Consider the following 108346-nt stretch of genomic DNA (forward strand, 5'->3'; position numbering starts at 1 on the left):
TTCCCTCGTCCACACGCGGCAACTCGGTCACGAGTTCCTTGTACCAGCCGGTGAAGAAGGCGCGCACGCTCTCCTGGATGAGCGCATTCGGCGCGTGCAGCGACAGGTGGGTCGAAGCGGCCCACACCACCGGTCCGGTGCAGTCGTGCGGTGCCACGGGCAACTGCCAGGCATCGGCCATCGCGGCAATCTTGCGCGCTTCGGTCAGGCCACCGCACCAGCTCAGGTCGAGCATGGCGACGCCCGCGACGCCGGTCTGCAGGTAGTCCTTGAAGCCCCACTTGTACGACAGCGTCTCGCTCGCGCAGACGAGCGCCTTGCAGTCTTCGGCGTAAGACTCCAGCAGTTCGAGGCTGTCCATGCGGATCGCATCTTCGTGCCAGAAGGTGTCGAACTCCTGGAGCGCCCGCGCGATGCGGCGTGCCATCGGCAACCGCCAGAGGCTGTGGAACTCCACCATGATGTCCATGCGGTCGCCCACGGCTTTGCGTATCTTGCGGAACGGTTCCAGCGCCGCGTCGAGGTCTTCCGGGCTGATGTATTGCCCGTCGCTGCGCTCGGCCGCCGGATCGAACGGCCAGATCTTCATCGCGGTGATGCCTTCGGACAGCAGCGACTCGGCCAGTTCGTCCGCATGGTGCAGGAAGCCCTGCAGGTCTTCGTACGGCCCCGCGTTGTTGCCCAGGCCCCAGTTGGAACTCGTCTGGTTCGTCGCACTGCGGATGTACTGGTAGCCCGCGCAGGTGTTGTAGATGCGGATGCTGTCGCGGCTCTTGCCGCCCAGCGCCGTGTGCACCGGCATGCCGGCGGCCTTGCCGAAGATGTCCCACAGCGCGATGTCAGTTGCCGAATTGCCGCGCGTCTCGACACCGGACCCGCGCCAGCCCAGGTAGCCCGTGATGTCCTTGTTGCGCGCCTCGATGTCCAGCGGGTTCTTGCCGAGCAGCTTCGGTCCGACCCACTCATGGACATAGGCCTCGACCGCTGCAGCGCCCATGAAGGTCTCGCCGAGACCCACGAGACCCTCATCCGTGTGCAGGCGCAACCAGATGATGTTCGGAAACTCCCCGAGCCGGACCGTCTCGACTTTGGTGATCTTCATGAATTGAAATCCAGACCGCCGCGGAACCGGCTTTGCCGGGCCGCCAGCGGTGCCCCTTTGAGGGGGAAGCGCCAAAGGCGCTTCGGGGGTGGGGTCAGCTCCTTGCCTTCTTCAGCGAATCGAGCACGATGTTCACGGCCTCCGGCCCGATCGTCGGGATGTTCTTGTCGTACACCGGCTTCACCTTCTCGAACATGCGCTTCTGCTCGGCCGCAGACACCTCGTTCACCGTCATGCCCTTGGTCTTGAGCGAGGCGAGCGACTTCTCGTTGAGCGAGCGGTTGGCTGCACGTTGCACCTTCTGTCCTTCCATCGCGGCTTCACGCAAGACGGCCTGTTCCTGCGGGTTCAATTGGTCCCACAGCTTCTTGCTGTAGAGCACCAGGAACGGCGTGTACGCATGGCGCGTGATCGACAGGTACTTCTGCACTTCGTTGAACTTCGAGGTCTCGATCGTCACGAAAGGATTTTCCTGACCGTCGATGGTCTTGGTCTCCAGTGCCGTGAACACTTCGGGGAACGGCATGGGCACGGCGTTGGTGCCCAAGGTCTTGAAGGTGTCAAGGAAGATGTTGTTCTGCATCACGCGCAGCTTCACGCCGTCGAAGTCCTCCACCTTGCCTACGGGGCGCTTGCTGTTCGTGAGGTTGCGGAAGCCGTTCTCCCAGTACGCGAGATTCACCAGGCCGGCTTCCTCGAGTTTCTTGTTGAAGTAGGCACCGGCGGGGCCGTCGAGCACGGTGTCGGCTTCCTTCTCGTTGGCAAAAAGGAAAGGCAGGTCGAACACACCCAGTTCCTTCACGATGCCCACGAGCGGCGACGACGACGTGCACACCATCTCCTGCGTGCCCGCACGCAGTGCCTGCGAGGCCTGCAGGTCGTTGCCGGCCGAACCGCCCCAGAAGGCGGCGATCTTCATCTTGCCGCCTGTCCTGGCGGCAAGCACTTCCTGCATCTTCTTCACACCCAGGCCCACGGGGTGGTCCTCGTTCACACCGTTGGTGAACTTGATGGTGCGCTCTGCGAACTGCGCGAAGGCCGGCGCGGCGGCCAGCAAGGTTGCGGCGGCCACGGCCACCAGGGTCCTGCGTTTCAACATGGTTTGTCTCCTCTGGGTCTACGGTTGGCTATCGAACATGAAAAAAGGAACTAGCGCATCCACCACTTGAGTGGCGTTGTCACGAGTTCCGGCACGAACACGAGTGCGAACAGCACGATGAGCTGGGCAATGAAGAAGGGCATGACGCCCTTGAACGCATCGTCCATGGTGATGCGGGCCACGCCGCACACCACGTTGAGCACGGTGCCCACCGGCGGCGTGATGAGGCCGATGGCGTTGTTCATGATGAACAGCACGCCGAAGTACACGGGGTCGATGCCGGCCTTGATCACCACCGGCATCAGCACCGGTGTGAGGATGAGCACGGTGGGTGTGAAGTCGAGCGCCGTGCCGACGATCACGATCAGCACCATGATCATCAGCATGAGAAGGGTCTTGTTGCCCATGAAGGGCTCCAGCATCTTCGCCACTTCGGTGGGGATGTTCGCCACGGTGATGAGCCATGCGCTCACCATGGCCGCAGCGACGAGGAACATCACGACCGCCGTCGTCTTGCCGGCGGCCAGGATGAGCCGATAGAGCTGCGAGAACCTGAGTTCACGGTAGATGAACATGCCCACGACGAAGGAGTAGACCGCGGCAACCACGGCAGCCTCGGTCGGCGTGAACGCGCCGAACTTCATGCCGCCGATGATGACCACGGGCAACGCGAGTGCAAAGCCCCCTTCGGCCGTGACCTTGAGACGCTGCACCATGGGCATGCGCTCGGACGCCCTCACCCCGTCGCGGCGCGCGACGACCCACCAGGTGATGCCGATGGCCAGGCCCATGAGGATGCCCGGCACGATCCCGGCAAGGAACAGCTTGGTGATGGACACGTTGCCCGCCACGCCGAAGATGATGAAACCGATGGATGGCGGGATCACCGGCGCGATGATGCCGCCCGCTGCGATGAGGCCCGCAGAACGGTTCACGTCGTAGCCCGCACGTTTCATCATCGGGATGAGCAGCGCGGCGAGCGCTGCCGTGTCGGCCACGGCAGACCCCGACAGCGAAGCCATGATCACCGCGGCCATCACCGCCACATAGCCGAGTCCGCCACGGAAGTGGCCGACCCATGCCATCGCCATGTTGACGATGCGCCGCGACAGGCCACCCGCGTTCATGAACTCACCGGCCAGCAGGAAGAACGGCACGGCGAGCAAGGGGAAGTTGTCCGCGCCGTCGACGAAACGCTGCGCGATGATCTGGCTGTCGAACGCAGGCAGGCCGCCGGTGTAGGTCATGTAGCCCATGAGCGAAACGCCGCAGACGAGCAGCGCATACGCAATCGGCATGCCGAGCGCCATGGCGCCGAGCAGGGAGAAGATGAAGATGCCGACCGTCATCGCATCACACCTTCACTTCCTGGAGCGTGTCTTCCGATTCCATGACCTGGACCATCTCGGCCTCGGTCATGCGCCCGGTCAGGAGCCGGAAAAGCGCGCGCAGGTTGAAGATACCCATGACCACGGACACGATGTAGCCGATGCCGTAGATCCAGATCATCGAGATGCCGACGACGGGCGAGATCGATGTGGCCTGCAGTTCGTGCATCTTCCAGGTGCCCATGAAGAAGAGCACGTTGCAGAAAAGCATGAGCACTTCACCCAGGAAGCGGCAGGCCTTCTTGCCACCCAGCGGCAGGCGGCGGATGAGCGTATCCACGCCCAGGTGGGCGCCGTCCCGCATGGCGACCATCGCGCCGATGTAGGTGAGCCAGATGAAGCAGTAGCGCGACATCTCCTCCGACACGGTGATGCCGGAATTGAACACGTAGCGCAGCACGACGTTGCCGAACACCATGATGACCATGGCGACCATGCAGACCACGACGAGCAGTTCAAGAAGGCTGAAGAACGCCTTGATGGGCTTTGGCAAGTTTGTCTCCTGTCCGGTTTTTCATGTTGTCGTTGTCGTTGTCCGTCACTCAGGCGGCCATCGCCTTCAGGCGCGTGGCGGGATTGCTGATCTTCGGAATGCGCTTGCGCGATGCGAGCACCAGCTCGATGTCGTCGCGCGCGCCGTCGATCAGCACGAGGATCGCCTTCTCCGCGCGTTGCGGGTTGCGCGCGATGACCGCATCCAGCACGGCGCGGTGCAGCGGCAGCGAACTCGCAGGACCGCCCTTGCGGCTGGTCGAAATCTCGAAGCTGGTGCGCAGCAGCGCGCCGAGCGCGCGGCTCATCTGTACCAGCATGCGGTTGTGACTGGAACTGATGAGCCCCTGATGGAAGCGCAGGTCGTGCGTGATGTAGTCGCCGCCCTGCTCGATGGCCTGCTTCATGCCGGCAAAGGCTTCTTCCATGTTGCGGATGTCGGCCGCCGTGGCGCGCAAGGCCGACAGTCGAACGGCTGCAGGCTCCACCACACGGCGCAGGTCCTGCAGGTCGCGCAGGAACTCGACGGAGAGGCCTGCCTTGGTCTGCCAGACGATCACGTCGGCGTCGAACCAGTTCCACTGGTCTTCGGGCTGCACGCGCGTGCCGACCTTGGGGCCGGTGGTCAGCAGGCCCTTGGCCACGAGCGACTTCACCGCTTCGCGCACCACCGTGCGGCTCACACCGAGTGACTCGCAGAGCACGGGCTCGGGCGGGATGGCGCCGCCCACGGGATAACGCCCGTTGACGATGGCTTCGCCAAGGTGATCGACCGTGTTGCCGTGGACGTTCTTGATCATGGTTTGCACTGAGAACCGGCGGCAATGGTATGACCATAATATGTTTGGAGATTCAGGACTTACCCGAACCCACGACACCACGAGGAAGAGACAGACCATGAGCACGCCGCCGAAAGCCCGCAAGAAACCCGAAGAACTGCGCAGCCAGCAGTGGTGGGGGCGGCAGGACCGGGACGGCTTCATCTACCGCAGCTGGGTGAAAGGCAAGGGCGTGCCGCACGACCAGTTCGACGGCCGCCCGGTCATCGGCATCTGCAACACCTTCAGCGAACTCACGCCCTGCAACAGCCACTTCCGCACGCTGGCCGAGCAGGTGAAGATCGGTGTCTATGAAGCCGGCGGCTTCCCGCTGGAGTTCCCTGTCATGTCGCTGGGCGAGACGCTGCTGCGCCCCACGGCCATGCTCTACCGCAACCTCGCGAGCATGGATGTGGAAGAAAGCATCCGTGGCAATCCGCTCGACGGCGTGGTGCTGCTGATGGGCTGCGACAAGACCACGCCGGCGCTGATGATGGGCGCCTCCAGCGTGGACCTGCCGACCATCGGCGTGTCCGGTGGGCCCATGCTCAGCGGCAAGTGGCGCGGGCAGGAACTCGGCTCGGGCACGGGCGTGTGGCAGATGAGCGAGATGGTGCGCGCAGGCACGCTCACCATGAAGGAGTTCAACGAGGCCGAGAGCTGCATGCACCGCAGCCACGGCCACTGCATGACGATGGGCACCGCGTCCACCATGGCAAGCATGGTCGAATCGCTCGGCGTCGGCCTGCCCGGCAATGCGGCCTACCCTGCGGTGGATGGACGGCGCAACGTACTCGCACGCATGGCCGGCCGCCGCATCGTGGACATGGTGCATGAAGACCTGACGCTGTCGAAGATCGTCACACGCCGTGCCATCGAGAACGCGATCAAGGTGAACGCGGCCATCGGCGGCTCCACCAACTTCGTGATCCACCTGCTGGCGATTGCGGGACGCCTGGGCATTCCGCTCGAACTCGAAGACTTCGACCGCCTCGCTTCAGAACTGCCCTGCCTGCTGAACCTGCAACCCTCGGGCAAGTTCCTGATGGAAGACTTCTGCTACGCGGGCGGCCTGCCGGTGGTGATGAAAGAGATCGCGGAGCACCTGCACAAGGACGTGATCACCTCCACCGGCCAGACGCTGTGGGAGAACGTGAAGGATGCGGAGAACTACAACCCGCAGGTGATCCAGCCGCTGGCCGATCCGTTCAAGGACAAGGCCGGCATCTGCGTGCTGCGCGGCAACCTCGCACCGCGTGGTGCGATCATCAAGCCGAGCGCAGCCACACCCGCGCTGCTGACGCACAAGGGCCGCGCAGTGGTGTTCGAGAATGCGGACGACCTGCACAAGCGCATCGACGACGAGAACCTGGACATCGACGAGCACTGCGTGATGGTGCTCAAGAACTGCGGGCCCAAGGGGTACCCGGGCATGGCCGAGTCCGGCAACATGCCGCTGCCGCCGAAGGTGCTGCGCAAGGGCATCACCGACATGGTGCGCATCAGCGATGCCCGCATGAGCGGCACGGCCTACGGCACGGTGGTGCTGCACACGACGCCGGAAGCGGCGGCAGGCGGGCCGCTCGCGCTCGTGCAGAACGGCGACATCGTCGAGCTCGATGTGCCCAACCGCAGGATCCACCTGCACGTGAGCGACGAGGAACTCGAAAAGCGCCGTGCCGCATGGAAAGCCCCGAAACCCCCGCTCGACTCCGGCTACTGGAAGCTTTACGTCGACCATGTGCTTCAGGCCGACGAAGGCGCGGACCTCGACTTCCTGCGCGGCAAACGCGGCGCCTTCGTGCCGCGCGACAATCACTGACCGCCCCTTTCATTCCGATCGCATGGACAAGACCTTCGACGTGACCGCCCTCGGCGAGGGCATGCTCGAATTCAACCAGACGACTCCAGGAGAACCGCAGTACCTGCAGGGCTTCGGGGGCGACACGAGCAACGCGGTGATCGCTGCCGCACGCGCCGGTGCGAGAACGGCTTACCTCACGCGGGTCGGCAGCGACACCTTCGGCCGGGCATTGCTGAAACTGTGGGCAGCGGAAGGCGTCGATACGCAAGCCGTCGAATCTGCAGGCGAAGCGCCGACAGGCATCTACTTCGTCACACACGGCACGCGGGGGCACGAATTCAGCTACCTGCGCGCCGGCTCGGCGGCGAGTCGCATGACGCCCGCGTGGCTCGGAACCGGCGAAGTCACGACGCCACAGGAAGTGATCCGGCAATCGCGCGTGCTGCATGCATCGGGCATCTCGCTCGCGATCTCGCCCGACGCCTGCGACACCGTGTTCGCCGCGATGAAGATGGCGCGCGATGCCGCCACGCTCGTGTCCTTCGACTCCAACCTGCGGCTCAAGCTCTGGCCGCTCGACCGTGCACGTGCCTGCATCGCACAGGCCGTGGCGCTCTGCGACATCTTCCTTCCGAGCCTGGAGGACATGACCGTGCTGACCGGCCTGTCGGACGCGGACGCCATCGTCGACTGGGGCCACGCGCATGGCGCGCGCATTGTGGCGCTCAAGCTCGGCGCGCAAGGCGCCCTCGTGAGTGACGGCACGGTCCGCGAAAAGATGGCCGCGCATCCGGTGCAGCTGGTCGATGCCACCGGCGCAGGCGACTGCTTCTGCGGCACCCTCCTTGCAGGCATTGCGCAGGGCCGCAGTCTGATCGATGCGGCGCAGCGGGCCAATGCGGCGGCCGCTCTCGCCGTCCAGGGTTACGGCGCGGTGGCTCCCCTGCCCGGATCAGCAGACGTCACGCAATTCCTCGCCCGCAGCGGCAGCGGCAGCGGCAGCGGCAGCGGCAGCGCACGATGACCCGGCTGCGACCCTTCATCGCCCTCGACTGGGGCACCTCTTCGCTGCGCGGAGCCCGCCTCGATGACCACGCCCGGGTCGTCGAGGAGCGGTCCTTCCCGCGCGGCATCCTGACCGTACCGCAGGGTGGATTCCGGACCGCATTCGACGAATGCTTCGGCGACTGGATGTCCGCAGCCCCGGACACGCTCTGCCTCATCAGCGGGATGGCGGGCAGCCGGCAGGGCTGGGCCGAGGCGCCGTACTGCGCCAGTCCGGCCGGGTTCGCCGAGGCGTCGGCGCGGATGCACTGGATCGAACCCGGGCGCATCGGCCTTGTCCCGGGCATCAGCCACATGAGCCCGCGCGACGGCACGCCGGACGTGATGCGGGGGGAGGAAACCCAGATATTCGGCGCCATCCACCTGCTGGGCCGCACGGGCGGGGTCTTCGTGCTGCCCGGCACCCACAGCAAGTGGGCCATCGTCGAGGACGGCCGCATCCTTTCCTTCCGGACGTTCATGACCGGCGAGTTCTTCGCCCTGCTGAGCACGCACTCCATCCTCGCGCGCACGCTGCACGCCAATGCCCCATTCGATGAAACGGCCTTCCTGGACGGCGTGATGCATTCGCAGAACAGCGCGGGCCTGTTGCACAACGCGTTCAGCGCGCGCACGCTTGCGCTCTTCGGCCGCATGGAGTCCGACGCGCTCACGAGCTATCTCTCGGGCCTGGTCATCGGAGAGGAACTGCGCTCGCAGCCGCTGCTGTCCGGAATCCCTGTCGTACTCATCGGGTCGGCCCAGCTCACTGCCCGCTATGCCATGGCCATGACGCGACTGGGGTGTCATGTGGTTGCGCCAGAATCGAACGCCACATGGGCCGGCCTGCATGCACTGCGCATGCAGGTCGAGGCGCAGACGGAGACCCGACCATGAGCAACATGCCCGCGAACGAACAGACCTTCCGCAAACTCATGCAGCATCTGCCGCTCGTGGCGATCCTGCGCGGCATCGAGCCCGATGAAGCCGATGCCGTCGGCGACGCGCTCGTCGGCCAGGGCTTCAACCTGATCGAGGTCCCCTTCAATTCGCCCCGGCCGCTGGCCAGCATCGAGCGGCTGGCCCGGCGTTTCCCGAATTCGCTGGTGGGCGCAGGCACGGTGCTCACGGTGGAAGAAGTACGGCAGACGCGCGACGCCGGCGGACGACTGGTCGTGTCACCGAACTTCGACGTCGATGTCGTACGCGAGGCGCGGGCGCTCGGGTTGATCAGCCTGCCGGGTGTGCTGACGCCCACGGAGGCCTTCGCCGCCATGCGGGCCGGCGCGCACGGTCTCAAGCTCTTTCCGGCAGAAGTGGTGCCCCCGCGGGTGGTGAAAGCCTTACGCGCCGTCATTCCCGTCGATGTGCCCTTGCTGCCCGTCGGCGGCATCAACACCAAGAACATGGCTGAATACCTTGCGCAGGGCGCAAGCGGCTTCGGCATCGGCTCGGCACTCTACAAGCCAGGCAAGTCGGCCGCCGAAGTGGCACGCGATGCGCGTGTGTTCGCATCGGCCTACGTCGGCATGCAGGCGACCTGAGTCACCTGCACACACGGCGCGCGAGCCTCAGGCGATACCTGCCTGCGCGGGGCGAGGAAGCTGCTCCCTGATCGGCAGATGCACCAGCGCCGCACCCACGGCCAGCACGATGTCGATGTACCAGACCCAGTCGTACGAGCCCGTGGCTTCGAATACCTTGCCGCCCATCCATGCGCCCAGGAAGCCGCCGATCTGGTGCGCCAGCATCACGATGCCGAACAGCGTCGCCATGTTGGCCGGGCCGAAGAACTTCGCGACCAGCCCCGCGGTCGGCGGCACGGTCGACAGGAAAGTGACGCCCATCACGGCGGCGAAGATCAGCACGACGGCTTCCGTCTTCGGCGCGAACAGGAACACCAGCACAGCGACGCCACGCGCCGCATACACCAGCGACAGCAGCGATTTCATGCGCCAGCGGCCCACCGCCCAGCCCATGGCGAAGCTGCCGACGATGTTGAACAGGCCGATGAGCGCCAGCGCCCAGCCCGCCACCTGCACCGGCAGCCCGCACGAGGCGATGACGCCCGGCAAGTGCGTGGCAAGAAACGCGACGTGGAACCCGCAGACTAAGAAGCCCACGGACAGGTACAGGTAGCTCGGCGTGCGCAGCGCCGTGCGGATCGCCTCGCGGGTGCCCACGGGCCTGGCGCCTGCGGGTGCCGTCTGCAGCGAATTGCCCTTGAGCACGAACACCGCTGGCAGCACGAGCAACACCAGCAGTCCAAGCACCTGCATGGAATTCGCCCAGCCCATGGCCACGGTGAGAGCGCCTGCAATCGGTGCCATCAGGAATTGTCCGAACGAGCCCCCTGCATTCACGATGCCGGTGGCAAGGCCGCGTTTTTCGGGCGGCACGAGCCGCGTCGTCGCGGCCATCAGGACCGACGGTCCCGCCATGCCTGCGCCACCCGCCGACAGCACACCGATCGCAAAGATGAGACCGGCGGTGCTCGTCATGTAAGGCGTGATGAATGTGCCCAGTGCCACCAGCAGCGCACCGATGAAGATCACCCGCCCCGTGCCGATCTTGTCGGCCACGGCACCGGCGAACGGTTGTGTCAGCCCCCACCACAGCTGGCCGAATGCAAAGGCCAGGCTGATGCTGCCGAGCCCGAGTCCGGTCGATGTATTGAGCGGCGAGAGGAACAACCCCATCGTCTGTCGCGTGCCCATGGTCAGGGCGAAAGTGCCTGCAGCCGCCAGCAGCACGAGCCACACGGCGTGACGGCGAATGGTTTCAGTCATCGGAATCCCCGGTGTTGTCTTCTTCGGCAGCAAGCAGTTCGCTTGCCTCGTCCAGCAGGGCATGCAGCGCGATCACGCGCTCCGCGCCCAGGATGTCGTTGATGGCCATCTGGGCGTCGTGCCAGCGTCGCTGGGCGTCCATGCGCGTGGCACGCCCTTCTTCCGTCAGACTGACAAGGCGGCTGCGCGCATCCGACCCCGCCTCGACGGTGAGCCAGCCGCGTTCGACCAGGACCTTGAGATTGCGCGTCATGGTGGAGGGCTCGATGCGCAGCAGCCGCGAGATATCCACCGGCCGCATCGGCCCGCGCTTGAACACGCACGACAGCAGCGAATATTGCGTCGTGCGCAATCCCGACTTTCCGAGTTCCGCGTCGAAATGGCGCGTGACCTGCCGCATGAGCTGGCGCAGCTTGAGATTGGTGCAGCCCTGCGGCTTCACGGGAACAGTCGCGTTCATGACATCCGTCTTGATAATTGCATCTACAATCATTGTATCTACAACCAGGAAAGAATGCAGTGGCACAGGAAAGCAGGCTGGAAGAGTGGCTCGCGCAGGAGAAACAAGTGCTCGAGCAGATGAACGGCGGTGCCGGAGCCGGCGTGTCCCGCCCAGACCAGGTCGCGGGCAAGACCGGGCTGGAACTGATGCACGCCATGCTGCGCGGCGAACTGCCCTACCCGCCCATCGCCCAGACGCTCGATTTCACACTCGTCGAAGCGGGCGACGGACACGCGATCTTCCAGGGCACGCCCGGACCGGCGCACCTCAACCCCATGGGCACGGTGCACGGCGGCTGGTACGCCACGCTGCTCGACTCGGCCCTCGGCTGTGCGGTGCACACGAAGATGCCGGTCGGCCGCGGCTACACCACGGCCGAACTCGGCGTGAATCTGGTCAAGGCCATCCCGCTGAAAGTGCAGCGCGTGCGCGCAGAGGGCCGCGTGCTCCATGCCGGACGCCAGCTCGCTACCGCAGAGGCCAAGCTCTACGGCCCGGACGGCACGCTGTACGCGCACGCCACGACGACCTGTCTGGTTTTCGAGATTCCCGGCGCGAAGCAGCCAGGCCAATAACCGAGCGCCAGCATGCGGCACCGCGCGTCCGGATAATCGGCCGCATGCGAATCCTCCACACCATGCTGCGCGTCGGCAACCTGCAGCGCTCCATCGATTTCTACACCCAGGTGCTCGGCATGAAGGTGCTACGCACGTCCGAGAACACCGAGTACAAGTACTCGCTCGCGTTCCTGGGCTACGGGAGCAATCCGGATCACGCCGAGATCGAGCTCACCTACAACTGGGGGACCGACAGCTACGAACTCGGCACGGCCTACGGCCACATCGCACTGGGCGTGCCTGATGCGTACGCGGCCTGCGAGAAGATCAAGGCGGCCGGCGGCAACGTGACGCGCGAAGCGGGCCCGGTCAAGGGCGGCACGACGGTCATCGCCTTCGTGACCGACCCGGACGGCTACAAGATCGAACTGATCCAGCGCGCCGAAGGCGAAAGCGGCAAGGGCCTTCGCTGAAAGGGCGCTTCAGCCGCGCCTGAGCGCGGCGGCTTCCTTCGCCAGCCCCGTGATGCGGGCCCAGTCGCCTTGGGCAATTGCGCTGGCGGGCGTGATCCACGATCCGCCGACGCAGGCGACGTTGGACAGCGACAGGAATTCCTGCGCATTGGCCGCGCTCACGCCGCCGGTGGGGCAGAACTTCACGTCACCGAACGGCCCCTGCCAGGCTGTCAGCATGGGAATGCCGCCGGCCTGCATGGCCGGGAAGAACTTGAGTTCGGTGTAGCCGTCTTCCTGCGCGGCCATGATCTCGCTGCCGGTGGCCACGCCGGGCAGCAGTGGCAGGCCGAGGTCGCGACAGGCCTTGCCGACGTTGTGCGTGTAACCAGGGCTGACGGCGAACCGCGCTCCGGCGAGCGCGGATGCCTGCGCATCCGACGCGCTGCGCACCGTGCCTGCGCCGACCACGGCTTCAGGCACTTCCTTCGCGATCGCTTCAATGCATGCCAGCGCCACCGGTGTGCGCAGCGTCACCTCCAGCATGCGGATGCCACCTGCCACCAGCGCACGCGCCAGGGGCACGGCGTGCGCCGGGTCGGACAGCACGATGACCGGGATGACCGGCGCGTCGCGCATCACTTCGATTGCGGTGAGTGGGCTCACAGCCATGTGCAGGCTCCTTCTTCGGCGGTGATGGCATTGCGTCGCATGCCGGCAAACAGTTCGCGGCCCAGTCCCATGCCACCGGAGATCCTGAGCGAGTCGGGCATCTGCGCGACGGGCCGCGCCTGCCATTCTGCCGCGTCCACCGCGACTTCAAGCAAACCGGCGTCGGCATCGAGGCGGATCACGTCACCGTCCTGCACCCGTGCGAGCGGCCCGCCCGCCAGTGCCTCGGGCGACACGTGGATGGCGGCCGGCACCTTGCCCGACGCGCCGCTCATGCGGCCATCGGTCACGAGGGCCACCTTGTAGCCCTTGTTCTGCAACACGGCGAGCGGCGGCGTGAGCTTATGCAGCTCGGGCATGCCGTTGGCCTGAGGACCCTGCCAGCGCACGACGCAGATCACGTCGCGGTCCAGCTCGCCCGCGTGGAAAGCTTTCTGCAAGGCCTCCTGCGAGTCGAACACGCGGGCAGGTGCTTCGACGATGTGACGATCATCCGGGATCGACGACACCTTGATCACGCTGCGCCCGAGATTGCCGGCCAGCAGCTTGAGGCCGCCCGTCGCAGTGAACGGCGCCGACGCGGGGCGCACGATGGTGTCGTCCTTCGACGCGCCGCTGTCGTGCCACACGAGCCTGTCGCCGTCCATGGCCGGTTCGCGCGTGAATTCGCGGATGCCTCCCGCGCGCACCGCCAGCACGTCCTCATGCATGAAGCCGGCGTCCAGCAGCTCCCGGATGATGAACCCGGTACCGCCGGCCGCCTGGAACTGGTTCACGTCGGCCTTGCCATTGGGATACACGTGCGACAGCAGCGGCACGGCGTCGGAGAGTTGCGCGAAGTCGTCCCAGTCGATCACGATGCCTGCCGAGCGCGCGACGGCGATCCAGTGGATCAGGTGGTTGGTCGAACCGCCCGTGGCCAGCAGCGCCACCATCGCGTTGACGATGGCGCGTTCGTCCACCACCTTGCCGATGGGCGGGCAGCCTTGCGGATTGCCGACACCCAGCACAGTGCGCGCCGCCTCGCGCGTGAGCGCATCGCGCAAGCCACTTCCCGGCTGCACGAAGGCCGTGCCGGGGACATGCAGGCCCATCGCTTCCAGCAGCATCTGGTTGCTGTTGGCCGTGCCGTAGAAGGTGCAGGTGCCCGGCGCGTGGTAGGCCTTCGACTCCGCATCGAGCAGCGCTTCGCGCCCGACGAGCCCTTGTGCAGCCTGTTCACGCACCTTGGCCTTCTCGCTGTTGGACAGGCCGCTGGGCATGGGCCCGGCGGGTACGAACACGGTGGGCAGATGGCCGAAATGCAGTGCGCCGATCAGCAGGCCGGGCACGATCTTGTCGCACACGCCGAGCATCAGCGCCGCGTCGAACACGTCGTGCGAGAGCGAGACCGCCGTCGCCATGGCGATCACGTCGCGCGAGAACAGGCTGAGCTCCATGCCGGGCGTGCCCTGTGTCACGCCGTCGCACATGGCCGGCACGCCTCCGGCCACCTGCGCCGTCGCGCCGTGCAACCGGGCCTCGGCCTTGATGAGTTCGGGGTAGCTGCCCAGCGGCGTGTGGGCCGACAGCATGTCGTTGTAGGCGTTGACGATGCCGATGTTGGGCGAGCGCTGCGGCACCAGCGGGATGCGCATCGCATGGGATTTGTCAGTCACCGGCATGCCCGCGAAAGCGTGCGCGACATTGGCACAACCCAGGCGCTCGGCACCGGGAGCGCGATCGGACATGCGCACGATCTGCTGCAGGTACGCACTTCGCGTGGGCCCGCTTTTCTGCTGGATGCGGGAGGTGACGGCCGCGATGGTGGGGTGGAGTTTCATCGGCATCGTGAGTGCATCGTGGGTAGGTGGGTTGCATGCATGCTACTCCCCGAAGATATCCCGTGGACGGCGTCGCGGTTACGGGCGGGTTACAGCGCGCATCCCGGGGCCTGCGGCGTTAACATCCCGTATCCACATCCTTCTTCCATGACCTTGCCCCTCAAGCCCGTGCGCGACCCGGCTCCGCTGCTGGAGCAGACGCTGCATGCGTGGGGTCGCGCCGAGGACCTGTGGGTCTTCGGTTACGCATCACTGATCTGGCGGCCTGACTTCGACTATGCAGAGCGTCGCAGTGGCCGCGTGCATGGCTGGCACCGGGCGCTCAAGATGTGGAGCCGTGTGAACCGGGGCACGCCCGAATGTCCGGGCCTCGTCTTCGGGCTCATTCAGGGCGGCAGCTGTCAGGGCGTCGTGTTCCGCATCCCGCGCCAGGAAGGCGAAGCCGTGTTGCACCGCCTGTGGGATCGCGAGATGCCCACCGGCGTGTACGACCCGCGCTGGCTGCGCTGCATCACGCCGCAAGGCGATGTGCGCGCGCTGACCTTCACGCTTTCGCGCAGCAGCCCCAACTACACCGGTGTACTCGAGGACACCCACTACCGGCAGATCTTTTCGCAGGCCACCGGCCGCTACGGCACCACGCTGGAATACGCGAAGCTCACGCTGGATGAACTGCACCGCCACAACATCCGCGACCGCGCGCTGGAGCGGCTGCTGCAGCTGTCGGACGCGCCAGACCCAGGCCCCGGCCAGCCCTGAAAGTCCCGTGGCGGCAATCAGCGACGCCTGCGCACCAGCAGCGCCTCTGCGCGCGCCAGGTCTTCCAGGGTGTCGATGTCGGTGACGATGCCTTCGTCGGTGAGGTCCATGCGTGTCACCAGTCCTGCTGCTTCATGAGCACGGAGAATCTGCTGAGCACCTCGGTCGCCGGTCAACGCAGCCAGTGCGTCGCCGCAGGACGCCGCGAAGCCGACAGGATGCCCGCGGGTTCCCTCGAAGAACGGCACGACCACGCCGCCGCTTCCGGCCAGCGCATCCGCCACGCGCCGCAACGATTCTGCATTCACCAGCGGCAAGTCGGCGGGCAGCACCAGCCAGCCGGGTGCATCGCGAGTCGCCCGGACGGCCGCAGCAATGCTCTCGCCCATGCCCGGATGCCCTGCGTCTTCCAGATGCCATGGCAGGCCGCTGGAACGCACGGCCTCCAGCGTGAGTTGCAGCACAGGCGTGCCGGCCAGCAAGGCCTGCAACTTGTGCACTTTCGCGCCGGATGCCATGAAGCGCTCGCCCCGGCCAGAAGCCAGCACGATCACGACAGGCAGGTCATGAGGGGCGGTTGATGCTTGTCCCGGCGCAAGATCGGATTCGGGGCTATTCATATACTGGCAGTATGTCAAAGACGTCCGAAGAAATCGCCAGCCTGCGCAAAAGCTACGAGCGCGCCGAACTCAGCGAAGAGGCCTCGCTGGCCGACCCGCTTCGCCAGTTCGGCCAGTGGCTGGACGAGGCCATCGCTGCGCAGGTGCCCGAGCCGAACGCCATGACGCTGGCCACGGTGGGCAGCAACCTGCGCCCCAGCACGCGCATCGTGCTGATCAAGGGCTTCGACGAACGCGGCATCGTGTGGTTCACGAACTATGACAGCCGCAAGGGCCGCGAACTCGCGGGCAACCCCTTCGCCGCGCTGCAGTTCCACTGGGTCGAGCTCGAGCGCACGGTCCGCATCGAAGGCACGGTCGAGAAGGTCAGCGCGGAAGAAAGCGATGCATATTTCCACAGCCGTCCGCTGGACTCGCGCATCGGCGCCTGGGCCAGCCCGCAGAGCGAGGTGATCAGCGGACGCAGTGTGCTGGTGGCCAACGCCGCGAAGTACGGCGCGCAGTTCATGCTGAACCCGCCGCGTCCGCCGCACTGGGGCGGCTACCGCCTCAAGGCCGATGAATGGCAGTTCTGGCAGGGCCGCAAGAGCCGCCTGCACGATCGCCTGCGCTACCGCGAAAACGGTTCGGGTGGTTGGATCCGCGAGCGGCTCGCACCGTGAATGCGCTGGATGCGTCCGTTGGCGCTCAGCCGATCCAGGACACCACGGCCATCGTCAGCGTGAGCGAGACAATGCCCACCACCGATGACACGGCCACCGCCGCCGTCACCTGCTCTTCCGCCACCTTGTAGCGCTGCGAGAACAGGAACACGTTGGCGCCCATGGGCAGGGCTGCGGTGACCGTCATCACGGCCAGCTGCATGCCGCGCAACCCCAGCAGCCAACCGAGGCCGCCCATCAACACCGGCAGGATGAAATTCTTGGCGAACGACAGTGCCAGCGCCGGCTTGAGGTGCGGCCCCACCGGGTTGTGCGAGAGCGTCACGCCGACGAGCAGCAGCGCCATCGGGCCGAATGCGGCACCCAGCAGTTGCAGCGGCTTGTCCACGATGGGCGCGATGCCGATGCCCGTCTGCGCATAGAGCAAGCCCACGATGATGGGCAGCGGCACAGGGTGGATCACCGCGTTGCGCAAGGCCAGCAGCACGGTGTGAACCGGATGACGCGTCGGTGCACCCTCGACCTTTTCGCGCAGCACAAGCAGCTCCAGCACCACGGTGGCCAGCGTGAGCAGCACCACCGCATGCAGCGAAATGAGCGTGAGCAGCAGCACGCCACCTGCTTCGCCGTAGGCCAGCGTGATGAGCGGGATGCCCATCATGATGGTGTTGCTGAAGATGGCAGCGAGCGCGAGCACGGTGCCCTTGCGGTTCCAGCCCTGCGTGGCCAGCACGCCGAAGAACAGCAGGATCGCCGCCGCGAAATAGATGGCGATGGGCTTGAATTCCAGATGCTCCAGATCGACCGAACTCATCGCGCGGAACAGCAGCGCCGGCGCGAGCACGAGGAACACGAGGTTGGAGAGGTCACGGACGGCAGCGCCGCCGATCCAGCCGCGCTTTCCAGAGAGATATCCCACGGCGATGAGCAGGATGACAGGGACAAGCGCCTGGAAGACGGGATGGTTCACGAGGAGTGGGGAAAGAAAAAGAGGCCCCTGCCGTGTGCAGGCAGGGGCCCCAGTTTACAAGGCAGCGCCTTGCAGATCGCTGGCTGTCTCGCCCGGCGTCAGAAGTCCACGCGCATGCCTACCTTCAACGTGCGGCCCGGCAGTGGTGCCTTGGGGAACGCGGTCGTGGTCAGGATGGAGGTCGCGCTGTAGGCCAGCTGATTGGTGATGTTGTCCAGCCGCGCGTACCAGAGGATGCTGGACGCCCCCGCTTTCTGGCGGTAGGAGGCGGCTGCATTCCAGAGCGTGAACGCTTCGGTCGGCTGGTCGCCCGGCGCGACGCGGTTCTGCGCAGCAGACCGGTCGAAACCGAGACGAGCCGTCCACGGACCTTCGCTCCACGCCACGGTGGCACCCACCCGCACGGGGGCGATGCGCGGCAACGGCGCGCCGGTGTCGCTGTTCACTGCACGCACGATATCGCCGCGCAGTTCCAGATCGACCTTGGACCCCGCGTCGAGCAGGCGGATGTTTCCGCTGGCCTCCAGCCCCGTGAAGCGCGCACGCACGCCGCGGTAAGCCTGCTCCGCGAAGATTTCCTCACCGCTGCCGTCGGCGATGCCGTCGCCGTCGGCGTCCACCGGGTTGAACTCGCCGTCCGCACCATAGGCATTGCCGGAATTGCCGAGGCCGATGTAGTTGGCGAAGCGGCTTGCGTAAGCGTTCACGGCGAAGCGGTTCGCGCCGTTCTTCCAGCTTGCACCGAAGTCGAGGCTGTTGGACTTCTCCTTGCCGAGCGTGGCGTCGCCGGTCTCCCACGCGGCAGTGGCGATGTGCGGGCCATTCGCATACAGCTCGTAGTCCTTCGGTGCGCGCTCGGTATGCGCGACGTTCGCCGTCAGTTGCCATTGCGGCGCGACATTGAACAGCACGCCACCCGCGTAGCTGAACGGGTTGAAGCTGCGGCTGCCCGGCGTGAAGCGCGTGACCGCCGGATCCGGGTTGCCGAAGGATTCCACCTGCACGCGCTCGGTGCGCGCGCCGAAGCTGAACTTGCCCCAGGGCATGCCGAGTTCCTCGTGCAGGAACAACGCACGCGTCTTCGTGCTGCTGAAGGGCGCGAACGCTTCTTCGCCGTCGGCAGAGAAACGCGACGCCTCGATCTGCAGGCCGATCACGCCATCCAGGCTTCCCCAGCGCGCGTGCCGGGCCTCGATGCGCAGGTCATTGCCGCGGTTGTCGAACACGGTACCGGTTACCGCGCCTTCGAATTCGGTGTGCGTGTAGTCGGTATGGCTGAACTGGCCCTTGATGCTCTGCAGCCAGCCGCCGAAGCCGCGCCACTCGCCTTCCAGCGCAAAGCGGTCCTGGCGCATGCCGATGGTGACCTCGTCCTCGGCCACGGTACCGTAGTTGCTGCGGTAGGTGCCGAGCGATGCGCCAAGGTAGCCGCGGTCGAAGAAAAGCGTGCTGCCCACGGCGCCGCCCTGCATGTCGCTCGCGGAATTGCAGATGCGCTTGTCTTCGGCTGGCGAGCCGGGCTTGGTGCACGGCAGCAGCACGGGCACCGAAACGTCGGATGTTCGGCGGTCCATCACGTCCACGTGCCAGGCCATGCGGCCGAAGCCGCCCTCCACCAGTGCGGCACCGCCGCGCTCGCGGTTGCCCGTGGCGAAGCCCAGGTCGGCGCGGCCGTGTACGCCCTCGATGGGCTCGCGCGGAATGCGGTTGTCGATCACGTTGACCACGCCACCGACGGCGCTGCCACCGTACAGCAACGCACCCGGACCGCGAAGCACTTCGATGCGCTCGATGGCGAGTGGATCGAGGGGCACGGCATGGTCGAAGCTGAGCGACGATGCATCGACCGACGCGCCGCTGTTGTTCAGCACGCGGATGCGGTCGCCATCCTGGCCCCGGATGATCGGGCGGCTGGCGTTCGGCCCGAAGTAGGTGCTGGCGACGCCGGGCATACCGCTGAGCGTTTCACCGAGCGTGGTGCCGGAGCGCAGCAACAACGCGTCGCCCGACAGGGTGGAAGCTGGCGAAATGAGTTCGTCGGAACCCAATGGATTGCCGGTGACCGTCACTTCCTTGAGCGTGGCGGTCGCGGCAGCGGAAGGCACTGCCGGCGTGGTGGTTTGCGCCCAGGCCAGCGAGCCGAGCAGGGAAAGGACAGCCGCGCTCGCAGCGCGACGACGAAAGACGATGTTCATTGACGGTATCCGTTGAATCGGGAAAGCACGACGGGCCGCGCAGGCTCACGCGCGCGCAGTCCGTCACGAAAGGAGGATTCAGCGGAGGACGGGGGGTCCGCGCGCCTCGAACAGCGCGGCGAACCGGGCGACGGCTTCGCCCTGGAGGAATGCGAGAACGAACGCTGGCGGCACGACCGGCAACGCAACGGCAGGAACACAGGGCAGCAGATCGCCATGCCCCAGCTGGTCATAGAGGCGGCATTCGCTGGTCTGGCCGTGGTCGCCGAAAAGTGCCTCGAGGCCGTGTGCCGGATGGCTGTGCTGGCCGGCTACGGCCTGGACGGCCCGGGGGGCATGTTTTGCGTGCAACGCGCCGTGTACCTGCCCGAGCCAGGGCGCCACCACAAGGGCGAGCGCCAGCCACCAGACACCCGTGAGACGGGCGACCTGGCGGATCGGGGAACGTGCGGGGACGTGCACTTGCGCTGCAACTTGCATGAGGGAGGGACGCAAGTATCGCAGATGGCGCATCTGCGGGCTTCAGTCCTTCACGCGCGAAGAGAAGGTCTTGCGGAACTTGTCCACCTTCGGCCCGACGACGAACGCGCAGTAACCCTGGTTGGGGTGGTTGACGAAATAGTCCTGGTGGTAGTCCTCGGCCGGCCAGTAGTTGGACACGGGCAGCACCTCGGTGACGATGGGTGCGCCGAAGGTCTTGTCCTGGCTCATCTCGCGGATGATGTCGTCGGCCACCTGCTTCTGCGCCGGCGTGCTGAAGTAGATGCCGCTGCGGTATTGCGTGCCCACATCATTGCCCTGCCTGTTGAGCGAGGTCGGGTCATGCACGACGAAAAAGATCTCGAGGATCTCGCGCAGGCTGATCTGCTTGGGGTCGAACTGCAGCTTGACCACTTCGTTGTGGCCGGTGCGGCCGGTGCAGACCTGTTCGTAGGTCGGTTGCGGGCCGTCGCCGTTGCTGTAGCCGGACTCCACGTCCACCACGCCACGCACGCGGTCGAATACGGCTTCGGTGCACCAGAAGCAGCCGCCGCCCAGCGTGATGGTCTCAAGCTGCGCGCGGTCGGGGGTGTTGGTCATGAATGCGTCTCCTTGTGCTGGATACACTGACTGTATCTGCGACGACGCGTCCATGCTCCCCGGCGAACTCAAACCCATCCTGACCACTCTGGTGCTGCCACCGGCCGGACCCATCCTCCTGCTGGCATTCGGCGCTCTGATGGCCATGCTCCGCTGGCGTTCGCTGGCCTGGTCTGCAGCCATCATCGCGACCGCGAGCCTGTGGCTGCTGAGTTGCCAGGGCTTTGCGGCGCTGATGGCGCGCACGTTGCTGCCGACCGTGCCACCGGCAACGGTGCAGCAGATCCAGCAGTCGAAGGCGCAGGCCATCGTCATTCTTGGTGGGGGCGTGGAGCCTCGCGCCCCCGAGTACGGCACGGCGCAACCCAGTGCTCCCACCTTGATCCGCCTGCGCTACGGCGCCCGCCTCGCGCGTGCGACCGGCCTGCCGGTTGCGTTCGCCGGCGGCTTCGGCTGGGGCGCGTCGAGCGCGCAGACCGTGAGCGAAGCCGAAGTGGCGCAGGCCACGCTGCGCGAATGGGGCGTCGCCGCGCGATGGCTCGACGGCAGTTCGCGCGACACGGCAGAGAACGCACAGCAGATGCGTGCGCATCTGCAGAAAGAGGGCGTCACCCGCATCGTGCTGGTCACGCAGGCCTGGCACATGCCGCGCAGCCTGGCCCATTTCGAGCATGCCGGCTTCACGGTGGTGCCAGCCTCGACCGACTACATCCTCGCCGAGAAGGGCGACCTGCTGTCATGGCTGCCCGGCATCGGTGGCCTGCATGACAGCCGCACCGTGCTGCGGGAATGGCTCGCAATGCAGTTGATGCGCTGACCCGGCCTGCCGGACGACCGTCTTGACGGTCATGAGCCCTGACTGATACATTACTAACCAGTCAGTCATTAACTCATGTCCATCTCACGATTCATCGAAACCAAGGTGTCCGGCGTCCGCACGCGCAACGAGCGGCGCAAGGACGCCCGGCCCGGCGAACTGCTGGATGCCGCGCTCGACCTGTTCGTCGAGAAGGGCTTTGCGGCCACCCGCTCGGAAGAAGTGGCGGTACGTGCCGGCGTGTCCAAGGGCACGTTGTTCCTCTATTTTCCGAGCAAGGAAGAACTGTTCAAGGCCGTGGTGCGCGAGAACATCTCGGGTCGCTTCACCGAATGGAACTCGGAGTTCGAGAACTTCCAGGGCAGCACGGCGGACATGATCCGCTATTGCTTTCGCATCTGGTGGGAGCGCGTAGGCAACACCAAGGCGTCGGGCATCACCAAGCTGATGATCAGCGAGGCGCGCAATTTTCCGGAGATCGCGGAGTTCTACCGCAGCGAGGTCATCAACCCCGGGCATGAACTGATCCGGCGCATCCTGCAGCGCGGCATCGACAGCGGCGAGTTCAGGCCGATGAATGTGAACTACGCCGTGTACAGCGTGCTGGCGCCGCTCATGTTCCTGGTGATGACGAAACACTCGCTGGGGGCATGCGTCTCGGCCGACTTCGAGCTCGACCCCGAAACCTACCTGAACGTGCAGGTGGAGAACCTGCTGGGCGGCATCTGCGTGCGGGAGGAGAAGACATGAAGTCATCGCTGAAGCGTGGCATCGTCTGGGGCATTGCGCTGCTGGTGCTGGTTGCGCTCGTGCTCGCGGGCATGCGGGCCATCTCGGCGCGCAAGGCAGCGCAGCAGGCCGCAGCCGTGCCGAAGGCGGAAGCCGTGGTCGAGCTGGCCGCCACCGACGTGGTTCGTGCGCAGACGCGCGAACTTGCCAATGCCCTGCCCGTCTCGGGCGCGCTCAAGGCAGTGAACAGCGCGGTCATCAAGGCCCGCGTGCCGGGTGAACTCCAGGGCCTGACGGTGCGCGAAGGCGACTTCGTCAAGGCCGGCCAGATCGTGGCGCGCATCGACGTCACCGAATACCGGTCGCGCGTGCGCCAGGCGCAGGAGCAGGCCGATGCCGCCAAGGCACAAGTGGACATCGCCCAGCGCCAGCTCGACAACAACAAGGCCCTGGTCGACCAGGGCTTCATCTCGCGCACGGCGCTCGACACCTCGCAGGCCAACCTGAATGCCGCGCTCTCCAGCCACAAGGCGGCACTGGCCGCTGCGGACGTGGCTCGCAAGTCCATGGACGACACGGTGCTGCGCAGCCCCATCGCCGGTCAGGTATCGCAACGGCTGGCGCAGCCCGGCGAGCGCGTGGGCGTCGACGTGCGCGTCCTGGAGGTCGTCGACCTCTCACGCCTGGAACTCGAAGCCGCCCTGCCCAGCGCCGACTCGGTGAGCGTGCGCCCGGGTCAGACAGCGACGCTGCGCATCGAAGGCCTGGCCGACCCGGTGACGGCGCGCGTGGTGCGCATCAACCCGGTGGCGCAGGCGGGCAGCCGCAGCGTGCTGGTGTACCTGGGGCTGGACAGCACTGCGGGCCTGCGCCAGGGACTTTTCGCGCAGGGTGCGCTCGACACGGGCAAGCAGGCCGTGCTGGCGGTGCCCGTCGCGTCGGTGCGCAACGACAAGCCGCAACCCTACGTCCAGGTCGTCGAGAACGGTCGCGTGGTGCACAAGCCCGTGGCGCTGGGCGCGCGCGGCGCAGCGGGCGGTGAGGCCATGGTCGCGGTGACCGGCCTGCAGGAAAACACCGAAGTGCTGGCCGGCGGCGTGGGTACGCTGCGTGAAGGCACGGCGGTGAAGTTCACCGCACCGGGTGCAGCCCCGGCGGCACCGGCCGTCGCCGCCAGACCCTGACACAGGCCGCTCCGCACCATGTGGTTCACCAAGGTCAGCCTGCGCAACCCCGTGTTCGCCACGATGGTGATGCTCGCCTTCGTGGTGCTGGGGCTCTTCTCTTACAAACGGCTGCAGGTCGACCAGTTCCCCAACATCGACTTCCCCGTGGTGGTGGTCACCACCACCTACCCCGGCGCCTCCCCCGAGATCGTGGAAAGCGAGGTCACGAAGAAGGTGGAGGAAGGCGTCAACTCCATCGCCGGCATCAATGCCCTCACCTCGCGCAGCTACGAAGGCACCTCCGTCGTCATCATCGAATTCCAGCTGCACATCGACGGCCGCAAGGCGGCGGAAGACGTGCGCGAGAAGGTCGCTCAGATCCGCCCCAATTTCCGGGACGAGGTGGACGAACCACGCGTGCTGCGCTTCGACCCTGCAAGCCGTGCGATCTGGTCGGTGGCCGTGCTGCCCGAAGCCACGAGCGGTCGGGCGCAGCTCAGCCCGGTCGAGCTGACGAACTGGGCCGATCAGGTGCTCAAGAAGCGGCTGGAGAACGTCCGCGGCGTCGGCGCGGTCAACCTCGTGGGCGGCACCAAGCGCGAGATCAACCTCTACCTGAATCCGCAGGCGATGGAAGCGCTGTCGATCACCGCCGACCAGGTGGTGGCCGCCGTGCGCAACGAAAACCAGGAACTGCCGGTCGGTGCGATCCGCTCGCTGTCGCAGGAGCGCGTGGTGCAGATCGACGCGCGCATGCAGCGGCCGGAAGACTTCGGCGAAATCATCGTCGCGCGCCGCAATGGCGTGGCCGTGAAGCTCAAGCAGGTTGCGACGGTGAATGACGGCGCGCAGGAACTGGAAAGCGTCGCGCTCTACAACGGCTCGCGCACGCTGCTGCTGTCGGTACAGAAGTCGCAGGACGAAAACACCATCGGCGTGGTCGACGGCCTGCGCAAGGCGCTGGACGAGATGAAGGCCGAGCTTCCGCCGGGCGTGCGCCTCGAGCCGATTGCCGACGCAGCGCGGCCCATCCGCGTGGCCGTGGACAACGTGCGGCAGACGCTGATCGAAGGCGCGTTGCTCACCGTGCTCATCGTGTTCCTGTTCCTCAACTCGTGGCGCTCCACGGTGATCACGGGCCTCACGCTGCCCATCGCGCTGATCGGCACGTTCTGGTTCATGGACATGTTCGGTTTCACCATCAACATGATCACGTTGATGGCGCTGTCCCTGTGCGTGGGCCTGCTGATCGACGATGCCATCGTCGTGCGCGAGAACATCGTGCGGCACGTGCAGATGGGCAAGGACTCCTTCACCGCCGCCATGGACGGCACGCAGGAAATCGGTCTCGCGGTGCTCGCGACCACGCTGTCCATCGTCGCCGTGTTCCTGCCGATCGGCTTCATGGAAGGCATCATCGGCAAGTTCTTCCACGAGTTCGGCATCACCATCGTCGCGGCGGTGCTGATCTCGATGTTCGTGAGCTTCACGCTCGACCCGATGCTCTCGTCCGTCTGGCACGACCCGAGCATCCATGCGCATGGCGGCGGCGATGCTGCCGCGCCGAAGACCTTCTACGACCGGACCATCGGCCGCGTGACCGGCTGGTTCGACCGGGCTACCGAAAGCCTCGCCGAGGGTTACCAGTCGATCCTGCGCTGGTCGCTGGTGCACAAGATCAAGACGCTGCTGATCGCGTTCGCCATCTTCGTCGTCAGCATCGTCATGGTGCCGCTGCTGGGCACGGAGTTCGTGCCGCAGGCGGACTTCTCCGAAACCACAGTCAATTTCTACACGCCGGTCGGCTCTTCGCTCGAAGCGACGGAAGCCAAGGCAAAGCAGGTCGAGTCGATCATCCGCGAGTTCCCCGAAGTGCGCTACACGCTCTCGACGCTGAACACCGGCATGGCATCGGGCAAGAACTACGCGAGCATCTACGTGCGCCTGACCGACCGCAAGCAGCGAACGCGCAATGTGGTCCAGATGTCGAGCCTCCTGCGCGAGCGCCTCGCGCAGGTGCCCGGCATCACCGTCACGCACGTCGGCCTGCTGGACGCGGTGGGTGGCAACAAGCAGATCGAGTTTTCCATCCAGGGCCCGGACCTCAAGGAACTGGAGCGACTGTCGGTGCTGGCTGCCGCCAAGCTGCGTACCATCCCGGGCCTCGTCGACCTGGATTCGAGCATGAAGCCCGACAAGCCGACCATCCGCGTCAACGTGCGACGTGAGGCGGCATCGGACCTCGGCCTGGGCGTCGCCCCCATCGGCGGCCAGCTGCGCACGCTGGTGGCTGGCACCACGGTGGGCAACTGGCGCGCCAGCGACGACCAGACCTACGACGTGAACGTGCGCCTCGCGCCCGGCGCGCGCACCGCACCGCAGGACCTCGAGCGCCTGCCCTTCGCGCTCAACGCCACCGACGGCACGTCGCGCATCGTGCGCCTGTCGCAGGTGGCCAGCGTCGAAGAATCCACCGGCCCCAACCAGATCAACCGCCGCGCGCTGACGCGCGAGGTCTCGCTCAACGCGAACACCAGTGGCCGCGGCACCGGCGAAGTGTCGGCCGATATCCGCGCCGCGCTCGACGCCATGGGCTTGCCTCCAGGCTACCGCTACAGCTTCAGCGGCTCCACCAAGAACATGCAGGAATCGTTCGGCTACGCCATCTCGGCGCTGGTCATGGCGATCATCTTCATCTACATGATCCTGGCCAGCCAGTTCAAGAGCTTCCTGCAACCGCTGGCCCTCATGACTTCGCTGCCGCTTACGCTCATCGGCGTCGTTCTGGCGCTGATGTTCTTCGGCTCCACGCTCTCGATGTTCTCGATCATCGGCGTGGTGATGCTGATGGGCCTGGTGACCAAGAACGCCATCCTGCTGGTGGACTTCGCCATCCGTGCGCGCGAAGAGGGCATGGAGCGCAGCCAGGCGCTGCTGATGGCGGCGCGCGTGCGGCTGCGCCCCATCCTGATGACCACGCTGGCCATGGTCTTCGGCATGGTGCCGCTGGCTTTTGCCCTGTCGGAAGGCTCCGAGCAGCGCGCGCCGATGGGCCAGGCGGTCATCGGCGGCGTGATCACGTCGTCCCTGCTCACGCTGGTGGTCGTTCCCGTGGTCTATTGCTACATGGACGATCTGGCACGGTGGTTGCGGAGGAAACCGGACGCGGCGCCTAAAATCGAGGGTTTGTCCTGATCACCCCCCACTTTTCTCAAGCGAGACGCCCCATGAACATGAGCACCGACCACGCCCGCTTCAACATGATCGAGCAGCAGATCCGGCCCTGGAACGTCCTGGACCCGGAAATCCTGGAACTGCTGTCCGTCGTGCGCCGCGAGGACTTCGTGCCGCTGGCGCACAAGGCCCTGGCCTTCACCGACATGGAGCTGCCGCTGCAAGGCAGTTCCGAAGAAGCACAGGGCAAGGGCGAAGTCATGCTCGCCCCCCGCGTGGAAGCCCGGATGCTGCACGATCTGAAGGTGCAGAAGCACGAGAAGGTGCTCGAGATCGGCGCGGGCTCCGGTTACATGGCCGCACTTCTGGCGCACCGCGCGCAACGCGTCATCTCGCTGGAAATCGACGCAGGGCTGGTCGCCATGGCGCGCGGCAACCTGCAGAAAGCCGGCATCCTGAACGTGGAAGTCCGCCAGGCCGATGGCTCGAAGGACGTTGCCGTGGACGGCCCGTACGACGTGATCGTGCTCAGCGGCTCGGTGGCCGAAGTGCCGCAATCGCTGCTGGCGCAACTCAAGGTCGGCGGCCGGCTGGCGGCCATCGTGGGCGAGGAACCCATGATGCGCGCCCACTTCATCACCCGCACCGGTGAGGCCAGCCACCAGACCGTGCAGCCCTGGGACACCGTGGCCCCGCGCCTGCAGCACTTCCCAGAACCGTCGCGCTTCAGCTTCTGAACATCACAGGTCATCCGAATCCATGATTGCGCAAGTCAGCCCCCTCGCCCTCGCCGAATGGTTCCAGTCCACGGGCACCGCGTCGCCCCAGGTGCTGGACGTGCGTGAACCCTGGGAGCTGCAGACCGCAAGCGTCAAGCCCGAAGGCTTCGAGCTGGTCACCATTCCCATGGGCGAAGTGCCCGCGCGACTGGAGCAGCTCGACCCGCAACGCCCCGTCGCCTGCCTGTGCCATCACGGCGCACGCAGCCAGCGCGTTGCGGCCTTCCTCGCACACAACGGCTTCAGCCACGTGGCCAACGTGGCCGGCGGCATTGACGCGTGGTCGCTCGAACGCGACCCATCGGTGGCGCGGTACTGATTTCTTTCCAAGGATGACCATGAACCTGTTCCGGCAATCCCCCCATCGCGAAAAACTTCACGCGGCCGTATGCGCGGTGCTGGGTCTCGGACTGGGCACCGTGGCGATGCCGTCCGCGCAGGCGCAGAGCCTGACCGCGCTGTACGACGCTGCACGCGCCTACGACGCCACCTACCAGTCGGCCCGTTCGCAATATGACGCCAACCTCGCGCGCGCCGAGCAGGCACGCGCGGGCATCCTGCCCACGGCAGGGCTGTCGGCCGGCTATTCGCGGTCCGACTTCGAGAACACCAATCCGGTCGTCAACCGCAACTACCCGACCACCACGGGGACCGTGAGCGCATCTCAGCCCATCTACCGCCCTGCCAACTGGGCGACCTACGAACAGGGCAAGCGGCAGGTCGATCTGGCGCAGGCCCAACTCGACGCGGCCGAGCAGGACCTGATCGTGCGCGTGAGCCAAGCCTACTTCGACGTGCTGGCCTCGCAGGACAGCCTGGCCTTCGTGCGCGCGCAGAAGACCGCCGTCGCCGAGCAACTCGCCGCCGCCAAGCGCAACTTCGAAGTGGGCACCTCCACCGTCACCGATTCGCGTGAAGCGCAGGCCCGCTACGACCTCGTGATCGCGCAGGAGATCGCCGCCGAGAACGACCTGCGCGTGAAGAAGCTCGCGCTCGACCAGCTCGTGGGCAAGGCCAACACCGACCCGACACCGCTGGTCACGCCCTCCACACTGCCCTCGCCCGCGCCGAATGACGTCAACAGCTGGGTGCAGCAGTCGCAGGACAACCACCCGGGCGTGCGCCAGAACCTGGTGGCGGTCGACATCGCGCGGCTCGAAACCGAGAAGGCCAAGGCCGGCCACAAACCCACGCTCGACGCCGTGGCGAGCTATTCCGTCACGCGCAGCCCCGAAGGCTCGGCCACGTCGGCGCTCAACACACGGTCCAATGTCGGCACCATCGGTGTGCAGTTCAACCTGCCGCTCTTCGCCGGCTTCGCCACGCAGAACCGCATCCGCGAAACACTGTCGCTGGAAGACAAGGCGCAGTCCGACCTGGAAGCAACGCGCCGCAGTGTGGCGCAGGGCACGCGCACGGCGTACTTCGGCGTGATCTCGGGCCTGGGACAGGTGAAGGCGCTCGAAGCCGCCGAGGCATCGAGCCAGAGCGCGCTGGATGCCAACAAGCTGGGTTATCAAGTGGGCGTGCGCATCAACATCGACGTGCTGAATTCGCAAAGCCAGTTGTTCCAGACCAAGCGCGATCTGGCGCAGGCCCGCTACAACGTGCTGCTGGGCAACCTGCGGCTGCGTCAGGCCGCCGGTACGCTCAAGCCCGAAGACCTGCAGATCGTCAACGCGCTGCTGGCGCGCTGAGCCGATCCCACGGCTGGCTAGCCGCCCGCTGATTTTCCGGCACTGGCTGGCGCATCCAGCAGCGCCAGCACCGCTTCGACGGTCCTGGACGCAGCGCCCCGGTGTGCTGTCGCAAAGGCCATGGCGTACTGCGCGTGGCCGAACAAGGCGGGCCTGTCAGCCAGCAGCCGCGCCACTTCGTCCACGGCTTCGGGCATGTCGTCCACGCGCAAGGCAGCGCCTGCTTCCTCTGCCAGGCCAGCAGCTTCGGCAAAATTGAATGTCGACGGCCCCATGATCACCGGGCAGCCGCAAGCCGCCGCCTCGATCAGGTTCTGCCCCCCCAGCGGTTCGAAACTTCCACCGAGCAGCGCCATCGTCGACAGGCCGTAGTAAAGCGCCATCTCCCCCAGCGAATCGCCGAGCCATACATCGGCGGCCTCCGGTGCGTCTTTCCATTCACTTCGCCGCGACAGCGTGAGCCCGCGCTGGCGGACCAGCGCCGCCACGTCGTCGAAGCGCTGCGGATGGCGCGGCACGATCAGCCATTGCACGCCGGCCGCCATCGCCGGATCGCGCTGACGCCAAGCAGCGACGGCATCGCGCAACAGCGCTTCTTCACCTTCACGCGAGCTCGCGAGCATGACGACGGGACGCGCGTTCTGCCCAGCCCACTGGCGACCCCGCAAAAGCTGGGCCGAATCAGGCGACGCATCGAACTTCAGATTGCCGAAGACACCGCGCACCGGCGCGCCGAGCGCCCGCAGCCGCTCGGCATCGGCGCCTGTCTGGGCCCACACGGCCGTCAGCGACTCGAAAGCCGGCTCCGACAGCACCGACAGGCGCTGCGACTGCGCGAACGACTTTTCATTGAGCCGCGCATTCGCCAGGACCAGCGGCACGCCTTCGGCCTTGCAGTGCGCGACGAGGTTGGGCCAGATTTCGGTCTCCATCAGGATGCCAAGACATGGCCTGAAGTGAGCAATGAAGCGCTGCACCGCCCGCGGCGTGTCCCACGGCTGCCAGACCTGCACGTCGCCGGGCTGGAGCAGGCGTGCGCCTTCTGCCCGACCCGTCGCCGTCCCGTGCGTGAGCAGCAGGCGCAACTCGGGCCGCTCCTTGCGCAGCCGCTCCAGCAGGATGGCCGCAGCGCGCGTTTCGCCGAGCGAGACGGCGTGCACCCACAGGCTGCCCCGCGATGGCGGAACGCCGTAACGGCCGAAGCGCTCTTCCACAGCCTCCAGATAACCGGGCTCCTTCTGCCCTCGCCGTCGCAGTTTTCGCCGCAGGAACGGCTGGCCCAATGTCATGAGCAGCGAGTACAGGGCGCGCATGCGTCGTTCGGATCGGGGGGCAGGTCAGTGCGCGGCCTGCGCCAGCGACGCGTCGGGCTTCACGCTGCGCAGCAAGGCCAGCATGTCTGCCTCGATGCGCTTGAGCGCCGCGTCGTCGTGCCCCTCGAAGCGCAGCACCAGCACCGGCGTGGTGTTGGACGCGCGGATCAGGCCGAAGCCATCCTCCCAGTCCAGTCGCAGACCATCGATGGTCGACACCTTCGCGCCGCCGAAGTCCCGGCCTTCCGCGCCTTCCACAAGCTTTGCCACGAGCGCATGCGGCTCGCCTTCAGCGCATTGCACGTTGAGCTCCGGTGTCGAGTGGCTGGTGGGCAGCGCGTTCAGCACCACGTTCGCATCGGGGCTGCGGCTCACGATCTCGAGCAGCCGGCAGCCGGCATAGGTGCCGTCGTCGAAGCCGAACCAGCGCTCCTTGAAGAAGATGTGCCCGCTCATCTCGCCGCCCAGCGGCGCGTCGATCTCACGCATCTTGGCCTTGATGAGCGAATGGCCCGTCTTGAACATCAGCGCCTTGCCGCCTGCCGCCTCGATGGCGGGCGCGAGGCGTTGCGAACACTTCACGTCGTAGACGATGCTGCCGCCGGGCACGCGGCTCAGCACGTCCTGCGCGAACAGCATCATCTGCCGGTCCGGGAAGATGTTCTGACCGTCGCGCGTGACGATGCCCAAGCGGTCGCCGTCACCGTCGAACGCCAGGCCCAGTTCCGCGCCGGAGGTCTGCAACGCGGCGATCAGGTCCTTCAGGTTCTCCGGCTTGCTCGGGTCCGGGTGGTGGTTGGGGAAGTTGCCATCGACTTCGCTGAAGAGTTCGATGACTTCGCAGCCGATGGCGCGGAAGATCGCCGGCGCCGATGCGCCCGCGATGCCATTGCCGCAGTCCACGACGATCTTCATCGGGCGGGCGAGCCGGATGTCGCGCACGATGCGGTCGCGGTACGGCGCAAAGACATTGATGTTGCGCACGCTGCCACCTGCGGTCAGCGTCCAGCTCTCCGCTTCCATGATGTGGCGCAGGCTCTGGATGTCGTCGCCGTAGATGGCACGGCCGGCCATCACCATCTTGAAGCCGTTGTAATCCCTGGGGTTGTGGCTGCCCGTGACCTGGATGCCCGACGTCGCCAGCGTGCTCGCAGCGAAGTAGAGCATCGGCGTGGTCGCAAGGCCGATGTCGATGACTTCGATGCCAGCGTCCACCAGACCGGCCACCAGCGCCTCGCTCAGGACCGGGCCGGAGAGGCGGCCGTCGCGACCGACGGCCACGCTCTTCTCGCCGTTCTGGCGGGCCACCGTGCCGAAGGCACGGCCCAGGGCGCGCGCCACGTCGGGCGTCAGTGTGGTCGGAACGACACCGCGGATGTCATAGGCTTTGAAGATCGACGGGGCAAGCTGCATGTCATGACCTGATGCTGGAAGGGCAGGCCATTGTAGGCGCGCACCCCACGATGCCGTGTCGGAAAAAGGCGCATCCTGACGCGCAGGATGATGTCCGGAAATGGCGAGTCCCGCGCAGGCCGGCGCGTATGATTTCCCCATGGATGCCGCCACCGACAACGCCTGCTACAACGCCCTCAAGGCACGCGACGCGCGCTTCGACGGCCGTTTCTTCACAGGCGTCACCTCCACCGGCATCTACTGCCGCCCCGTGTGCAGCGTGCGCACGCCGCGTCGTGAGAACTGCCGGTTTTTCGAGCTGGCGGCGCAAGCCGAAGCGGCGGGCTTCAGGCCCTGCCTGCGTTGCCGGCCCGAACTCGCGCCGCAATCACACGCCTGGTCCATCCAGGATGCATCGGGCATCCTTGCCAACCAGGCAGCACGCCTGCTGGACGAACCCGACGCATGGAGCGAAGCGCCCGCGTCCGTTGCTGCGCTGGCCCGGCGTCTGGGTGTGAGCGACCGGCACCTGCGTCGCATCTTCGAGGCGCAATTCGGCGTGTCGCCCCTGCAGTATCTGCAGACACGCCGCCTGCTCACCGCCAAGCAATTGCTGGCCGACACCAGCCTGCCCGTTTCGCAGGTCGCGCTGTGCAGCGGTTTCTCGAGCCTGCGTCGTTTCAACGCGGCCTTCGTCGGGCACTACGGCCTGAGTCCCGCGCAGTTGCGCCGCCAGGGCGAGGAACGTGACGGCGAAGGCACGCGGGTGCGCCTGGGTTACCGGCCGCCCTACGACGTGGCCGCGATGCTCGGCTTCTTCTCGCGACGGTTCATCACCGGCATCGAGCATGTGGACATCGGGACCGCACAGTTCGCACGGACGCTGCGCGTCCGCGCCGATGGTCGCGATCACGCCGGATGGATTTCCATGCGCTTCGACGAGGACCGCTCACAGGTGGTGCTGCGGGTGTCCGACGGCCTGCGCGATGTGTTGCCGCTGGTCATCCGCCGCGTGCGCGCGGCACTTGACCTCGACGCCGACCCGCAAGCGATCCATGCCGTGCTGCAGGGCGATTTCCCCGGGAGCATCGGACTGCGCGTGCCGGGTTCACTCGATGGCTACGAACTGGCAATCCGGGCCGTGCTCGGACAGCAGATCACCGTCGCGGCTGCACGCACGCTGGCGCAGCGCGTGGTGGACCGGTTCGGATCGCCGCTGGCGGACGCGCCCATCGCCTCGTTGACGAAGCTGTTTCCCACGCCCGAGGTGCTGGCTGTCGCCGAGGGCGATGCCCTCGGCTCGCTGGGCATCGTGCGGCAGCGGCAGGCCGCCATCGCGGGAATCGCCCGTGCCGTGGCGCAAGGGCGCCTGCAACTGCATCCCGGCGCGAACGTGCCGGACACCATCGATTTGCTCAAGACGCTGCCCGGTATCGGCGATTGGACCGCGCACTACATCGCGATGCGTGCGTTGCGCTGGCCCGATGCGTTTCCTGCAGGCGACATCGCCCTGCAGAAAGCGTTGGGCGTGGCGACCGCGCGCGCCGCCGAAGAAGCCTCGGCCGCCTGGCGGCCGTGGCGCAGCTATGCCGTGTTGCGTGCCTGGGCACGCCCTCAGGAGAAGAAGACATGAAATTCCACCCTTCCCTTGTCAGCGGGCGCGTCGACAGCCCGCTCGGCCCCGTCGTCATCGCTGTCACGGACCAGGGCCTCGCCGGTGTCTGGTTCGACGGGCAGAAGCACCTGCCCGACATGACGGACTGGGCGGTGGACGATGCGCACCCGATGATCGTGCGCGCGGGCCAGCAGCTCACGCGCTACTTCAATGGCGAGGCCGCCACGTTCGACATGCCACTGGACCTGAGCGGCGGCACCGGCTTCCAGCAGGCCGTCTGGCAGGCGCTGCTGGCCATTCCGCGCGGCGCGACGACAAGTTACGGGGCCATCAGCGCGAACATCGGCAACCCGGCGGCGGTGCGCGCGGTCGGCGCGGCCGTCGGGCGCAATCCGGTCTCGGTCATCGTGCCCTGCCATCGCGTGCTCGGCTCCGACGGATCGCTCACCGGTTATGCCGGCGGGCTCGATCGAAAGATCGCACTGCTGCAGCTCGAAGGGGTTCTTCTTTGAGCGCATCGCCATCGAATGTCACGACAACAGGCCCCAAGGAATGGGCCATCGACTTCCTGCTGCTCTCCGCGATCTGGGGCGCGTCGTTCCTCTTCATGCGCATCACCGCCACCGAGTTCGGTGCGCTGCCCGCGGCCACATTGCGCGTGGGCATTGCCGCGCTCTTCCTGCTGCCGCTTGCGTTCTGGCGCGGCCTCGCACCCGCCATGGCGCAGGACTGGAAGCCGCTGTTCATCGTCGGCGCGCTGAACTCCGGAATTCCGTTCGCCTGCTTCTGCTTCGCACTGCTGGCCATCTCGACCGGCCTGTCCTCCATCCTCAACGCCACCGTGCCGCTGTTCGGCGCGATCATCGCGTGGATGTGGCTGGGCGACCGCCTGAACGCCACGCGCATCGCCGGCCTCGCGGTGGGCTTCGTGGGTGTCACCATGCTCGCGTGGGACAAGGCAAGCCTGAAGGCCGGTGCATCCGGCATCGCGCCGGGCTTCGCCATCGCCGCCTGCCTGCTCGCGTCGATCTGCTACGGCATCGGGGCCAGCTTCACCAAACGCCACCTGGGCTCGACGCCCTCGCTGGCCATCGCCACAGGCAGCCAGGTGGGCGCAACGGTGCTGCTCGCGCCTGCTGCCATCTGGCTCTGGCCGGCCCACACGCCGGGCCTGCGGGCCTGGGCCGCCGCCGTGGCCATGGGTGTGCTGTGCACGGGTGTTGCCTACATCCTCTATTTCCGGCTGCTCGCGCGTGCGGGGCCGGCGCGCGCGCTCGCAGTCACCTTCGTGGTGCCGGTGTTCGCGATCGCCTACGGCGCGCTCTTCCTGCAGGAAGCCGTGACCGCGTGGATGGTGCTTTGCGGGCTGGTCATCGTGGCGGGCACGGCCTTGTCGACAGGCCTGCTCAGTCTTCGGCGGTGAAGCCGGTGGACTGCACCACGGTGCGGTAGCGCTCCCAGCTTGCCTTCACGGTGGCATTGAATTCGGCCACGCCTTGCGCATCGGCTTCGGTGCCGAGCTTGCCCAGTGCGTCGATGCCCTTCTCCGAGCGCACGTACGCAGAAATGAGCGCGTTGGCCTTGGCCACCAGTTCAGGCGGCGTCTTTGCAGGTGCGAGGAAGCCGGACCAGTCGCCGAACACCACATCGCGGTAGCCGGATTCCAGCATCGTCGGCACCTGCGGCAGGAAGCGCGAACGCTGTGCACCGGTGACGGCGAGGATGCGGATTTTTCCGTCCGCCGCATGCGGAATGATCTCCGGCAGCGGGCTCACCGTGGACGACACATGGCCACCCAGCAGGTCGACCACGGCGGGTGCACCGCCCTTGTAGGGCACGAGGCGCAGGTCCACGCCGGCATTGCGGCCGAACATCACACCTGCGAAGTGCTGGCTCGAACCGCTGGCCGTGCCGAAGTTGGCCTTGTCCGGGTTCGCCTTGGCCCAGGTCACGAATTCCTGCACGGTCTTCACCGATGCCGGCACCGCCGGACCGATGGCCAGACCCAGGCTGCCCTTGGACGTGGACGCGACCGGCACGAAGTCGGTCAGCGTGTCGTAGGGCATCTTCTTGTAGATGTGCGGAAAGATCGACATCGGGAAGGTCGGCGTGTAGAGCAGGAAGCTGCCATCGGCCGGACGGTTCTTCACGTACTCCACGCCCACACGGCCGGCGGCGCCGGCACGGTTTTCCACGACCACGGTCTCTGCATAGGTGCCGCGCAGGCTCTCGCCCACCAGCCGCGCGACGGCATCCGTCGCACCGCCTGCCGGGAACGGCACGACGATGGTGACCTGCTTGAGCAGTGGCGCCTGCGCCCATGCAGCGGCGGGCGCAAGCACCGCTGCCGCGGTCATTGCTGCCGTTGAGAGCAGTGTCACGACGGCGCGACGCCGTCCTCGATTGAATGTCCCGGGAATGGATTGCATGTCTGTCTCCTTGTAGTTACTTCGCACATCGACGCGGGCGCCGCCCGCGTCGTCAAATCGTCGGCCGGCGTCCTTCCTTGCCGTTCAGCCGCTCACCTGGTTGAGCAACGGCTCGCCCTTGCTGAAACGCAACAGGTTGTCGGCTGCGCCTTCGGCCAGCCGCCGCAGCGTGGCCGGGCTGCCCGCGCCGGCGTAATGCGACGTGATGAGCAGGTTGGGGCATGCCCAAAGCGGATCGTCGGCCGGCAGCGGCTCGGGATCGGTCACGTCCAGGCCGGCACCGCCGACCTGCCCGCTCTTCAGCGCTTCGCACAAGGCCGCCTGATCGATCACGCCGCCGCGCGCGATGTTGACGATGAGCACGCCCTTCCTGCACGCGGCCAGCGCCGCGGCATCGAGCAGGTGATGCGTTTCGTCCGTCAGCGCAATGGCGATCACCACGACATCGGCGCGACCCAGCACCTCGTGCAGCGACGACAGTGGTGCTGCTTCATCGACCAACTCATCCTTCCTGGCAGAACGCGACACGGCAATCAGCTTCGTGCCGAAGCCGCGCGCGCGTTTCGCGATCTCCCGCCCGATGTTTCCGTAGCCGATGATCGCCATGGTCCTGCCTTCGAGCGAGGATGAACGCGCTGCGGGCGCGCGGTCCCATTTGCGTTCCGCCTGCTGCACGAGCGACTCCGGAATGCGGCGTCCGACCGACAGCAGCAGTGCCATCGCGTGCTCGGCCACGGCCGGCGACGCACCTCCTGCCGCATAAGTGACGGCGATACCGGGTGGAATGCCCACGGCATCGAAACCCTCCCGGCCCGCCGAACAGAAGTGCATCCATCGCACGGTGTTGCCCGGCGACTTCAGCACGTCGATGATCTGCCTTGCTTCTTCGGGCGGCGCGTCGTACAGCACGATGCCGGCCGCACCGGGCATGGCCGCCAATGCTTCGGGCAGCGTCGCAGCCACCACGAGTTCGGTGCCCGGCACCGAACCCAGCTTCTCGATGAGCTGGGCCTTGGCCAGCTGCATCTTGGTCCAGTAAATCACTCGCATGCCTTGTCTCCTTGTCTGGTTGTCTGTTCGTGTCGGGTCCTGGCGGCGGCGTCAGGCGCTGCGGACCGGGTGCTCGCGCAGCGCGTCTTCGTTGACATCCGCGCCCCAGCCCGGACGGTCCGGCACGAGCAGCGCGCCGTCTTTCATTTCCGGCAGATGCGTGACGAAGTCGCGCGTCCACGGCGCTTCGTCAGGGCGCAGTTCCATGATCCGCACATTGGGCACGGCCGCGCAGAAATGCAGGCTCATCAGGTTGCCGAGTTCACCGACGGGGTTGTGCGGCGCGATATGCGTCTCGAACGCATCGGCGAGCGTGGCGATGCGCACCGACTGCCAGACACCGTTCCACATCGGGTCGATGATGGCGACGTCCACCGTGCGCTTCTCGATGTAGGGCCGGTACTCCTGCAGCCCGTGGATGCCTTCGAGCGATGAAATGGGCGTGCGGCTGGAACTGCGGATCATCGCCAGCGCTTCGGGGTCGCGGATGTCGAGTTCGAGCCAATACATGTTCAGCGCTTCAAGACGCCGCGCCATGCGCATGTAGCCTTCGGGACGCTGGCTGAAGCTCACGTCGAGCATCAGGCCGGCATGCGGACCGATGCCCTGCCGCAATGCCGACAACTGGTCCACGATGGCCTGCAGTTGCGCGTCGCCGATGCTGCGATCCAGAAAGCCCGGCGCGATGCGGAAGCCGCCGTTGAACATGTAGGGCACCTCCCTGTCGAAGAACACCGGGTTGGTCTTCACCGCATTGAAGCCTTGCGCCACGGCCTCCTTGCCCAGGCGCACGAAGTCATCGAGCGTGCGCACGGGTTCGTAGCCCAGCTTCTCGTACATCGCCGCATGACGGACGCGATAGCTGCCGCAATGCGTCCAGTACACCGGCACACGTTCGCGGAACGGACCGCCGAACAGTTGATGGACAGGCACGCCCTGCGCCTTGGCAGCGATGTCCAGGCAAGCGTTCTCGACAGCAGCCACGGCCTGGTGCGAGATGCCGCCCGCCGCCACCCGTGTGGTGGCCAGCAGCGATTCGCTGATGCGCGCGTACTGTCGCGGATCCATCCCGATGGCCGACTTGCCGAAGCCGTGGATCAACGGCGCGAGCATCGCACCGCTGAAACCGTCGTAGAACTCGGCCCAGCCCGTGAGGCCTTCGTCGGTGCTGATCTTGATGTACGAACAGACGCGGTAGCCGCCATCTGCCTGCAATGTCTCGATTTTCGTGATCTTCATTTCCGGGTTTCCTTGGGGGCTGCAACAGGCGCGGCAGGTGCAGCAGGGGTGTTGGCATTCAGGAGTTTCTTCAGCGCGCCATAGAGCGCGACGCGCTCGTCGGTCGACAGCACTTCGAGCAGGCGGGCCTGGCTGCGACGCGCAAGCGGCGCAATACGCCTGGCCAGTTCACGTCCGGCAGGCGTGATGTCCACGATCTGCCGGCGCTTGTGCGCCTCATCGACCGAGGTGAGCGCAAGCCCGCGTGCTTCGAGCGCGCGCAGGATCCGGCCCGCATACGCCTTGTCGAAGAACGACGTGCGGCACAGCGCCGACAGCTGCATCGGCGCGGAGACGTAGAGGCGCGACAGGATGCGGTACTCCGGCACGGAGAGCTCGTGCAGCTTCGCGTTGACGCCGGTGATCTCCGCCTGCAGGTGGTTGGCCACGCGCATGAGCAGCGCGGTGGGGTAATCCTCGAGCTCGAGCCCGCCCCCCTGCGGCCCGAGGTCACGCCATGGGCAAGCTTCCACGCCCTTGCCGGAATTCTTCTTCAATGTGGACATGTCTACATTCTAGAAACCGCTTGCCCGTGTGGAACCGGTACTTACCCTCCGTCCCGATTGGCCCTTTCGACCTACATGCATCCCGGCCCTCATGTCCCCATTTCAGGGGACACGCGCTGTGACCACATGTGACAAACTCAGGGCCATGCCTGCAGCAGTCAACACGCCGATCCGGGTACTCCTGGTCGAGGACGATCCCGCGTTCTGCGCGGCCTTCTCCGCCGCAGTGGCAGGTGCCGAGGACGCCGAACTCGCAGGCATTGCGCGTTCACGTTCCGAGGGCATCGCGATGGTGCGCGCCACGCGTGCGGACGTGCTGCTGGTGGACCTGGGCCTGCCGGACGGTTCCGGCATCGACGTCATCCGCGCGATGCACCGCGAAGCGCCGGGCTGCACCGCCGTCGTCTCCAGCGTGTTCGGCGACGAGCAGCACGTCGTGCAGGCCATCCAGGCCGGAGCCGCCGGTTATCTGCTGAAAGACACGGCACCGGAAGACGTGGTGGAAGAACTGCGATGCGTGCATCGCGGCGGCAGCCCCATCAGCCCGATCATCGCGCGCAGCGTGCTGCGGCTGCTGCAGCAACAGGAGACACCCGAGGCGCCCGTGGCGGCCGACAGCACGCTGTTGTCGGCGCGCGAGGCGCAAGTCCTGGAGCTCGTGGCGAAGGGCTTTTCGTACGACGAGATCGCCTCGCAGATAGGCGTCTCGCGCCACACCGTGCTCACGTTCGTGCGCCGCATCTACGCCAAGCTCGAGGTCAACTCCAAGATGGAGGCGGTGAATGCAGCCCGTCGCAAGGGCCTGCTTCCGCGATGACGCCTGCATGACAGTCCTGCGGCGGCTGCGCGCTCGTATGCCCTCTCTTCTTCTGCGCGCAAGCGTCGTCCTGTCGCTGTTCGTGCTGCTGGCCCCGGGGGCTTGGGCGCAAGTCGCGCTCCACATCACGACAGCACAGTTCCAGGTCACGCCCGACGGCACCTTCGGTCCTGCGCCGCCGCTGCCACGGCTCGATGCCTCCAGATGGCAGCCCACGGCCCTGCCTGCCGCCCTGCCGCGTGCCATCGTTCCCCCCACATCCACTGAACCGATCGACACCGTGTGGTTCAGGATCGAGCTGCCAGCCGGGATTTCCCAGGTACCGCCCGGCACCCTGCGCCTGTACGTGCCGCGCTGGCAGACCGTCGGCCAGGTTGCCGTGTATGCCGACGAACGTCTGGTGTACCGCTCGGGCGCAGGGCCGGTGTGGAACGGCTTCAACCATCCGCTGTGGTTGCGCATCGATGCCGAGGACGGCACGCATCCGCAAACGCTGCTCGTACGCCTGGACCACAGCCGCAGCGTGGGTGCCGCGCTCTCCACGGCATGGGTCGGTGATTCCGGCGGGCTGGGCGCGAGCCGGTGGTGGCGGCAGGCACTGCAGGTGGGGCTGCCACTGACTTCGGGAGCGACGGCCCTCATGCTCGGGTTCTTCTCGCTGATCGTCTGGTTCATGCGGCGTGAGTCGCCTTACGGCCTGTTCTTCCTGATCTCGCTGGTCTTCTTCATCCGCACGCTGCACTACCACCTGGGCATCGAGCCGCTGCCGATCAGCGAGGAATGGTTCGGCTGGATGACCCTGCATTCGCTCTCGCTGATCGCCGTGCTGACCAATATCTTCGGCCTGCGCCTGCACAACAAACGCTATCCCGTGGCCGAGTGGTCTTGCCTTGGCATCGTGTTCCTGTCGATGCTCGTCAGCCTGCCGCCGCTGGCGGCGCTGACCATCCCGCAGATCGCATCGATCGCCTACCTGGTGCTGCTGGTCGTATTCACGGTGATGACCGTCCTGTGTCTCTGGTCTGCCTGGCGGGCCCGCTCTTCCGAGACGCTGCTGGTCATGCTGTTCAATGCGCTGGCCGTGCCGGCGAGCATCCACGACCTGCTGCTGCTCAACTACCAGTTGGACATCGAGCACATCTACCTGTTGCCGCTGGAGGGAGTCACCCTGCTCGGCTCGCTCGTGTATGTGGTCGTCCGGCGCTACGTGAATGCCGTGAAGCGCGCAGAAGTCGCGCAGTCGCAACTGGAGCGGGAGTTGCGCGCGCGCGAAGAGGAGCTCATGCGCAGCCACGAACGCCTGCGCGAAGTGGAGCACCGTGAGATCCTTCACGCCGAGCGGCAACGCCTGATGCAGGACATGCACGACGGCCTGGGCGCATCGCTCATGGGTGCGCTCAAGGCGGCGGAGAACGGGCAGCCGCACGACATGGCCGAAGTACTGCGCCAGTGCCTGGACGATCTGAAGCTCACCATCGATTCGCTCGAACAGGTCGAGCCCGACCTGCTGCTGTTGCTCGCGACGCTGCGCTACCGGCTGGGTGCGCGGCTGCAGCAGGCCGGCGTCGACCTCGTCTGGGAAGTGGCGGACGTGCCGCCGCTCAACTGGCTGGAGCCGCGCAGCGCGCTGCACATCCTCCGCATCCTGCAGGAGGTGTTCGTCAACATCGCCAAGCACAGTGGCGCGAACACCATCACGCTGCGCACGGCTTGGGATGCGTTCCATGTGAGCGTGAGCGTGGCTGACGACGGCATCGGCTTCGACACCGCAAGCCCGCCATGCGGCGGGCGCGGCATGGCGAACATCGCGCGACGCGCGGACGCATTGGGCGCGCATGCGCACTGGCAATCCGGCGAAGCGAATCGCGTCGGCGGCGGCAAGGGCACGTACTTCGTGCTGATACTGCCGCGCGAATCGAGGTTGCCGCAACCGGCGAGTGAACCGCCGTCGATACCTGCGTAAGTCGATACCGCCGGGTGAACGGTGCGCCGCGAAAGTGTCGACGTAATTAGTTGTAGCGACAGACAGGCGTAGTCTTCACCGACAGAATTCCCCCAAGTTGGGCAGGCGGATCTGCATCCAGTCTGGAGGAAGTGATGAATCGCATTTACAGGTGTCTTCAACCGCGCGTCCGGTACGTGGCAAGCCGTCGGCGAGACGGCGCGGTGTGCGGGAAAGGCAAGCGCCGCCGCCCGGCGCACCCGTGTTGCGGCGAGTCTTTTCATGCTGGCGTCGATGCCGCGCTCTCGGCGTCTCGGCTTGCGAAGTGCTCGACAGCCTGTAGCCGACGCGCCTTTAAGTTCGGCTCACGCAAGTCACTGCGAGTAAATCGCAACCTTCGCAATCCTGAGTGTGAAAAGCGGGTTGGCACGCTTCCTCCGGTGCTCACCTAATCGGGGATCTCACCCGATTCCTCATGCAGGCGCCAACCCGAAACACCCGGTCAAAACGGGCAGCCGCAGTGTAAGCCAAAGAATGCGTACTCAACTAGTGTGAGGAAGAAGCAGGCTGCGGAAGAGTTGCTGGTGCGGGATCCCCATTGAGCTTGGGCAGCAACAGCGCTTCGGTGCGCTTCAATCGGTGTCGCACCGACTCTGGCACGCCGTCCCATTCTTCTATCAGCAGGAAGCGGCCAAAGCGGCCCGCAAGGCCCGGAACCTGGTCAGAGTACCAGACTATATCGACAGAGAGTTCCTGTTGAACCGCTTGCATGCGGTCAGGCAGGGTCGACGGGTTGGCCGCGATCCGTCGGTTGATCATGGTTTTCACGCCCCGAGAGCGAACCTTCTCGACGTAGTCGGCAACCGCCTGATCAAAGAGGAAGAGGAATTTGTGCTGGTTGTGGTTAAGTTCGGCTTCAAGTTCTGGCAGGCGATCCGGGTCCAAGACTTGGGCCGATAGATAGCCCCAAAGCATGTTGAACAGTGCGAAACGCCTGTCGAACAAGTCTACTTTTGTCTTGGTGCGCGCCGTGACGAATTGGGCGAAGGCGATGTAGGCGGCAGCGGCCGCGACTGCAGGACCCGCTAGGGCTAGGAAAATCTCCATACGTCCTCCCTAAAATCAGCGGATCGTACAGTGGCCCCACTTGAAAGAGACGCCGCGCGCCTAAATGCGGAGCGCCAAGACGCTGTCTCTCACAGGCTCGCCCAGCCGCACGCCCGGATGATGGGGACTGGGACGGGGAGAAGCGGACAACGCCCGAAGGCCCTTGTCGTGCTTGAAGCTGTGGCGAAGATGGACTCCGTCGGTACGCCCGGTGCAATCTACGAGAGGGATCTCATAGGCAGAGCCACCGCTCGACCGCTCGCCCTTCGATAGCGAGCATCCTTTGTTTACGGTGGCGGCTCTACGGCCTGCCCATGCGAGACACTTGCCCCAATTCCGCGAGTACTTCCTGCGTGTGCTGACCGCGCGTAGGTGGCGGGTTCCACGCCGGCTCCATGGAGGAATAGCAAACCGGATTGCGAACGGCCCGCTGCTCGCCAAGTGTCGGGTGGGTCCAGCGCCGTATAAGTTCATTGGCCGCGACCTGCCCGTCCTTCAGCAACATGTCGTAGTCGTTGATCGGCGCACAGGCCAAGTCGTGCCGACCTGCGAGCTCGGTCATTTCCGCGCGCGTCTTGCCCGCAATGATGGGAGCGATGATGGCTTGTAGCATTTCACGGTGGGCGAGACGTGCTTCGTTGCTTGCAAAACGCGGGTCTCGAGCGAGCTCCGGTATTCCAAGGGCGAAGCAGAATTTTGGCCATAGCGGCTGCGTTGCGACCAGCGTAACGAAGCCATCCTTCACGGCATAGGCCCCGGCAGGTGCAATCAACGGGTGGTCTCGGCCGCTCCTCCGCGGCATCAGGCCGGTCAGCATATATTCGGCCACCGGTGCAGACTGGAAAGCCACAAGCGAGTCCAGCAAGCTCACGCTCACGTGCTGACCGCGGCCATTACGATTCAGCGCCAGCAGTGCGGCCAGTATGCCCTGGCTGAGATATGAGCCCGCGAGCATGTCCGACACCATATTGCCCATCCGCAGCGGCGGACCCCCGTCCTCCCCGTTGATGCTCATCAGGCCCCCAAAAGCCTGCATTACCGAGTCGGTGGCGGGTGCATCGGCCATGGGGCCTTTTTTGCCGAAGCCAGAAATCGATCCATACACGATGCGCGGGTTGGCCGTTGCCAGCGTGTCATAGTCCAGACCAAAGCGCTGCATGACACCAGGGCGGAAGTTCTGCACCAAGATGTCACTGCGCGCCGCCAGTTGGACGGCGATACGACGCCCCTCTTCTAGCTTGAGGTCCAGACAGACGCTGCGCTTGCCACGGTTCAGGCTCATGTGGGTGCTGCTCTCGTGTGGCTGCAGCAGGCTACCCACGGCACGGCTCCAGTCGCCTTCAGGTGGCTCTACCTTGATTGCATCAGCGCCGAGGTCTGTCAGCAACATGGCGGCGTAGGGACCCGCCACGCCTTGGCTGAAGTCCAGCAGCCGAAGACCCGCCAGAGGCAGCGGCCCAGCAGCCGCCAATGTGGAGGCCGTCATGCAACGACTCCGTCGCCGGCCCTCATCAGCAAATGGTAGGAGCACAACACCAGGCTCTCCCGGCGTTGGTTCACAACGTCCACGTCAATATTAATGAGGCCGCGATTCGGGTCCGAGGTAGTCAAGCGCTTGGAGGAAACTCTGGACAGCGTGCGCAGCGTGTCGCCGATGAAGGCCGGCCTCACGAAGCGCGACTCCCCGAAGCCCAGCGCGGCTATCGTGTGGGGCCCGATCAACTCCTCCATCATGCCGGCAGCCAGGGCTTGTATCAACAGGCCTGGCACGATGCGCTGGCCGAATGGCGTCTGCGTCTTGCAGAATTCTGCGTCGATGAAGATGGGCAGCTTCAGCCCTGCCAGGCAAGTGAAGTTGACGATGTCCGACTCGGTTACTGTGCGGCCATAACTCTCGAAGCTCTCGCCTAGTTCAATCTGTGCAAATGTCCTGTGCTTCATGCTGATCATTTCATTCCAGTTGTAGCCGTGCGGCGGTTATCACTTGGCGCCACTTGGTGGAGTCGCTGGCGATCTTCTTCCTCAGCGTCTCCGGGTTACCGTCTCCCGGCACGAAGCCCAGAGTCTCGAAGCGGGTTCGGACCTCGGGTGCATCGAGCGCCTTGGTCACCGCGGCATTGATCTGTTCGCGCACCTCCTTGGGCGTGTGGGCGGGCACGGCGATGCCTGTCCACACGCTGAAGTCGAAGCCCGGCACGCCGGACTCGGCGATGGTCGGCACCTCGGGCAGGCTGGGGTAGCGGCGTGGCACCGAAACGCCAAGTGCCTTGAGCCTGCCGGACTTGATGTGCTGCATCACCGGCCCGAACGAACTGAAGATCATGTCGACCTGGCCACCCAGCACATCGGTTACGCCTTGCGCCTGGCCTCTATAAGGCACGTGCAGGATGTCTGTCTTGGTCTCGTACTTGAAAAGCTCAGCGGCAAGATGCGAGGTGGCGCCCGCGCCTGAGGAAGCGATCGTCAGCTTGCCTGGCTGAGCACGTGCCAGCGCGATCAGCTCCTTGATGTTATTGACGGGCAAATCCGGACGCACCACCAGAACCATCGGAATCGTTGCGATGATGGACACTGGCTCGAAGTCCTTGAGCGGGTCGTAGCCGAGCTTGCGCACGTGAGGCAGGATCGTGAATGGTGGGTCGTGCGCGAGAGTCCATGTGTAACCGTCAGGCGCGGCGCGCGCGCCCTGCTCCGTTCCGACGGTCCCGCTGGCCGCCCCTTGGTTTTCGATGACGATCGGCTGGCCCAGCGCGGCCGCCACGCGGTCGGAAATTGCGCGCGCGCTGATGTCCGTGGCCGCGCCCGGTGCGAAAGGCACGATCAGGCGGATCGGGCGCTCGGGCTTCCAGGCCTGTTGCGCGTGAAGCGGCAGCACGAAGGCGAACGCGGCCAGCGCAGCCAGTCCACCGCGCGTGATGGTGAGTTTCATGTCTTGTCTCCAATAGTTGTGAGGCGCAGTATTGACCGATCTACTTATCGGTTCAATTGAATTCTTCAGATGAATTAAGCTACTGGACTTCACAATTAAATGCGCGGAGGCCGGCTATCAAAATCACCCTGAGACAAATTGAAGGATTTCTTGCCGCAGCGGACACGTTGTCGTTTTCGCGTGCCGCACAGCGCATGCACCTGACCCAGTCAGCGTTCTCGCAACTGATCCGCGAAGTCGAACAGGCGCTGGATCTGCGGCTGTTCGACCGCACCACCCGCCGCGTGACACTCACCGAGTCGGGCGCTACGCTCGTGCACAAGATGCGCGAGGGCCTGCGTGCGATCGAGGAAGCCTGCGAAGATGCCCAGGCGATCAGCCGCCTTGAGCGCGGCCATCTGTCGGTGGCGACGCTGCCTTCGCTCGCAGTGGGCTGCGTGGCACAGGCATTGGGTGATCTTCGGCGCCTGTATCCAGGCGTCACGGTGAGCCTGCATGAGGCGCAAAACCCCGAGCTTCTGGCGATGGTGGCGCAGTCCCAGGTCGAATTCGCTGTATGCGCGCGGGTACACGTGCCTCAAGGGCTCACCTTCGAGAACGTGTTTGCCGAAGAACTGGTCGCCGTCGTACTCGACACCCACCGGCTTGCCGGCAAGAGCCGGCAGCGGTGGAAGTCATTGGCCGGAACGCCGCTTATTCTCATGACGCACAACTCCAGCACGCGTGAACAGATCGAGAGGGCTCTACGCGCCAACGGCATGGACGACGAGCCCACCTATGAAGTTGCCAGCCTGTTCACCGCGCTCAGCATGGTCCGTGCGGGCCTCGGCCTGACGGTAATGCCGCTCACCGCCGTGCTGGAAACCAACTTTGCTGGCTTAGCGAGTTGCCGGCTCGTGCAACCCACCGCACTGCGGCAGATCGGCATCTGCCGCCGCAGTGATCGCCAGCCTTCGCCCGCAGCGCTGCAGTTCGCCCAGTTGGTCAGTGCACGCGTCGCGCGGGCGCTGCAACCGGGTATTTCGACAGAAGGGGCGCCCGCTGCATCCAATTCACTTTCTGCCCGCCGCTCACGTTGAGTACGGCATCGGGAGCGCGAACAAACGGTGCAAGCGTCTTCGCTCGCGCCATCCCAAGGCTAAAGCCCCTTCAGTAAGGAAGCTACAAGCCGGAGTGGGAAGCGCAGTCGCACGCCCGGATGATGGGGCAAGGGATGGGGAGAAATGGACAAGGGCCCGAAGGCCCTTGTCGTTCTTAGCGATCTGGCGGAGTGGACGGATGCTGTGGATGAGACTCTCGCAATCTCGCCATGCATCACCTGTCGCCGCGGGCGACATGGTTGGCACCACGTCACCAATTCATCGAATCTCGCCATGCCTCGCCCGATCACATCACAGACGATGGGGCAAGGGATGGGGTGCACGACCACAAGCCTACAGACGGAATTCGTAGGATTTCCAATTTCTGCAATTCCGCCAAATCTGATTTAATTTCCCGCTGAAATCAACTCACCAATTCTTGCAGCGCCGACCTCATCCCGGCAATGCGCTGTGCATCTGCTGCCGCCCTGCCAAGTCACCTGCGTGACTGCTCTTCAAGTGAGGGCCAACTGCGGGCTGGAAACCTCGTGCACACGGGTGGATCAAATTTTGATTTCACTATGGATGGGTAATTCGATGGGTAAGGCAAAGGAGTTGGGCGCGCTGGAAGTCTCCAGAATCTCGCGCCGTGGCATGAATTTCGTCGGCGGCGTATCGGGCTTGGGCCTGTACGTGAGTGGCTGCGGTTCTCGCAGTTGGATTTTCCGGGCACGCGTGGCCGGCAAGCGCCGCGACATGGGGCTCGGCGGATTTCCCGACGTGACGCTGGCGCAGGCGCGAGAGATGGCACGCGACGCCCGCGCCAAGCTGCGCATCGGCATCGATCCGATCGAGGAGCGACGCTCCGCACGCAGCGCGCTGATTGCAGCGCGGGCGACCGCCGTCACGTTCTCCCGGGCCGCGGGCCTCTACATCGAGGCGCAGGAGGCCACCTGGCGCAACCCCAAGCACCGCCAGCAGTGGGCGAACACACTGACTACCTACGCCGGACCGCACATCGGCGGCATGCTCGTGCGGGACATCGAGGTTGGCCACGTCATGGCGGCGCTTGAGCCGATCTGGGCCGTGCGCACCGAGACAGCCTCGCGGCTGCGCGGGCGCATCGAGTCCGTGCTCGACTGGGCGACGGTGCGGGGCTTCCGGGCGGGGCCAAACCCGGCGCGCTGGAAAGGTCACCTGGACAAGCTCCTGCCGGCCCCCGGCAAGCTCAAGAAGGTCGATCACCATCGCTCCCTGCCCTACGCCGAGGCGCAGGCCTTCATGGACCGGCTGCGCGTTCAGGAAGGCATGGGTGCGCGGGCGCTGGAGCTGGTGGTGCTGACGGCCGCACGCTCCGGCGAGGTGCGGGGCGCGACCTGGAACGAGTTCGACCTGGATCAGGCAGTCTGGGTCGTGCCGGCCGAACGGATGAAGGCCAAACGCGAGCACCGGGTGCCACTGTCAGCGCAGGCGGTAGCCCTGCTGCGCCGGATGGAAGAAGTCCGCATGACGGCGTACGTCTTCCCGGGCTCGCGCAAGGAGATGATCAGCGACATGACCATCTCGGCGGCGCTGCGCCGCATGGGGCTGGACGCGGTGCCGCACGGGTTCCGCAGCACGTTCCGGGATTGGGCAGCCGAGCAGACAGAGTTTCCGCGGGAGGTCGCCGAGATGGCGCTGGCGCACACGGTGGGCACGGCCGTGGAGCGGGCGTACCTGCGCACCGACCTGTTCGACCGGCGCCGGCAGCTGATGCAGGCCTGGGCCGACTATGTCTGCCCGCAGGCGAAGGAATAGGCATGCCGCTCGACCTCGATGCGCGCCGTCTCGCCATGCTGCAGGAGATGGGGATTCGGGTGTGGCAGGCACCGGCGAGGACGGCGGTGGTGCCTGCCGAGTTGCCACCTGTCGTGTCGGTCATCGACGAGCGGTCTGCAACCTGGCTGGTGGTCGGGGATGCGCCGGGGGCGTTCGACGGGGACGCGGGCGTCCTGCTGGATCGCATGCTGCTGGCCGTGGGGCGCAGCCGCACCGGGGCCGGTGACGAGGGCGCGCGGCTTGCCTATGCGGTCAGCGGGGACGGCGGCGAGAGTCTGCGGGAGGAAGTGTGGCAAGCCCGGCCCAAGGTTATCCTGGCGCTCGGGCGCCATGCCGTGGCGGCGTTGCTGGGGACGGCGGAGCCGCTCGGCGTGTTGCGCGGGCGGCAGCATGAGTTCGAGGGCATACCTGTTGTGGCGTCGTATCCGCCGCAGCATCTGATCCGAAACCCGCAAAACAAGGCCAAAGCTTGGGAGGACCTGTGCGCAGCGATGCTCATAGGCGTGAGTGCATCGCGCACCCTTGGTGGTCCGCGTCTGTCATCGGCGCGCCTACACGGGAGGGCGTCCTAAAACCCTAACTTAAAACGGTCCGTTGAGACAAGGTCCGCAGCGACATCAGCCGTTCGATAGCGAGGCGCTAAAAATACGGGGAAGGCTTCAGGCCGGAAATATCAACGATTTGCGGGTTGGTGACGGGCTGATTTCCAGACACGTACCTAATCCGAAGGGCAATGTGTGTATTGGAGGCGCCCCAAACAGCCTTGTCGACCAAGTTCACGAGGTCGTGTACTGTCTGGACTGACATCCCGTCCAAGGCCGACAGCAGCCCTGGCAGGGCCGCATTCTTGTCCATATGCCCGACTAGCTTGTTCCGAATCTGTCGAATCTGGGCGTACGCGGTCGTGAACTTGGGATTCGACTTCAGAGTAACCAGCGCAGATGGGTCTCCGATCCCCTCGCTAGCCATCACCTCGAGAAGGCCATCGATAGAGTGAGGGTTGTGGCCGTCTTTGAAGACGCTATCAGCCAAATTCTGGGAGTGCAGAAGCATGTCAAGCTTCGCATGGCGAGCCGTCCAAAGTAGGTCTGCTTCTGTGTGCGTGTTGTTGTAGACGTACTGTCCGAGCTGGAACAGGGCCATCGAACTGTGGTACCGGTAGAAAACGCCGGGCAGAGCACCTGCACTCACTTCCTGAATGCTGCCCCCGGTGTAACACAGATGATTGTTGATCATCCGAAAGCCTGAAAGAAAGTCCTCGTGGAACACATTGAACACACGTGGCATCAAATTTGAGAAGCGCTTGTGCGTAGCTGGATCAGCCAGTTCGGGCACAAGATAGTTTGCGTCCGTCCCTTGGGTCTCCGCGCTCATATAGGCGAGCAACGGGGCCATCGTCGCGTTGGTGATTTCGTCGGCAGCTTTGTACCCCTCAAAGAAATCGTCTTCTTGCTTGTGGGCAAGCAAGACATTTCTAATCTGGCGTAGCCGGGGGTGAGAACGCTTTCCCACTACGTCCTCGAAGGCCATCGCGTTGACGATGATCCTGAATGCTAGATACCTGCGGATCACTTCGCTGGTCGTCATGCGAATCATGGCGTCGTAGAGACGCGATGATTCCAAGAGGAAAGTCTTCCGATCGTCGAGAGAAGTTGTCATATCTGGTCCTCTGTTTGCTTACGGATCAGATTATGAGAGCGCCTACGAACTGGGACCCATCGGCAAAACTTATGCGACGACCGCTTTCGGTCAATCGCGATCTCTCGTCACGCCCGTCGCCCAATCCCACATCACAGCCTTCTGCTCATCCGTGTAATGAATCCTCGATCTTCTTGCCATTGACACACTCCCTACTGCTCTTGCAGACTCAGTGTGTTGCAGCGACCAGTTGAGGTCGCAGCCAAGAGCGGACGCAGGCGAAAGACCGCAACAAGCAAGTCTGCCAAACCGTCACACACTCGAGGAATGTCCCCGGTGGCAGCCTCGAGCAACTCAAGGGGTCCGGGCGACTTGCGTACGTATGATTCCCACTAGCCGTTGGCTGACCGGGCCTGGATGGATCCGTTTTCACACCCGTTGGGAGGAAGATGCACAACGTGCAGTTCGAGATTTCGAAACCCACCGACGATGGGGCCTTCGAAGACATGTGCGCCCGAATCTACGGGACCGTCTTCAATGACCCATTGCCACAGACGAACGGGCGTCGGGGTCAGAAGCAGGGCGGCATCGATGTGTTCATCGACGCGCCAGAAGGCCGGCTTGGCGTTCAGTGCAAGAGGTACGCAGACGGTGCTCTGAAGCTCAAGCACGTAGAGCATGAGGTCTCCGAAGCCGACAAGGCGAACACCCCAATCGTCCGCCTCATCGTCTCTACCACTGCCGCGAGTGATGCAGTGCTCCTGCGGGAAGTGCAGGACCTGTCCGATGCCAGGGTGGCTAAGGGGCAGTATCCGGTCAAGATTGAGTTCTGGCAGGACCTCTGCCGGCACATTCGCGGGAGCTCGAAGCTCCAGAACGACTACGCTCCAAACGCACCTGGCGCCGTCTTTCACCGCTTGGATGAACAAAACGCAGGGATTGAGGCGAACCTGCTCAGCATCAACTCCAAGTTGGAAGTTCTGACGGGCCTGCCCAGCGGCCGCGCCGACTCGGTCAACAAGTTCCTTACTTCGCAACTTGACGCCGTCAACGACGTGCTTCGAGCCGCAAGGTTCAAAGATGCCATTGAAAACTTGCAGCGTATCGGCACCGACATGTCGCTTTTCGATGCTCACCAGCAGGCACGCTGGTACGTGCAGCGGGGCGTCTGCACGTGGCATCTAGAGAGTGGCGCTGCTGCCGCTCCTGACTTCCTTCGCGCCTCCGAGCTGTATCCCGACGACGAGAAAATCGCAGCGGCGAAGGTCAGAGGCCTACTCTTCACTGACAAGGTCGACGAGGCACTGGCCGCAGGGGATGAGGCACTCGCAAGGTATCCCGCATCAGTCCACGTCTGGATTGCCCATGCCAATGCCAGGATGGTCAAGGGACACACCCTGGCGCTCGCTGATGCACCGGCCGCGATGCGCGACGACTGCGATGTGCTGCAGCTCCTTGCGTGGGCGCGGAAGAAGGCCGGAGACCTAGCTGGCGCCGTCGAGCTGAGCGCCAAGGCATTGGCCAAGCCGAACGCTGCGTTCTTTGTCAGGAACACGGCGCTGGCGCTGGCACTCGAGGCAGCCGCCTGCGACCCCGTGAAGGTCGCACATGGTTTGGTGGGCGAAGCAGCAATCGCCGCGCTCAGGCAGGCGGTCGAGGCGCTCACCCCACGAAAAGACCGCGTTTGGGCGGTGCAATCGCCGGGCTCAGTCGAAGACACGCTGGTGCACCTTGGCTACAGCTACCTTGTGCTGAGTGCGCCTGATGAGACTCTGGCCCTTGTCGACGAGGCCCGACACGCCGGCGTGCTGACCCCTCGGCTGAAACGCGTCGCACTAGAAGCCTATCGTCGACTGGACCGCTCAGACGAGTTGGTCCAACTTGGTCGGGAGTGGCTGGACGACCTCGAGGAAGAGGCGTTGATTCTGGTCGCGGAGTACGCCTCTGATGTGGGCGACGTTCAGTTGGTCGAGGCCGTGCAGGCGTTGGTGACGAAAAAGGGCTACCAGCAGGCAGAGGTGCCGCACCTGCTGCGCGCCATGAGGTGGGTCGCTCTTTGGCGCTCGGGCACCGGCAAGCAGCAAGCGCTGACGGAGGTCAAGGCAGCGGATGTTGCTAACTCAGACAGCCTCGCGGTCATATGTGGCGGCGCCCGGATACTGCATGCGGGTAAAGACGAAGTGGCAGCCGATGCGGCGATTAAGAAGGCCTGCACCCTGGTGTCAAAGGACACTGCTCCGGCAGAGCGACTCTTGCTCGCGGACCTGCTCTTCGCCACGGACAAGCTGGAGTTTGCCGCCCGTCAGTACGAGCTACTCGCCCCACGCGGCAAGCACTCCGAGCTCCACAACCGGCTGCTTCGCTGCTATGTGCGCACGGGCGCACTGCGCAAGGCGAAGGAACTGGTCTTGTCGTTTCCAGGCGCCTGGACAAGCGACGAGCGAGCATTGAGTCTCGCGATTGACCTAGGACAGCAGGCATCGGACTGGGAGTTTCTGGTTCCTCTTGCTGAGTTGCATTGCGAGCGGCGGCCGCAGGAGGCCGGCGGCTGGCTGCTACGTCTCGCGCTCGACCTCAAGATGCGCAAGATGGCCCGATTCCACCATGCGCTTGAGTCGGTTCCGGCCGACTTGTCAGGGCCACCAAGACTTCTTGCTCAGGTTGCGTCTCTTGAACTCCGCTTCGGCCGCAAAGAGACCGGCATGCTGAGGCTGTATGGCATGTTTCGTCGCAACCTCGACGATGGAGAGGCAGCCTCAGCCTACTTCATCGCCATCGTTGCCGGACCTCAAGAGCTTCCGTTCATGGAAGAGGAACTGACGGAAGTTCAGCCTGGGGCAACCGTGACGCTCAAAAACGAATTGGGCGAGACGGTGACACTTTCGCTGGACCCGGAGGGTTTGCCGGACTTCCCAGCCCGCGAAGGCATGATCGCTCCGTCCGGTGACGTAGCCCGCAGCCTACTGGGCCTGGCCGTGGGCCGGCAAGTCTCTCTGCCCGGGCCCTTCGGAACCGAACAGCGCTTCGTTGTCGAAGGGGTGACAAGTACCTTCCGGCGGCTGCTTCGTATCGCGCAGGAACGGGTCAATTCGCCGGTTGCTTCGGACCTGCCGCTGATGTCCGTGCCTGTCCCGAAGACAGACAAAGGCGTCGACTTCAGCCACGTGCACGCCATGCTGAAGCGGCAGTCCGAGCACGCACGGCGAGCGCTTCAAGGCTACGCGGACAGCCCCATCACGCTGGGAATTCTGGGCAAGCTGCTCGGGCGAAGCGTGGTCGACATGGTCTCTGGGTGGCCGTCTGACGCACCTCCCTTGTTCGTGTGCGCTGGCACCAAGGAGCAACGGGAGGCTGCTGTCGAACTGCTCCAGCGGCATGACGCCGAGTATGTTGTTGACGCTGCGACCGTTGCCGAGCTGGCGTCACTTGACTGCCTTGCCGCCATGGCGGCGCTACCTCGCGTCTACATCTCTACGAAGGCCGTTGAGACTCTCGAAGCTCGACTCGAAGAGGCGAAGCTCGAGCGCCCCGGCGGGCAGATGTTTGATGACAACGGCACGATGCGGTTTGTCGAGTACACGAACCAGGACAGGGAGCGGCAGACCGCGTTCATTCAAAGCATGATTGACGCGGTCCGACAGCACTGTGTGGTGGCTCCTGCTTATGGCCCGGAAGAGCTTCCAGCAGACCTGGAGCGAGCGCAGGACGTTCTCGAAGACGAGGAACTCGCTGCATTGCTACTGACTGCGGAGAAGAACGCGACCCTGTTCACCGTTGACGGGCGACTCGCCCAGTTCGGCCTTGCATCGGCGAAGCTCGAGTCGGTATGGCCGCAGGAGGTTCTCCGGTACGCCGGAGAACGAGGGAAGCTGACGCACCAGCAATACACCTACGCTGTCGTTCGGATGTTTCTGCGAAATCGCAGCTTCGTCTCGCTAGGCTCGTACGATTTGGTGTTCATGTGCTTGCAAGGAGGCTACGCGCTAACCGAGGGGCTTCAGCGTTTCAAGGACTACCTGGCCTCCAGTTCCACTGAGCTTGTGTCGGCGGTTTCTGTTGCGTTCGAGTTCCTCGAACTGCAAGCGCGGCACCCCACTCAGTTCAAGGCGTTTGCGGAGCTCATGGGTCACATCGTCGAAGCGAGCCTTCGCCACCCGCACTGCAATCAGGAGGAATTCTTGAAGGTCGCGCTTGATTTTTCGAGCGACATGGCACTCAAGAGCAACGGTTCCTTCATGCCGTACTCTCGTGCCGAGGGCTACAGGCAGGCACGCATGCGTGCCTACGCCAAGGTCCTCGAGGAGGCGGTTGAGGCCGCCGTACGGCTCGCCAGTTCGCCGCCGCGTCGACGAGCAATCAAGCTGCGTGCGTTGAAGTGCATGCAGCCTCCGTATCTCACGTTCGATGGGGAGGCGAGGGATCCGGTGGAGCCACCTATCCAGCACGTGAAAGCGGAGCGAGGAGAAGACCTTCAAGCCGGAGGTGGTACGACCACGCTAGGCAGCAGTCAGGCATTGATGTTGCCCCTCGCCGACGAAGTGAATGAACGCGTTGAGGATGCGACAACTAAACCGGAGCCTCCACGAAGCGCAGCGGCCTGACGGTCCGCTTCGAGACTGCGAGAGCTTAAAGTTGGATGTCACTTCAGGGACGAAAGTTGCAGCTCAGGCCCACCTAGTCGAATGACTGCATCCAGCCTGAAGTGGCCAGCCAAGAAGATGTTACGGACGGCTGCTCATGGCCGACGCCGGCATCCTAGCTGAGTCCCCCGCGCTAAAAGCCCCAAGCAAGCCCACCGATTCCCGCTCCCGCCCTGCCACTATATGCCCCGATCCGGGACCGGGAAACGGGAATCCCTCCGTCGCCTATTCAGGCAGCGGGCACCTCACATCAATCAGCCGTTTGCGGGCAACTTCCAGTTGAGCATCGGTAAACAGTCCGCGCCACTCGGGCTTCATCACCAAATATTCCACGCTCAGCTTGAGATTAGCCGGGCCGCGCAGGAATAACTCGGTGAACCCATCGGAAACCTTCCCGTTGGCCAGTAGCGCATCGGCAGCGGCTTTCCCTCCCCGCTCCTCCACCATCAACTTGAACCGGCTGGCGCGATAAGGCGGCTTCAGCTTTGCCGCCGCGTCATAAATCTCCAGCATTGCATGGTGGAACCGCTCAGCCTGATCGTCGTTCACTGCCTTCTCCTCTATCCATAAGGCGATCGTATTCGCAAATAGAGCCGCTCAAACGGCCGCAACGCGACGCCGCGTACCCCCCTACCTACTGAAGTCCGCCACGCTTATGGCGGCTTTATTTCATTCACGCAGTTTCCAGACAGGGTAGAGACATCAGTTCGACATCTATGCACGTCCCCAATGCCGTGAATTAAGTCACGGACGACGGCGAATTTGTAGGTGTTTTCCCTTGAATTGAAGAAATCCGAAGGGTGTGAACGCCCGGCCACGCGGTTCTGTATGTGGGGAGCGAAAAAGCGCATTGCTTGGACGCCCCTGCACTCCTTCACCCAACCTTAGGAATGCCTACGACATGAAGCCGCGTAATTTTAACCAAGCAACATCCCAATCCGACACGAAATCAACCACAACCCCAATCCGTTATATCCGCCTGCCAGAAGTGCGCCAAATGGTGCCGCTGTCGCGCGCCACAATTTGGCGCAAATCCAAGGACGGCTCGTTCCCGCGCCCGGTCAAGCTGAGCCAAGGCATCACCGCCTGGAGCGTCCTCGCCATCGAGCAGTGGATCGCCGACAAGGAGGGCAAGTAATGAACGTCCTCCAAGACCGCTGCGCCCTGCGCCTGCTCAATCACCTCCTGCCCGAGTTCGTGACGGCGAGCTACTTTGCCGACCCCGGCTCCACCTTGGCAGCGTACGCCGAAGCCTCCTACGACCGCTTGCTGGTCGTGCACCAGCAACTCGTCCGCCACCCGGAAGACGAGTTCGGCGACTACGCCGTCTCTTTCATGCGTCCTCCGGAGTCACAGAAGTCGTTGCTGCACAGGCTCGCCAAAGCCGTCAGCCGCACGATCATGCAGGCCGACCCCACCGGCGTGTTGATCTGCGAACTGCTGACCATCCACAACGAACTGCTGGCCATCCAGCAAAGGGGGGACCTGTGATGGACCGCGACAATACTCCTAAGGCGAGCGACAGCCCCTGCATCGAAGGCTCTTCCGACTCCAGTGTCGCAGCACCCGTCCGCCCGCCTCACAAGCCGCGCTACTACCCGTATACGTCCGACGAGTTCGGGGAATTCGGCGAGGTCGAGTTCGGCATCGATAACCTCCTGCCCACGCAAGGACAGGCGGTGATCTTCGGCGCCCCGCAGTCCGGCAAGAGCGCCGCAGCGCTCTCGATGGTCCACTCCCTGGTCACGGGCTCGCCGTGGTTCGGGCGGGAGGTCACGGCACGCAGCGTGCTCTACGTCGCAGCAGAGGGGCAGGCCGGCCTGCGCCAGCGGGTGCAGGCGCTGGAGAAGCAGTTCGACCAGCCCCTGCCCGAGAGGGCACGGTTCGTGTTCGACACGTTGAACCTGCTCAACCCCGAGGACGTGCAGGAGTTCATCGCCCGCATCAGCATGGGCGAGGACAGGCCCGCCGTGGTGGTGATCGACACGCTGGCCTGCTCCATGCCGGGCGGGGACGAGAACTCCTCGCGCGACATGGGGCAGGTCATCGCCAGCACCAAGGCGATCCAGCAGGCCATCAAGGGGCTGGTGGTCATCGTGCATCACACCGGCAAGGATGCTTCGCGCGGTATGCGCGGGCATTCGTCCCTGCTGGCGGCGCTGGACGTGGCCATCGAGGTCAAGCGCCACGAGAACCACCGCACCTGGACGCTGGTCAAGGCCCGAGACACGGAGGATGGTGCCACCGGCGCATTCGTGCTGGAGCGCGTGGAACTGGAGCCGGACTCCAAGGGCAGGCCGCGGTATTCGATCGTCGTAGTCGAAACCGAAGTACCGGAGCAGGAGGCCGGCGCGCGCAGGCCGGCACACAAGAACCAGCTTCTGGTACTGGAGATGCTCGAAAAGCGGCTCGCCGAACTCTGTGAGCTGGAAAGCGACGAGCTTGAGCCGATCTCGCACGAGCAGGCCATCGAAACCGCCGTGGAGGCCCTCACCGCGGTCGGGCCGAAGCATCGAAAGCTGCGCGCCAAGGAGGCCGTCGATGGGCTGGTCAAGGGTGGCTACCTCGTCGAGGTCAACGGGCAGCTCGGCCTGCCGGACAGTGGAGAAATGGACGACTAACCTGCACTCCCTCCCGGGCTCTTCTACATGAGCGAGCCCGGGAGCGGGAGGCGGGAATCAAACCCGGACAAAGATCGCGATGACGAAAAACTACAAACCGGAAGCCACCTCCTCAGCCAGTTCATCGAGAACGGCAAATACGCCATCGAGATCGTCGCGATAGAAGGCCGTGTAGCTAGGCATAAAGACGCAACGCCCGTTGCCGTGGAGTTCAAGCCCTCTAATGTGATCGCGATGCTCCAACCAATACCTCCCCATCGACTTCGGATTCAGCCCACCTGCTAGCCCCGACTTGGTCGCGACATAGCCCTCTTCATCTCGACCCGTGTGAAAAGGGCTGATCAAGTGGGCGAGGCAATGATCGAGGAACAGCAGCACGTTATCGCCGTTGACCGCAGGACTAAAGCAGAAGCCAAAGACGTATTCGTTCATCGACCTGGAGATGCCACCGTCATCCTCAGCCCCGCTTTCATCGTAACAACCACATCCGACGCCTAAGCCATTCGGGGGCAGCTCATTGCTGAGCTGATAGATCACGAACGATGCGACGGAAGAGCGTGCAGCGGCGATTCGACGGGCAATCGCTGTATCGCCGTGCTCAGATTCGGGGTCACGAGAAGCCTGTTCATGAAGATGCGCAAAGGCCTGGCCCAGGATCGCATCCACAGGCACGTCATACGCTTCAGCGATGAAGTTTCGTCCAGCGTCTATGTAGGCGCGTTTGAAGTGCGCGAAAATTTGCTGCGACAGCCTCCTCATCCCCATCAGTGCCAACTGACTGACCGACCCGGACGTTTGAGCAGACCTGTCCTGGTGAACGATTAGCGCCGTGTGCAGGTTGTACAACTGACCACCGCGATCCGCCGAGCACTGCAACCTGAATAACATGAGATCATTCCAGCCCAGCACCCCGCGGTCTGTGCTGGCAAGCCTCTCCAGCAGGCTTTTACCAACGAAAGCCTGCTCGCCAAAGATGCGCCACGCGATCTCTATGACGTTTTCCGAACTGTTTGTCCGTCGCCGGCCAGCCGTACGCCCCCAGCCTGCGCGATCCAGCAGCCGAAGTAACGAGTAGATTGACCTCGGCCGCAGACCCCGATCATCGTTGTCAAACGACGAGTAGCATGGCAAGCACTCAACGAGCGTTTCAATGGCGTCTCCGGCCGTCGCGCTAGTGAAGTTGTAGGCTTGATTGACCAGCACTCGCCAGAACTGGTCGTGTGCATTCTCTGTTCGCTCTAACAAAAAATCCGCTTCCACTAGTATCGAAGCGATGGATTGCCCCTTGCGCGCTCGATCAACGGCTGTTTGGTAGAGAACATAGGTCTCTTGCGGCTCCGGCGTCGTGAAGCGCACAATGAGCTTCAGATAGCTTTCCAAGTTTCTTGTGTTGGCACTGTTGAAGCACGCCCGAGACCGAAGGATTGACTCTTCAATGTTGCGCCCATCGCCCAGCTCCAAGATTTCAACATCAAACAACTGTTCCAGCAAGAACCTGGCAGAACCGTGGTGCTCTTCCTTGACTTTTGCAAAGCCCTCAGTGTTCTTGAATTCTGGTTCGTCGTAATTCCGCTGAACTGAGTAAGTACCAGTTCGCCCCTCCGTCTCCTCGGCGTATATGCGCCTGAACAACCCGGGATAGTGCAGATGCAGAAGCATCAGGTGAATGAGGTCGCGCTTATTGAAATCAGTCCGCCCAATATTGGTCTTCTCGATCTGCATCAGAAGGATGGCATTGATGAAACGCTTAACCTTTCGTAGATCGCCGATCAATGGTAGGTACTTAGCAGCAGCCTCGCCGCGCAGAATTTCCGCAAGCTCATTCAGAACGGCTCCGAGCTTCACCATCGTGTCAGATGGCACGGACTCGAACTGACTCTCCTTGCTCTCCCAATCGCGCCGCAAGAAGTTGCGGATGCTGGAGCTGTCTACGAACAAGCTCAATTTGACTGTTACAAACTTCTCAAGGAACTCACGCGCTCTGAATCCTTCCTCCTTGCCGCCGGCCAGTACCTCAGTGTCATAGCAAAGGACGTAGGTCGCTTGCGACAGCTTGAATGTGCGTCGAGTTGCGAACAGGACGTTGTTGACGGTCTTCGCGTCCAAACGATCTAAGTCGTCGATGACAACAATCACTCGTCGACCAATGCGGCGAAGGACCTCATCAATGTCGTCGAGCAGCTCATCGACGGTTTCCTGCGACGGCTCCAGTGAAAGCTTGAAGCCCAGGAACGAAATGTCTGCCCTTCCCTTGATGAGTCGAGAGTATCGGGAGGCCGCTGGACGAAACTCCGGTGCAAACACCTTGTTCTGAATCGCAGCAGACAGCTCGCGAATCAAGCGATCGGCAAGATCCGGCTCCGACGCATATCGCAAGGGCTCAAATCGACAAACGATCACCTTGTCGGCAGCTCGATCCCAGTAGCGCTCGGCAAGATTGATAAAGCTGGTCTTACCCACACCCCAAGGGCCATCGACACCGAATACCAATCCAGAGTTTGCACCGCTTGCGAGGACTGTCTCTGCGAACGACTTTGCTTGGGTCTCATTCGAAAGCAGATCGTCGTTCTCGCGTCCGATCTCTTCGTCTCCAAGGAAACGGAGTTGCGAAGGAGTCTGTCGCCTCCTCGGCCAATGCCGCTGGACGAGCGGGGAGAGAAGCACAGTGCAGAACAGCAGAAGAGCAACTGGCGCCCAATACGGGTTCGACGCTTTCAATGCTCCGTGGAACTTGGAAAGCCAAGGCGCGGCCAACTCGTTTGACCAAGCCCCCAAGCATATTGCGATGAGTAGGTCGAGACGAAGGCTTCGACCCATTTGTACGGCAGAAATATGCGCGCCACGATTGAAGGCGTAGGCCACACAGACCGCTAATCCGACAAGAACCGGAGCAGCCCTTGCCCAAAGGGGAAAGTCGGCTATCGTGGGGGCAAGCGCAGTTCCCAGGTAGTAGGTTGCCCTGCAGACCTCTGCGGCAACCAAGCCAACAACGAACATCTTGGCAAAGACCAGGAGTTCGGGCATCTTCATCGTATGCTTAGTAGCCTCCATTCACCATTCCTCCGTGTGAAGCGTGAGCGCCGTATTGCATGTGGCGGCCTACGGGGCGTGCTGGCATATCTCATGCGTCCCGCGCGCCCGGAGATTATCTGCGGGACGACGCTGGCACGGATCTACCCGGTGACGTGACCTGCAGCGCAAAGACGCCCGTCAGAGTGCCTTCGAACGTCTTGCGCCAGATATTGGGTTTCGTGCACCGGGATTCGGGAACACAACTCAACGCCGCATACCGTTCTTCCCAATCTGACCTGAAGACTCAGCCAGTGCCAAACCGGGCATGACAGAAAGACTGGTGCCACCTCATGGTATCCCCTCCTATACCAGCACCCACGCACCCCTCACTCCCGGCCCGCCGGTACATGATCCCGGCCGGGAACGGAATCCGGACATTTCCTTTGCCCTCAGTCAATCCGAACCGAAATGCTCTGGCTTGCGCACTTAGCATGGTCGTGGTCAACAAGCCCGCGATCAATACATAAAAAGAGCGCCTACTCCCCAATCTTTTGTAGCTATCGGCAAGTCAGACCACATTCACGCAGCCGGATTGCAAGAGTCGTGGGCGACACGTCGAACAGGTTATTCAATGAATCGAACTGCCTCCCACGGAATCGCAATGCTGTCGCGACAACTCGTTCGAACGCCAGCGAGTCGTATGAAGAATTCATCAGTGACATGAAATTGGAACCCAGCAGTTCGTATGCAACGTTGTCAGTAAGCGCCAATTGCTCCACACCAAAGGCAGCGATAAATGCTCGACGCAGGTGCTTGCGGGGAACAAGAAAGCAGCCAGCAAAAATATTAGCCTCAATCTCGACCCGCTCTGTACGAACGCCTGGTTCGTTCAACCCCTTAAGCGGCAACTCCCGGTGCATATGAAGATTCGGATGAAGCCGCAAGTGTCCGACCTCGTGTGCAAGTGTGAAGCGCTGCGTCCTAGGAATTTGTTGGTCTGAAACACCAATGAATCTAGCTGGTCGATTGATAAAGCCGCCGAGCTGAAAGCCTGGGCGCGTTCCGGGACTGGTCACATAACCTTCTTGAACAGTAAAACCCAAATGCTCTGCCGCAATCCACGGATCGCAAACGTCCAAATGCAAAACATTCTGACCAGGCCAGTATTTGCACTGTTGATCCCACAGCTCAGTCTGTAGCTGGCGGGCATCATCTTCGATGCCGCTGGCGTTTATGGGAGTGATGGCGAGCATAGGCAGGAAATATACAGATATTCCGGCTTCTACGCTATAGGTAGTGGTTCATCGGCATCTCACCCCCTATATTTAGTGGTGAGCGACTAGATTTTGCCTCACCCCATCCCTCCCGCTGCATCGATACATGGCTTTGGTCGGGAACGAGACCCGGGATTCACCCCATCCCTTATTCAAGATCGAACGCCGACAACCTCCAGTTGTAGTCCAGCCGGCTCGCATGCCTCGGATGCCCCGTAGCGGTCAGTTCACCCAGCCGGAACCACTTGGGGTTGTATTTCGCCAGCCGCTCGATCAGTTGGTCCCGCGCCTTCAAGAAATAGCCGTGGTACGTAACCGATTGCCCCCACGTCGCCCAGATGTGCGGCTCCGGCACCTGCGCCACCACGTCCTCGATGGCCTGGAGGTTCCGCTCGAACGCTACCTTGCTGACCGTGACCGGCAGTTTCCGGTAATCCGTCGCGCGCACCGGGTACAAGTTCAGCATCACAAAGCCGCCGTAGCCGTGCAGCGCCGCCACCTTGCGCACCCGCGCGACTGTCGGATCGGCTCTCTCCTGCGTTGCCGTCGATGGATTCAGGCCTATGACGAGAAGCGGTCGCTCACCGCTTTGGCCGAGCGTGTAGCGCCATGTGTCGCCCTCGTCCGAGTGGTAGATGTCGAACATCGCATCAACCCTGGCCCTGCAACTGTTTGGCTCGCTCGGCAGTCAGTTTGGACTTGCAACTCAGAATCTCCAGTTGCATTGCCTGCCCGCCAGCAATATCGCCATTCGTGTCCTGCTCGATCCTGGATTCCGAACACTCTTCGTCGCGGCGTTTGATCCACGCCCGCTGCTCATCGCGGAGGGCGACCTTCTGCGCGTCAGTCATGGTCGCCCGAGCGGCTTGATAGGCGTCGTTGAGCGCCTTGTCAGCCATCTGATACTCGACCTGGGCGACTTCCCTGGGGTCAGAGATGTCCTCCTTTGCCGCTGGCTCAGGGGCTGGGACAGCCGCAGCCCGGGCCGCCTGCCCCCTGCTCTCCATGGCCTGCGTGTAGAAGACGCTGCCCAGCCCACCGACGAGGCCGGCAAATGTCGAATAGCCACGCGCCTCAACCCGGATCGTCTTGCGGTCATCAGACTGACTAACCCGGTATTCCACATGACCAGAAAGCGTCCTGTCTTGCATCTGAACACCACTGCCCTCCTTCGCCACCAACGTGCGGAACATGGTGAGGTCGTATTTGAGCGTTTCCGGCACCGTCGTCGTCATCGACGCTTGGCAACTGACTTGCCGCACTTCCTTGCTGGTTTCGGTGGTCGTGATACCCGATAGCTGAATCGAAAGATTCTTTCGGGTGATATCCATTAGCTGCGCGGCGTTGTCCGCACCAACCGTCGAGGAGAACTGCTTCTCCACGTCCTGCCAGATGAGCTGACTCAACACCTTCTGCGCGTCCTCAGCAGAACAGCTAGGGCCCGATGCGGAGTCGGCACAGCCCGCCAGCACCACAAGGACACTAACTCCACCCAACCACATACACCTCGACATTCCATTCTCCTCTTGATGAGACGAGAAAATTTTATGTCACGATTAGTGCGTCAACAATCAGTGCGTGGCCTATTAATGCTCAGACAGTCAAAGTGCCGATGTGAGCAAACAGACACTTCGGCAACGATTCGGGGTACGCATCCGTCAACTGCGGGAAGAAGCCGGCTATTCGCAGGAAGCGTTTGCTGATGCCTGCGGTTATGCACGGTCTTACATGAGTCGCATCGAGCGAGGGCTTGGAAATCCCTCACTGGATGCCATCGAAGTTCTGGCTAACGCGCTACAGGTTGAAGTGGCTGAGCTATTCCCAATCACCGGCAGTAGATAGCGGCGACCGGTCAGTAGCCAAGCTGTGCAAGGCAATGATCACAGAGGAAACGGGATAAGGCGGGAAAAAGAGGGAAAACGCGGGATTTTCTCAATGAAATCAGGGCTCTAAGCCCTGCCTAGGTCCACTCCGATGGACACGTTAGCGGCATCGATCTGGCCGAGCGCGGCGGCGGTTTCAGAGCGAACCTGTCCAGGGCGGTTCGGCTCCACTCGTGGCGGCCACTGAGGCAGCTCAATCCCCCTCTGTACGGCGCGCTGGAAGGCCGCGAAGTCCGCAGCTCCCTCAGCCGACCGACATGCCAGCAGGCCGCCCACCCGGAAGAGCTGAACATGTCCGCTTTGGACACCTTCCGTCCCACTGATCGGCTGCTGAAACATGTCCGTAAATCCCCCTTCAAGCCGGCTTTTCGCCGCTGTGGATAACCGGCGCAGTTGCCGCTCCGGATTCCGCCCCGAAGAGGTCATTTTGCGACCGTTTCCGCCATTCCACCAGGCAGCGTCGATAAATCTGGTGCACCCGGACATAGCTGATGCCGAACTCGCGGGCCAGCTCGTGCGCGTTGCCGCGCTCCATGCGGCGGAAGATCTCCCAATCACGCTTTGACAGCCGGAACGACTGATCGCCCACGATGTAGATGTTCTGGCCCTTCCAGTGCTCGGCCAGCCAGTCGGCGAGGTGGTTGCCAACGTCGATGGCCTGCTCTTCCGCGACGCCATGCTTCTTCATCAGCTGGACGGCGGCCTGCTCCGCGACATCCGCGAGCAGCTCGTGCCGGCGCGCCTCGGCTGGCGTGTCAGTGAGGTTCATTTCCGCACTCCTTTCCTGTCCTGCTCGACGCCGAGCGCCTGGGTGATCTTGTAGAGGTCGCGCGGCGTGCACCATTCGAAGAACTTCGGTGCCTGGTCGCCGAGCATCTGCTTCGCAATGCCGTCCGCGTACGTGTCCGGCAGCTTGCCCAGGCTGATGAGCTGGGCCCGGATGCGGCGCACCATAGGCGCGGCAGCAGGTGACGGCGTAGGGCGCGAGGGGCGACGCGTCGTCTGCACTGGCTTGGAGACGCCCGTACGCGCCAGTTGCCCCTGCAGATGAGCGATGTACTTCGCACGCTGTGCCATGTTCATGTCGCCGCTGCTGTAGACGCCAGTGACCTGGTGCTTCACGGTCTCGGCGTCTTCGCCCAGCAGGCCCAGCTGGCGTTGCATGGCGTGGATGCGCTTCAGATCTGCGGCGCGTGCGTGATCAGCCATGCTGCTCCTCCTCAGCAACTTCGAAAAGCGCATGAAAGCGCGCCGGTGCATAGACGTGAGGGCTCAGGGTGTTGCCCTCGTTAAAAACGATCCACGAGCCCGGCAGCAGCGCCTGGAAGCCTCTGTCCATGCTGTGCACGCCCCAGCGTTCATCGCCCGCGCGCGTGCGCAGGGGATCGCGCACCTCGACTTCGGATGCGTCACCAGGCTGATGCCACTGCACTGCCATGAACTCTTGAGGACGCGAGCGGACTTTGAGCATCAGTTCACCAGCGAAGTGAAGAGACTGCGCTGCCGCTGCGCGTCGGCCTCGCTGCGAAAGCAACTCGGACAGAGGTGCGCGTTGGGCCCGGTTTGATGAGCGTGCGCTGCACACAGAGGCGTGTCGCAGGTGCCGCTGGGACGACGGCCGTCAACGCCATCGCACAAGTAGCCGCCCGGAGCCAGGCATCGCTCTTCCGCGCCGCTGATCACTACGAAAGCGCAGCACGGTTCAGGGAGCTTGCTGCCCCTCATGTGCACGATTCCGAATTTGAGACGGTAGAACGGCATTACTGATCGCATCCTTTGCCGACAGCGCCACGGTCATCACGGCCACCGAAATCACGCCAGTGCACCCAGCCTTGAGGGCAGTAGAAGCCCCACTCCCGAATTCGAGGCCCACGGATGAAGAGCGTCCAGCATGAAATAGGCGTGTCGTTGTATGGCTGGCTGGACACGAAATCGGCAATGGTCAGCAGCTCCACCCGATGCGGCGACTTCCACCAGCGAAAGACGATGTCGCCGCAGTAGCGCGCGAAGACGCCATGCGGCGTGTGCTCGCGGTACTCACCCGACAGCAACACCGAGATGTTGAAAAGCCAAGGATGGTCGTGCAAGGCACGGTCGTCGTCGGAGCGGAGAAACTCGTGAACAAAGATGTTCAGCAGCGGGTTGCTGGGCAGCAGCCGGTGGCGCTTCAGATACGGTCGCTCTTTGCCGCCGATCACCAGGTCTGGTTGTCGGTTGCTGGCCCACTTGAACAGGGCATTCCAAAGCCACTTCATGACGCTGCCTCCTGCTTCGCCCGGAGAACATTCACCAGGTTCCGGTAGCTGTTCTCACCCGGCTTGCCTTCAGCCGTAGCAATCCCCTCGATGGCCTGGGCGCACGCCTCGACATAGCGAACGTCATGCATCAGCGCGAAGCGCGTCGGCGAAGCGCGATAGCGGGCGTTGATGGTGCGTTGCGTTGCCTGCGGCACCAGTCGCCAGTGGCGGGAGCACATGAAGCGGCCCGTGTCCACCACGGCCTTGCATTCGACGGCGTCACACGGGCGACTCATGTGCTGGCTCCCCACTCAGTCCAGCCGTTGTCCTTGGCCCAAGACATCAGCGGCGTTGCATAGCCGTCGCGCACGCTGACGACACGAAAGCCAACAGCGGGATTGGCGTAGTACCCGATGTCGTGAGCGGCATTCATGATGATCGCTGTGCCCGTTGCGTCGGCCACGTCAAACGAGCACACGTCTTTCCATGCGCCGGCAGTGTTCACTTGCAGCTTGGCGGGCTTCTTCATGACGCGGCTCCTCCCAAAAGAAGTGGGCCAAGCCACCAGTTCCACAAACCGACCAGGCTGGTGATGGCGAAGAACACCTGCTGCCAGAACAGGCCGCGCAGCAGGTTGTGAGCTGCGAACAGCAGCCAGGCGACGTTGCTCACCAGGAAGCAGCCGAAGCCCAACGCGGGCGGGATCTGCATTGCCAGCAGCGCCGCTCCCAGGATGCCGAACACAGCACCGATCCACTGAAGAGAAGGCACGCGGTGTTGCTTCACTTCGTTCTCCAGATGCGGAAGTTCTGACCATCGACGGCGCGGCGAAGGAAAGTCAGGAACGTGAATTCATCGTCTTTCACGACGGAGTCGACGGTGCGGCGCACCGACAGCGGCAGCAGGTACGAGTCACCCACGGTCATCTTCATGAGAAGGCCGGAGATCTGCTCCCGAATGGCCGATGCCATGCAATTGCTAGGCAAGGGGACGTCTGACTCGAGTCGCACCTTCGAAAGATCGACAGCGGCGTTGCCAGCGCTGCCACCGCGATATGGACGACGCGGCTGGGCGACTGCCCGGCGGTCCATCTGTTCATGCTGGGCAAGCACGGGATGTCGGGCCTTCAGAACCGAGACGTGAATTTCCTCGGGTCCTTTCCTATAGAAGAACTCGCCGTCATCGCCTCGCTCGCGGATGAGCGCATTGCGGACAACGGCGTGACCGAGTTGCGTGTGAACGCCGCGCGCATCGACACCGAACTTCAACGCGATGTCTTCGACGCCCAGCTCCTCATCGGGATTGGCGGCAAAGAATTCCATGACCTTGAACGGCAGCGAGTCGTGGCGTGGCGCGTACGGCATCGGTGGTTTCTCCGAAGAAGAAAGGCCCCCACCGGCCGGGGCCGGCAGGGGAAAGACCAGGCGGGCCGGAGCCGCAACCTGATCAAGGAGGGATTCGTTCATGTTCATTGACCTCTCGTTGAAGCCCTCTTGTGAAAGGGCTTTAACGAGAGCCGGGCCACCCCGTTCTCTCGGCGTGTGCCCGACGCCCTAAAGGAAAAATCCACGTCGTCACACGCTGCGGCGGTTTTCGGCTCTTCCAAAACCGGGGCACTCACCGCTAATCCCCGCTGGCCGAACGCATCCCAGACCGGCCAGCCATGCGTTGCTCAAATGTCTGTAGGCCCGATCTGGATGCGCTGCTGGCCCTCGTTGCTCTCGGGTGCCCGCTTTTCGGCCTGCTGTGCCCGCCACTGCGTCAAAGACTTCGGGCAGCGGCTGCACACGCCGGTGCCGTCGTGTCGGTTCACTCCGAGCCAGCTGCAGCCGCCTGGGCATGCCTGGCTGTCGGTGCAGCTGCAGCTGATGCAGGTGGCCGTGCTCATACAGCTGCCACGTCCAGCGATATCGGGAAGTAGTGGCCCGAGGTGTCATCGCGCTTGTAGAAGCGGATGTAGGGCTTCGTGCTGGCAACGCGCATGCTGTCGCCGATGGCTTCCATCGCGCGCTGCCAGCGCTCGTCGGTGATCTGCAGGCTGCGCAGGCGAAGCACGCGGCCGGTGTTGATCTGGCCCTGCTTGTCCACCTGGAAGGCATCGTTGATCAGCACCTTGATGTTGTCGTTGCTTCCCTTGCTCCAGGTCTTCACGCATTCGTCGATCAACGCCTTCGCCGCCTGCAGGCGCTCGTCGAACGTGATGGTGTCCTGCATCTGGCGCACGATGCGGTACCGGCCATCGAAGGTGTGCAGCGTCACGTTGCCTTTGCTGCCGCCGGCCTTGGCGTCGTACTCGGCCAGGCTGCGCTCGATGAACTCGTTGACGTGGTTCATCGCAGTGGTCTTGAACGCCATCAGATCTGCGCTGACTTGCTCGGCCATGTCGCAGAGCTGGCGCACGACGCTGTCGCGGTCCTTGTCCACGGGCTTGACCTTGCTGGTCGGAATCAGAGCGCCCTTGGCGTCTTCCATGTAGCCCGAGGGAACGGTCTTCTTTTCATTCATGTGATTTCTCCGGTAAAAGCTTTTCAGCGACTGAGGCCGACTTGTTGGTAGAGGTCGATGGCGAATGCGCCACGCATGCGGCACACCTGATCAACGGTGGATTGAGAGCGTTCGAGGAGGAAGCGGCAGGTGTCTTCCAGCTCCTTCGCGTTCGCGGCCATGTAGTAGCCGCTGCCGGGGTGCGCGCAGATGTGGTGTCCGTCGTTGCGCAGATCTGTGATCAGCTCGCGCACCTTGCGCTCGTGCGCCTCGGTCACCAGCACAGTGTTGAGGATTCGCCCAACCAGGTCGCGCATGTGCACGCCGTTCTCACGGCCGACATGGCGCTGCAGGGCTTCCAGGACGTGGTCCTTGCGGATGTCAACTTTGCTCGTGTCGATCATGGGAGACCTTTCAGTGAAGCGGTGACGAAGGCGTGCCATCGCGGCTGGCCGCGCGATTTGCGGCCTCGACGATCAACACGAGGGAAGCCTTGACCAGGTTCTCCGACGCCGCCTGCGCGAAAACAATGTCGAGAGCGGCGTTGGCGTACACACTCAGGAGTGCGTTCAGCACGATGTCTGGGTGTGACTCAGGGTTGACGCGATTGCACGCATCGATCAGTTCCGAGATGAGCGCTTCGATCTGCAGTGCGCGATCCTGAAGCTCTTTGGGCAGGCCCACGCGGGCCTCTTCGAACGATGGCTTGTTCAGCATGTCGAACCTTTCTGAATGGGTTCGCCGCGCTTGATGGCGTCGAGCTGTTCCCGGATATGCGGCGGCACGCCGAGCTTTCGCTCGACGACTTCGGTGACTTGCCGGGGCGGCGTGGCCGCACCTGTCTCTCGCCGGTTGCGTCGCTGCTCTTCCATCGCAGCCTCTTCGGCTGCCTCGGCCCTGTCGGCGGTACCGACCAACACCGTGTAGAGGTAGGCATGCGAGTCCAGGGGCAGCGTCAGCTTCCCGGCCGCAGCCTTCTCCAGCATCGTCTCGAAACCAGCGCGCCAGCTGTCACGCGGCGTCGGCCAGTCACGGCCGCGATGCGTGATGGCTTCGCGCTGCATGTCGGGCACGAGCTGCGCCACCAGCTTCGCCATGCGATCCGGGCTCAGCCGGTTCTTGGCCGGCCGGAACAGCGCGACGTAGCGCATCACGAGCGCGCCGAGCGGCAGGCTGAGCTGCAGCAGATCGAACGTGGCCCGCCGCAGCGCCTCGTTGGCCATCGCCACATCGAGGTTCATCTCCGCGCCGCAGGAAGGGCATTGCAGGTGGCTCATGCCGCCATCCTTTCCGGCCGCTGGACGATGCCTGGCAGCACCAGGCAGTCGTCTGTGACGGAGAACGTCGGAACGCGCTCGCCGCGATGCGACTCGGGTGCGCGTTGCAGCACGAAACCGCCATTCACAAGCGCTTGAAGCATGCGTTCCACCTCTTCCAGGGTGAACGTCGGTGCCCAGAGCAGCGTGAGGCGGCGTGCGGTCCACCAGTCAGGCTGGTGAAGCATCGAGAGCCATAGCATGCGGTGGTCTTGAGCGATGGCGTTGCCCCGGTTCATTGCCCACCTCCGCACATGGTCGAGCCGACCAGCATCCCCTGCAGGTGGGCGGATTCGAGCGCGGCGTCCCACCGGGCGAACCACACCATCCCCAGCACCGTGTTGACGGCCAGCACCAACACGATGGCAAGCGCGATGAGCCAGGGCCGTGCGCGTGCCAGCAGCGAATGACCGCCCAGGTAGACCACGGGCGCAGGAGCCCACGCCGGCTTCTTGACGAGACGAACAGTCATGACGCGTCCCTCCGGTTCGGGCAGGTCTTGCACGCTTGGAAGAGGCGACTGCGCAGCGCGTTGGTGAACACCAGAGGGCGCTGCTGGTTGTCCAGGCAGTCGCGCTTGCTCAACTCTCCCAGTACCGGGCAGCGCACCGTCTCGGCCATGAACTGACCGCGAATGCGGTCTGCCATCGTTGCGACGTTACCGAGGTAACGATCCTTGAGCAGGTTGTTCACAACCGCTGCGCTGACGCCAAGCTCCTCGGCCGCGCGCGTCTGCGTGCCCAGGCGCCTCACAGCAGCTTCGAGCGCCGCCTTCACTTCGGCCGGCAGGGCGACCGGCACCTTCGGGTTATTCGTCGATGCCATCGCACACCTCCTGCGCTGTCTGAAGTTCGGCGAACGTGCCCGTGTTACGGTCGAACACGCACTTACGGCGCGTGATGGCGGGCGCATGAGGGCCGGTGTTGCGTGCCAGCTTGTAGCGACCCGGAACGCCCGGCTTTGACGGCCTGGTCAGCGCGAGATACCCGGCGCGTGCCAGAGCAAGGACATAGCCTTTTGCTGTCTCGGGCTTGATCACCATCGGGGCAATCGACGCGTTGCGCACGATGTCCAGATAGTCGAAATCACGCAGAACCTTCATGGCGCGCCACATGGCTGTCGTCGCGAGGCCTTGAGTCACTTCCTGACCATGCTTGTCCAAGCGCGGAGCAACAATGGCGCGGTGGACCAGGAGGAGCTTGAGTGGCTTGCCGTAGGTCTTCGGGCCACTCGGCTGGCCGCCGACGCGCTGGAGATAGCCAGCCATCTCCAGCACGCGCGCGTAGTCTTGCAGCATCGTCCAAGACACCATCGGAAAGACGGTGTCCTGCAGCTCCAGCTTGGTGAAGGGCTTTCCCTTCGGCCATGCGAGGATCGCTGCCCAGATCCGCTCACGCGGCGTCTGCAACGACCGCATCTCAACTTCAATGGGCTTGCGCGGCATTGCCACCTCCCATTTCCTGCAGCTCACGCCGTTCCTCAAAGAGTTCGCGAGTCAGCTGTGCCATCACCAGATCACCGAGCCGGAACGTGCCGACAAATGCCTTCGGACTGAAGAGAAGTACTTCGCCGGTGTTCACGTCGAGGTGGACCGCGACGTTCAGCTTGCGTCCGAGCGCTTCGCCCCGGATCGTGCAGAGCTGCACGCGTCCGGACGGCGAGACTTCGACGTGTGCCGTGGGGTAGACGAGCAGGTCTTGCTTGCCGTGCAGCGTCGTGATCATCGACGTGCCCCCTTGGCGACCATTGCCACCGTGACCTTGTCCGTGCCCGCGCGCTTGGCGGCTTCCTTCAGGCGTTCCACCTCCGTGGTGATGCGGCGAGCAACACCGCCGGTGGCCGCGATCAGCGCCTGATTCACCTCGGCATCCCACTGCAGCTGGGGTGCGTAGTGCTTCGCCAGCAACTCGGCGTCTTCGGCGTCGCAGGGCATCGCCCTGACCCAAGTGAGCACACGGTCGTGAAAGCGCTCGTGGCGTGAGAGCAGCTTCTGCTGCAGGCGCTCTTCGCCGATCATGAAGATCGGTGTTGCGCACTGGTCGTGGATCGCGCGGATGTAGTCGATGCACGCCTTCTCGGCGATGTGGTCAACCTCGTCGATCACAAGGGGCCGGTCACCGGTCTGCATGAGGCGCTCGCAAGTCGCTTCGAACATCTGGGCGACGGACCATGAGGTCTTGAAGCGCACATCCAGCTCGGCGAGGATGAGCTGCGCCATCGTCTTCGTGGTGTCGAACATGCGCATCTGCACGAAGTAGGCATTGGCCCCGAGGGGATGGGCGAGGTACATTGCCGCTTGCGTCTTGCCGAGGCCGGGCGGGCCGGAGAGCACCGCCATGCGCGGCATCTGGGACGTTGCAGACTGGATCTGCTTCATCGCCGTCAATGCGAGCGCCACATTGGTGATCTTCGCCACCCCCATGCCCGCAATTTGCTGATCGAAAACCTTTGCCATAAACTACCTTTCGTTGATTACCTGATCGACACCCGCCCGCCTGTTGCGTTGCTGCGCCCAGGCGGGCACTTTTTTTCAACCTGCTTCCGCGAGCGGGTCCGCTCCTCCCTGCATCGCATCCCACGCATCGAACTCGTTGCTGCCTTCGTAGTGGCGCAGCCACTCCACGTCGCGCTGGCCGAGCTGCTCGCCGGCCTGATGGCGAGCGCTTAGGCGAACCCAGGCGCTGTAGCGCTGACGCGGGGTATCCAGTCGGTGCACAGGCGCGGCTTCGGCCTGCTCGGCGAAGGCGGCGCGCGCGGCTTCGCGCTTCGTGAGGGTTGCGCTGTCGTCGGTCGATGCGAGGAAGCTCTGCACGGCCGGCGTGACTTCTTCGACCACACGAGGCGCGATGCGCGTGACGTTGCTCGCCTGGTCAACCGCGGCGTCCTGCCGTTCGGAATAGATCGCGGCAACAGCCTTGTCGGCGAGCCCGGCGCGGCCGGCCTTGCGCATGGCATTGACCTGCGGCGTGATCGTGGTGCGCTCGATGTGGCGCGCCTTAGCGGCCAGCTCGGCGCGGCCGATGCCAAGGCGCGTGTGATCGACGGCCTGGCAGATGTAGGTGCCGTCCACCGCGAAGACGTGAAGCGTGCCCAGATCTGCCTCGTCCTGGCGGCAGTACACCTGCTCGCCCATGACGGCCGCAAGCTCAGGTGCTGCGAACCAGGCATTGCCCAGGCTGATGCCGCGCTTGAGGACCGTGCGGCTGCCGTTGCCGGCCACGGACATCATGAACAGGTCCAACGCGCGCTCGGGCACCTGCACCGTGTGCGTGGTGTTGCGTGCGGCCATCTCGTCAGGACTGCAACCCAGCTCGCTGTGAACGCGGCCGTGGTACTCGTCCAGCCATCCGTTGATCACGCCTTGCAGCTGCTCGGGTGTCATGCGCAGCTCGACCGCGCCGTCGCCGAACCGCTGGGCGAAGCTCTTGGCTGATTCGATGGCCTTGCGCTGCGTGATATCGCGGCCGACGAAGCCCTGCAGCATCGGGAACAAGTCATGCAGCAGCGTGCCGAGGAAACGCTCAATAAAGGGCTTTTGATCCGGGCTGAAAGGCGTGCAGAGGGCGTGCTCGATCTTGAGAGCCTGCAGGCCGAAATCGAAGTCGATGGCGGTGTAGTCCTTGCCGTTGTCGGTCTTCACGCGCTGCGGCTTGCCCCATGCCAGCATGGCCCGGCGCGTGACGGCCTTGACCGCGTTTGCGCTGCTGGTGCGGGACACCAGCACCTGGGCCCGGCGGGTGAACACGTCGATCACAGCCACCAGGGCGTGCCTGCGGATCTCGCCGGTTTCACCGTCATGCAGGCCGAAGGCAATCTCCGTGCGCTGCTGGGCGTCGGCGATGGTCGAGTCGAGCTGCCATTCCTGGTTGACGTGCAGGATGTGCTCGCTGCGCGAGCCGAATGCCGGCATGTACTTGTTGCGCCAGCCGTCCGGGTTCTTCAGCTTGAGCAGCGCGACCTTGTTGCCTGACCTGTATTCCTGCATCCAGGCGCGCAGCGTGCGCTCGGCCGGCACCAGGTGTGCTTTGTCGATCTTCCCCAACTCTACTGTCATCACCCGACCCATCTGCCGGGCAGTAGGTTCCAGCATCTCGGACATGACTGCCACGAACACATCGTGCAAATCCTTGTCCTGGGACAGCAGGCCCTGCCCCTTGTCTTTGCGTGGCTTGCGTTCCAACAGCGCTTCCACGCCATTGATGCGCCATGCGCGGAACCACTTGTCGAGGGTCTTTGCTGGGAGTTGGGGATATGCGGCCAGCGTGCCGGCCAGCGCCTCGATTTCGCCGCGCGCCCACAGCGCGCAGAACTCGGTGATGGCAGGCCAGACAGCGCCGCCGCGTGCGCGGTGATAGGACTCGAAGCGCTGGAACAGATCGAGGCGCGGGTTCTGCGCCGGGTCGAAGCCGCCGGAGCGCTCCAGCTGCTGCCCATAGCGGGCCATCGCGCTTGCGCAGGCCTGCGTCTGTTCAGCCTGGCTGGCCGCTGCGCCTGCCTCTATGGCGGCGGCAATCGGCTTCATCCTCGCGACAGCTTGCGCGGCCAGTGCCTGCTGCACGCCCTGCGGCAGCTCGGTACTCAGGTACTCGAGACCACCGCCACGGCCGGAGCGGGTGCGGCTGGTGATAGAGGAACGCTGGAGAAACTCCCGGCAGCGGGGAACGCTGGTGGGCATGCCAGGCAGGCCGGTGAGCTGGGGAACGGTAAGCCACGTCATGCGCGCGCTCCCGTCTGGATCTTGCCGCTCCGCGTGACCCGGACATTGCGGGTCTGGCGCTTTGCGCGCTCACGGGATGTCAGGTATCGGCTGGGCCAGATATTCTTGGCCTCTTCACCCAGCGCCTTGGCGACGATCTGCTCAGCAGCCCACCAATGAGTTGTAAGAACACGTTGGAAATGTGAATACCCGTTACTCAGGGCGAGCTGGCGGAGCGACAGCCCTTTCTTTTCCAGAGCAGCCTTCACGTCGGCTGGATGCCAATCGTGTGAGACCATACCTTTTTGTGTGTCCATAGCCATGATTATGAACACATAAATGTGTGGCTGCAAGCTACGGATAAACACTTATATGTGAATTGCTTGCGCTTTTCTACCTTTTTGTGGCTGGAAACCTTTCTCCTGATTGACGGGGTATTGCGCGACCGATCTAATTGTGTTCATGGACACACAAAAACGAGGCAGTACCGCACATGAAGATGTGCAGGCGAGTACTGCCATCGCCACTGATGACAATCAGAAGGCAGCGCGCTATGCGGCTGACTTCTCCGACCGCGTGCGTACGCTGCGAGGTGCCATCAGTCGGCAGGACTTCGCGCTGAAGCTGGGCATCCACGCCAACACGGTGGGCAAATTCGAGCGCGGTGAAACGATGCCTGATGCGTGGCTGATTCACCGCATGTGCCTGCTCGGCAAGCGGACGGCGCAGTGGTTGATCACCGGTCAGCCAGCCGCCACTGACATGCCGGACAAGAGCCTCCACGCCGTGGAGTCATCCGAGTTCGTCTGGGTGCCGTTATTCGACATACAGGCGGCAGCTGGTGACGGCGCATTCAATGACCTGGAGAGAGTGACCGCGATGCGGCCGTTCGACATCGGGTTTATTCGCGGCGAACTGGGCATTCCGCACAACGAGATAGCGATGTGTCAGATCATCGGGAACAGTGCTTCACCGCGCCTGAATTCCAGAGACAGCGTGTTGCTTGATCGGCGAGATCGGGAAGTGCACACCGAAGGCATGCATATCGTTCGGCTGGACGGCGCGCTACTGGCGAAGCGCCTGCAGCGCATGCCCGGCCGGAAGCTTTTGGTCAGCAGTACAAACGAGGAGTACTCGCCGTTCGAGATCTCGGGCTCCGATGATCACGACCGCGACTTTGCAGTCATCGGCCGCGTGCGCTGGGGCGGCGTCATTTTTCAGTGAGGGAACTATGAAGCTGGTATTTGCGTTTGCTCTCGCCGCTGTTTCTTTCGCGGCCACAGCTACTACTGAGCAGGATGCGCGTGGCGCTTTGCAGAAAGCCTGCCCCGGTCTCGCGACCTATGCATCCGACCTGACCGTTTCAAGTGCCGCCAAGCAGCCGGCCAGCCTGACCGATCAACGCGAGAAGGGCTGGCGCGATGTCTACTCTTTCAAGGTGCGTGTAAACCCCGCTGCGTCAGGACGTCTCTTGACGGAATATCGTGCTCAAGGTCAGACGTGCACGTTCGACGTTGAGGCCAGCAAGGTCGCCACCGTCGCGGTGGCGAAATCAGCGTGTCTGTCGGTCTGCCGGGACAAGCAGTTCACCGCCGGTATGTCCGGTTATCTCGGTACAGACGGCACGGAGTTCGTGAGCAAGTAAGGCATTTCCAACGGGGGGAAAATGAGCAAACCACCATCGAAGCCGCCAGCATCGCAGCCGGTCAAAGGTCCGCAGCCGCGCAGAGGCACGGGAATGGACGGCGCATATGTGCCAAGCATTCCAAGCAAAGGCGGGCGTGAAACTGGCGCGACCGACGTGCGCAACCAGCCCACCGTCTCCTTCACTCGGCCACCGCCGGCGCCTCCGAAAAAATGAGCGATCCGGACGAAGCCCCGCCACAAGCGCTGGGCGACTCGATGCCACCGAAGCAATGGGAGATCGTCTGGAAGTGCATGGTGTCCGCGCTCTACCATCAGAAGCGCGAGCGCTTTCTCGATGGCATGGACCGTTTCGCGAAGTTCGTAGGCATCGTGGCCGGCGCTGCAGTTTTCGCCAAGCTGACCGAGCACCCGTTGTTGGGTGCATGGTTCGCTGGTATCTTCACGATCATCACCGCAGCGTCGCTGGCCTATGATCCGGCGTCGAAGGCGCGTCGGCACGCTGAGCTGGCTCGCGACTTCAAGCGCCTCCAGTCGGAGGTTGTCAGAAAAGGTGAGCTGTCGGCAAGGGATCTCCGGCACTACGAAGCAGAGACTCTCATCCTGGAGTCTGGTGAGCCTGCGGCCTTGAGCGCGCTGGTTACGCATTGCCACAATGAGCTGACGACGGCTCTCGGGCAGGATGTACAACCGCTGCCTTTGTGGCAATGGTTGTCCATGCACTTCATCGACTTCGATCAATCTCGCAAGCCGGCTCCTCAGTAAAGCTCTTTACTAGTCCCCCTCGCGCGTGCGCGGCATCCTGCCCTGCATGCGTGAAGACATTCTTCTCTCCCCACATTTCCACCTCTCGGAACTGACTTTTTCCGAGAAGGCCGCGCGCTTGGGCATCCGCAACGAGCCCAATGGCGCCCAGCTCGAAAACCTGCGTCGCCTGGCGCAGGTGCTGGAGGTCGTGCGCTCGAACCTGGTCGGCAACCCGATCCTGGTCTCCAGCGGCTTCCGCAATCCGCAGACGAACGCTGCCGTCGGCGGAGCGCGCTTCAGCGCTCACCTCGATGGCCGTGCGGCCGACTTCATCTGCCCTGGCTTCGGCTCACCCAAGGCGATCTGCCAGCAGCTCGTTACGAACGGCGTGGTGTTCGACCAGCTGATCTACGAAGGCACATGGGTGCACATCGGAATTCCGGTTCTCGGTGAGCGGCCGCGCCAGCAAGTCCTGACTGCGATCTTCGAGCGCGGCAAGGAAACCACCTATCTCAAAGGCATCTGCTGAGGAGCACTCTATGGCAGTAGGACGTTCTGGTTTGATCGCTGCAGCGCTTGCTGCGGGGTGTGCATCAGCGCTCGGCGGTGGATTCAACATGTCGGTGCTGGACAAAGCCGCACCACCGCAAGTGGTGCAGGTCATCCCGGCGAGGAAGCGACGCGTTGGTCCGTCTGACCCCTGGACGCAGAGCACGTATCGACGTGCGGGCTACGGCTGGACAAACGCCCACGCGAAGCGCGTAGCGAAGAAAAAGCGCAACCGGGCGCGGCATCGCGCCGCATCGAAGGGCTGAGATGCACGCGTTCACGCCCGGACCCTTCCCGCTCATCTTCTGGATCTCGGCCATCGTGCTCGGGCTTGCCTGTCTGAGCGCGGTCATCTGCGCTCGCTTCTTCGGCGGGCCTGGCGCGCTCGGCGTCATGTTCCTGAGCATTGCGATTGCTGTGATTGCAGCCGTCGTGTCCATCGTTTCAGGAGGTGCCTGGTGGTTCCTCGTCTGATCCCCGAATGGCGCAAGGCCTGGCGCTTCAGCAGCGTTCGCGCAGCTGCGCTGCTGGCCGTGCTGTCGATGGCGCAAGCAGAGCTGCTGCCGTACCTGCAGCCGCTGCTGCCCGCGAAGGTGTGGCCGTGGGTCACTGCCGGCGTCGCGCTGCTCATCATCGTCCTGCGCGTCATCGCGCAGCCGAAGCTCGAAGAAGAGCGCCGGAGGGAGCAATGACTGCCGCCCGCCTGCTCTTGATCGCAGCTGCTGCAGCTGGGATTGCTTTCGGTGGCTATCGCTTCGGCGTACGCACCGAGGGCAATGCCTGGCGCGCGCAGCAGCTGGAGGTTGAGCGCCTCGCCAATCAGGCGCGCGTGCGCAACGAAAAGACTGCGGCCGACGCTCGTGTCAACGCCGCCCAGGAAAAAGCCGATCAGGAGCAACGCTATGCGGATCTCAATGACCGTTTTAAGAAACTGCGCGGCAAGGTGCCGCTCGTGGTGGCGAAACCTTCGAAGCCCGCTGACCCGAAGCCCACTGACGACGCCGACGCATCGCAGGGGCGCGTCATCGTATTTGTCGATCCTGATCCTTCTCTCAGCAACGCTGCTGTTTGGATGTGGAACAGCGCGCTTGCAGGCCGTGCAGACGTGCCCCCTGGTGCCTGCGGAGCTGATGGAGGAGGCGGAGAGCCCGACCCTTCTTGCGCCGAAGGCTCCGGCCTCACCCTCGGAGACGCCTGGGACAACCACGCCGTCAACGCCCAGATCTGCGCCCGCAACGCAGCCCGCCTCACGCGGCTCATTGGCTACCTGAAGAAGGTCAGCCCCCAATAACAAAAGGACAACATGGAATTCGACTATCGCGCGGCCGGCTTTTGGTTTGGCGTGCTCCAGTGGGTAACGCAAGGCCTTGTCGTGGTGTGGGTGTACCTGCGCACAAAAGACAAGGACAACCAGAAAGCTGTTGAAGCGCTGCAGACCACTCTATCGGCCTTCATCAAGGCTGCTGGCGAGGCCAATGAGGCGCAGAACGTTCGCTTGACCACCCTCGAAGAGAAGGTGACGCACATGCCAACCGACGAAGAAATCGCGCACCTCACCGGCGATGTCAGCACCGTCAAGGCTCAAGTGAATGGCATCGCGGCGCTACTCACACGAGTTGAACACCAAACACAACTGATTCACCAGCATTTGCTGAACCGAGCCAAATGAGCTTTCTAACCGCAGTCACCGAAGACCGCCGCCTCTCGCTGCTGCTCGTGCTGTGCGAGACGCCTGGCTACACCGCCAACGCGTTCCTGCTGCGCGACGCCATCGATCAGATCTATGGGCACAGCGCCAGTATTGACCAAGTGCGCACTGATATCGCCTGGCTGGCCGAGCAGGGGCTGGTGACGTCGCGCACAACCGGCGATGTCGTGCTTGCCTGCGCAACGCCGCGCGGAGTTGACGTGGCGGGCGGCCGTGCTCATGTGCCTGGCGTCAAGCGCCCGCTGCCTTGAAGGGGCTTTCAAATGCCCAGCAAAAGCACTTTCAAGCGCAAGCCTTCCCGCCCCAGCTCCATCACGCAGCTCGATCCGCGTGTCAAGGAAGCGGTGGATGAGGCCGTGCGTGATGGCCGGCTCACCATCGACCAGATTGTTCGCCTCATCGAAGAGCAAGGTGCGGAAGCTTCCCGCTCGGCCGTCGGGCGCTACGTCAAGAATGCGCGCGAGCGCATGGAGGATTACCGCCAGGCGCAGCAGATCGCCACCGTGTGGGTGAACAAGCTGGGCAAGGAACCCGAGGGCGACATCGGCCGCATGCTGCTGGAGATGCTGCGGGTCGTGGCCTTCAAGTCCATCGGCGACATGGAAGCCGCCAGCCCGGAAGACCTGATGTTCCTGGGGAAGGCGCTCAAAGACATTGCCGGAGCCGACAAGCTCGTGGTGGACCGCGAGGTCGTGGTGCGCAAGCTCATCGCGGCCGAGGCGGTGAAGGTCGCTGCAGAAGTCGCCACGACCGCGAAGAAGGCCGGCCTCTCCGATGACACCATCGACCTGATCAAGAAGCGCATCCTGGGCGTTGCTGACGCCAAGCCGAAGGGAGCCGCGTGAGCGAGATCATCACGCCCGAAATTCGGCAGCTCGGCGAGGGCATCAAGTACCCGTTCGAGAAGCGCAAGCCTATCGTCGATGACGATGGCAATGTCTTGCTGCCCTACCAGCAGCGCTGGATCGGTGACACCTCCAAGGTCAAGGTGGTCGAGAAGAGTCGCCGCATTGGGTTGTCGTGGGCCGAGGCCTGCGACTCCGTGCTTTGTGCGGCCGCAACCAACGGCATGGATGTCTGGTACATCGGCTACGTCAAGGACATGGCTATCGAGTTCATTCTCGACTGCGCGCAGTGGGCAGAACATTTCCAGAGCGTGGCCGAAGCCATCGAGATCTCGGAGGACGTATTCCTGGAAGGCGAAGAGAAGAAGAGCGTCTTCGCATTCAGCATCAAGTTCGCCAGCGGCAACCGCATCACCGCGCTCAGCTCGAAGCCCCGCAACCTGCGCGGCAAGCAAGGCCGTGTGATCCTGGACGAGGCTGCGTTCCATGAGCAGCAGGCCGAGATCCTGAAGGCCGCGATGGCGCTGCTGATCTGGGGCGGAGATCTGCGCATCATCAGCACGCACGACGGCGACGACAACCCATTCAACCAGCTCATCAAGGATGTACGCGCTGGGCGCTTCCCCTACAGCGTCCACCGCTTCACGTTCGATGAGGCGCTTTATGAAGGACTTTATCGCCGGATCTGCATGCGCACCGGCGACGAGTGGACCGAAGCAGGCCAAGTGAAGTGGGCGTCGGAGATCCGCGCGTTCTATGGCGATGACGCCGAGGAAGAGCTGGACTGCGTGCCGAAGCACGGCAGCGGCGCATTCCTCACCCGCGAGCTGATCGAGCGCTGCATGCGAAAAGGCTGGCCGGTGCTGCGCGATGCGCGCAAACCCGAGTTCACATTCCAGCCGGACCGCACGCGCCAGCTGACCATCCTGGACTGGTGTGAAGAACACTTGAAGCCCGAGCTGGACGCGCTGTCACGCTTCGACAACGTCACCAGCTTCCTCGGCGGTGACTTCGCGCGGATCGGCGACCTGACGTGCTTCGCGCCGCTGATCCAGTTCCGCGACCTGAAGCGCCGCGTGCCCTTCATCGTCGAACTGCGCGGCATGCCCTTTGCGCAGCAGCTGCAGATCCTCTGGTACGTTATCGACCGCCTACCGCGCTTCGTGGGCGCTGCGCTCGATGCTCGCGGCCTCGGCATGCAGATGGCCGAGCAGACCGCGCAGAAGTACGGTCAGACCCGCATTCTGATGATCCAGGCCACGCAGCCCTGGTATCTGGAAAACCTGCCGCCCTACAAGGCCGCATTCGAAGACGAACTGATCGCGCTGCCGATGGATGCCGATGTCCTTGCCGACCATCGCACGCCGCGCGTAATCAAGGGCATCCCGCAGATTCCCGAGCTGCGCACGGTCGATGCTGAGAAGAAGAAGCGCCACGGCGACACCTTCATTGCCGGCGCACTCGCCTGGCACGCAAGTCGAAGCCTCGAAGGCACATCCATCTATGAATACGAATCGGCGCTCAACGCTGATGCGGGCTGGCTCGATGGCGACGAAGAAGACGGCTTCGGTGCCGGCGCATTTTGACGGGACACGACATGAGCACCATCCTCGACCACCAAGGCAAACCGTTCCAGCGAGCGCAGCTGAGCCAGCCGCAGACGGCGCACATGGCTGCGCTGCATACCGAGTACGAAAACCATCCGAGCCGCGGCCTCACGCCGGCCAGGCTGGCGAGCATCCTGCAGCGCGCCGAACGCGGTGACCTGGTCGCGCAGCACGAGCTGTTCCAGGACATGGAAGAGAAGGACGCGCACCTCTTCAGTGAACTGCAGAAGCGCCGCCTTGCGCTGCAAACGCTTGATTGGGAAATCGTGCCGCCACGCGACGCGACACCCGAAGAGGAGAAGCTGACCGAGTACGTGCGCGATGCCATCGGCGCGTTGGCCGACATCGAGGATCTGATCTTCGACATGACCGACGCCATCGGTCATGGCTTTTCTGCCATTGAACTGGAGTGGCGGAACGTGGACGGCCAGCTGCTGCCGATGAAGGCCACGCATCGTCCGCAGTCCTGGTTCGCTGTCTCCACGCTTCCGGGTGCCAACCGCAACCAGTTGCTGCTTCGCAGCTTCAAAACGGCCGACGGTGAGCCGCTCTGGCCGTTCGGCTGGATCTTGCATCAGCATCGTGCGCGCAGCGGCTACTTGTCGCGCGCCGGGCTCTTCCGTGTGCTGGCCTGGCCGTTCCTCTTCAAGAACTACGCGGTGCGCGATCTGGCCGAGTTCCTGGAGATCTACGGCCTGCCGCTGCGACTGGGCACCTATCATCCATCGGCAACCGAGAAGGACAAGAGCACGCTGCTGCGCGCGGTTGTGAACCTTGGCCACGACGCGGCGGCGATCATGCCCGAAGGCATGAAGGTGGAATTCAAGGAGGCTGCAAAGGGCGAGGAAAGCCCGTTCAATTCGATGGTGAGCCTCATGGAGCGCTCGATGTCGAAGGCGATCCTAGGCGGCACGCTCACGAGCGGTGAAGGCGAGCACGGCACGCAGGCGCTTGGCGAGGTGCACAACGAAGTGCGCCATGACTTGAAGAAGGCCGATGCCCGCCAGCTCAGTGCAACGCTGACCGCCCAGCTCGTATATCCGATCCTGGCCGTGAACAAGGGCCTCACGGACATGCGCCGCTGCCCGCGTCTGGTGTTCGACACCCAAGAGCCGGAAGACATCAAGCTGTACGCGGACGCCGTTCCGAAGCTCGTCGAGGTCGGCATGCGCATCAAGCGCAGCTGGGCTCACGAGAAGCTCAAGATCCCGGAAGCGCAGGACGATGAGCCCGTGCTCTCCAAAGCACCCGCGCCGGCACCTGCAGCGGCTCCAGCTGCCGCCGCCCAGCACGCACGCATTGCGCGCCTGGCAACCCAGCCAACCGCGCCTGCGGACGAGCTGGACGAACTGGCCGGCGAGATGCTGGACGAGTGGGAAGAAACGCTGGGCGAACTGGTCGAGCCCATCGAGCAGGCGCTGGCGTCGGCCACCAGCTTCGAGGATTTCAGCCAGGCGCTGGAGTCCAGTCTGGCCGGCCTGGAGCCCGACCGCCTGGTCGAGCTGCTGGCGCGTGGCGCTTTCGCTGCCCGGATCTGGGGGCGGCTGAACGCGCCGAAGAAGGCGGCTGCCCAAAAATGAGGCACGAAACCGCCCGGAAACCCGCATCGGGCCGTGATTTGGCCCACCAAGCCCGGAAATCGGGCGTTTGGGCGCTTCCGGCCGTTTTGGCTACCACCCCACGTATTTTTTTGTTGCGCGGCGTTTCAATCGGTTGGAAATGCCTTGTCGGGCGCTTTTTTTGGGGGGGTACACCCCCCATCCGGGGTTGAGGCATGGCCGAAGTCCAGCTCAAGCCCCTTCCGCCGGCCGAAGCCATCGCCTATTTCAGGCAGAAAGGCTACCGGGTCGGCTTCGATTATCGGGATGTTTGGCAGCAGGAGCATCAGGCCGCGTTCACGGTCGCCAAGGCCATGCAGGTAGATCTGCTGGCGGAGATCCGCGCAGGCCTGGACGCCGCCCTGGCTGATGGCACGACTTTCGAGACCTTCCAGCAGGCGCTGCGCCCGCGCCTGGTGGCGCGCGGCTGGTGGGGTCGCCAGGAGATGGTGGACCCGGACGATGGCGAGAAGAAGCTTGTCCAGCTGGGCAGCCCGCGCCGCCTGCAGGTGATCTATGACACAAACCTCGCCACCGCGTACAGCGAGGGGCAGTGGGAGCGCGTCCAGCGCAACAAGCAGATCTTCCCGTTCCTGGAATATGTGAAGTCGGCGGCAGAGCATCCGCGCACCGAGCACCTCGCCTATGCAGGCCTCGTGCTGCCGGCGGACGATCCCTGGTGGCAGACGCACATGCCGATCAAGGACTACGGCTGCAAGTGCAGCGTGATCCAGCACACGCGCCGCATGCTGGACCGCGAGGGCCTCACCGTCGGCACGCCGCCGCCCGATGTGATGCGCACGGTCGTGAACAAACGCACCGGCGAAGAGATGCAGGTGCCGGCCGGCGTGAACCCTGCATTTCACTATCCACCAGGTGGCCGCGCCGCGTCACTCGGCAAGACGATGATGCAGAAGGCAGAGCTGCTGAACTCGCAGCTCGCCGCTCGGGCGCTGACACCAGGCACGACACGCTGGCTGCCGCTCGTTCAAGCCGAGTTCAGCCAGTACGTCGGCCGCTACGAGGCTGGCGAGCGCAAGCAGCTCGGATCTCGTCGTGTGGTCGGCGTGCTTTCGCCGGCCGTGCTGCAGTCGCTCGATGCGATGGGCCGAAAGCCCGAGAGCGCGGGTATCTCCGTGCAGCTGGCCGCGCTGTCCAAGTTGATCGGCCGGGCCCGCACCGCCGAGCGCCAGGCGCGCAATCCGAATGCGGCCGCAGTGGCGGCGCTGCCGACCATGCTGGCGCAAGCCGAAAGCGTGTGGTGGGACGAGGCGGACAGCGGTGCGCTGGTTTTCCTGGTGAACTCGCCGAACGATGCGCGACTGCTGAAAATCGCCGTGCGCACCGACTTCCAGGATCGGTCGGTCAAGACCAACGCGGTTCGTTCGATGATGTATGTGGACCGCAAGAGGCTGCAGACCAAAGGCTGGACTCGCCTGGATGGCGGAGGCAAGCGATGATGGGGGTGAACGTGCGCTGCGGCGAGACGCCTATCCGCTTATCGCGGCACTCTCGCATGCCGGCCGCACTCCGCAATCTCATGTTGCGGACGACCGGGGTGGACGACGATTTTCCCAGCCCTCGCAGCGCCCCTCAATCTTACTGCAATGGACTAAAGCTCTTTACTAGAGCGGTGCCGGGCATCGCGCGAGCATCGGGGCTTCTATGAAGCATACAGCCATTGCCCTCCTCGCAGCTGCGCTCACCTTGCAAGCGAATGCCGATGTGCATCTCGTGCCTGCAGGTGAGTTCTCTGGCCGCGACGGGCGTCCGCAGGAGACCAAGTCATGGAAGCTCACTGATGACCAGGGCCGTGCGCTCGCCGCACGCCTGAACGCTCGTCACGTCAAAACGCAGTTCCAGTTCGACTACGAGCACCAGACCATGCTGGCCGAGCAAAACGGTCAGCCCGCGCCCGCCAGTGGCTGGGCCCAGCGCTTCGAGTGGCGCGACGGCGACGGCCTCTATGCGGTCGGCGTGCAGTGGACCGAACGTGCGCTGCAGATGCTGAAGTCGGGCGAGTATCGCTACATCAGCCCGGTGCTGGTCTATCACAAGAAGACCGGCGAAGTCCTTGACGTGCTGAACGCGTCGCTGGTCGGCATCCCCAATCTCCTCGAACTCAATCCCGCTGCGCAAGAGCGCGTGGCGCGGCTCAACGCTTTCTTCACTCAACAGGAGTCAGACACCATGAACCCGATTCTCAAGGCGCTGCTGGCGGGCCTAGGCCTGGCCGACGCAGCGACTGAAGCCGAGGCCACCACGGCACTCTCGGCACTCAAGGCCAAGGCCGACCAGGTCGAAGGCCTGCAGGCCAAGGTGACCACCGCTGAAACCGAAGTCGCCCAGCTCAAGGCCAAGAGCACGAGCGAACCCGATCCCACGAAGTACGTGAGCATCGACAAGTTCAACACGCTGAACACCGAAGTGACTTCGCTGAAGGCGAAAGACTCGCAGCGCGAAGTGGACTCGCTCATCGAGCAGGCCAAGAACGACGGCAAGCTGACGCCCGCTGCCGAATCCGTCTGGCGCGATGTGGGCAAGGCCGACATCGCCCAGCTCAAGGCACTGATCGAAAAGACGCCGGCCAACCCGGCGCTCGCCGGCCAGTCGCAGACCGGTGGCAAGAACCCGCCCGAGCAGGGCGAGCAGACCGTCGCGGATCTGACCACGGCGGCCAACAAGTACATCGCGGAGCAAGCCGCCCTGGGCATCCAGGTCGATTCGGCTCAGGCGGTGAACCACGTCATGAAGCAACAACAGAAGGCGGCCTGACATGAACGTCATCCTCGAAAAAACCTTTGTCGCGGGCGCTGCCATTGCAGCCTGCACCATCGTCAAGCACGGCGCTGCCGATGACGCGGTGATTCCGGCGGCTGCCGCCACGGACTCGCTGCTCGGTGTCGCCTCGCGTGACTTCGATACCGCCATCGGCGAACGCATCGACATCATGACCCAGGGCGTCGCCAGCGTGAAGCTGGCCGGCACGGTCACCCGTGGCGGCCCCGTCACTTCCAACGCTGCAGGTTTGGGCGTGGCAGCTGCGCCCGCTGCAGGCTCCAACGTGCGCGTCATTGGCGTCGCCATGCAATCCGGCGTAGCCGGGGATGTGATCGACGTCCTGATCTCTCAGTCCGTGATGCAGGGCTGATCAACAGAAACAACCAGGAGAACGATCCATGAAGCGTCCCTATCCCGTCGATGCGCGCTTGACCGCCATCGCCCTCGCGTACCGCAATCCGGACATCGCGCTCATCGCCGATGACATCCTGCCGCGCACGCCCACTGATGCCGACTTCAAGTGGCTGAAGTACGACCTGGCACAGGGCTTCACCCTGCCGGACACCAAGGTCGGCCGCAAGTCGATGCCTGGCGAAGTCGAGTTCGTCGGTACCGAGCAGCAAAGCACCGTCGATGATCACGGTCTCGACGACATCGTCCCGAACACGGACATCGAAGACGACAACCAGAACGTCGATCCGCTGGGCAAGGCCACCATGTTCACGACGCAGCTGGTGCAGCTGGCGCGCGAGAAGCGGGTTGCCGACCTGGTGTTCAACACGGGCAGCTATCTGGCTGGCAACCAGGCCACGCTGTCTGGCACGTCGCAGTGGAGCGACTTCACCAACAGCAATCCGGTGGACGCAATCTTTGCAGCGCTGGATATCCCGGTGATGCGTCCGAACGTCGCCGGCTTCGGCCAAGCTACATGGACGAAGCTTCGTCAGCATCCCAAGCTCGTGCAGGCCATCAAGGGCACGAACCAGGCGACCGGTGCCATCACCCGCCAGGAGTTCTGCGACTTCTTCGAGATCGCGCAGATCCACATCGGTGCCGGCTTCATCAATACCGCCAAGAAGGGGCAGGCGGCTGCTATGTCGCGCTGCTGGGGCAAACATGCGGCCTTCATCTACCGCGACCGCGCAGCAGGCCCGCAAGCCGGCGTGACCTTCGGCTTCACCGCCGAAAAGGCCAAGCTGCAAGCCGTGGTGATCGACGAGCCGAAGCTCGGCGTGGACGGCTCCAAGCGCGTGCGTGTCTACGAACGCGTGAAGGAAGTCGTCACGGCCACCGAGCTGGGCTACTACTTCCAGAACGCCGTGGCCTGATCGGCCGGAAAGGTAAGAGGTTACACACATGGCTACCGCAGCACCGAAGACCTTCTCCGTGAAGGCCAAGACGCCCGTCGAGCACAGCGGCCAGCGCTATGAGCCTGGCAGCGACATCGGCGAGCTGACCGAGAAGCAGGCCGACGCGCTCGTCGATGTCGGCGCGGCCGAAGACAAGAAGGCCGAGAAGTAACACCTGCTGTCGCAATGGTGTTGATCGGTGCCGCGGCGCGACGCAGCTGCGGCACCGGGAGCCAGTCACCAGGCCGGGGCGTCAGGGCGCAAGCCCTCCCGGATCTGCAAGCCTCAGTTGACCACTGAGTTCTGCCCCCACCGAGTTGCGGGGGACAGACCTGAGTGATCCACCAACCACCATGAGCTACGCCACCGCCCTCGACCTGATCACCCGCTTCGACGCGGAAGAGATCGCCCAGCGCGCCGACCGCATCATGCCGCGTCGCGTGTTTGGTCCTCTGCTGACGGCCGTGGCATCGAGCGCCGACCTGTCGGATTACGACGTGGACGAAGTCGCGCAAGCGGGCGTTGCCATGATCCGTGTGCAGCGCGCCCTGGATGACGCACGCGATGCGATCAACAGCTACATCAGCTCGAAGTACTCGCTGCCCATTTTCCCGGTGCCTGCCATCCTGCAGCGCCTGGCATGCGATCTGGCGCGCTTCTACCTGTACGACGACACGGCCACCGAGCAGGTGAAAGACCGGCACACGGCTGCGATGAAGCTGCTGGACGACGTGCGCGCAGGCAAAGCGCAGCTCGGCGCTGATGCGGCCACCGGCGAGCAGCCGCCCAGCTCGGCCGGCGCGGAGCTGGTGAGCGGTGAGCGCGTCTGGCAGCGCGACCGCTCCAAAGGGTTCATCTGATGGTCGCCGCGACCACCGCCGTCATTGAAGGCGCAGTCGCCCTGCAACTGGGCATGCGCCGCATGCGCCAGTTGGGTGACAGCTCGCGCCCGATCTTCGATGCCATCGGCCAGTACGGCGAGAGCAGCACGCGGCTGCGCTTCAAGAAGGGTATCGGCCCGGATGGCGCACGCTGGAAGCCCAGCGCGCGTGCTTTGGCATCGGGCGGCCAGACTCTGGTCAACAAGGGCGCACACGGCGGCTTGCTGGGCAGCATCACCTATCGCGCAGACAACGAGTCCGCCGAGTGGGGCACGAACAAGATCTATGCGGCAATCCACCAGTTCGGCGGAACGATTCGTCCGCGAGCTGCGCGCAACCTTCGATTCCGGACGGCTGGCGGCGCATTCGTCAGCACCAAGCGCGTCGTGATGCCGGCGCGCCCGTTCCTCGGCCTGAACGACGAGGATCACCGCGAGATCCCACAGATCGTCGTGGACGTGGTGAAGGCTGCGGAAGCCGGCCGCATGGGTGGAGGCTTCGTCTGATGCTTGCCTTCCATGAAACCGCTTTACTGGACGCGTTGAAGAACCGTCCAGGTCTGAAGCTCTCGCTGCGGCATGTTGGCGCAATCCCGGACGTGCCAGACGAGAAGCTACTCGCGCAGTACCAAACTGACGCGCCCGCCATCTACCTGGCCGCGCCCAAGCTCGTCGTGGAAAACGACACGGCGAAGATCCGCGCCGTCCTGGTGATCATGGTGCGCAACGTCGGTGACCGCGACCAGGCACGCAAGGGCAATGCGAGGGAGCTGGGCATCGACCAGTACCTCACGCTGATCCTGCGAACGGTGAATGGCAAGTTCATCGGCGACACGAGCTGGTTCTGCAAGAGCGCCGAGTTCGCTGACGACAACCTGTTCGTGAAGCACGGCCTCACAGCGATGGAAGTTGCCATTGAATCCGGCGCAATTGAGCTGCCCTACGAAGCGCCGGCACCGGATATGCCGCTGGACGACTTCGAGCACTTCCATGCCGACATCGACATCGTGCCGCACACCCTCTCCGCGGAATACGGCAAGTGGCTTCAGCAGCCGCCCGACTACACGACCTCGCGCCCCGATGCGCAAGCCGATCTTTCACTTGCAGGAGGCTCCTGATGAGCACTGAAGAACGCGTTTTCATCAAGCCGGGCGTGATGCCCGACGGCACGCCCATGAAGGCGCGCAAGCCGATGGGTGGCTTTCTCGCCGACGAAGGCGAAGAGGTGATCCTGGACAGCCACTGGCGTCGCCGCCTGGCGGACAAGGACGTGGTGCTGGCCGAGAAGCCTGCCGAGTCCAAGTCTGGCAAGGCCCCCAAGTAACTACCGGAGCCAACCATGCCCGACAACATCACTTTCAACACGCTGCCGATCGACATCCGCACGCCTGGTCAGTACATCGAGATCGACAACAGCAAGGCGCTGCGCGGACTGCCGAACATGAACCGCCGCATGCTGTTCATCGGCAACAAGCTGGCAGCTGGCACGGCAGCCGGTGGTGCGCTGCAGCGCATCAACAGCGCAGCGGAAGCCGCGACGCTCTTCGGTCGCGGCAGTGTGCTGCACGAGATGCTCAAGTTCGCCCGCGATGCCAACAAGACCAGCGACATCTGGGCCATCGGCCTTGACGATCTGGGCGGCGGCGTTGCCCAGGTGCAGACCATCACTGTCACGGTGACGACCGCGCAGGCCGGCACCATTTCGCTGTACGTGAACGGCCAGAAGCTGTCGGTCGGTGTGTCTGCCGGTGACGCCGTGGCGACCATCGCCACCGCAATCGCGGCCGCGATCAACGCGTACCTCGATGGCCCCGTGACCGCTACCTCCGCCGCCGGCGTCGTGACAGTCACGGCTCGCCACAAGGGCCAGTTCACCGCCGACATCGATCTGCGCGTCAACTACTACTCTGACGAGAAGACGCCCACGGGCGTTACCCTGGTAGTGGCAGCCGGCGCTGCTGGCGCCGGCAACCCGGACGTTGCTACGGCACTCGCTGCCATCAACTCCGAGTCGTTCTACAGCATCGTGACGCCTTACAACGATGCAGCCAACCTCACGAAGCTGGAGACCGAGTTCAACAGCCGCTGGGGCGGAATGGACATGCGGACCGGTCATGTGTTCTACGGGTTCAAGGGAACGCAAGGCCAGATCACCACGCACGGCAGCGCGCGCAACAGCCCGCACAGCTCATTCATCGGCGTGAAGAACCCGCCGCAGGCACCCTACATCTGGGCGTCGGTGTTCGCCGCTGTCGTCGAGTTCAACGGTGCCATCGACCCGGCCCGGCCGTTCCAGACGGTGGCGCTGCCTGGACTGCTGCCGCCTGCTCAGGCGGACCGCTACACGCGTCTGGAGCGCGATCTGAACCTGCGCGACGGCTGCAGCACCTTTACCGTTGATCAAGGCGGAAACGTGCTCATCGAGCGCGTGGTCACGACCTACCAGGTCAACGCCTACGGTCTTGACGACGTGAGCTACCTTGACCTGGAAACGAAGTGGACCGTGGACTACATGCGCTTTGCGTTCCGCGCCGCCATCGCGTTCAACTTCCCGCGCCACAAGCTGGCAGACGACGGCACGAACTTCGCGCCGGGTCAGGCCGTGGCTACGCCCAGCACCATCAAGAGTGTGTTGCTGGCAACGGCCCGGCAACTCGAAGAGGTTGGCCTGCTGGAAAACTTTGCTCAGTTCAAGACCGACCTGATCGTGGTGCGCAGCACGAGTGACCGCAACCGCGTGAACGCGATTCTGCCGCCCGACGTGGTCAACCAGTTCCGCGTGTTCGCGGCGTCGGTGCAGTTCATCCTGTAAGGAGAAGAGATCATGTCCCAAGTCACCGGCAAGGTGGTTTTCACCATCAATGGCAAACGCCTTCGCAGCAAGGAAGGCGCGAAGCTCAACATGGGCGGTATCGCCCGCGATCCCGCCCTATCCGACAGCGGCGTAGATGGGTACACCGAGAAGTACGAGGTGCCGCAGGTGGATTGCACCATCAACCACACAGCGGACATCAGCCTCCAGGAGATCCAGAACTTCAAGGACGGCACCGGGACATTCGAGACCGACACCGGCCGGATCTTCACGTTGAAGGACGCCTGGTGCGCGAAGCCGCCCGAGATGACCAAGGGCGAAGTGACCCTGGTCTTCCAGGCGCGGGAGTGCCTGGAGGGCTGAGCGGATTCCACCCAACACGCGAGCCACCCGCTGCGGTGGCTTTCGTGCCTCTTGAAAACCGTTTTACAGGAGCTTGAACATGAGTCTCACCATTACCAAGAAGCTGCCCTTCAAGTGGAAGGTCGGCGGCAAAGAAGTCCAGGAAGTCGAAGTTCGCCCCGCCACGATGGCAGACGTTTGCGATGCCGAAGGCGAGGCCTCTGCAATGCAGATGAACAACTTCAACATCCAGATGGCGTGCCGTCAGGTCGTGCGAGCCGGCGATTTCACGGGCCCATTCGTCGCCTCGCATTTCAAGGAGCTGCGTGCAAACCAGTTCGGCGTGATCGTGAACGCGATGCGCGAGGCTGATCAGCTGGGGGAAGGTTAGTCCGCCGTCGGGCGGACTTCCACAAGAGCGTGATGCTGTTGTCGATGCGGTTGCACTGGAGCCGCGAGTCGATCATGGCATTGAGCCACGCTGAGTTTGAGTTCTACGTCACAGAAGTGCTGAAGCAAACCGAGCAAGACTAGCAATGAGCCAGTACAACGTCAGCGTCCTCGTCAATGGCAACATCGCCGGCTACCGCCGTGCGATGCAGGACGCTGAGCGCACGACGCGGAGCTTCTCCAGTCTGGCGCAGCGCGAGTTCGCAAAGATCCGCGAGTTCGCGCGCAGCACGCAGGGCCAGCTCGCCGGCCTCGGATTGTCTGTTGGTTTCACCCAGCTGCAGCGCAACGCGGCTCAGTTGCAGAAGACGCTCACGCAGGTACGGCTGACCGCCGGCATGAGCGCACGCGAGCAGCAAGAGGCATATCAGGCCATGTTCGACATGGTCAAGCGCAATGGCGGTGTCATCGAGGAGACCGTTGGCGGGTTCAACAGCCTGGTGCAGGCCGGCCTGAAGTTCAAGGAAGCAATGGCCGCCACCGAGGCGATCAACATGGCGCGCGCAGTGACCGGCGCGTCGGACTCCGTGCTCGCAAGTGCCTTGACCGTCGGTTCTGCGAATTACGGTTTCGACCTCGCCAAGGCGGGCGTCGCAACACAGATGCTCGACAAGATGGCCGTCGCCGGTCGCCTGGGCAACGCCGAACTGGAGAACCTGTCTAACATCTTCCCGCGCGTCGCGCAGCGCGCACAGAGCGCCGGGTTCTCCTTTGACAAGACACTCGCCTTCATCGAAGGCTTGTCGCAGATCGAGCGCCAGCCCGAGCGCCTGGCGACGCTGGCCGACTCGACGCTGCGCCTCTTCACCAACGCCAAGTATGCGAAGGATGCAGAGAAGGCAGTTGGCGTCAAGTTCTTCCAGGCGGACGGTAGCCGTCGCGACCCGCTCGCAATCCTGGAAGACATGCGCAAGAAGTACCAGGCGCTCACGACCGACGCTCAGCGCTTCCAATTCATCTCAAAGGGTTTTCAGAACACGGACCTCGACACGCAGCGTGGCATCCAGGCGCTGCTGTCGGGCCGGCAGCTCGACGACATCCGCGACTTCGAACGCCAGATCGCGTCGGCCGGCGGCACGCTTGCGCGAGATCTCGCCACCGCTACCGACAACGCGGTTGACCAGGCGTCACGGCTGAAGAACGTCCTCCGCGAAGCGGCCGAAGACTTCGCGCGGCCGCTGAACGACGCCTTCACTCGCGGCACGAAGTGGTTGCTCGACTCGAAAGGCGTCACGGGTGGGCAGCTGCTCGCCGGTGGAGCTGCGGGAGCGGCCGGTCTGTATGCGGCGAGTCGGCTCTTGCCTCCGATGCTACGCAGCGTCGCTGGCCGCTTCGGCGGCGTGGGTGCCGGGGTGGCGACGGGCAAGGCGCTCGAAGCCGCGGCTGGTGTTACGCCCGTGTATGTCACCAACTGGAGCGAGATGAGTGGCGGCGGAGGCGGAGGTCTACTAGGGACTGCTGGGGCTGCGGCCGGAGGCGCTGCGTCGGTGGGCTTCCTCGCCCGTATGCGCGGCTTGATTGGCGCTGGGGCGCTGGTAGGCAGCGCGCCCCTTGGCGTTACCGCCGGTGCAGGCGCTGGTGGCCTGGCCGCAATCGGTGCCGGGGTCGGCGCTGCCGGCCTCGCCGGCTACGGCGCAGGTAGCCTGCTTTACAAGGCCGTCGAAAACACCACCTTCGTTGAACGCATCGAGAAGATCCTCGCCGCGTTCGGCAACGAGAATGCGCAGCGCTCGGTGGCTATCAACGAGTCGCTGCGCAGCACGAAGGTCGGTGGTGAGATCACTGTGCGCGTGTTGTCCGATCCGAGCGTGCCCGTGCAGCACCAAGTCAAGCCGTTCAATGGAACGCGCATGTCGGCCGACGTCGGCCATTCCAACCAGGCAGCGGGCTACTGATGGCTTGGCGCGACGAACTTCACCAGACATCGTTCACCCGGAACGGGCAGAGCGTCCAGGCTCCTGGGGCCAGCTTCAGGGGTGTGCCATTCCACACGGTCGATGCTGAACTCGGCGTCGGCCGGCGCACTGTGGCGCACGAGTACCCGCAACGGGATGATCCATTTCCCGAAGATCTTGGCCGACGTGCACGCACCTGGAATGTCGAAGGCTACGTCATCGGTGACAACTTCCTGGCTGAACGCAACGCGCTCTGGGAAGCGCTGGAGACGGCCGGCCCCGGTGAGCTGATCCACCCGCTGTATGGCGTGCTGTGGGTGTCCGTTCAGGACGTGGCGCGAATCCGCACCACGGCGCGCGAAGGGGGCATCGCTCGCTTCACCATCACTTTCATCGAAGCTGGTGGGAATGAGCTGCCGAACGCTCTGCCCGATACGACGCAGCAGGTCGACACCGCCAGCCAGGCGGTGGACGATGCGGCTGGCGAGGCTTATTGCAGCGCGGCCGACGTGTCGGGCCCGCAGGTGCTGGCCGACACGCAAGCATCGAGCTTTGGGCAGGATCTTCAAGGCCTCTTGAAGACGGTGCGCCAGGTCACCAGCACAGAAGGTCTCGCAAATCTCGTGCGCAACGTCTCGCTGGTCAGTGGCGACCTCACCGCCTTGATTCGCACGCCGGTCAACTTGGTGCAGAACCTGCAGTCCCTGCAGCAGCAGTTGGTCGCGGCCGTGTCTCGGCCCCTTTCGGCCTTCGCTGAGTTCCGTGCCGTGTTCGGTGGCAACTCCCGGTCCAGCTCGTCTGCCTATGCGGGTGGCACTCGCTCGCGACTGTCGATGAACGAAAACGCCCGCGCAGATCTGCAGCGTCGCACTGCAATTTCGCAGCAAGCGCGCATGCTCACCATCGCCATCAGCGACGGTGCGGTGGAGACGGCCGACCAGGCGCTTGCGCTGCGCGATGCGCTGCTAGCCCAGATCGATTCGGAGCTGGAGACGACCGACCCCGATGTAGCCACGGCGCAGGCACTGAGCGCGCTGCGCACGGCCGTGACGCGTGATGTGTCGGTGCGCGCGGAACTGCTGCAGCAGCGGTCCACCTTCACCAGCCATGCGGTGCTGCCTGCCCTGGTGCTGGCGCATCGCGTCTACCAGGACGCCACCCGCGCCGACGAGCTCGTGACGCGCAATGCAGTCGCCAACCCCGCCTTCGTGCCGGCCGGCGAAGTGGAGATCCTGCTGTGACCGAAAACAATCGAGTCGAGCTGCTGGTGGACGGCCTGGCGTACGGCGGCTGGGAGCGTGTGGAGATCCAGCGCGGCATCGAGCAGATCGCGGGCGGCTTCATCCTGCAGCTCACGCAGCGCTGGCCTGGCGCCACCTTTCCTGCGCGCCTGCGCGAAGGACTGGCTTGCCAGGTGCGAATCGGCTCGGATGTGGTGATTACCGGCTACATCGACCAGTACGAGCCTGAGCTGACCGACACGAGCAGCTCGATCCGCGTGGAAGGCCGGGACAAGACCGGTGACCTGGTCGATTGCTCCGCCATCTACAAGGGGGGCCAGTGGCACGGCGTCAAGCTTGAACGAATCGTGCGCGACATCGTTGCACCGTTCGGCCTCAAGGTCGTGCTGCAGGACGGGCTCGATCAGGGCGAAGTCTTCAAGTCGTTCGCCCTGGAAGATGGTGAGAAGGCATTCGATGCCATTGACCGTGCCTGCCGCCTGCGCGCCGTGCTCTGCACCAGCACGCCGGCGGGCGAAGTGTTCCTCTGCAAGTCCGGTGACACGCATACCGGCGTAACGCTGGAGGAAGGCGTCAACGTCAAGCGCATCAGCGCCACCCACACCTGGAAGGACCGTTTTAGCCAGATCATCGTCAAGGGCCAGACAGCGGGTGACGATGAATCGTGGGGCGCGTCCACCGCGCACCTCAAGTCAGAGGCCAAGGATGCGGAGATCGATCGGTATCGACCGCTGGTAGTCATGGCCGAGCAAGGCGTGAGCAACTCGGCGCTGAAGGAGCGCGCGGAGTGGGAAGTGAATGTCCGCATGGGTCGAGGCAAGCGCGGCAAGGCGGTCGTCGTCGGCTGGCGCACTGGCAAGGACGGCATTCAGGGCTCACTGTGGTTGCCGAACACGCTGGTCAACGTGATCAGCCCACGGATGAACATGGACGCCGAAGTTCTCATCGTGGGCTGCGCTTACACGATCACCGAGCAAGGCACGTTCACCGAATTGACCTTCGCGCTGCCGGAAGCCTTCGAGCAGGTTGAAGGAGTTGGCCGCAGCAAGCTGGCCGGACGACTCAAGAACAAGGCGCATCGCAAGAAGAAGGATGAGGGCTTCACGGCCAGCTGGGAACGTGATCCCCCGAAGGGCAAGAAATGAGCGAAGAAACCAAAGCACTTCGCAGCCTCGGCAATCGCATGCGCCTATCCGTCGCGCGCGCTGTGCTCGATTTCGTGAACGACACGCTCAAGCTCCAGGCGGTGCAGATCCAGCTGCAGGAGGGCGTGGTACGTGACAAGGTCGAGCGCTTCCAGAACTACGGACTCACGTCTGTGCCGCTACCAGGCGCTGAAGCCGTCGCGGTCGCCGTCGGCGGAAGCACAGATCACTACCTGGTCATCGCCGTGGATGACCGCAACTATCGGCTCCAGGGACTGGAAGGCGGAGAGGTGGCGCTCTATGACGATCTTGGCCACAAGGTCCACCTCACGCGCAACGGCATCGTGATCGACGGGGCTGGGCATGCCGTGCTGATGCAGAACCTCACGAAGCTGCGCGTGGAGGCCAACATTGAAGCCACCGGCCAGATCAAGGATCTCTGCGACACCACGGGGAAGACGATGGCGTCGATGCGCACCGCCTACAACGGACACACGCACAACGAAACCGGCGGGGTGACCAACGGCCCCAACACGGCGATGTGAATAAAGCGCTTTAGATGACCCTTTGACGCCCACCCAACAGACTGCATCCAATGGACCTCGCCCTGACTTTCAACCCCGAGATCGGCATGCTGGACATCAGCCTGGCTGGTGCCGACCTGCTGGTGGAAGACACGCTTGCCACGGCCGTGATGCTGTCGCTCATGTGTGACCGCACTGCGCAGGCACACGAAGTGGAGCTGGGCGCAGATCGACGCGGCTGGTGGGCTGACGCCTACGCTGACAACGCGAGCGATATGTTCGGGTCGCGGCTCTGGTTGCTTGGCCGTTCGAAGCAACTGCCGGCAACCGTTCAGCGCGCACGCGCGTACATCGCCGAGGCACTGCAGTGGATGGTGGGTGACGGCCTGGTGCAATCGATGGATGTGACGGCCTTCATTCCCCGCTCAGGCTGGCTGTACGTGGACGCGATCCTCACGCTGCCCGCTGGCAGCCGTCGCTTTCGCTTCGAGTGGAACGACGAGTCACAGGCCTGGCGTCTTGCCGGTGAACGGTTCATCGAGGTGCAGTGATGCCGCTTGACCGCCCGACGCTTCCCCAGCTGATCGACCAAGGCGCTGCGGAGTTCGAATCACGCCTGCCTGGCGTGCTTGTGCGTGTGCGCAGGAGCCTGGTCGGCGTTCTCAATCGTGTGATCGCTGGTGGCCTCTCGGCCCTTTATCAGTTTGCTGAGCACCTGAACCGCCAAGTGTGGCCCGATCTCGCGGACGAGGAACATCTGGTCGATCACGGGGCGCGCTGGGGCAAGTATCGCAATCCAGCTGTTGCGGCAACAGGCACGGCACAGTTTGCTGGCTCCAACGCCGTTCTTATTCCGGCTGGCACCGTGCTGCTACGCGCCGATGGTGTCCGCTATCTGACGGACGCCGATGCAACCATTGCAGCCGGCACCGCGTCTGCGCCCATCACGGCGGAAACGGCAGGTCAGGCGGGAAGCGCCGGGCTGGGCACCGCGCTCCAGCTGGGCACGCCCATTCCTGGTGTGAACAGCGCGGCCGTGGCTTTGACTGCGATCTCTGGCGGAGCCGACATCGAAGACATAGAGGATTGGCGCGCCCGCATCCTCGCTCGCATTCGCAGCGCACCCCACGGCGGCAAAGCCGCAGACTATGAAGAGTGGGCGCTCGAAGTCCCTGGTGTGACCCGTGTATGGGTGAGCACGGGCCCCGCTGCTGGTACGGTGACGATCCGCTTCGCGCGCGACGACGACGCGAGCCCCATCCCTGACGCAGGCGAGGTCGCGGCGGTTCAAGCAGCCATTGATGCCGAGCGGCCGGTGACTGCTACTGCGAACGTCGTCGCACCCATTGCATCGCCTCTCAATTTCACCATCACGTTGACGCCGAACTCGCCTGCAGTTCAAGCCGCAGTCCGGGCCGAGCTGGAAGAGGTGATCCGACGTGAGGGTGAGCCAGGTGGCACCCTGTTGCTCAGTCACCTGCGCGAAGCCATCAGCATCGCTGCGGGTGAGACTGATCATGTTCTAACCTCGCCGTCGGCTAACGTCGTACACGGCACCGGACAACTGCCTGTCATGGGAGTGATCACATGGGTGTGATGTCCGAGCGCTGGCTGGCCGCACTACAGGCCCTTCTGCCGCCTGGCGATGCGCTTACTCGCGAGCCTGGCGCGAATCTCACGCGGCTGCTTGGGGCTGTGGCTGAACTGTTCGGGTTGACACACGAACAGCTCGAAGATCTGCGCGCCCAGTCATCAGACCCGCTGCAGGCCTCCGAGATGCTGGAGGACTGGGAGCGCCTGCTTGGCCTGCCCGACGACTGCATGGTGGGCGTGCCGCTCTCGCTGCTTGAGCGTCGCTCCATCGCTCTTCAACGGCTGACCGAGGTCGGCGGCCAGTCGCGCGCGTACTTCATTGACCTGGCTGCGCGCTTCGGCGAACCGGGCTGCACGATCACCGAGTTCCGGCCCATGAACTGCAACGACGACTGCAACGACGCGTTGTACAGCGAGGCCGACCGGTTCTTCTGGCGTGTCAACGTTCCTCACCCTGCGGCCAACGCGCGGCCCATGAACTGCAACGACGACTGCAACGATGCGCTGCAGTACTACACGCCCTCGCTGATCGAGTGCCCCATCACAGAGCGCAAGCCCGCGCACACCAACGTTCTTTTCGCTTACGCGCCCTAGGAGCTATCAAATGGATCGCATCTCAACTGCAACACGCGCAACCGATCTGTTCGGCGCAGGAAAACACGGCTTCAAGAACGGTGATCTCGGACTTGCCATCGCGCCGACAGACCTGAATGCCGCCTGGTTCAACGGCGCGCAGGAGGAACTGGTTCGGATCATTGAGGCTGGCGGCGTCGTACCGGACGCCGTCACTCTTACCCAGGTGCAGCAGGCCCTCAAGCGGATCTTCGCTGGCAACCTCACGCCCGTCGCCAATGGAACGACCAATCTCACGGCAGATAACGCTGGTCTCGTCCTGATCGATGCGGCCGCTGGCAACGTCACTATCAACCTGCCGGCAGTCACCGCAGTGTCTGGCGTTGGCTTGCAGTACATGTTCTATCGCAAGGACTCGACCGGCAACATCGTCACCGTCAATCGTGCTGGCACGAACAGCATCGACGGTGCCACCTCGTTCACGATCACAGGCCAGTACTCCTCGCGCACCATTGAAGGTGACGCAAGCGGTGCCTGGTCCACCATCGCGCAGACGAACCCAGGTGCCACCGAAGTCAGTCGTCTGCAGGGCGGCTGTACCGCGACCGCTGCAGGCGGTGCGATCACCGTCACGCTTCAGCCTGGCACCATCGACTTCCGCAGCACCACACTGAACAACGGCGCGACAGTTCGTGTCTCGAACGCTTCGGCGATCACGCTCGTGATCCCCAACACGGCGAACTTCGGCGCGGCCACAGCGGATGGCACTCAACGCCTGGCCGTGATGGGCATGAGCAGCGGCACCGCCATCGAGTTGGCGGTGGCCAATCTTCGAGGCGGTGTGAACCTCGATGAAACGGAGCTCATCACTACCGTAGCGATTGGCTCCGCGACGACGACTGCATCGTTGGGCTCTACTACCGCCCGCACGTCACTGGCGCAGCGTGTGCTGTGCTACATCGATGCACTGTTCACCACGGGCACCGGCTGGACGATCAGCAAGGTGCAGCCGGCCGGTGGAAACGCGGCTTCTTCGCTCGGCTCCATCGGCTATGGTCAGACGTGGCAGGTTTTGACGGGCAGTCGGGCAGGTAGCACGACCTACTACAACACGACCGGACGCCCGATCATGGTCGCAATTCAAATCGCCGCGAGTGCGGCTGGCACCGTAGTTGTCAACGGCACCACTGTCGCGGTTATGCCGACGAGTGCGAACAGCGGTGACTCTCTCACCTTCATCGTTCCCGTCGGCGCGTCCTACAGCCTGACGGGCACCTTCAACACATGGGCTGAACTTCGCTGAGCCAGGAGCATCTATGCACAAGTACCTCAAAGACCCGAGCGGTCGCTTGCACTTCTTCTCGGCAGAGGATGTAGAGCGCGGTCGCGTCTGGGTGCCGAACCCGATCATCGATCCCCCGATTCCGCTGCGCGACGAAGCGGGCGAGCAGCGCCGAGACGAGGTCGGGGAGCCGCTCACCGAGGCAGCGCCACTGCGCGAGCCTGTCGAAGGGCCGAACCGCATCTGGAGCCTCGTTCCCGATGGCAGCGTGGAGATCACCGATGAAGAGGCCTATGCCATCGAGCACCCGCCCGAGACGATGCAGCAGGCCGCAGTGCGGCTGCAAAGCATGGTTCAAGGGCACATGGATGCGGCCGCACGCGAGCTGGGCTATGACGACATCAAGACCGCCGTGACGTACGCGGACGAGCCTGCTGTGGCGACGTTCCAGGCCCAGGGCCAAGCATTCCGTTCGTGGCGCTCACGCGTCTGGGCGGCCTGCTACTCGATGCTGGCCGACGCCGAAGCTGCCGGAGAAATCCCGAGCGATGCCGACGTGCTGGCCGCGTTGCCTTCGCTGGAGATGCCCGCATGAGCCTGCTCGATCTCCTCCTTTGGCAGTTCGTCTATCTGCCGCTTGCGCTGCTGCTGGCCTATCCGGGTGTCATTCAGTTCGAGCGCGGCGGTTGGTGGCGGCTGCTGCTGCCGTTCTATCTCGCTGCTCTGCTGGTGGACGTCTGGCTCAATTTCACGACGCTCGCCCTATACACGCGTGATGTGCCGCAACGCCGCGAATACACATTCAGTCAGCGTCTGCAGCGCCTGGTGTTGCTGACGAACTGGCTGGGAATGCTTGCACGCGTGCTGGCTCGCTACCTGAATCGCTGGGACCCGACGCCGCCGCATGTGCGGTTGCCGGAGGAAGTTCCGACGTAAAAAAAGACAGGGCGACTGCCTTCGGTGCGCGAACACCTTGGACAGCCCCTCCGCCGTGAAACTACCACGGCATCGACCAGGGCCCCGCCACCTGTGCACAGGCGAGGGCATTATCGGAGATGCCGAGAGATGAGTGAGAAGAAGAGCCCGTTGGCCTGGCTGGGCGGAAAAAGCAGGCTGGCAGATCAGATCATCGAACTGATGCCACCCCACACGACTTACTGCGAGGTGTTCGCAGGTGCCGCGTGGGTGTTCTTTAAAAAGCCGGAAAGCAAGGTTGAGATCATCAATGACATCAACCGCGAGCTGGTGACCTTGTATCGCTGCGTGCAGCACCATCTGCCCGAGCTGGTGCTGCAGTTCCGCTGGATGCTGGTGGCGCGCGACGAGTTCGACCGCTTCATGCGGACGCCGGCGGACACGCTGACCGACATCCAGCGCTCGGCCAGGTTCTTCTACCTGAGCAAAACGGCGTTCGGTGCCAAGGTGTCCAAGCCGACCTTCGGCGCGGCTGCAACCGCGCCGCCGCGCCTGAACCTGACGCGGATCGAGGAGGACCTGAGCGAAGCGCATCTGCGCCTGGCTCGCGTGTTCGTTGAGTGCCGGCCATTCCTAGACGTGATCAAGAAGTACGACCGCGCTGGCACGCTGTTCTACATCGACCCACCTTATTGGGGCGGCGAGAAAGACTACGGCGAGGGGATCTTCAGCCGTGACGACTTCGCCCGCCTGGCGGAACAACTGCGGGGCATCAAGGGCAAGTTCATCCTGAGCATCAACGACGTGCCGCAGATCCGCGAGACGTTCGCGGACTTCGAGATTCGGGAGGTGCGAACGCGCTACTCGGTGGCGGCCAAGGCCAACCAGGAGGTGGGCGAGCTGCTGATCACGAACTTTGGTCCGGGGCGTCGCCGCGCATAATCCCTCTGTGGACGCTTTCGGCGCGCTTCGGGCCGAGTGCCTCGTGCTCTTCGGCGCGCTTGATGCGCTCGGCGGGCCGGGTCTCCATCAGCAGCGAGGCGTTGCCGCCGTCATAGATGTCGATGGTGCGGCCTGAGAGCGTCGCTCTGCCGGCATCGTGCAGCCACGATACGAAGTCGAGGAACACATCTTCGGGCAGCTCCATCCGCTTTCGCAACTCATGGACGTCGTGATAGTGGGTGGGCCATTTCGCCAGGATCTCCAGCCACCAGCGACGGTACGTCGCCCACGGCTGCACGTTCGGAAGGTTGCCGAACTGAATCTGGCGCTCAAGCTGGGAGATCACCCTGATGCTCCACGCCTGTCGCACGTACTGTTTGAAGCTGACCTCCTGGACGCCGCGATAGACCATCAAGTCTTCATGCATGTGCAGCAACTCCGCCTCCATCAGTGGCAGCAGCGCGGTATCGGGCGGAGTCGCTACACCCGAGAGCAGGAGGAATCCCTCGCTCCGGGTGTACGTCAGTTCCCCGAAGACCTCCCGGCGGACCTTCCGGATTGGTCTCTCGTCTTCCAACAGTTCGATAACGGCGACGTGCATAGCGGAAGGTTACCCGGCCGGCAGGCGGCGACGAGGTCGGGGCGAATAGAGGCCCTACAAGCTGCGCGACGGCCCGCCGATGCCAAGGCCCCGGCCACCGGCCGTTCGTGGCTCCTGCGGCGATCTGGAGGGTCGTTTTTCCGGGTTTGAAGCGTCGTTCAAAGCGGCTTCACGCGCTATGTCGGCAAGACTGGAGGCGGGAGGGAGCCCGGGGAATGTGGGCTGGCTGTGGACAACCGGGGTGGGCTAGCGGGCTGGCGATGCTCCAAGATCGCTGCCGCCGTGCTCCAAAAGCGCGGCCGTTTACACAAGCTCAGGCCAACTCACCCAGTCGCACTACCGAATGATGGGGAAACGGATGGGGAGAAACGATCAAGGGCCCGAAGGCCCTTGTCGTGCTTGAAGCTGTGGCGGAGTGGACGGGACTCGAACCCGCGACCCCCGGCGTGACAGGCCGGTATTCTAACCAACTGAACTACCACTCCCCGGTAGTGCTACGTTCACTCTTTGAGAGTCAAGTGCAGCAAAACTTGGCGACCCTACGGGGATTCGAACCCCGGTACTCACCGTGAAAGGGTGATGTCCTAGGCCTCTAGACGATAGGGTCAAAACCTTGGAACTTCCGTTCGACAACTTTTGGTGGAGGTAAGCGGGATCGAACCGCTGACCTCTTGCATGCCATGCAAGCGCTCTCCCAGCTGAGCTATACCCCCGTTGGGTGTCGAGCCTTGAATTATAGCCCGAAATTTCAGGCTTGCTGCAACCGGGCCAGCACTCTTTCTTTTCCGGCCAGTTCAAGCACCGCATCCACCGACGGCGTCTGTGCGGTTCCCACCACGAGAACGCGCACTGGCATCGCCAGTTGCGGCATTTTCATGCCCTGCGCGGCGAGCACTTCCTTGAAGGCAGCGGAGATGCTGGCCCTGTCCCACGCGATGGCGCTGAATCTCTCGGCCAGCGCCGCGATGGCCGGGCGGACGGCATCGGTGATGTGTTTGTCCCACTCTTCCTGGGACGGTTTCACGTCTGCGTAGAAAGGCTCAGCCCAGTCGGCCAGCGCGACGATGGTTTCGCAGCGGTCCTTGAACAACGCGCAGATGCCGGTGAGACGTTCGTCGGCTGCGATACCGCGTTTCGCCAGTTGCGCCGACACCAGGGGCACCAGTGCATCGTCAGGCATTGCCTTCAGATGCTGCGCATTCACCCACCGCAGCTTCGCGTCGTCGAACTGCGCGGCGCTGCGGCCGAGATGGTCGAGATTGAACCACTCGAGAAACTGTGCGCGGCTGAAGATCTCGTCGTCGCCGTGGCTCCAGCCCAGGCGTGCGAGGTAGTTGACCATCGCATCAGGCAGGTAACCTTCGTCGCGGTACTGCGTGACGGGCTTCGCGCCGTTGCGCTTGCTCATCTTCTCGCCCTGTTCGTTCAGCACGGTGGGCAGGTGCGCGTACACCGGCGGCTCCTTGCCGAGTGCGCGGAAGATGTTGATCTGGCGCGGCGTGTTGTTGACGTGGTCGTCACCGCGGATCACGTGCGTGATGGCCATGTCGATGTCGTCCACCACCACGCAGAAGTTGTAGGTCGGCGTTCCGTCGGGCCGTGCGATCACGAGGTCGTCGAGTTCGTCGTTGCTGATCTCGATGGTGCCCTTGACCTTGTCGTCCCACGCGACAACGCCGCCGATCGGGTTCCTGAACCGCAGCACGGGTTGCACGCCTTCGGGCACGGGCGGGAGGGTCTTGCCGGGCTCGGGACGCCAGGTACCGTCATAGCGCGGCTTTTCCCTGGCCGCCATCTGCTTCTCGCGCAACGCGTCGAGTTCGGCCACGCCCATGTAGCAAGGGTACACATGGCCAGCCGCCTGCAGTTGCGCGAGGACTTCCTTGTAGCGGTCCATGCGCTGCATCTGGTAGAACGGACCTTCGTCATGGTCGAGGCCGAGCCAGGCCATGCCTTCGATGATCACGTCCACTGCGGCTTGCGTGGAGCGTTCGAGATCGGTGTCCTCGATGCGCAGGATGAAGTCGCCGCCCGTGGCACGCGCGAACGCCCACGGATACAGCGCCGAGCGGATATTGCCCAGATGGATGAAGCCCGTCGGCGACGGGGCAAAGCGTGTACGTACCTTGGTCATCGGGAAAAAAGAAATTACAGCGTATCGAGGCCGCGCAACAGGTCGGCTTTCATGTCGTCGAGATGCTCCAGCCCCACGGCGAAACGGATCAGGCCCTGTCCGATGCCAGCGGCCTGGCGTTGCGCCTCGCTCAGCTTGCCGTGCGAGGTGCTGGCCGGGTGCGTGAGCAGCGACTTGGTATCGCCGAGGTTCGTGCACAGCGACAGAACCTGCAGCTGGTCGAGCACGTGGAACGCGCGCTGGCGTGCCTGTTCGGGGTTGTCGGCCTTCACGTCGAATGACAACAGCGCGCCACCATTGCCGCCCAGCTGCTTCATCGCCAGCGCATGTTGCGGGTGGCTTTTCAACGCCGGGTAGTACACACGCGACACGGCCGGGTGCGACTCCAGCCATTGCGCTGCCGCCATGGCGTTGGCGCTTTGCGCCTGCATGCGGATGCCCAGCGTCTCCAGGCCCTTGAGCACGACCCAGGCGTTGAACGGCGACAGCACCATGCCCGCGTTCTTGATGAGCGGCAGGAATTTCTCGCGCACCATCTGCTCGGGCGCGCACAGTGCACCGGCCATCACGCGGCCCTGGCCGTCGAGGTACTTGGTGCCGGAGTGCATGACGATGTCGGCGCCGAACTCCACCGGCCGTTGCAATACGGGCGTGGCAAAGCAGTTGTCGACAGCCAGCAGCGCGCCGGCGTTGTGCGCGATATCCGCCAGCGCGGCAATGTCGCACACGTCGGTCAACGGATTGGTCGGCGTCTCTGCGAACAGCAGGCGCGTGTCGGGCGTCACGGCCTTGCGCCACGCATCCAGGTCGGTCTGCGGCACGGCCGTGGACGTCACGCCGAAGCGCGCGAACTCGGTGCCGATGAGCTTGATGGTCGAGCCGAACATCGACTGCGAGAAGATCACATGGTCGCCCGCCTTCAGCAAGCTCATGAGCATGAGCAGGATGGCCGACATGCCGCTGGCGGTCGCCATGCAGGCCTCGGTGCCTTCGAGCGCGGCGAGCCGCATTTCCATGCTGCTGACCGTCGGGTTGCCGGAGCGGCCATAGGTGTAGCCGTCTTCTTCACCGCCGAAGCGCATGGCCGACGCCTCGGCCGTCGGCTGAACGTAACCGCTGGTGAGGTAGAGCGCCTCGGAGTTCTCGCCGTACTGGCTGCGCTCGACTGCGGCGCGCACGGCCAGGGTGTCGATGTGGAGTCCGGGTGGGAGTTTCTGCGCTGTCATCAGGCTTCCTGCGCGTTGGGCAGCGCAAGACGCGACGTGTCCTCGTCACCTTCTTCGCCGCCCACGCGGTTTTCGTTCAGTCGCGCGATGTCGCCATCGGTGATGTCGCCAGTCACGTAGACGCCGTCGAAGCACGAAGCATCGAAGCCGTCCAGCGGGCGATGGCCCGGCGTGGCCTTGGCGGCGGACATCACGGCGCGCTTCATGCCTTCGACGTCCTGGTAGATCAGCGCGTCGCAGCCGATGATTTCGCGGATTTCCTCGACCGTGCGGCCATGCGCGACCAGTTCGTCCTTGGTGGGCATGTCGATCCCGTACACGTTCGGGTAACGCACCGGCGGCGCGGCGCTGGCAAGGTACACCTTGCGGGCACCGGCATCTCGTGCCATCTGCACGATCTCGCGGCTGGTGGTGCCACGCACGATGGAGTCGTCCACCAGCATCACGTTGCGGCCCTTGAACTCACTGGCGATCACGTTGAGCTTCTGGCGCACCGACTTCTTGCGCACGCCCTGCCCCGGCATGATGAAGGTGCGGCCCACATAGCGGTTCTTCACGAAGCCTTCGCGGTAAGGGATGCCCAGCAGGTGTGCGAGTTGCGTCGCACTCGGTCGGCTCGACTCGGGAATCGGGATGATCACGTCGATGTCGCTCGGCGGCACGGTGGAAACCACGCGCTTGGCCAGCGTCTCACCCAGGTTCAGGCGCGCCTGGTAGATCGAGATGGTGTCCATCTCGGAGTCCGGACGTGCAAGGTAGACGTATTCGAAGATGCAGGGGAAGAGCTTCGGATCCTGCGCGCACTGGTGCGAATGGATCGTGCCGTCCAGCGTGATGAACACGGCTTCGCCCGACTCGACGTTGCGCTCGAATACATGGGCGGTGCCCTCCAGCGCCACGGACTCGCTGCCCACCATCACCGTGCCGTCCTTGCTGCGCCCGATGCTCAGGGGGCGGATGCCGAACGGATCGCGGAACGCCAGCAGGCCGTGACCAGCGATGAGCGCGATGACCGCATACGAGCCCTTCACGCGCTGGTGAACGGCGGCCACGGCGCGGAACACATCCTCAGGCTTGAGCGGCACGCCGTGCGTGGCCTTTTCCAGTTCGTGCGCCAGTACGTTGAGCAGCACTTCGGAATCGCTGTCGGTGTTGGTGTGGCGGTGATCGGTGGAAAACAGTTCCGCGCGCAGCGAATGCGCGTTGGTGAGGTTGCCGTTGTGCACCAGCACGATGCCGAACGGCGCGTTCACGTAGAACGGCTGCGCCTCTTCTTCGCTATAGGCATTGCCAGCCGTCGGATAACGCACCTGGCCCAGCCCCACATTGCCGGGCAACGCGCGCATGTTGCGCGTGCGGAACACGTCTCGCACCATGCCCTTGGCCTTGTGCATGAAGAACTTGCGCTCCTGCTGCGTGACGATGCCCGCGGCATCCTGGCCGCGGTGCTGAAGCAGCAGCAGCGCGTCATAGATCAGCTGGTTGACTGGGGCATTGCTGACAACGCCGACGATTCCGCACATTTAAGCCATCCTCACGGCAGGTAACTGCCGAATTGCACCGGCATGACCGGCTTCAAACCCTGCAACACGATGGTGAGCACGCCCGCCCCTACGGAATCGCGCCACCACAGGCCTTCCTTCAGCGCGGTGAGGTTCACCACCACCGCGAAGGCCAGCAGGACCACCAGGCCCCGCGTCAATCCAAACGCCGCGCCGAGCGCGCGGTCCATCGGGCTCAATCCCACGGCATGCATCAGCCGCTTGGCCAGCACGGCCAACAGCCCGCCCGCGAAAAGCGTGACGACGAACACCACGCCGAATCCGGCCGCATGGCGCACCGGCTCCGACGTGCCGCCCAGTGGAAGCTTTCCAGCCATCCACGGCGCCAGCCATTGCGCCGTCACGAACGCCACGCCCCAGGCTGCCAATGACACTATCTCGTAGGTCAGCCCGCGCCACAAGCCCAGCAGCAAGGAAACAGCCAGCACCCCGAGGAACACCAGGTCGAGGACGGCCACCCATCACCCCAAGGTGAGGATGGCAGCCGGCAAATCCAGCCCCTTGATCGTGTTGGCCGCCTTGTCCGCCTCGGCACGCGTGGCGAAAGGGCCGGCACGCACGCGGGTGATCTTCTGCCCGTCCTTGTCCACGACGTGGACGTAATTCTTGAGACCTGCGCGCTCGAGCTTGCGCTGGGCTTCGCGGGCCTTGGCGTTGTCGGAAAAAGCGCCCACCTGCACGATGAAACGGCTACCTTCGGCGGCTTTTTCGGTGCCGGGCGCAGCCTTGGCGGGGGCCTTGCCCTCGAGCAGGGCCTGCGCGCGCGCGCCGTCGTCCGACTTGCGGGGCTCTGCCGTCTTGGTCTCGGCCTTCGCCACGGCCTTGGGTGCAGGTGCTGCGGCAGGTGCGGGCGCAGGCGTGGCCGCCACTGGCGGCGCAGCGGTAACGGCTGGTGCGGGAGCTGGTGCAGGAGCCGGCGCAGCCGCCTGCGGGGCGACAGGCTCGGCAACCGGGCCACCGGACGCGGTGGCTGCGGGCGCTGCAGGTGCGGCCTCCGGCATGGCAAGCGGCTTCGCCTTGGCCTTGTCGGGAATTTCGATGGGAATGTCCACAGCCACCGGGCGCGGTTGCGTGTCGAACAGCAACGGGAAACCGACGACGCCCAGCAGCACGAGGATGGCCGCGCCGATCAGGC

121 protein-coding genes and 3 tRNA genes (2 of these 124 cut by a window edge) are annotated in these 108346 nt (G+C 64.0%); 65 read left to right on the forward strand and 59 right to left on the reverse strand.

The window, feature by feature from the left end; all coding sequences use genetic code 11:
• The 5 genes from ACO2Q9_RS02375 to ACO2Q9_RS02395 form a co-directional block, all read right to left on the reverse strand.
• A protein-coding gene (locus tag ACO2Q9_RS02375) for a mandelate racemase/muconate lactonizing enzyme family protein (protein WP_423307920.1) crosses the window boundary here: on the reverse strand, nt 1-1102 show its 5' portion. 95 nt of this gene lie to the left of the window's left edge; 1102 of the gene's 1197 nt are visible here — the first part of the coding sequence; the start codon lies at nt 1100-1102; its stop codon lies beyond the left edge, outside the window.
• 94 nt (nt 1103-1196) lie between these two features.
• Nucleotides 1197-2201: a TRAP transporter substrate-binding protein gene (locus ACO2Q9_RS02380; protein WP_423307922.1), complete on the reverse strand. Its 1005-nt coding sequence runs from the start codon at nt 2199-2201 to the stop codon at nt 1197-1199.
• Between the two features lie 50 nt (nt 2202-2251).
• The gene (locus tag ACO2Q9_RS02385) at nt 2252-3550 is read right to left on the reverse strand and encodes a TRAP transporter large permease subunit (RefSeq protein WP_423307924.1); all 1299 of its coding nucleotides are present in this window, start codon (nt 3548-3550) and stop codon (nt 2252-2254) included.
• A gap of 4 nt (nt 3551-3554) precedes the next feature.
• A complete protein-coding gene (locus ACO2Q9_RS02390) occupies nt 3555-4082 on the reverse strand; it encodes a TRAP transporter small permease (RefSeq protein ID WP_423307926.1) in 528 nt (175 codons plus the stop codon).
• 49 nt (nt 4083-4131) lie between these two features.
• The gene (locus tag ACO2Q9_RS02395) at nt 4132-4881 is read right to left on the reverse strand and encodes a FadR/GntR family transcriptional regulator (protein WP_423307928.1); all 750 of its coding nucleotides are present in this window, start codon (nt 4879-4881) and stop codon (nt 4132-4134) included.
• 97 nt (nt 4882-4978) lie between these two features.
• On the opposite strand from ACO2Q9_RS02395, the gene ACO2Q9_RS02400 reads away from it, so the two are divergent.
• From ACO2Q9_RS02400 to ACO2Q9_RS02415, 4 genes are read left to right on the forward strand one after another with little or no spacing between them, the layout of a single operon-like run.
• A complete protein-coding gene (locus tag ACO2Q9_RS02400; RefSeq protein WP_423307930.1) occupies nt 4979-6721 on the forward strand; it encodes an IlvD/Edd family dehydratase in 1743 nt (580 codons plus the stop codon).
• A 22-nt stretch (nt 6722-6743) separates the two neighbouring features.
• A complete protein-coding gene (locus ACO2Q9_RS02405; protein WP_423307935.1) occupies nt 6744-7727 on the forward strand; it encodes a sugar kinase in 984 nt (327 codons plus the stop codon).
• Entirely contained in the window at nt 7724-8644 is a 921-nt protein-coding gene (locus ACO2Q9_RS02410) for a 2-dehydro-3-deoxygalactonokinase (protein ID WP_423307938.1), read from the forward strand. Before ACO2Q9_RS02405 ends, ACO2Q9_RS02410 begins: the two co-directional genes overlap by 4 nt.
• 5 nt (nt 8645-8649) lie before the next feature.
• Nucleotides 8650-9291 carry a 2-dehydro-3-deoxy-6-phosphogalactonate aldolase gene (locus tag ACO2Q9_RS02415; protein WP_423309898.1) on the forward strand — a complete coding sequence of 214 codons (642 nt, stop codon included), beginning with the start codon at nt 8650-8652 and terminating at the stop codon, nt 9289-9291.
• 27 nt (nt 9292-9318) lie between these two features.
• Here the strand turns inward: ACO2Q9_RS02415 and ACO2Q9_RS02420 are convergent, their stop codons facing one another.
• On the reverse strand, nt 9319-10536 hold the full coding sequence (locus tag ACO2Q9_RS02420) for an MFS transporter (RefSeq protein ID WP_423307941.1): 1218 nt from the start codon (nt 10534-10536) through the stop codon (nt 9319-9321).
• Nucleotides 10529-10996 (reverse strand): MarR family winged helix-turn-helix transcriptional regulator, encoded by a 468-nt coding sequence (locus tag ACO2Q9_RS02425; RefSeq protein ID WP_423307943.1) that lies wholly within the window; start codon nt 10994-10996, stop codon nt 10529-10531. The genes ACO2Q9_RS02420 and ACO2Q9_RS02425 overlap by 8 nt, the downstream gene beginning before the upstream one ends.
• Nucleotides 10997-11115: 119 nt before the next feature.
• On the opposite strand from ACO2Q9_RS02425, the gene ACO2Q9_RS02430 reads away from it, so the two are divergent.
• Both ACO2Q9_RS02430 and gloA read left to right on the forward strand, forming a co-directional pair.
• Nucleotides 11116-11613, forward strand: coding sequence for a PaaI family thioesterase (locus ACO2Q9_RS02430; RefSeq protein WP_423309900.1), 498 nt, complete (start codon nt 11116-11118; stop codon nt 11611-11613).
• Between the two features lie 44 nt (nt 11614-11657).
• Nucleotides 11658-12068 (forward strand): lactoylglutathione lyase, encoded by a 411-nt coding sequence (gene gloA, locus ACO2Q9_RS02435; protein WP_423307945.1) that lies wholly within the window; start codon nt 11658-11660, stop codon nt 12066-12068.
• Between the two features lie 9 nt (nt 12069-12077).
• Here gloA and ACO2Q9_RS02440 read toward each other — a convergent pair whose 3' ends face one another.
• Entirely contained in the window at nt 12078-12719 is a 642-nt protein-coding gene (locus ACO2Q9_RS02440; protein ID WP_423307947.1) for a bifunctional 4-hydroxy-2-oxoglutarate aldolase/2-dehydro-3-deoxy-phosphogluconate aldolase, read from the reverse strand.
• Nucleotides 12710-14542, reverse strand: coding sequence for a phosphogluconate dehydratase (edd, locus tag ACO2Q9_RS02445; protein WP_423307949.1), 1833 nt, complete (start codon nt 14540-14542; stop codon nt 12710-12712). The genes ACO2Q9_RS02440 and edd overlap by 10 nt, the downstream gene beginning before the upstream one ends.
• Before the next feature lie 147 nt (nt 14543-14689).
• On the opposite strand from edd, the gene ACO2Q9_RS02450 reads away from it, so the two are divergent.
• On the forward strand, nt 14690-15301 hold the full coding sequence (locus ACO2Q9_RS02450) for a gamma-glutamylcyclotransferase (RefSeq protein ID WP_423307951.1): 612 nt from the start codon (nt 14690-14692) through the stop codon (nt 15299-15301).
• A gap of 17 nt (nt 15302-15318) precedes the next feature.
• Here the strand turns inward: ACO2Q9_RS02450 and ACO2Q9_RS02455 are convergent, their stop codons facing one another.
• Nucleotides 15319-15921, reverse strand: a complete 603-nt coding sequence (locus ACO2Q9_RS02455) for a nucleotidyltransferase family protein (RefSeq protein WP_423307953.1) — start codon at nt 15919-15921, stop codon at nt 15319-15321.
• 11 nt (nt 15922-15932) lie between these two features.
• Between ACO2Q9_RS02455 and pdxH the strand changes: the two genes are divergently transcribed.
• Nucleotides 15933-16583, forward strand: coding sequence for a pyridoxamine 5'-phosphate oxidase (pdxH, locus tag ACO2Q9_RS02460; RefSeq protein ID WP_423307955.1), 651 nt, complete (start codon nt 15933-15935; stop codon nt 16581-16583).
• Between the two features lie 25 nt (nt 16584-16608).
• Here the strand turns inward: pdxH and ACO2Q9_RS02465 are convergent, their stop codons facing one another.
• The 4 genes from ACO2Q9_RS02465 to msrA form a co-directional block, all read right to left on the reverse strand.
• Nucleotides 16609-17553, reverse strand: a complete 945-nt coding sequence (locus ACO2Q9_RS02465) for an AEC family transporter (protein WP_423307957.1) — start codon at nt 17551-17553, stop codon at nt 16609-16611.
• Between the two features lie 98 nt (nt 17554-17651).
• Nucleotides 17652-19748: a TonB-dependent receptor gene (locus tag ACO2Q9_RS02470; RefSeq protein WP_423307959.1), complete on the reverse strand. Its 2097-nt coding sequence runs from the start codon at nt 19746-19748 to the stop codon at nt 17652-17654.
• A gap of 78 nt (nt 19749-19826) precedes the next feature.
• On the reverse strand, nt 19827-20228 hold the full coding sequence (locus ACO2Q9_RS02475) for a hypothetical protein (protein ID WP_423307961.1): 402 nt from the start codon (nt 20226-20228) through the stop codon (nt 19827-19829).
• 42 nt (nt 20229-20270) lie between these two features.
• Complete coding sequence (gene msrA / locus ACO2Q9_RS02480) at nt 20271-20828, reverse strand: peptide-methionine (S)-S-oxide reductase MsrA (protein WP_423307963.1); 558 nt, start codon at nt 20826-20828, stop codon at nt 20271-20273.
• A gap of 52 nt (nt 20829-20880) precedes the next feature.
• On the opposite strand from msrA, the gene ACO2Q9_RS02485 reads away from it, so the two are divergent.
• The 7 genes from ACO2Q9_RS02485 to ACO2Q9_RS02515 all read left to right on the forward strand — a co-directional run bounded on the left by ACO2Q9_RS02485 (nt 20881) and on the right by ACO2Q9_RS02515 (nt 29190).
• Nucleotides 20881-21645, forward strand: coding sequence for a YdcF family protein (locus ACO2Q9_RS02485; RefSeq protein WP_423307966.1), 765 nt, complete (start codon nt 20881-20883; stop codon nt 21643-21645).
• Between the two features lie 75 nt (nt 21646-21720).
• Nucleotides 21721-22395, forward strand: a complete 675-nt coding sequence (locus ACO2Q9_RS02490; protein ID WP_423307968.1) for a TetR/AcrR family transcriptional regulator — start codon at nt 21721-21723, stop codon at nt 22393-22395.
• Nucleotides 22396-22403: 8 nt separating this feature from the next.
• A complete protein-coding gene (locus tag ACO2Q9_RS02495) occupies nt 22404-23558 on the forward strand; it encodes an efflux RND transporter periplasmic adaptor subunit (protein ID WP_423309902.1) in 1155 nt (384 codons plus the stop codon).
• 18 nt (nt 23559-23576) lie between these two features.
• Nucleotides 23577-26735: an efflux RND transporter permease subunit gene (locus tag ACO2Q9_RS02500; protein WP_423307970.1), complete on the forward strand. Its 3159-nt coding sequence runs from the start codon at nt 23577-23579 to the stop codon at nt 26733-26735.
• 38 nt (nt 26736-26773) lie between these two features.
• Nucleotides 26774-27451: a protein-L-isoaspartate O-methyltransferase family protein gene (locus ACO2Q9_RS02505; RefSeq protein ID WP_423307972.1), complete on the forward strand. Its 678-nt coding sequence runs from the start codon at nt 26774-26776 to the stop codon at nt 27449-27451.
• Between the two features lie 22 nt (nt 27452-27473).
• Nucleotides 27474-27812: a rhodanese-like domain-containing protein gene (locus ACO2Q9_RS02510; RefSeq protein ID WP_423307974.1), complete on the forward strand. Its 339-nt coding sequence runs from the start codon at nt 27474-27476 to the stop codon at nt 27810-27812.
• Nucleotides 27813-27825: 13 nt separating this feature from the next.
• The gene (locus tag ACO2Q9_RS02515; protein ID WP_423307976.1) at nt 27826-29190 is read left to right on the forward strand and encodes a TolC family outer membrane protein; all 1365 of its coding nucleotides are present in this window, start codon (nt 27826-27828) and stop codon (nt 29188-29190) included.
• A 17-nt stretch (nt 29191-29207) separates the two neighbouring features.
• On the opposite strand, the gene ACO2Q9_RS02520 is transcribed toward ACO2Q9_RS02515, so the two are convergent.
• Complete coding sequence (locus tag ACO2Q9_RS02520; protein WP_423307978.1) at nt 29208-30503, reverse strand: 3-deoxy-D-manno-octulosonic acid transferase; 1296 nt, start codon at nt 30501-30503, stop codon at nt 29208-29210.
• 24 nt (nt 30504-30527) lie between these two features.
• Nucleotides 30528-31916: a phosphomannomutase/phosphoglucomutase gene (locus ACO2Q9_RS02525; protein ID WP_423307980.1), complete on the reverse strand. Its 1389-nt coding sequence runs from the start codon at nt 31914-31916 to the stop codon at nt 30528-30530.
• Between the two features lie 139 nt (nt 31917-32055).
• On the opposite strand from ACO2Q9_RS02525, the gene ACO2Q9_RS02530 reads away from it, so the two are divergent.
• The 3 genes from ACO2Q9_RS02530 to ACO2Q9_RS02540 are packed head-to-tail and all read left to right on the forward strand — an operon-like array spanning nt 32056 to nt 34933.
• Nucleotides 32056-33528 carry an Ada metal-binding domain-containing protein gene (locus ACO2Q9_RS02530; RefSeq protein WP_423307982.1) on the forward strand — a complete coding sequence of 491 codons (1473 nt, stop codon included), beginning with the start codon at nt 32056-32058 and terminating at the stop codon, nt 33526-33528.
• A complete protein-coding gene (locus tag ACO2Q9_RS02535) occupies nt 33525-34022 on the forward strand; it encodes a methylated-DNA--[protein]-cysteine S-methyltransferase (RefSeq protein WP_423307984.1) in 498 nt (165 codons plus the stop codon). The genes ACO2Q9_RS02530 and ACO2Q9_RS02535 overlap by 4 nt, the downstream gene beginning before the upstream one ends.
• Nucleotides 34019-34933 (forward strand): DMT family transporter, encoded by a 915-nt coding sequence (locus ACO2Q9_RS02540; RefSeq protein ID WP_423307986.1) that lies wholly within the window; start codon nt 34019-34021, stop codon nt 34931-34933. The genes ACO2Q9_RS02535 and ACO2Q9_RS02540 overlap by 4 nt, the downstream gene beginning before the upstream one ends.
• Here the strand turns inward: ACO2Q9_RS02540 and ACO2Q9_RS02545 are convergent.
• From ACO2Q9_RS02545 to ACO2Q9_RS02560, 4 genes are all read right to left on the reverse strand, one after another.
• Nucleotides 34917-35939, reverse strand: a complete 1023-nt coding sequence (locus tag ACO2Q9_RS02545) for a tripartite tricarboxylate transporter substrate-binding protein (protein WP_423307988.1) — start codon at nt 35937-35939, stop codon at nt 34917-34919. The genes ACO2Q9_RS02540 and ACO2Q9_RS02545 overlap by 17 nt on opposite strands.
• 84 nt (nt 35940-36023) lie before the next feature.
• Entirely contained in the window at nt 36024-36989 is a 966-nt protein-coding gene (locus ACO2Q9_RS02550; protein ID WP_423307990.1) for a D-2-hydroxyacid dehydrogenase, read from the reverse strand.
• 51 nt (nt 36990-37040) lie between these two features.
• Nucleotides 37041-38228 carry a mandelate racemase/muconate lactonizing enzyme family protein gene (locus tag ACO2Q9_RS02555; protein WP_423307992.1) on the reverse strand — a complete coding sequence of 396 codons (1188 nt, stop codon included), beginning with the start codon at nt 38226-38228 and terminating at the stop codon, nt 37041-37043.
• Complete coding sequence (locus ACO2Q9_RS02560; RefSeq protein ID WP_423307994.1) at nt 38225-38773, reverse strand: MarR family winged helix-turn-helix transcriptional regulator; 549 nt, start codon at nt 38771-38773, stop codon at nt 38225-38227. The genes ACO2Q9_RS02555 and ACO2Q9_RS02560 overlap by 4 nt, the downstream gene beginning before the upstream one ends.
• 145 nt (nt 38774-38918) lie before the next feature.
• Here ACO2Q9_RS02560 and ACO2Q9_RS02565 point away from each other — a divergent pair, with 145 nt between their 5' ends.
• The 3 genes from ACO2Q9_RS02565 (at nt 38919) to ACO2Q9_RS02575 (ending at nt 41919) form a co-directional block, all read left to right on the forward strand.
• Nucleotides 38919-39590: a response regulator gene (locus ACO2Q9_RS02565; protein WP_423307996.1), complete on the forward strand. Its 672-nt coding sequence runs from the start codon at nt 38919-38921 to the stop codon at nt 39588-39590.
• Nucleotides 39556-41553, forward strand: a complete 1998-nt coding sequence (locus tag ACO2Q9_RS02570) for a 7TM diverse intracellular signaling domain-containing protein (protein WP_423307998.1) — start codon at nt 39556-39558, stop codon at nt 41551-41553. The genes ACO2Q9_RS02565 and ACO2Q9_RS02570 overlap by 35 nt, the downstream gene beginning before the upstream one ends.
• Nucleotides 41554-41691: 138 nt before the next feature.
• Nucleotides 41692-41919: an ESPR-type extended signal peptide-containing protein gene (locus ACO2Q9_RS02575; RefSeq protein ID WP_423309904.1), complete on the forward strand. Its 228-nt coding sequence runs from the start codon at nt 41692-41694 to the stop codon at nt 41917-41919.
• Nucleotides 41920-42078: 159 nt separating this feature from the next.
• Here the strand turns inward: ACO2Q9_RS02575 and ACO2Q9_RS02580 are convergent, their stop codons facing one another.
• From ACO2Q9_RS02580 to ACO2Q9_RS02595, 4 genes are all read right to left on the reverse strand, one after another.
• Nucleotides 42079-42639 carry a hypothetical protein gene (locus ACO2Q9_RS02580; protein ID WP_423308000.1) on the reverse strand — a complete coding sequence of 187 codons (561 nt, stop codon included), beginning with the start codon at nt 42637-42639 and terminating at the stop codon, nt 42079-42081.
• A gap of 301 nt (nt 42640-42940) precedes the next feature.
• Nucleotides 42941-44125, reverse strand: a complete 1185-nt coding sequence (locus ACO2Q9_RS02585) for a CaiB/BaiF CoA transferase family protein (RefSeq protein ID WP_423308002.1) — start codon at nt 44123-44125, stop codon at nt 42941-42943.
• Nucleotides 44122-44589 carry a MaoC/PaaZ C-terminal domain-containing protein gene (locus ACO2Q9_RS02590; RefSeq protein WP_423308004.1) on the reverse strand — a complete coding sequence of 156 codons (468 nt, stop codon included), beginning with the start codon at nt 44587-44589 and terminating at the stop codon, nt 44122-44124. The genes ACO2Q9_RS02585 and ACO2Q9_RS02590 overlap by 4 nt, the downstream gene beginning before the upstream one ends.
• A gap of 1 nt (nt 44590) precedes the next feature.
• Nucleotides 44591-45568, reverse strand: a complete 978-nt coding sequence (locus ACO2Q9_RS02595) for a Bug family tripartite tricarboxylate transporter substrate binding protein (protein WP_423308006.1) — start codon at nt 45566-45568, stop codon at nt 44591-44593.
• A 56-nt stretch (nt 45569-45624) separates the two neighbouring features.
• On the opposite strand from ACO2Q9_RS02595, the gene ACO2Q9_RS02600 reads away from it, so the two are divergent.
• The 3 genes from ACO2Q9_RS02600 to ACO2Q9_RS02610 all read left to right on the forward strand — a co-directional run bounded on the left by ACO2Q9_RS02600 (nt 45625) and on the right by ACO2Q9_RS02610 (nt 49037).
• The gene (locus tag ACO2Q9_RS02600) at nt 45625-46647 is read left to right on the forward strand and encodes a LysR substrate-binding domain-containing protein (RefSeq protein WP_423308008.1); all 1023 of its coding nucleotides are present in this window, start codon (nt 45625-45627) and stop codon (nt 46645-46647) included.
• A 654-nt stretch (nt 46648-47301) separates the two neighbouring features.
• Nucleotides 47302-48444: a tyrosine-type recombinase/integrase gene (locus ACO2Q9_RS02605; protein WP_423308010.1), complete on the forward strand. Its 1143-nt coding sequence runs from the start codon at nt 47302-47304 to the stop codon at nt 48442-48444.
• Between the two features lie 2 nt (nt 48445-48446).
• Entirely contained in the window at nt 48447-49037 is a 591-nt protein-coding gene (locus ACO2Q9_RS02610) for a uracil-DNA glycosylase (protein WP_423308012.1), read from the forward strand.
• Nucleotides 49038-49104: 67 nt separating this feature from the next.
• Here the strand turns inward: ACO2Q9_RS02610 and ACO2Q9_RS02615 are convergent, their stop codons facing one another.
• Nucleotides 49105-50124 carry a hypothetical protein gene (locus tag ACO2Q9_RS02615; protein ID WP_423308014.1) on the reverse strand — a complete coding sequence of 340 codons (1020 nt, stop codon included), beginning with the start codon at nt 50122-50124 and terminating at the stop codon, nt 49105-49107.
• A gap of 428 nt (nt 50125-50552) precedes the next feature.
• Here ACO2Q9_RS02615 and ACO2Q9_RS02620 point away from each other — a divergent pair, with 428 nt between their 5' ends.
• The gene (locus ACO2Q9_RS02620; protein WP_423308016.1) at nt 50553-54704 is read left to right on the forward strand and encodes a PIN domain-containing protein; all 4152 of its coding nucleotides are present in this window, start codon (nt 50553-50555) and stop codon (nt 54702-54704) included.
• 264 nt (nt 54705-54968) lie between these two features.
• On the opposite strand, the gene ACO2Q9_RS02625 is transcribed toward ACO2Q9_RS02620, so the two are convergent.
• Nucleotides 54969-55292 carry a hypothetical protein gene (locus ACO2Q9_RS02625; protein WP_423308018.1) on the reverse strand — a complete coding sequence of 108 codons (324 nt, stop codon included), beginning with the start codon at nt 55290-55292 and terminating at the stop codon, nt 54969-54971.
• A gap of 352 nt (nt 55293-55644) precedes the next feature.
• Between ACO2Q9_RS02625 and ACO2Q9_RS02630 the strand changes: the two genes are divergently transcribed.
• From ACO2Q9_RS02630 to ACO2Q9_RS02640, 3 genes are read left to right on the forward strand one after another with little or no spacing between them, the layout of a single operon-like run.
• Nucleotides 55645-55881 (forward strand): helix-turn-helix transcriptional regulator, encoded by a 237-nt coding sequence (locus ACO2Q9_RS02630; protein ID WP_423308019.1) that lies wholly within the window; start codon nt 55645-55647, stop codon nt 55879-55881.
• Nucleotides 55881-56234 carry a hypothetical protein gene (locus ACO2Q9_RS02635; RefSeq protein WP_423308020.1) on the forward strand — a complete coding sequence of 118 codons (354 nt, stop codon included), beginning with the start codon at nt 55881-55883 and terminating at the stop codon, nt 56232-56234. The genes ACO2Q9_RS02630 and ACO2Q9_RS02635 overlap by 1 nt, the downstream gene beginning before the upstream one ends.
• Nucleotides 56234-57364: an AAA family ATPase gene (locus ACO2Q9_RS02640; RefSeq protein ID WP_423308021.1), complete on the forward strand. Its 1131-nt coding sequence runs from the start codon at nt 56234-56236 to the stop codon at nt 57362-57364. Before ACO2Q9_RS02635 ends, ACO2Q9_RS02640 begins: the two co-directional genes overlap by 1 nt.
• Before the next feature lie 90 nt (nt 57365-57454).
• Here ACO2Q9_RS02640 and ACO2Q9_RS02645 read toward each other — a convergent pair whose 3' ends face one another.
• The 4 genes from ACO2Q9_RS02645 to ACO2Q9_RS02660 form a co-directional block, all read right to left on the reverse strand.
• Nucleotides 57455-60394, reverse strand: a complete 2940-nt coding sequence (locus tag ACO2Q9_RS02645) for a KAP family NTPase (protein WP_423308022.1) — start codon at nt 60392-60394, stop codon at nt 57455-57457.
• A gap of 539 nt (nt 60395-60933) precedes the next feature.
• Nucleotides 60934-61629 carry an ImmA/IrrE family metallo-endopeptidase gene (locus tag ACO2Q9_RS02650; protein ID WP_423308023.1) on the reverse strand — a complete coding sequence of 232 codons (696 nt, stop codon included), beginning with the start codon at nt 61627-61629 and terminating at the stop codon, nt 60934-60936.
• Between the two features lie 169 nt (nt 61630-61798).
• Nucleotides 61799-62296, reverse strand: coding sequence for a DUF1643 domain-containing protein (locus ACO2Q9_RS02655; RefSeq protein WP_423308024.1), 498 nt, complete (start codon nt 62294-62296; stop codon nt 61799-61801).
• A 4-nt stretch (nt 62297-62300) separates the two neighbouring features.
• Nucleotides 62301-63056, reverse strand: coding sequence for a lysozyme inhibitor LprI family protein (locus ACO2Q9_RS02660; RefSeq protein WP_423308025.1), 756 nt, complete (start codon nt 63054-63056; stop codon nt 62301-62303).
• Nucleotides 63057-63264: 208 nt separating this feature from the next.
• On the opposite strand from ACO2Q9_RS02660, the gene ACO2Q9_RS02665 reads away from it, so the two are divergent.
• Entirely contained in the window at nt 63265-63492 is a 228-nt protein-coding gene (locus tag ACO2Q9_RS02665; RefSeq protein WP_423308027.1) for a helix-turn-helix domain-containing protein, read from the forward strand.
• Between the two features lie 396 nt (nt 63493-63888).
• On the opposite strand, the gene ACO2Q9_RS02670 is transcribed toward ACO2Q9_RS02665, so the two are convergent.
• From ACO2Q9_RS02670 to ACO2Q9_RS02765, 20 genes are all read right to left on the reverse strand, one after another.
• Nucleotides 63889-64302, reverse strand: a complete 414-nt coding sequence (locus ACO2Q9_RS02670; protein ID WP_423308029.1) for a Mor transcription activator family protein — start codon at nt 64300-64302, stop codon at nt 63889-63891.
• Nucleotides 64299-64742, reverse strand: a complete 444-nt coding sequence (locus ACO2Q9_RS02675) for a phage protein GemA/Gp16 family protein (protein WP_423308031.1) — start codon at nt 64740-64742, stop codon at nt 64299-64301. The genes ACO2Q9_RS02670 and ACO2Q9_RS02675 overlap by 4 nt, the downstream gene beginning before the upstream one ends.
• Nucleotides 64735-65004, reverse strand: a complete 270-nt coding sequence (locus ACO2Q9_RS02680) for a hypothetical protein (RefSeq protein WP_423308033.1) — start codon at nt 65002-65004, stop codon at nt 64735-64737. The genes ACO2Q9_RS02675 and ACO2Q9_RS02680 overlap by 8 nt, the downstream gene beginning before the upstream one ends.
• A 289-nt stretch (nt 65005-65293) precedes the next feature.
• Nucleotides 65294-65788 (reverse strand): hypothetical protein, encoded by a 495-nt coding sequence (locus tag ACO2Q9_RS02685; protein ID WP_423308035.1) that lies wholly within the window; start codon nt 65786-65788, stop codon nt 65294-65296.
• The gene (locus ACO2Q9_RS02690; protein WP_423308037.1) at nt 65785-66066 is read right to left on the reverse strand and encodes a hypothetical protein; all 282 of its coding nucleotides are present in this window, start codon (nt 66064-66066) and stop codon (nt 65785-65787) included. Before ACO2Q9_RS02690 ends, ACO2Q9_RS02685 begins: the two co-directional genes overlap by 4 nt.
• A complete protein-coding gene (locus ACO2Q9_RS02695) occupies nt 66063-66299 on the reverse strand; it encodes a hypothetical protein (RefSeq protein WP_423308039.1) in 237 nt (78 codons plus the stop codon). Before ACO2Q9_RS02695 ends, ACO2Q9_RS02690 begins: the two co-directional genes overlap by 4 nt.
• Complete coding sequence (locus ACO2Q9_RS02700) at nt 66296-66556, reverse strand: hypothetical protein (protein ID WP_423308041.1); 261 nt, start codon at nt 66554-66556, stop codon at nt 66296-66298. The genes ACO2Q9_RS02695 and ACO2Q9_RS02700 overlap by 4 nt, the downstream gene beginning before the upstream one ends.
• The gene (locus ACO2Q9_RS02705) at nt 66553-67236 is read right to left on the reverse strand and encodes a hypothetical protein (protein WP_423308043.1); all 684 of its coding nucleotides are present in this window, start codon (nt 67234-67236) and stop codon (nt 66553-66555) included. Before ACO2Q9_RS02705 ends, ACO2Q9_RS02700 begins: the two co-directional genes overlap by 4 nt.
• A 418-nt stretch (nt 67237-67654) precedes the next feature.
• Nucleotides 67655-68275: a DUF3164 family protein gene (locus ACO2Q9_RS02710; RefSeq protein WP_423308045.1), complete on the reverse strand. Its 621-nt coding sequence runs from the start codon at nt 68273-68275 to the stop codon at nt 67655-67657.
• Nucleotides 68276-68298: 23 nt separating this feature from the next.
• A complete protein-coding gene (locus ACO2Q9_RS02715) occupies nt 68299-68658 on the reverse strand; it encodes a hypothetical protein (protein ID WP_423308047.1) in 360 nt (119 codons plus the stop codon).
• Between the two features lie 10 nt (nt 68659-68668).
• The gene (locus ACO2Q9_RS02720; RefSeq protein WP_423308049.1) at nt 68669-68971 is read right to left on the reverse strand and encodes a hypothetical protein; all 303 of its coding nucleotides are present in this window, start codon (nt 68969-68971) and stop codon (nt 68669-68671) included.
• Nucleotides 68965-69531, reverse strand: a complete 567-nt coding sequence (locus ACO2Q9_RS02725) for a hypothetical protein (protein WP_423308051.1) — start codon at nt 69529-69531, stop codon at nt 68965-68967. The genes ACO2Q9_RS02720 and ACO2Q9_RS02725 overlap by 7 nt, the downstream gene beginning before the upstream one ends.
• Nucleotides 69528-69809: a hypothetical protein gene (locus tag ACO2Q9_RS02730; protein WP_423308053.1), complete on the reverse strand. Its 282-nt coding sequence runs from the start codon at nt 69807-69809 to the stop codon at nt 69528-69530. The genes ACO2Q9_RS02725 and ACO2Q9_RS02730 overlap by 4 nt, the downstream gene beginning before the upstream one ends.
• Nucleotides 69806-70042, reverse strand: a complete 237-nt coding sequence (locus ACO2Q9_RS02735) for a hypothetical protein (protein WP_423308055.1) — start codon at nt 70040-70042, stop codon at nt 69806-69808. Before ACO2Q9_RS02735 ends, ACO2Q9_RS02730 begins: the two co-directional genes overlap by 4 nt.
• Nucleotides 70039-70395 carry a hypothetical protein gene (locus tag ACO2Q9_RS02740; RefSeq protein WP_423308057.1) on the reverse strand — a complete coding sequence of 119 codons (357 nt, stop codon included), beginning with the start codon at nt 70393-70395 and terminating at the stop codon, nt 70039-70041. The genes ACO2Q9_RS02735 and ACO2Q9_RS02740 overlap by 4 nt, the downstream gene beginning before the upstream one ends.
• Nucleotides 70379-71014, reverse strand: a complete 636-nt coding sequence (locus ACO2Q9_RS02745) for a hypothetical protein (protein ID WP_423308059.1) — start codon at nt 71012-71014, stop codon at nt 70379-70381. Before ACO2Q9_RS02745 ends, ACO2Q9_RS02740 begins: the two co-directional genes overlap by 17 nt.
• On the reverse strand, nt 70995-71294 hold the full coding sequence (locus tag ACO2Q9_RS02750) for a hypothetical protein (protein ID WP_423308061.1): 300 nt from the start codon (nt 71292-71294) through the stop codon (nt 70995-70997). Before ACO2Q9_RS02750 ends, ACO2Q9_RS02745 begins: the two co-directional genes overlap by 20 nt.
• A complete protein-coding gene (locus tag ACO2Q9_RS02755) occupies nt 71291-72025 on the reverse strand; it encodes an AAA family ATPase (RefSeq protein WP_423308063.1) in 735 nt (244 codons plus the stop codon). Before ACO2Q9_RS02755 ends, ACO2Q9_RS02750 begins: the two co-directional genes overlap by 4 nt.
• Before the next feature lie 75 nt (nt 72026-72100).
• Nucleotides 72101-74287: a DDE-type integrase/transposase/recombinase gene (locus tag ACO2Q9_RS02760; protein WP_423308065.1), complete on the reverse strand. Its 2187-nt coding sequence runs from the start codon at nt 74285-74287 to the stop codon at nt 72101-72103.
• Nucleotides 74284-74583, reverse strand: a complete 300-nt coding sequence (locus tag ACO2Q9_RS02765) for a helix-turn-helix domain-containing protein (RefSeq protein ID WP_423308067.1) — start codon at nt 74581-74583, stop codon at nt 74284-74286. Before ACO2Q9_RS02765 ends, ACO2Q9_RS02760 begins: the two co-directional genes overlap by 4 nt.
• A gap of 145 nt (nt 74584-74728) precedes the next feature.
• Between ACO2Q9_RS02765 and ACO2Q9_RS02770 the strand changes: the two genes are divergently transcribed.
• From ACO2Q9_RS02770 to ACO2Q9_RS02945, 36 genes are all read left to right on the forward strand, one after another.
• Complete coding sequence (locus tag ACO2Q9_RS02770; protein WP_423308069.1) at nt 74729-75490, forward strand: XRE family transcriptional regulator; 762 nt, start codon at nt 74729-74731, stop codon at nt 75488-75490.
• A 7-nt stretch (nt 75491-75497) separates the two neighbouring features.
• Complete coding sequence (locus ACO2Q9_RS02775) at nt 75498-75911, forward strand: hypothetical protein (RefSeq protein WP_423308071.1); 414 nt, start codon at nt 75498-75500, stop codon at nt 75909-75911.
• A 212-nt stretch (nt 75912-76123) separates the two neighbouring features.
• Nucleotides 76124-76675: a hypothetical protein gene (locus ACO2Q9_RS02780; protein ID WP_423308073.1), complete on the forward strand. Its 552-nt coding sequence runs from the start codon at nt 76124-76126 to the stop codon at nt 76673-76675.
• A gap of 46 nt (nt 76676-76721) precedes the next feature.
• On the forward strand, nt 76722-77186 hold the full coding sequence (locus tag ACO2Q9_RS02785) for a D-Ala-D-Ala carboxypeptidase family metallohydrolase (protein WP_423308075.1): 465 nt from the start codon (nt 76722-76724) through the stop codon (nt 77184-77186).
• 10 nt (nt 77187-77196) lie between these two features.
• A complete protein-coding gene (locus tag ACO2Q9_RS02790; RefSeq protein WP_423308077.1) occupies nt 77197-77472 on the forward strand; it encodes a hypothetical protein in 276 nt (91 codons plus the stop codon).
• 1 nt (nt 77473) lies between these two features.
• Nucleotides 77474-77680 (forward strand): hypothetical protein, encoded by a 207-nt coding sequence (locus ACO2Q9_RS02795; RefSeq protein WP_423308081.1) that lies wholly within the window; start codon nt 77474-77476, stop codon nt 77678-77680.
• A complete protein-coding gene (locus ACO2Q9_RS02800; protein ID WP_423308083.1) occupies nt 77665-77898 on the forward strand; it encodes a hypothetical protein in 234 nt (77 codons plus the stop codon). Before ACO2Q9_RS02795 ends, ACO2Q9_RS02800 begins: the two co-directional genes overlap by 16 nt.
• On the forward strand, nt 77895-78497 hold the full coding sequence (locus ACO2Q9_RS02805) for a hypothetical protein (RefSeq protein ID WP_423308085.1): 603 nt from the start codon (nt 77895-77897) through the stop codon (nt 78495-78497). The genes ACO2Q9_RS02800 and ACO2Q9_RS02805 overlap by 4 nt, the downstream gene beginning before the upstream one ends.
• Nucleotides 78498-78509: 12 nt before the next feature.
• A complete protein-coding gene (locus tag ACO2Q9_RS02810) occupies nt 78510-78875 on the forward strand; it encodes a DUF2730 family protein (RefSeq protein ID WP_423308087.1) in 366 nt (121 codons plus the stop codon).
• A complete protein-coding gene (locus tag ACO2Q9_RS02815; RefSeq protein WP_423308089.1) occupies nt 78872-79165 on the forward strand; it encodes an ArsR family transcriptional regulator in 294 nt (97 codons plus the stop codon). Before ACO2Q9_RS02810 ends, ACO2Q9_RS02815 begins: the two co-directional genes overlap by 4 nt.
• Before the next feature lie 12 nt (nt 79166-79177).
• Entirely contained in the window at nt 79178-79759 is a 582-nt protein-coding gene (locus ACO2Q9_RS02820; RefSeq protein ID WP_423308091.1) for a phage protein Gp27 family protein, read from the forward strand.
• Nucleotides 79756-81345 (forward strand): terminase large subunit domain-containing protein, encoded by a 1590-nt coding sequence (locus ACO2Q9_RS02825; protein WP_423308093.1) that lies wholly within the window; start codon nt 79756-79758, stop codon nt 81343-81345. Before ACO2Q9_RS02820 ends, ACO2Q9_RS02825 begins: the two co-directional genes overlap by 4 nt.
• An 11-nt stretch (nt 81346-81356) precedes the next feature.
• A complete protein-coding gene (locus tag ACO2Q9_RS02830) occupies nt 81357-82946 on the forward strand; it encodes a DUF935 domain-containing protein (protein ID WP_423308095.1) in 1590 nt (529 codons plus the stop codon).
• A gap of 194 nt (nt 82947-83140) precedes the next feature.
• Nucleotides 83141-84424 carry a phage minor head protein gene (locus tag ACO2Q9_RS02835; protein WP_423308097.1) on the forward strand — a complete coding sequence of 428 codons (1284 nt, stop codon included), beginning with the start codon at nt 83141-83143 and terminating at the stop codon, nt 84422-84424.
• Nucleotides 84425-84629: 205 nt separating this feature from the next.
• Nucleotides 84630-85739 (forward strand): phage protease, encoded by a 1110-nt coding sequence (locus tag ACO2Q9_RS02840; protein ID WP_423308099.1) that lies wholly within the window; start codon nt 84630-84632, stop codon nt 85737-85739.
• A gap of 1 nt (nt 85740) precedes the next feature.
• Nucleotides 85741-86115 carry a phage cement protein gene (locus ACO2Q9_RS02845; RefSeq protein ID WP_423308101.1) on the forward strand — a complete coding sequence of 125 codons (375 nt, stop codon included), beginning with the start codon at nt 85741-85743 and terminating at the stop codon, nt 86113-86115.
• 28 nt (nt 86116-86143) lie between these two features.
• The gene (locus tag ACO2Q9_RS02850; protein ID WP_423308103.1) at nt 86144-87073 is read left to right on the forward strand and encodes a phage capsid protein; all 930 of its coding nucleotides are present in this window, start codon (nt 86144-86146) and stop codon (nt 87071-87073) included.
• A 28-nt stretch (nt 87074-87101) separates the two neighbouring features.
• Complete coding sequence (locus ACO2Q9_RS02855) at nt 87102-87266, forward strand: hypothetical protein (RefSeq protein ID WP_423308105.1); 165 nt, start codon at nt 87102-87104, stop codon at nt 87264-87266.
• A gap of 181 nt (nt 87267-87447) precedes the next feature.
• Entirely contained in the window at nt 87448-87954 is a 507-nt protein-coding gene (locus tag ACO2Q9_RS02860) for a gp436 family protein (RefSeq protein ID WP_423308107.1), read from the forward strand.
• Nucleotides 87954-88481 carry a phage virion morphogenesis protein gene (locus ACO2Q9_RS02865; protein ID WP_423308109.1) on the forward strand — a complete coding sequence of 176 codons (528 nt, stop codon included), beginning with the start codon at nt 87954-87956 and terminating at the stop codon, nt 88479-88481. Before ACO2Q9_RS02860 ends, ACO2Q9_RS02865 begins: the two co-directional genes overlap by 1 nt.
• Nucleotides 88481-89092, forward strand: coding sequence for a hypothetical protein (locus ACO2Q9_RS02870; protein WP_423308111.1), 612 nt, complete (start codon nt 88481-88483; stop codon nt 89090-89092). Before ACO2Q9_RS02865 ends, ACO2Q9_RS02870 begins: the two co-directional genes overlap by 1 nt.
• Entirely contained in the window at nt 89092-89298 is a 207-nt protein-coding gene (locus ACO2Q9_RS02875; RefSeq protein ID WP_423308113.1) for a DUF2635 domain-containing protein, read from the forward strand. Before ACO2Q9_RS02870 ends, ACO2Q9_RS02875 begins: the two co-directional genes overlap by 1 nt.
• A 15-nt stretch (nt 89299-89313) precedes the next feature.
• Nucleotides 89314-90786, forward strand: a complete 1473-nt coding sequence (locus ACO2Q9_RS02880) for a phage tail sheath subtilisin-like domain-containing protein (protein ID WP_423308115.1) — start codon at nt 89314-89316, stop codon at nt 90784-90786.
• A gap of 12 nt (nt 90787-90798) precedes the next feature.
• Complete coding sequence (locus ACO2Q9_RS02885) at nt 90799-91149, forward strand: phage tail tube protein (protein WP_423308117.1); 351 nt, start codon at nt 90799-90801, stop codon at nt 91147-91149.
• A 79-nt stretch (nt 91150-91228) separates the two neighbouring features.
• Nucleotides 91229-91519, forward strand: a complete 291-nt coding sequence (locus ACO2Q9_RS02890) for a hypothetical protein (RefSeq protein ID WP_423308119.1) — start codon at nt 91229-91231, stop codon at nt 91517-91519.
• Between the two features lie 145 nt (nt 91520-91664).
• Complete coding sequence (locus ACO2Q9_RS02895; protein ID WP_423308121.1) at nt 91665-93473, forward strand: phage tail tape measure protein; 1809 nt, start codon at nt 91665-91667, stop codon at nt 93471-93473.
• On the forward strand, nt 93473-94714 hold the full coding sequence (locus ACO2Q9_RS02900) for a DNA circularization protein (protein WP_423308123.1): 1242 nt from the start codon (nt 93473-93475) through the stop codon (nt 94712-94714). The genes ACO2Q9_RS02895 and ACO2Q9_RS02900 overlap by 1 nt, the downstream gene beginning before the upstream one ends.
• The gene (locus ACO2Q9_RS02905) at nt 94711-95859 is read left to right on the forward strand and encodes a phage baseplate assembly protein (RefSeq protein WP_423308125.1); all 1149 of its coding nucleotides are present in this window, start codon (nt 94711-94713) and stop codon (nt 95857-95859) included. Before ACO2Q9_RS02900 ends, ACO2Q9_RS02905 begins: the two co-directional genes overlap by 4 nt.
• Nucleotides 95856-96404, forward strand: a complete 549-nt coding sequence (locus ACO2Q9_RS02910) for a phage baseplate assembly protein V (RefSeq protein WP_423308128.1) — start codon at nt 95856-95858, stop codon at nt 96402-96404. The genes ACO2Q9_RS02905 and ACO2Q9_RS02910 overlap by 4 nt, the downstream gene beginning before the upstream one ends.
• Before the next feature lie 50 nt (nt 96405-96454).
• Nucleotides 96455-96934, forward strand: a complete 480-nt coding sequence (locus ACO2Q9_RS02915) for a phage GP46 family protein (protein ID WP_423308130.1) — start codon at nt 96455-96457, stop codon at nt 96932-96934.
• Complete coding sequence (locus ACO2Q9_RS02920) at nt 96934-97980, forward strand: baseplate J/gp47 family protein (protein ID WP_423308132.1); 1047 nt, start codon at nt 96934-96936, stop codon at nt 97978-97980. Before ACO2Q9_RS02915 ends, ACO2Q9_RS02920 begins: the two co-directional genes overlap by 1 nt.
• On the forward strand, nt 97971-98570 hold the full coding sequence (locus ACO2Q9_RS02925; protein WP_423308134.1) for a YmfQ family protein: 600 nt from the start codon (nt 97971-97973) through the stop codon (nt 98568-98570). Before ACO2Q9_RS02920 ends, ACO2Q9_RS02925 begins: the two co-directional genes overlap by 10 nt.
• A gap of 10 nt (nt 98571-98580) precedes the next feature.
• Nucleotides 98581-99852 (forward strand): hypothetical protein, encoded by a 1272-nt coding sequence (locus ACO2Q9_RS02930; RefSeq protein ID WP_423308136.1) that lies wholly within the window; start codon nt 98581-98583, stop codon nt 99850-99852.
• A 13-nt stretch (nt 99853-99865) separates the two neighbouring features.
• Complete coding sequence (locus ACO2Q9_RS02935) at nt 99866-100426, forward strand: hypothetical protein (protein ID WP_423308138.1); 561 nt, start codon at nt 99866-99868, stop codon at nt 100424-100426.
• Nucleotides 100423-100767 (forward strand): hypothetical protein, encoded by a 345-nt coding sequence (locus ACO2Q9_RS02940; RefSeq protein WP_423308140.1) that lies wholly within the window; start codon nt 100423-100425, stop codon nt 100765-100767. Before ACO2Q9_RS02935 ends, ACO2Q9_RS02940 begins: the two co-directional genes overlap by 4 nt.
• Nucleotides 100768-100896: 129 nt before the next feature.
• Nucleotides 100897-101688, forward strand: a complete 792-nt coding sequence (locus ACO2Q9_RS02945; protein ID WP_423308142.1) for a DNA adenine methylase — start codon at nt 100897-100899, stop codon at nt 101686-101688.
• On the opposite strand, the gene ACO2Q9_RS02950 is transcribed toward ACO2Q9_RS02945, so the two are convergent.
• The 9 genes from ACO2Q9_RS02950 to ACO2Q9_RS02990 form a co-directional block, all read right to left on the reverse strand.
• Entirely contained in the window at nt 101654-102289 is a 636-nt protein-coding gene (locus ACO2Q9_RS02950) for a hypothetical protein (RefSeq protein WP_423308144.1), read from the reverse strand. The two genes, ACO2Q9_RS02945 and ACO2Q9_RS02950, sit on opposite strands and share 35 nt — an antisense overlap.
• Nucleotides 102290-102697: 408 nt before the next feature.
• Nucleotides 102698-102774, reverse strand: a tRNA-Asp gene (locus ACO2Q9_RS02955).
• A 46-nt stretch (nt 102775-102820) separates the two neighbouring features.
• Nucleotides 102821-102896, reverse strand: a tRNA-Glu gene (locus ACO2Q9_RS02960).
• Between the two features lie 30 nt (nt 102897-102926).
• Nucleotides 102927-103002, reverse strand: a tRNA-Ala gene (locus ACO2Q9_RS02965).
• Nucleotides 103003-103037: 35 nt separating this feature from the next.
• A complete protein-coding gene (gene gltX / locus ACO2Q9_RS02970; RefSeq protein WP_423308146.1) occupies nt 103038-104423 on the reverse strand; it encodes a glutamate--tRNA ligase in 1386 nt (461 codons plus the stop codon).
• Between the two features lie 14 nt (nt 104424-104437).
• A complete protein-coding gene (locus ACO2Q9_RS02975; protein ID WP_423308148.1) occupies nt 104438-105649 on the reverse strand; it encodes an O-succinylhomoserine sulfhydrylase in 1212 nt (403 codons plus the stop codon).
• Nucleotides 105649-107172 (reverse strand): amidophosphoribosyltransferase, encoded by a 1524-nt coding sequence (gene purF / locus ACO2Q9_RS02980; protein WP_423308150.1) that lies wholly within the window; start codon nt 107170-107172, stop codon nt 105649-105651. The genes ACO2Q9_RS02975 and purF overlap by 1 nt, the downstream gene beginning before the upstream one ends.
• 11 nt (nt 107173-107183) lie before the next feature.
• Entirely contained in the window at nt 107184-107669 is a 486-nt protein-coding gene (locus tag ACO2Q9_RS02985; protein WP_423308152.1) for a CvpA family protein, read from the reverse strand.
• 3 nt (nt 107670-107672) lie between these two features.
• Nucleotides 107673-108346: the 3' portion of an SPOR domain-containing protein gene (locus tag ACO2Q9_RS02990; RefSeq protein ID WP_423308154.1), read on the reverse strand. Its footprint extends 103 nt past the window's final position; only the last 674 of its 777 coding nucleotides appear in the window; its start codon lies off the right edge, out of view; the stop codon is at nt 107673-107675.

The organism is Variovorax sp. VNK109 (assembly GCF_049445855.1).
In the GTDB taxonomy this organism is placed as follows: domain Bacteria; phylum Pseudomonadota; class Gammaproteobacteria; order Burkholderiales; family Burkholderiaceae_C; genus JAGOCV01.

Excerpts from the sequence above, each read along its gene's own strand:
- ACO2Q9_RS02380 (WP_423307922.1), bottom strand. The coding sequence starts at position 2,201 with ATGTTGAAACGCAGGACCCTGGTGGCCGTGGCCGCCGCAACCTTGCTG.
- ACO2Q9_RS02385 (WP_423307924.1), bottom strand. The coding sequence starts at position 3,550 with ATGACGGTCGGCATCTTCATCTTCTCCCTGCTCGGCGCCATGGCGCTC.
- ACO2Q9_RS02395 (WP_423307928.1), bottom strand. The coding sequence starts at position 4,881 with ATGATCAAGAACGTCCACGGCAACACGGTCGATCACCTTGGCGAAGCC.
- ACO2Q9_RS02400 (WP_423307930.1), top strand. The coding sequence starts at position 4,979 with ATGAGCACGCCGCCGAAAGCCCGCAAGAAACCCGAAGAACTGCGCAGC.
- ACO2Q9_RS02405 (WP_423307935.1), top strand. The coding sequence starts at position 6,744 with ATGGACAAGACCTTCGACGTGACCGCCCTCGGCGAGGGCATGCTCGAA.
- ACO2Q9_RS02410 (WP_423307938.1), top strand. The coding sequence starts at position 7,724 with ATGACCCGGCTGCGACCCTTCATCGCCCTCGACTGGGGCACCTCTTCG.
- ACO2Q9_RS02415 (WP_423309898.1), top strand. The coding sequence starts at position 8,650 with ATGCCCGCGAACGAACAGACCTTCCGCAAACTCATGCAGCATCTGCCG.
- ACO2Q9_RS02420 (WP_423307941.1), bottom strand. The coding sequence starts at position 10,536 with ATGACTGAAACCATTCGCCGTCACGCCGTGTGGCTCGTGCTGCTGGCG.
- ACO2Q9_RS02425 (WP_423307943.1), bottom strand. The coding sequence starts at position 10,996 with ATGAACGCGACTGTTCCCGTGAAGCCGCAGGGCTGCACCAATCTCAAG.
- ACO2Q9_RS02430 (WP_423309900.1), top strand. The coding sequence starts at position 11,116 with ATGAACGGCGGTGCCGGAGCCGGCGTGTCCCGCCCAGACCAGGTCGCG.
- gloA (WP_423307945.1), top strand. The coding sequence starts at position 11,658 with ATGCGAATCCTCCACACCATGCTGCGCGTCGGCAACCTGCAGCGCTCC.
- ACO2Q9_RS02440 (WP_423307947.1), bottom strand. The coding sequence starts at position 12,719 with ATGGCTGTGAGCCCACTCACCGCAATCGAAGTGATGCGCGACGCGCCG.
- edd (WP_423307949.1), bottom strand. The coding sequence starts at position 14,542 with ATGAAACTCCACCCCACCATCGCGGCCGTCACCTCCCGCATCCAGCAG.
- ACO2Q9_RS02450 (WP_423307951.1), top strand. The coding sequence starts at position 14,690 with ATGACCTTGCCCCTCAAGCCCGTGCGCGACCCGGCTCCGCTGCTGGAG.
- ACO2Q9_RS02455 (WP_423307953.1), bottom strand. The coding sequence starts at position 15,921 with ATGAATAGCCCCGAATCCGATCTTGCGCCGGGACAAGCATCAACCGCC.
- pdxH (WP_423307955.1), top strand. The coding sequence starts at position 15,933 with ATGTCAAAGACGTCCGAAGAAATCGCCAGCCTGCGCAAAAGCTACGAG.
- ACO2Q9_RS02470 (WP_423307959.1), bottom strand. The coding sequence starts at position 19,748 with ATGAACATCGTCTTTCGTCGTCGCGCTGCGAGCGCGGCTGTCCTTTCC.
- ACO2Q9_RS02475 (WP_423307961.1), bottom strand. The coding sequence starts at position 20,228 with ATGCAAGTTGCAGCGCAAGTGCACGTCCCCGCACGTTCCCCGATCCGC.
- msrA (WP_423307963.1), bottom strand. The coding sequence starts at position 20,828 with ATGACCAACACCCCCGACCGCGCGCAGCTTGAGACCATCACGCTGGGC.
- ACO2Q9_RS02485 (WP_423307966.1), top strand. The coding sequence starts at position 20,881 with ATGCTCCCCGGCGAACTCAAACCCATCCTGACCACTCTGGTGCTGCCA.
- ACO2Q9_RS02490 (WP_423307968.1), top strand. The coding sequence starts at position 21,721 with ATGTCCATCTCACGATTCATCGAAACCAAGGTGTCCGGCGTCCGCACG.
- ACO2Q9_RS02500 (WP_423307970.1), top strand. The coding sequence starts at position 23,577 with ATGTGGTTCACCAAGGTCAGCCTGCGCAACCCCGTGTTCGCCACGATG.
- ACO2Q9_RS02505 (WP_423307972.1), top strand. The coding sequence starts at position 26,774 with ATGAGCACCGACCACGCCCGCTTCAACATGATCGAGCAGCAGATCCGG.
- ACO2Q9_RS02510 (WP_423307974.1), top strand. The coding sequence starts at position 27,474 with ATGATTGCGCAAGTCAGCCCCCTCGCCCTCGCCGAATGGTTCCAGTCC.
- ACO2Q9_RS02515 (WP_423307976.1), top strand. The coding sequence starts at position 27,826 with ATGACCATGAACCTGTTCCGGCAATCCCCCCATCGCGAAAAACTTCAC.
- ACO2Q9_RS02520 (WP_423307978.1), bottom strand. The coding sequence starts at position 30,503 with ATGCGCGCCCTGTACTCGCTGCTCATGACATTGGGCCAGCCGTTCCTG.
- ACO2Q9_RS02525 (WP_423307980.1), bottom strand. The coding sequence starts at position 31,916 with ATGCAGCTTGCCCCGTCGATCTTCAAAGCCTATGACATCCGCGGTGTC.
- ACO2Q9_RS02530 (WP_423307982.1), top strand. The coding sequence starts at position 32,056 with ATGGATGCCGCCACCGACAACGCCTGCTACAACGCCCTCAAGGCACGC.
- ACO2Q9_RS02535 (WP_423307984.1), top strand. The coding sequence starts at position 33,525 with ATGAAATTCCACCCTTCCCTTGTCAGCGGGCGCGTCGACAGCCCGCTC.
- ACO2Q9_RS02545 (WP_423307988.1), bottom strand. The coding sequence starts at position 35,939 with ATGCAATCCATTCCCGGGACATTCAATCGAGGACGGCGTCGCGCCGTC.
- ACO2Q9_RS02550 (WP_423307990.1), bottom strand. The coding sequence starts at position 36,989 with ATGCGAGTGATTTACTGGACCAAGATGCAGCTGGCCAAGGCCCAGCTC.
- ACO2Q9_RS02555 (WP_423307992.1), bottom strand. The coding sequence starts at position 38,228 with ATGAAGATCACGAAAATCGAGACATTGCAGGCAGATGGCGGCTACCGC.
- ACO2Q9_RS02560 (WP_423307994.1), bottom strand. The coding sequence starts at position 38,773 with ATGTCCACATTGAAGAAGAATTCCGGCAAGGGCGTGGAAGCTTGCCCA.
- ACO2Q9_RS02565 (WP_423307996.1), top strand. The coding sequence starts at position 38,919 with ATGCCTGCAGCAGTCAACACGCCGATCCGGGTACTCCTGGTCGAGGAC.
- ACO2Q9_RS02570 (WP_423307998.1), top strand. The coding sequence starts at position 39,556 with ATGCAGCCCGTCGCAAGGGCCTGCTTCCGCGATGACGCCTGCATGACA.
- ACO2Q9_RS02580 (WP_423308000.1), bottom strand. The coding sequence starts at position 42,639 with ATGGAGATTTTCCTAGCCCTAGCGGGTCCTGCAGTCGCGGCCGCTGCC.
- ACO2Q9_RS02585 (WP_423308002.1), bottom strand. The coding sequence starts at position 44,125 with ATGACGGCCTCCACATTGGCGGCTGCTGGGCCGCTGCCTCTGGCGGGT.
- ACO2Q9_RS02590 (WP_423308004.1), bottom strand. The coding sequence starts at position 44,589 with ATGATCAGCATGAAGCACAGGACATTTGCACAGATTGAACTAGGCGAG.
- ACO2Q9_RS02595 (WP_423308006.1), bottom strand. The coding sequence starts at position 45,568 with ATGAAACTCACCATCACGCGCGGTGGACTGGCTGCGCTGGCCGCGTTC.
- ACO2Q9_RS02605 (WP_423308010.1), top strand. The coding sequence starts at position 47,302 with ATGAATTTCGTCGGCGGCGTATCGGGCTTGGGCCTGTACGTGAGTGGC.
- ACO2Q9_RS02610 (WP_423308012.1), top strand. The coding sequence starts at position 48,447 with ATGCCGCTCGACCTCGATGCGCGCCGTCTCGCCATGCTGCAGGAGATG.
- ACO2Q9_RS02615 (WP_423308014.1), bottom strand. The coding sequence starts at position 50,124 with ATGACAACTTCTCTCGACGATCGGAAGACTTTCCTCTTGGAATCATCG.
- ACO2Q9_RS02620 (WP_423308016.1), top strand. The coding sequence starts at position 50,553 with ATGCACAACGTGCAGTTCGAGATTTCGAAACCCACCGACGATGGGGCC.
- ACO2Q9_RS02630 (WP_423308019.1), top strand. The coding sequence starts at position 55,645 with ATGAAGCCGCGTAATTTTAACCAAGCAACATCCCAATCCGACACGAAA.
- ACO2Q9_RS02635 (WP_423308020.1), top strand. The coding sequence starts at position 55,881 with ATGAACGTCCTCCAAGACCGCTGCGCCCTGCGCCTGCTCAATCACCTC.
- ACO2Q9_RS02640 (WP_423308021.1), top strand. The coding sequence starts at position 56,234 with ATGGACCGCGACAATACTCCTAAGGCGAGCGACAGCCCCTGCATCGAA.
- ACO2Q9_RS02645 (WP_423308022.1), bottom strand. The coding sequence starts at position 60,394 with ATGAAGATGCCCGAACTCCTGGTCTTTGCCAAGATGTTCGTTGTTGGC.
- ACO2Q9_RS02650 (WP_423308023.1), bottom strand. The coding sequence starts at position 61,629 with ATGCTCGCCATCACTCCCATAAACGCCAGCGGCATCGAAGATGATGCC.
- ACO2Q9_RS02655 (WP_423308024.1), bottom strand. The coding sequence starts at position 62,296 with ATGTTCGACATCTACCACTCGGACGAGGGCGACACATGGCGCTACACG.
- ACO2Q9_RS02670 (WP_423308029.1), bottom strand. The coding sequence starts at position 64,302 with ATGAACCTCACTGACACGCCAGCCGAGGCGCGCCGGCACGAGCTGCTC.
- ACO2Q9_RS02675 (WP_423308031.1), bottom strand. The coding sequence starts at position 64,742 with ATGGCTGATCACGCACGCGCCGCAGATCTGAAGCGCATCCACGCCATG.
- ACO2Q9_RS02680 (WP_423308033.1), bottom strand. The coding sequence starts at position 65,004 with ATGCTCAAAGTCCGCTCGCGTCCTCAAGAGTTCATGGCAGTGCAGTGG.
- ACO2Q9_RS02685 (WP_423308035.1), bottom strand. The coding sequence starts at position 65,788 with ATGAAGTGGCTTTGGAATGCCCTGTTCAAGTGGGCCAGCAACCGACAA.
- ACO2Q9_RS02690 (WP_423308037.1), bottom strand. The coding sequence starts at position 66,066 with ATGAGTCGCCCGTGTGACGCCGTCGAATGCAAGGCCGTGGTGGACACG.
- ACO2Q9_RS02695 (WP_423308039.1), bottom strand. The coding sequence starts at position 66,299 with ATGAAGAAGCCCGCCAAGCTGCAAGTGAACACTGCCGGCGCATGGAAA.
- ACO2Q9_RS02705 (WP_423308043.1), bottom strand. The coding sequence starts at position 67,236 with ATGAACGAATCCCTCCTTGATCAGGTTGCGGCTCCGGCCCGCCTGGTC.
- ACO2Q9_RS02710 (WP_423308045.1), bottom strand. The coding sequence starts at position 68,275 with ATGAATGAAAAGAAGACCGTTCCCTCGGGCTACATGGAAGACGCCAAG.
- ACO2Q9_RS02715 (WP_423308047.1), bottom strand. The coding sequence starts at position 68,658 with ATGATCGACACGAGCAAAGTTGACATCCGCAAGGACCACGTCCTGGAA.
- ACO2Q9_RS02720 (WP_423308049.1), bottom strand. The coding sequence starts at position 68,971 with ATGCTGAACAAGCCATCGTTCGAAGAGGCCCGCGTGGGCCTGCCCAAA.
- ACO2Q9_RS02725 (WP_423308051.1), bottom strand. The coding sequence starts at position 69,531 with ATGAGCCACCTGCAATGCCCTTCCTGCGGCGCGGAGATGAACCTCGAT.
- ACO2Q9_RS02730 (WP_423308053.1), bottom strand. The coding sequence starts at position 69,809 with ATGAACCGGGGCAACGCCATCGCTCAAGACCACCGCATGCTATGGCTC.
- ACO2Q9_RS02735 (WP_423308055.1), bottom strand. The coding sequence starts at position 70,042 with ATGACTGTTCGTCTCGTCAAGAAGCCGGCGTGGGCTCCTGCGCCCGTG.
- ACO2Q9_RS02740 (WP_423308057.1), bottom strand. The coding sequence starts at position 70,395 with ATGGCATCGACGAATAACCCGAAGGTGCCGGTCGCCCTGCCGGCCGAA.
- ACO2Q9_RS02745 (WP_423308059.1), bottom strand. The coding sequence starts at position 71,014 with ATGCCGCGCAAGCCCATTGAAGTTGAGATGCGGTCGTTGCAGACGCCG.
- ACO2Q9_RS02750 (WP_423308061.1), bottom strand. The coding sequence starts at position 71,294 with ATGATCACGACGCTGCACGGCAAGCAAGACCTGCTCGTCTACCCCACG.
- ACO2Q9_RS02755 (WP_423308063.1), bottom strand. The coding sequence starts at position 72,025 with ATGGCAAAGGTTTTCGATCAGCAAATTGCGGGCATGGGGGTGGCGAAG.
- ACO2Q9_RS02760 (WP_423308065.1), bottom strand. The coding sequence starts at position 74,287 with ATGACGTGGCTTACCGTTCCCCAGCTCACCGGCCTGCCTGGCATGCCC.
- ACO2Q9_RS02765 (WP_423308067.1), bottom strand. The coding sequence starts at position 74,583 with ATGGACACACAAAAAGGTATGGTCTCACACGATTGGCATCCAGCCGAC.
- ACO2Q9_RS02770 (WP_423308069.1), top strand. The coding sequence starts at position 74,729 with ATGGACACACAAAAACGAGGCAGTACCGCACATGAAGATGTGCAGGCG.
- ACO2Q9_RS02775 (WP_423308071.1), top strand. The coding sequence starts at position 75,498 with ATGAAGCTGGTATTTGCGTTTGCTCTCGCCGCTGTTTCTTTCGCGGCC.
- ACO2Q9_RS02780 (WP_423308073.1), top strand. The coding sequence starts at position 76,124 with ATGAGCGATCCGGACGAAGCCCCGCCACAAGCGCTGGGCGACTCGATG.
- ACO2Q9_RS02785 (WP_423308075.1), top strand. The coding sequence starts at position 76,722 with ATGCGTGAAGACATTCTTCTCTCCCCACATTTCCACCTCTCGGAACTG.
- ACO2Q9_RS02790 (WP_423308077.1), top strand. The coding sequence starts at position 77,197 with ATGGCAGTAGGACGTTCTGGTTTGATCGCTGCAGCGCTTGCTGCGGGG.
- ACO2Q9_RS02795 (WP_423308081.1), top strand. The coding sequence starts at position 77,474 with ATGCACGCGTTCACGCCCGGACCCTTCCCGCTCATCTTCTGGATCTCG.
- ACO2Q9_RS02805 (WP_423308085.1), top strand. The coding sequence starts at position 77,895 with ATGACTGCCGCCCGCCTGCTCTTGATCGCAGCTGCTGCAGCTGGGATT.
- ACO2Q9_RS02810 (WP_423308087.1), top strand. The coding sequence starts at position 78,510 with ATGGAATTCGACTATCGCGCGGCCGGCTTTTGGTTTGGCGTGCTCCAG.
- ACO2Q9_RS02815 (WP_423308089.1), top strand. The coding sequence starts at position 78,872 with ATGAGCTTTCTAACCGCAGTCACCGAAGACCGCCGCCTCTCGCTGCTG.
- ACO2Q9_RS02820 (WP_423308091.1), top strand. The coding sequence starts at position 79,178 with ATGCCCAGCAAAAGCACTTTCAAGCGCAAGCCTTCCCGCCCCAGCTCC.
- ACO2Q9_RS02830 (WP_423308095.1), top strand. The coding sequence starts at position 81,357 with ATGAGCACCATCCTCGACCACCAAGGCAAACCGTTCCAGCGAGCGCAG.
- ACO2Q9_RS02835 (WP_423308097.1), top strand. The coding sequence starts at position 83,141 with ATGGCCGAAGTCCAGCTCAAGCCCCTTCCGCCGGCCGAAGCCATCGCC.
- ACO2Q9_RS02840 (WP_423308099.1), top strand. The coding sequence starts at position 84,630 with ATGAAGCATACAGCCATTGCCCTCCTCGCAGCTGCGCTCACCTTGCAA.
- ACO2Q9_RS02845 (WP_423308101.1), top strand. The coding sequence starts at position 85,741 with ATGAACGTCATCCTCGAAAAAACCTTTGTCGCGGGCGCTGCCATTGCA.
- ACO2Q9_RS02850 (WP_423308103.1), top strand. The coding sequence starts at position 86,144 with ATGAAGCGTCCCTATCCCGTCGATGCGCGCTTGACCGCCATCGCCCTC.
- ACO2Q9_RS02855 (WP_423308105.1), top strand. The coding sequence starts at position 87,102 with ATGGCTACCGCAGCACCGAAGACCTTCTCCGTGAAGGCCAAGACGCCC.
- ACO2Q9_RS02860 (WP_423308107.1), top strand. The coding sequence starts at position 87,448 with ATGAGCTACGCCACCGCCCTCGACCTGATCACCCGCTTCGACGCGGAA.
- ACO2Q9_RS02865 (WP_423308109.1), top strand. The coding sequence starts at position 87,954 with ATGGTCGCCGCGACCACCGCCGTCATTGAAGGCGCAGTCGCCCTGCAA.
- ACO2Q9_RS02870 (WP_423308111.1), top strand. The coding sequence starts at position 88,481 with ATGCTTGCCTTCCATGAAACCGCTTTACTGGACGCGTTGAAGAACCGT.
- ACO2Q9_RS02875 (WP_423308113.1), top strand. The coding sequence starts at position 89,092 with ATGAGCACTGAAGAACGCGTTTTCATCAAGCCGGGCGTGATGCCCGAC.
- ACO2Q9_RS02880 (WP_423308115.1), top strand. The coding sequence starts at position 89,314 with ATGCCCGACAACATCACTTTCAACACGCTGCCGATCGACATCCGCACG.
- ACO2Q9_RS02885 (WP_423308117.1), top strand. The coding sequence starts at position 90,799 with ATGTCCCAAGTCACCGGCAAGGTGGTTTTCACCATCAATGGCAAACGC.
- ACO2Q9_RS02890 (WP_423308119.1), top strand. The coding sequence starts at position 91,229 with ATGAGTCTCACCATTACCAAGAAGCTGCCCTTCAAGTGGAAGGTCGGC.
- ACO2Q9_RS02895 (WP_423308121.1), top strand. The coding sequence starts at position 91,665 with ATGAGCCAGTACAACGTCAGCGTCCTCGTCAATGGCAACATCGCCGGC.
- ACO2Q9_RS02900 (WP_423308123.1), top strand. The coding sequence starts at position 93,473 with ATGGCTTGGCGCGACGAACTTCACCAGACATCGTTCACCCGGAACGGG.
- ACO2Q9_RS02910 (WP_423308128.1), top strand. The coding sequence starts at position 95,856 with ATGAGCGAAGAAACCAAAGCACTTCGCAGCCTCGGCAATCGCATGCGC.
- ACO2Q9_RS02915 (WP_423308130.1), top strand. The coding sequence starts at position 96,455 with ATGGACCTCGCCCTGACTTTCAACCCCGAGATCGGCATGCTGGACATC.
- ACO2Q9_RS02920 (WP_423308132.1), top strand. The coding sequence starts at position 96,934 with ATGCCGCTTGACCGCCCGACGCTTCCCCAGCTGATCGACCAAGGCGCT.
- ACO2Q9_RS02925 (WP_423308134.1), top strand. The coding sequence starts at position 97,971 with ATGGGTGTGATGTCCGAGCGCTGGCTGGCCGCACTACAGGCCCTTCTG.
- ACO2Q9_RS02930 (WP_423308136.1), top strand. The coding sequence starts at position 98,581 with ATGGATCGCATCTCAACTGCAACACGCGCAACCGATCTGTTCGGCGCA.
- ACO2Q9_RS02935 (WP_423308138.1), top strand. The coding sequence starts at position 99,866 with ATGCACAAGTACCTCAAAGACCCGAGCGGTCGCTTGCACTTCTTCTCG.
- ACO2Q9_RS02940 (WP_423308140.1), top strand. The coding sequence starts at position 100,423 with ATGAGCCTGCTCGATCTCCTCCTTTGGCAGTTCGTCTATCTGCCGCTT.
- ACO2Q9_RS02945 (WP_423308142.1), top strand. The coding sequence starts at position 100,897 with ATGAGTGAGAAGAAGAGCCCGTTGGCCTGGCTGGGCGGAAAAAGCAGG.
- ACO2Q9_RS02950 (WP_423308144.1), bottom strand. The coding sequence starts at position 102,289 with ATGCACGTCGCCGTTATCGAACTGTTGGAAGACGAGAGACCAATCCGG.
- gltX (WP_423308146.1), bottom strand. The coding sequence starts at position 104,423 with ATGACCAAGGTACGTACACGCTTTGCCCCGTCGCCGACGGGCTTCATC.
- ACO2Q9_RS02975 (WP_423308148.1), bottom strand. The coding sequence starts at position 105,649 with ATGACAGCGCAGAAACTCCCACCCGGACTCCACATCGACACCCTGGCC.
- purF (WP_423308150.1), bottom strand. The coding sequence starts at position 107,172 with ATGTGCGGAATCGTCGGCGTTGTCAGCAATGCCCCAGTCAACCAGCTG.